Genomic DNA, 107,945 nt, shown 5'->3' with positions numbered 1-107,945 from the left:
GAAGGAACGCACCCGCGCGGCGACGGCGGCCGGCTGACCGGCGGCCTGCCGGTTCAGTGCCCGGCGCGTCCTCTGCCGGCATAGGGCAGCGCGAAGAGATACAGGCCGCTGAACAGTTGCAGGAACAGCGGCGGCAGCGGCGCATAGGTCAGCCACAGCGGCGGTTCGCCGAAGGCACGGACCGCGAAATTGGCGACGACGGTTGCCGTGAAGACGATCGACAGCCAGCGATGGCTTTGCCGCATCCATGTACCCATGCGCGTCATGCCTCCCGCGCCAGCAGGATTTCCAGCCCGGCGAAGAATTTCTGCCAGCCATGCCGGGCGCCGGTGTAGGCCTGCGGCTGATCGGGCCGGAAGCCCGTCTGTTCCATGCGCAGCCGGGTGCCCGCCGGGATCGGCGTCAGCGTCCAGGTCACCACGCTGTCGAGACCGAGCGCGGCCCAGCTGTAGGACAGGGTTCTGTTCGGCTCGACGATGCGCACCTCGCAGGCGATGACGCCGTCCCAGTGCGGTTGCGGCTCGACCCGCAGGCTGAAGCGGTGCCCGGTGACCGGCGCGAAATCGTTTTTCATCAGCCAGTCCTCGATCAGGTGCGGCTGGGTCAGCGCGCGCCAGATCTTCTCCGGCGGATGCGGGACGTCGCGCTCGACGACGACGGAGCGGATTTCGGTGGCACTGCTGGTCATTGATCCATCCGGTTGAGCAGGTTTTCGAGGTCGTCGAACCGGGCCTGCCAGAAGCCGGCCATCTGGCCGGTCCAGTCGTTCAGCGGGGCAAGGCCGCCGGGCTGCGGGCTGTAATGGGTCTGGCGCCCCTGGTGGCGGTCGCGCACCAGCCCGGCCAGTTTCAGCGCCGCGAGATGTTTGGAGACCGCCGGCTGCGAGATGCCGGCCTGCGCCGTCAGGGCCCCGACCGTCAGTTCGCCGTCGCGGCACAGCCGCTCGAAGATCGCCCGCCGGGTCGGATCGGCGAGCGTTTTGAACAGGATATCCTGGGTGTTCGGCATCTGTGATCCATAACCCGTTGATTATGGATAGATGTATAACCGAACAGTTATGGATCGGTCAAGCGGTTCCGTTGAGCCAGCGGATCCAGCGGCCGTGATAATCCGCCTCGGCGAGCCGGCGGGTTTCGCCGCCCGGCCACAGGGTCAGGCTGAGATCGGCGCCGTCTTTCGCCGTGCCGGGCTCGAACCGCAGCCAGGCGAGCGGTGCTTCTGCCGTGGCGGTCTGCCCGGCTGCCGCCATGGCGGCGGCGATGCGCTGCTGTTCGGCCGGATCGACATACTGCCAGACGATCGAATGATAGAGCACAAGGGCGGCATCGCGCGGCCGGGCGGCCAGCTCGCGGGCGACGAAATCGCCGGCATGGATCTGCTCCGGCGGCGGGCCGCCGCGCCCGGCATGCTCCAGCGCCATGGCGACGCGCTCGAGCCGCGGCCACTGGTCGGCCCAGATGTAGGACAGCAGCCGCTTGCGCTGCTCCGGGTCGCGCGCATCCAGCGGCTGCACGTCGCAGCCGGCGCGGCTGTGCACCGCGATCTTTGCCGCGGGCGGCTGCGGCCCCTGCCATTGCGCCTGCAGCAGGAAAGGCGCCGCCAGCGGATCGCCGAAGCACCATGATCCGAAATCATAGGCGTAGGTATCCCACATCAGGTTGATGCCGGCACTGGCGCCGATCTCGCGCAGCGCCAGCGGCCGGCCGGTTGCGGCAGCGATGGTCAGGAAGCCACCGAGCAGCACGGCCGAGCGCAGCGGGTCGTTGGTCTGCGGCGGCCCCTGCAGGTAGCGTGTCAGCAGCCCCGGGTGACGGGTGAAGACCGTATCGATCAGCGCGGCGTCGACCCGCCCGGCGGCATAGGCGACCGCCAGCTCGGCATCGCCGTCGAGCACCGCGCGATGCAGCGCGCCGGCGACCCTGAGCGCCAGGGCATCGGCGCCCGGATCGCCCGGCCAGTCGCGCAGCACGGCGGTCCAGGCTGGCGCATCGGCACGCTCCAGCAGGTCGGCAATGGTGGTGAGGACGGCGGCGGTCAGCGGCGAGCCGAGCGTCGTGCAATAGGCGGCCTGGCGGTGGAAATGCGGCACGATGGCGGCGGCGGATGTCATGGCGGAGCCTTTTGCGAACCATCCTGCCCGATTGATCTGCCGCAATGCAATACGGCCGCGCGGCCGGCAGTCTGAGCCTTCCAGATATCCACCCCCGGAGCCCGCATGCGGCGCCTGTTCGCTGTTATCGCCGTTCTGCTGCTGGCGGCCGCTGCCGCCACAGGGGGCTGGTATTACCTGAAGCACCGGCAGGTGCTGCCGCCGGGCTTCGTCGCCGGCAACGGCCGCATCGAGGCCAGCGAAATCGACATCGCCACCAAATACGCGGCACGGGTGCAGGATATCGCGGTCGACGAGGGCGACCTGGTGAAGGCCGGCACGGTGATCGCCCGTATGGATACCCGCGATCTCGAGGCGCAACTGCGTTCGGCCGAGGCGCAGGTCCAGCAGGCCCTGCAATACCGCACCCAGGTGCAGGCGGAAATCGCCCAGCGCCGCAGCGAGCTTGATCTGGCCGACAAGGACCTGCAGCGCGCCCTGGTGCTGGTGGGCAAGAACTACGTCTCCGAACAGAAGGTCGACCAGCAGCGCAACATCCGCCGTACCGCCCAGGCGACGCTGGATGCGGCACAGGCCAAGCTCGGCGCCTCCGAGGCGGCAATCCGCACCGCCGAGGCCGATGCCGACCGGCTGCGCGACCTGGTCGCCGACGGCGTGCTGGCCGCGCCGCGCTCGGGCCGTATTCTCTTTCGCCTGGCCGAGCCCGGCGAGGTGCTGGCCGCCGGCGGCCGCGTCGCCACCCTGCTCGATCTGACCGATGTCTACATGACGGTGTTCATGCCCTCCGAAGTGGCCGGCCGCATCGCCGTCGGCGCCGATGCACGCATCGTCATCGACGCGGCATCCGGCACGCCGGTGCCGGGCAAGGTCTCCTTCGTGTCGCCGCGCGCCCAGTTCACGCCCAAGGAGGTCGAGACCCGCAGCGAGCGCGATCGCATGATGTTCCGCGTCAAGGTGCGGGTGCCGCAGACGCTGGTGCAGCGCTACATCGCGCAGGTCAAGACCGGCGTCACCGGCATGGCCTATATCCGGCTCGACGACAGCGCCGTCTGGCCGGACTGGCTGGAATCCGATCTGACCCGCGGCGACCACTGACGGCGGCGCGGATGACCGCGGCAGGACTCAGCATCGCAGGCGTCGGCCATGCTTACGGCAAGCTGGCGGCGCTCGACAACGTCAGCCTTGCGCTGGCGCCGGGCGAGACGCTCGCGCTGGTGGGGCCGGACGGCGTCGGCAAGTCGACCCTGCTGGCGCTCGCCGCCGGCGCACGGGCAATCCAGCGGGGCCGCATCCTGGCGCTCGGCGCCGATATGGCGAACCGCCGCGCGCGCGAGGACGTCCAGCCGCGCATCGCCTATATGCCGCAGGGCCTCGGGCGCAATCTCTATCCGGCGCTGACGGTGGCGGAGAATGTCGCCTTCTTCGCCCGCCTGTTCGGCCTCGGCCGGCGCGAGCGGACACGGCGCATCGCCGCCCTGCTGGCGGTGACCGGCCTGGCGCCGTTCGCCGGCCGGCCGATGCAGAAGCTGTCCGGCGGCATGAAGCAGAAGCTCGGCCTGTGCTGTGCGCTGGTGCACGATCCCGACCTGCTGATCCTCGATGAGCCGACCACCGGCGTCGACCCGCTGTCGCGCCGGCAGTTCTGGGCGCTGGTCGACAGCATAAGGCGGGACCGGCCGCAGCTGGCCCTGCTGGTCGCCACCTCGACCATGGACGAGGCCGAGCGGTTCGGCCGCGTGGTGCTGATGGATCGCGGCCGCATTCTCGCCGAAGGCAGCCCGGCCGCGCTGAAAGCGAAAAGCGGCGCCGCCTCGCTGGAAGCGGCCTTCATCGCGCTGCTGCCGCCGGAGCGCCGCGGCGGCCTCGGCGCCGATGGCCATGCCCCGCCGCCGCCGGCGACGGATGGCGCGGCGCCGGTGGTGATCGAGGCGCCCATTATTATTGAAGCAAGGGGTCTGACCCGGCACTTCGGCGATTTCACCGCGGTCGACCATGTCGATCTGGCGGTGCGCCGCGGCGAGATCTTCGGTTTCCTCGGCTCGAACGGTTGCGGCAAGACCACGACGATGAAGATGCTGACCGGCCTGCTGCCGGCGTCCGAGGGCGAGGGGCGGCTGTTCGGCGAGACGGTGGCGGCGGGCGCCTTCGCCATCCGCCGGCGCATCGGCTACATGGCGCAGAGCTTCTCGCTCTATGGCGAACTCAGCGTGCGGCAGAATCTGGCGCTGCACGCCGCGCTCTACGGTCTCGATGCGGCGACGGCGGCGCAACGCAGCCAGACCCTGGCCGAACGCTTCGATCTGGTGCCCTACCTTGATGCCGTCGCCGACGCGCTGCCGATGGGGGTGCGCCAGCGCCTGTCGCTGGCCGTCGCCATCATCCACGAGCCGGAAATCCTGATCCTCGACGAGCCGACCTCGGGCGTCGACCCGGTGGCCCGCGAGATGTTCTGGCAGGATCTGCTGCGGCTGTCGCGCGAGCGCGGCGTGACCATCTTCATCTCGACCCATTACATGGCGGAAGCCGCGCGCTGCGACCGCGTCGCCTTCATGCATGCGGGCCGGGTGATCGCCACCGGCCGGCCGGCCGCCTTGCAGGAGCAGCAGGGCGCGGCGACCCTGGAAGACGCCTTCATCGCCTATATGGAACAGGGCGGCCGCAGCCTGGAGGAAGCACCGCCGCCGGAGGTTGCCGCGGTGGCGGCGACGCCGCCGGAGAGCAGGCCGCGCCGGCGCGGCTGGTTCTCGCTGCGTCGCTTCGGGGCCTACGCCGGCCGCGAGGGCACCGAGCTGCTGCGAGATCCGGTGCGGCTGGTCTTCGCGCTGTTCGGCACGGTGATGCTGATGCTGCTGTTCGGCTATGGCATCACCTTCGATGTCGACCATGTCGCCTTCGCCGTGCTCGACCGCGACCGCACGCCGGAGAGCCGCGCCTATATCGATGAATTCGCCGGCTCGCCGTATTTCCGGCGCGATCCCGATCTGGCCGATGCCGGGGCGCTGATCGCCGACCTGCGCGGCGGGCATGTGGCGCTGGCCATCGAGGTTCCGCCCGGGTTCGGTGCCGACCTGCATCGCGGCCGGCCGACGGAAATCTCGGTCTGGGTCGATGGCGGCATGCCGTTCCGTGCCGAGACCATCAAGGGCTATGTCGCCGCCGTGCACCAGCGCTTCCTGGCGCTGGTCGCCGAACAGGCCGGGCGAACCGTGCCGGCCGTCGCCGATATCGCCGTGCGGTTCCGCTACAACCAGGCCTTCCGCAGCATCGACGCCATGGTGCCGGCGCTGTTCGCCATGCTGCTGATGCTGATCCCGGCCATTCTCACCGCGCTCGGCGTCGTCTCCGAGCGCGAGCGCGGCTCGATCATCAATTTCTACGTCACGCCGGTGCGCAAGCTGGAATTCCTGCTCGGCAAGCAGCTGCCCTATGTGGCGCTGGCAGGTGTCAACCTGCTGCTGCTGATCGGGCTGGCCATCTTCGTGTTCGGCGTGCCGCTGAAGGGCAGCATCGTCGGACTGCTGGCCGGCGGGCTGCTCTACGTATTCTGCAGCACCGCCATCGGGCTGGTCACGTCGTGTTTCACCCGCAGCCAGGTGGCGGCGCTGTTCGGCACGGCGGTGCTGACCATCATGCCGACGGTGCATTTCTCCGGCCTGATGCAGCCGGTCTCGACTCTGCAGGGCGGCGCCCGGCTGATCGGCGCGCTGTTTCCCGCCACCTATTTCCTGCGCACCAGCGTCGGCGCCTTCACCAAGGGGCTGGGGCTGGCGGAACTGATGCCGTTCATTCTCGCCACCGCCGCCTTCTGGCCGGTGCTGCTGGCGCTGGCCTGGCTGTTCCTGCGCAAGCAGGAGCGCTGAGCATGGCCGGGACCATGCTGGGCGAACTGCGACAGTCGCTGCGCAACATCCTGCGGCTCTGCGGCAAGGAGATCACCAGCCTGCGGCGCGATCACGTGCTGTTCATTTTCATGCTCTATGCCTTCACCCTGATGGTCTATGCCCAGGCCACCGGCACGTCGCATGACCTGGTGCATGCCTCGCTCGGCGTGGTCGACGAGGACCGTTCGGCCCTGTCGCAGCGCATCGTCGATGGCTTCCTGCCACCGCGCTTCCAGAAGCCCGTGGCGCTGGCACCGACCGAAGTCGACCGCGCCATGGATCGCGCCAGGTTCACCTTCGTGCTCGACATCCCGCCGGATTTCCAGGCCGATGTGCTGGCCGGCCATACGCCGTCGCTGCAACTGCTGGTCGATGCCACCGCGGTGATGCAGGCCGGCATCGGCGCCAATTATATCCAGCAGATCGCCGCCGAGGAGATCGGCCGCTTCCTGCGCCGCGAGGGCGAAGCACCGCCCGATGCCGTCGACCTGAAGCTGCGGGTCGCCTTCAACCAGACGCTGGAATCGACCTGGTTCACCGGCAGCATGGCGCTGCTGCAGGTGATCAACATGCTGGCGATCCTGCTGACCGGTGCGGCGCTGATGCGCGAACGCGAGCACGGCACCCTGGAACACCTGCTGGTGATGCCGGTGCGCGCGGTCGAGATCATGCTGGCCAAGATCATCGCCAATGGCGGGGTGATCCTCGTCATGGCGATGGTGTGCTTCTACAGCGTGCTGGAGGGCGTGCTCGGCATGCGCGTCGCCGGCTCGGTCGGCCTGTTCGTGGCGGCGACGGCGCTGTACCTGTTTTTCGCCGCATCGCTCGGCATCTTCCTGGCCACCCTGGCCGGCACCATGGCGCAGTTCGCGCTGCTGTTCATCCTGGTGCAGATGCCGATGTACCTGCTGTCGGGTGCGCTGACCCCGCTGGAGGGCATGCCGCAATGGCTGCAGTATGCCGTGCAGCTGCTGCCGACCAAGCATTACGTGGCGCTGACCCAGGCGATCCTGTCGCGCGGCGCCGGGCTGGATACGGTCTGGCCGGAAATCCTCGCCATCCTTGCCATGGGCGCGGCGTTTTTCGGCTTCAGCCTCAGCCGCTTCCGCGCCTTTCTGGCACGGCAGCAATAGGGCCGGCCGTCAGGTCAGGATTTTCAGGCCAGCGTCGTGCCATCGCGGGTGTAGCGCACCGAGATGCCGAGGATGATGTCGGCGGTGATGCCATCGGCGGCCAGCGGCAGCATCAGGTTCTCGGTCTGCTGCCAGTTGCCGTCTTCCAGCGGCATCGGGCCGCGCCGCCAGGTCGGCACGCCGTCGCGCGCCACCGTGATCAGCCGGATGCGGTTGGCGGCATAGGCCTGTGGCCGGACCTCGTCATACCAGCGCCGCGTGACCTCGAAGCCGAGCAGGGCGGTGAAGCGGGTGCCGGCCAGCCGGTAGCTGAACCGCCAGGCATGCTGTGTCCCGGGCTCGCGCTGGATGTCGAGCATCCACAGGCAGGGCAGGATGCCGCGCAGGCTGAACGGGTCGATGGCTTGGCGGCTGGGCAGGCGGCCCGCCGGCCGCCGGGTGCGCCAGTAGCACAGCAGCGCGGCGACCTGCGGATGCCAGCCGCTGGTATCGGTATGGTCGCCGACGACCTGCCAGCCGTCGCCGAGAGCGGGTTCCGGGTGCAGCAGTTTCGGATCGATAAGCATGGCGGGATAGAAGCAGAAGCCGTCCCGCCGCGCGCGTTACCATCCGGATACGTGCCGTTACTTTTCGGATATGTCCGCCGGCCTCACAGTTCGAGCCAGTGAATGCTGAACAATTCGTCCGGATCGCACCATACCGCTGCCGGCCGGAAGCCGGCGCGGCGTGCCAGCTTGCCGAAGCCGTCCAGCGTGTATTTGCAGGAATTCTCGGTATGGATCGATTCGCCGGCGGCGAAGCTGTGCCGGGCGCGGCCGATCCGCACGGTCTGCGCGGCGCGGCTGACCAGATGCATCTCGATGCGCTGCAGGCGCGGCTCGTAGAAGGCGTAATGGTCGAAGCCGGCCGGGTCGATGTCGCTGTCGAGCTCGCGGCGGATGCGGTGCAGGACGTTGAGGTTGAAAGCGCCGGTGACGCCCGCGGCATCGTTGTAGGCGGCATGCAGGATCGCCGGGTCCTTCACCAGGTCGACGCCGATCAGCAGGCCGCCGGCGGAAAGCCCGTCGCGGTTGCTGCTTTTCAGCAGGCGGGCGGCCGCCGCGAGGAAGCCGAGCGCCTCGGCCGGGGTGAAGTTGCCGATGGTCGAGCCGGGAAAGAAACCGGCGCGGCGCCTGGTGCCTTTGGGCGGCGCCGGCAGGTCGAGACCCGCCGTATAGTCGCCGGCCACCACGGTGACCGGCAGGCCAGGATAATCGGCGCGCAGCCGGGCGGCGGAATCCTCCAGATGCTCGCCCGAAATGTCGATCGGCAGATAGCCGCGCGGGCGGTCGAGCGTATCGAGCAGGTAACGCACCTTGCGGGTGGCGCCGGCACCGAACTCGACGATCTCGGCATCGGCGCCGATGGCATCCGCGATCGCGGCGGCATGGCCTTCCAGCAGGGTGCATTCGGTGCGGGTCGGATAGTATTCCGGCAGCTCGCAGATCTGCTCGAACAGCGCCGAGCCACGGGTATCGTAGAAATACTTCGACGGGATCGCCTTGCGCCGGCGGCGCAGGCCGGCCTGCACATCGGCGGCGAAGCCGCGGGCGTCCTGGCTGTCGGGCTGGGGCTGCAGGCCGTTGCGCGGCAGGATGGCAAAGGAATTCATGACGGTCTCCCGTACTTGATTTATGGACGACGGCGCCGGAGATCAGACGTCGTCGGCGAGGCGGATGCCGGAGAACTGCCAGCGCGCGGCCGGCGGAAAGAAATTACGGTAGCTGAGCCGCAGGTGGCCGGCCGGGGTGGCGCAGGAGCCGCCGCGCAGCACCTGCTGGCCGATCATGAATTTGCCGTTGTATTCGCCGGCGGCGCCTTCGAGCGGGCGGAAGCCGGGGTAGGGCTCATAGGCCGAGCGGGTCCATTCCCAGACCTCGCCGCAGACATGCAGGCCGCCGTCGGGTCCCGGTGCGGCCGGGCGCGGATGCGGATGCATCGGGTCGAGGAAGCCGCCCTGGCGGCGGGCCTGGCGCGAGGCGGCGGCATGCTCCCATTCCGCTTCGGTGGGCAGGCGCCGGCCGGCCCAGGCGGCATAGGCCGAAGCTTCGTAAAACGAGACATGGCAGACCGGTTCGGAGGGATCGACGGCGCGTTCGCCCTGCAGGGTAAAGATGCGCCAGCTGTCGCCATCCTTGCTGCCGGCCGCGCCGTCGCGGCGCCAGTAGGCCGGCGCCTGCCAGCCCTCGCGCTGCACCGTCGCCCAGCCGTCCGACAGCCACAGGTCGGACTTCGCGTAGCCGCCGTCGGCCATGAAGGCGAGATATTCACCGCAGCTGATCGGCCGGCTGGCGAGGCGATAGGGCTGCAGCAGCACCTGGTGGCGCGGGCTTTCATTGTCAAAAGCGAAGCCGTCGTCCGGATCATGGCCGATCGGGTGGATGCCGCCGGTAAAGGCGATGTACTCGACCGCCGGCAGGGTGGTCTGGCGCAGCATCTGCGCCGGGCGATAGGCCGGGGCGAAGGCATGGCGCGAAAAGGCATGCTTGATGTCGGTGAGGATCAGCTCCTGGTGCTGTTCCTCATGGGCGAAGCCGAGTTCGAGCAGCGGCGTGAGCCGCGCGAGTTGCGCCGCATCGGCACTTTCCAGCAGTTCGGCCATGGCGCTGTCGACATGGCGGCGATAGCGGGTAACGGTCTCGGCCGATGGCCGGCTGATCAGGCCGCGCTCGGGCCGCGCCTGCCGCTCGCCCAGAGTCTCGTAATAGGAATTGAACAGGTAGTGGAACTGCGGATCGAACACCGCGTAGCCCGGCAGGTTGGGCTTCAGCAGGAAGGTCTCGAAGAACCAGGTGACATGGGCGCGGTGCCATTTCGTCGGGCTGGCATCGGGCATCGACTGGACCTGCTGGTCCTCGGCGCTCAGCGGCGCGGCCAGGGTTTCGGTCAGGCGGCGGACGGCGCGGTAGCGGTCGGTCAGGTCTGCCGCGGCCGTGCCGTCGGCTGGTTTGCCCCTGTCGGGCCTGTTGGGGGCGCCGCGGAAATCGCCGGCCAGGTTCTCGCTCATGGTCCGTCTCCCGTCGGACTGGTCCTGCCCCACTGGACAGAGCCGCTGGGACAGGTCGATCGGTCAGGCCGCGGGCGGCGGCCGGCTATCCCCCGGTTAACCCTAGTCCCCGAGGATGGTTCCAACGATAGCGCGGAATCATGACAAGTATAGGGGAAAACCGTGAACGATGGTGTGATTCATCACAGATACACACAAAGTTCATCGCAAGCGGGCCGGAAAACCCCTGCTTTGTCAGCAGGATGTCAGTCGCAGGCGCCCCGCCGGCTATCCGGCGCTTTCTCCTCGAAGCGGAGGGCGTTGATGCGCAGGCTTTCCGATGGGGTGGCGAAATGCAGCAGCCGGGTCTTGTAGCGGTCGGCGCCGGCGGCAAAGGCCTCGCGTTTGATGCGGGCGATGCTCTGCTCCATCTGCGCAATCACCCAGCGGTCGGCCTCGGAGTCGCTGGCCTCGCGGCCGCGCACGGACGCAAACATGTCGCGGGCCCACTGGCGCGAGGATTTCATCGAGACTCTCCCTGATGCGCGGCGATGAGGAAACATACGCCACGGCTTTGTGACGCGGCAATGACGGGGAAAGGTCAGGCGATGCGGCGCCGGGCCACGGCTTTCTGCGCCGGCTTTTTTGCCGCCGCCGGTTTTTTCGCTGCCGGCTGCTTCTTCGGCCGGCCCGGCTCGTCGTGCTGGGTGATCAGGTCGGGCAGGGCGGCAATCGCCGGATCCTGGCGCGCCGCCGCGATCAGGTGGTCGAGCAGGCCGGGAAAGCGGGCATCGAGGTCGTCGCGGCGCAGGCTGGTATGGCGGAAGGTGCCTTCCAGCCGGGCGCGGGTGACGCCGGCCTCGCGCAGCCGGGCAAAGTGATAGCTGAGGCTGGTCTTTGACGCCCAGGGCGCCAGATTGCGGCAGACCGATTCCCCGGCGCGGTCGAGATGCAGCACGATGGCCAGCCTTGTCGGGTCCGACAGGGCGTCGAGCACGGCCGGCAGGCTGATCTGGTCGCGGTCCGGGTGATAGAGGCGACGGGTCATGATGACAAATCTAGGTCAGATCCCGGCCTGATCCAATAGTTCAATAAATATTGTACCTGTCGCCTTGACCCGGCGGCCGCGGCGCACCATTAGTTCAAAAAACCTTGAACTAACCCCGCCCCAGACACCATAACCGCCCGGAGCCTTCATGTCCTTCGCCCTGGTCTGGCTTGCCCTCGGCACCTTCGCCATCGGGACCGAATCCTTCCTGGTCGCCGGCCTGCTGCCGGAAATCGCCACCGATGTCGGCGTCAGTCTCGATTCCGCCGGCCACCTGATCGGTTGGTTCGCCGCGACCTACGCCGTGGCGGCGCCGATCATGGCGGCGCTGACCGGCCGCTTCGAGCGCCGCGGCGTGCTGCTGCTCAGCCTGGCGGTCTTCACCGCCGCCAACCTTGCCGCCGCCTTCGCGCCGGACTTCCATACCCTGCTGATCCTGCGCATCAGCATGGCGGTCTTCGCCTGCCTCTACACGCCGGCCGCCGGTGCGCTGGCCGGCGCCATGGTGCCACCGGAACAGCGCGGCCGCGCGCTCAGCATCGTGGTCGCCGGCCTGACCGTGGCGACCGCGGTGGGCGTGCCGTTCGGTACCGCCATCGGCGACCTGTTCGGCTGGCGCATGAGCTTTGTCGCGGTGGCGGCGCTCGGCGGGCTGGCCTTCCTCGGCATCGCCGTCGGCCTGCCGCGCATGATGCCGCCGATGGTGCTGTCGCTGCGCCAGCGGCTGGCGCCGCTCGGCATGCCGGCGGTGCGCTATTCGCTGCTGGTCACCGTACTGTGGGTCGGCGGCGCCTATGTGCTCTACACGTTTCTCGCCGCTTATTTCATGCCGCGCGGCATCACCGGCCTCGGCTTCGCCGCCGTCCTGATGCTGTTCGGCTGCTGCGCCTTCGCCGGCAACCTGTTCGGCGGCTGGAGCACCGACCGCATCGGCGGCCGCGCCACCACCCGCAATGCCGTGCTGTTGCTGCTGCCGATCTTCGTGGTGTTCAGCCTGCTGCCGGCCATCCCGGGTGCGGCGGTATGGCTCGCCGTGGCGCTGGTCGGACTGTGGCCGCTGGCCGGCTTTTCGGCGGCGCCGGCGCGCCAGGCCCTGCTGATCGACCTGGCGCCGCAGAGCGCACCGGTGGTGCTGGCACTGAATGCCTCGGCGCTCTATGCCGGCTGCGCACTGGGCGCGGCGGTCGGCGGCCTGGTGATGGCCGGGCCGGGGCCGCAGCTGCTCGGCTGGGCCGGCGCCGGCATCGAGCTGCTGGCTTTGCTGGCGCTCGGCCTTGAGCACCAGGTGCGCCGCCGCAGGCTGGCGGCAGTGCCGGCCGAGTAACGCCTCAGGCCTTTTTCTTCTTTTTCGCTTTCGCGGCGGTCGCCGCATCGATCAGCGCCGCGGCGGTCTGCGCCGCCACCCGCGCCGGGCCGCCCTTGCCGAACTGCTGGCCGGTGATGAAACAGCCTTCCATCAGCAGCAGCAGGGCATCGCCGAGTGCGGCCGGATCGCGCGCGCCCATCTCGGCGGCCATGGCGGCGAGGCGCTGGCGCAGGTCGCGCTTGTGCGCCTCGGCCACCTCGCGGGCCGGATGGCCGGCATGGGGATATTCCACCGTGGCATTGCTCAGCCCGCAGCCGCGGTAATGGCCCCCCATGGCGGCGCGTTTCGACAGCCGCTCGAAATAGGCCAGCAGGCGGCTGCGCGGATCGGCGCCGGCTGCCTTGTCCATGGCGGCGTAGAAGTGCTGCCAGAATTCCTGCTCGTAGTCGCGCAGGTAGGCGGCGGCGAGTTCGTCCTTGGACGGGAAGCTGCGGTACAGGCTCGGCTTGGTGACGCCGGCGCGGGTGACGATCTCGTCGACGCCGACGGCGCGGATGCCCTCGCGGTAGAACAGGTCGCGGGCGCTCTGGCGGATGCGGTCGGCGGCGCGCGGCGGCGCGCTCCCCGGCTGTGCGCTGGCGGGCGGCCGGGCGGTGTGCTGGTCGGTCTGCGGCCGACCTGTCTGGAGTTTGCGTGCCATTGGTCTGAATGCACCAGTGCAATTTTGGGACTTGACCATGTAACCGATCGGTACCTATATGGGGCAGCCCATAACACGTACCGGTCAGTCACATGAACATAGCACGCAGGTTTTTCCCCGGCCAGTCCTACGCGTTCGTCGTGGTCGGCGTGATCTTCCTCTCGCTGCTGGCCGCCGCCGGCCTGCGCGCCACGCCCGGCGTGCTGATCCTGCCGCTGGAGAAGGCGTTTGGCTGGGAGCGCGACACCATTTCGCTGGCGGCTGCCATCGGCATCTTCCTCTACGGCCTGATGGGGCCGTTTGCCGCGGCCCTGATGCAGAGCTTCGGCATCAAGCGGACCCTGCTCTGCGCCCTGGTGCTGATGTCGTTCTCGACCTGGCTGAGCGGCTTCATGACCGAATCCTGGCACCTGATGGCGACCTGGGGCGTGATGTCGGGCGTGGCGTCCGGCTGCGTCGCGCTGGTGATGGGGGCGACGGTCGTCAATCGCTGGTTCGTCAGCCACCGCGGCCTGATCATGGGCATTCTCACCGCCAGCACCGCCACCGGCACGCTGGTGTTCCTGCCCGGCCTTGCCGCCATCGCGGAGGGCTACGGCTGGCAGCCGGTGGTGTGGACCGTCTCGGCCTGCGCCGCGGCGCTGATCCCCCTGGTCTGGTGGCTGCTGCCCGAGCGGCCGGCCGACATGGACATGATCCCCTATGGTGCCGACCCGAATGCGCCGCCGGTGCAGGCCGCCGCGGTCAATCCGCTGGTGCTGGCCTTCGGGGCACTCAGCCGCGCCTCGCGCAAGACCGATTTCTGGCTGCTGTTCGCCACCTTCTGGATCTGCGGTTTCACCACCAACGGCCTGATCGGCACCCATCTGATCTCGTTCTGCGGCGACATGGGCATCGTCGAGGTCAAGGCCGCCGGCCTGCTGGCGCTGATGGGCATTTTCGACCTGATCGGCACGACAGGCTCGGGCTGGCTGACCGACCGCTACGATCCACGCAAGCTGCTGTTCATGTATTACGGCCTGCGTGGCATTTCGCTGATCTATCTGCCCTATACCGATTTCTCGCTGTATTCGCTGTCGATCTTCGCGGTCTTCTACGGGCTCGACTGGATCGCCACGGTGCCGCCGACCGTCAAGCTGGCGGTCGAGGCTTTCGGCGACCGCGACGGGCCGATCGTGTTCGGCTGGATCGCGGCAGGCCACCAGCTCGGCGCCGCCTCGGCGGCCTATTTCGCCGGCTATGTGCGGACCGAGCAGGGCAGCTATTTCGACGCCTTCATCATCGCCGGCATCACCGGCGTGGTGGCCGCGGTGCTCGCCCTGCTGATCCGCGGCAAGAAGGGCAGCACGGCGTTTGTGGCGGCGTAACGACCGAACGATATCAGGAGTGAAAAGCGCGGGCGGTGTTTACACCGCCCGTGTTGCTTTCAGGGAAGACGCCAGTTCGCCGGGCGTCGTCACCGGTAGGCCGCAGGTGGCGCCGATGCAGACATAGGCGGTCGGTCGGCCGTCGATCTGGGTCTTGCCGGCGGCCGGATGGGTTTCCGGCAGGGCGGTGTCCCCGTTCTCTGACTGGGGCGCGATCACATCAAGCACGCGGTTCGGCACCGACACGGTATAGGCGGCGCGCACCAGGGCATCGGTCGCCGGCTCGCCGCGCCGGCCGATGATCGCCACCTGCACGGCATTGGCATAGAGGTCGAAGCCGTTCAGATACGACCCCATCGGGAAGAAGTTGCGCGGCACGTCGCCGGCGAAGGCATCGAGCAGGCTCTGCGCCCGCTCGCGCCAGTCGATCTCGCCGGTCAGGTACCACAGCCTTGCAAACACACCGACCAGCGTGCCGTTGCCGGCCGGCGTCGCATTGTCGGCCGCGGTGCGCGTGCGGGCGACCAGCGCCTCGGCTGAGCGTGCGGTGAGGAAATAGCCGCCGTTGACTGCATCGGCATACTCGGCCTCGAGCGTGCCGCCCCAGCGTTTCGCCTGCGCCAGGTAGTCCGGCCTGCCGGTGGCTTCATACAGCGCCAGCGTCGCCTCCATCATGTTGGCGTAGTCGTCGAGCAGGCCGGGGAAGACCAGCTGGTCGGCGCGCCAGCTGTGCCCGAGTTTGTCGTCGCCGATGCCCAGCGTCGCCACCACGAAGCCGAAGGCGCGCTCGGCGGCGGCCAGCCAGTCCGGCCGGTCGTACTGCATCGACAGGTTGGTCAGCGCCGCGATCATCAGGCCGTTCCAGTCGGCCAGCACCTTGTCGTCCCAGCCCGGCTTGATGCGTTTGTCGCGTGCCGCAAACAGCACCGCGCGCGCGGCAGCAAGCCGCGCTTCCGTTGCATCGTCCTTGAGGTCCGGCGCGAGGCTGCGGCGCAGGATGGTCTTGTGTTCCCAGTTGCCGTGTTCGGTAACGTCATAGGCGGCGCAGAAATCCGGTGCGGCATCGCCCAGCAGGCTGTCGATCTCGGCCTTCTGCCAGACGTAGAACCTGCCTTCCTCGCCTTCGGAATCCGCATCCTGGGTCGCCGCGAAGCCACCGCCACCATCACCCGGGGCCGCTCCGCCGGCGATCATCTCCCGCAACAGCCAGCCGACCGTCTCGTCGATGCGCTGGCGCAGCAGCGGATCCTGCGTCTCGGCCTCGATCAGCGCCATATGGGCGAGCAGCTGGGCGTTGTCGTAGAGCATCTTCTCGAAATGCGGCGCCAGCCATTCGGCATCGGTCGAATAGCGCGCGAAGCCGCCGCCGAGATGGTCGTAGATGCCGCCCTGCGCCATCTTCGTGATGGTGTTGACCACGACGCGCCTGGCCTCGGCGCTGCCGCTGCGCAGGTAATGCCGCCACAGCAGGTCGAACAGGCCGGTCTGCGGGAATTTCGGGGCGCCGCCGATGCCGCCATGCCGGGGGTCGACATGGCCGAGCAGCTGGCCGGCCACCTGGTCGAGCGTATCGTTGCTCAAATCGAGCCGGTCGCGCGACTGCGGCCTGGCCATGTTGCGCAGGCCGCCGACCAGCATCTTCACGTTCTGGGCGATGGCGGACTTGTTCTGGTGATAGGCCTCGGAGACCTTTTCCAGCACCTCGGTGAAGGCCGGCCGGCCGAACCTGGCCTCGGCCGGAAAATACGTGCCGCCCCAGAAGGGCTCGCCCTTCGGCGTCAGGAACATGGTCAGCGGCCAGCCGCCCTGCTCGCCGAGCAGGTGCAGCGCGTTCATGTAGATGGTGTCGATGTCCGGCCGCTCCTCGCGGTCGACCTTGATGTTGACATAGAGCCGGTTCATCACTGCGGCGATCGCGGGATTCTCGAAGCTCTCGTGCGCCATCACGTGGCACCAGTGGCAGGCGGCATAGCCGATCGACAGCAGGATCGGCTTGTCGGCGGCCTGGGCGGCGGCCAGCGCCGCGGGGCCCCAGACCTGCCAGTGCACCGGATTGTCGCGATGCTGCAGCAGATAGGGCGAGGCGGCGCGGTCGAGATTGTTCCGACCGGTATCCAGATTCTGCGGGTTGATCCCTGACAACGGGTCGCCGGCCATGCTAGGTATTTGTCCCTGCTTGCTTCTCGGGCTGACGCCCCCATTCCGGAGCGCACGGATATGAAGATAACAGTCAATGTCGAGTGCACGCCAGAGGAAGCGCGCCGTTTCCTCGGCCTGCCGGACGTGCAGCCGTTGCAGGATGCCGTCATGCAGCAGATGCAGGACCGCGTCATGTCGTCCATGCATGCCATGGACCCGGAAACCCTGCTGAAGACCTGGGCGCCCATGGGGCTGCAGAATTTCGAGCAGATCCAGAAATTCTTCTTCAGCCAGTTTCCCGGCGGCGGCGGCAATGGCAACGGCGACAAGAAAAAGTAGAAGAAATCCAGACAGATGACGAGTTTGCCCGCCGATCCCGCCCCGTTCTATGCCGCCCATGTCTTCGTCTGCACCAACGAGCGGCCGCCGGGCCATCCGCGCGGCTGCTGCAAGGACAAGGACGCCGAGAAGCTGCGCAACTACATGAAGGTGCGCGCCAAGGAACTCGGGCTCGGCGGCGTGCGCATCAACACTGCCGGCTGCCTCGACCGCTGCGAACTCGGGCCGACCATGGTGATCTATCCCGAAGGCATCTGGTACCGCGCCGAGACCTTCGCCGATATCGACGAGATCCTGGAAACCCATGTGAAGGGCGGCGGCCGCGTCGCCCGCCTGATGCTGCAGCCCGAGGACGGGCCGCCGCCAGCCAAGGCTTGACCGGAGGGTGATGGGGCAATGAGCGCGGCCGGCACCATCTACGCGCTGTCCTCCGCGCCGGGCCCGGCCGGTGTCGCCGTGGTGCGGCTGAGCGGCCCCGATGCCGCCGAGGCAGTGCTGGCGCTCACCGGGCGCGAAGTGCCGAAGCCGCGGCTTGCCTCTTTACGTCAGCTCAAGGACGAAGCCGGCGCCCTGATCGACGAGGCGCTGGTGCTGTGGTTCGAGCAGCCGCACAGCTTCACCGGCGAGGATGTCGCCGAACTGCACCTGCATGGCGGCCGTGCCGTGCTGGCGGCGCTGTTCGCGCGGCTTGGCAGCCTGCCCGGCCTGCGCATGGCGGAAGCCGGCGAGTTCAGCCGCCGCGCCTTCGAGCATGGCCGCTTCGACCTGACCGCCGCCGAGGGCATCGGCGACCTGATCGCGGCCGACACCGAAGCGCAGCGGCGCCAGGCCCTGCGCCAGATGCAGGGGGCCTTAAGCGCGCTCTACGACGGCTGGCGCAACCGGCTGGTCCATGCGCTGGCGCATCTCGAAGCCGATATCGATTTCTCGGATGAGGACCTGCCCGAGGGCGTGGCGGCGGAAGTGAAGCCGCAGCTGGCCCGCCTGCGCGAGGAGATCCTCGCCCATATGGCCGACAGCCGGCGCGGCGAGCGCCTGCGCGACGGCCTGATGGTGGCGATCGTCGGCGCGCCCAATGTCGGCAAATCGTCGCTGCTCAACGCGCTGGCGCGGCGCGAGGCGGCCATCGTCTCGGAGAGTCCCGGCACCACGCGGGACGTGATCGAGGTGCATCTCGATCTCGGCGGCTATCCGGTGATCCTCGCCGATACGGCAGGGTTACGAGAAAGTGCGGACAAAATCGAGAGCGAGGGCATGCGCCGCGCGCTGGCCCGCGCCGAGGCCGCCGACCTCAAGATCGTGGTGATCGACGCCGCCGAGCCGGCCAGCGCCATCCCGCCCGAGACGCTCGCCCTGATCGACACCGACGCCGTGGTGGCGGCCAACAAGGCCGACATCGCCGTCGCCTCGCAGATCGCCACGATGGCGGCGACGCCGGTCCAGGGCCGCGCCGTCTGGCCGATCTCGGTGCAGTCGGGCGCCGGCATGACCGACTTCCTCGCCGCGCTGGAGGCAGAGGTGAAAGACCGCATCGGCCTGACCGCCGGAGTGACGATCACCCGCGCGCGCCACCGCGAGGCTTTGGCCGACTGCGTCGCCGCGCTCGACCGTTTCCTCGCCGGCGGCGCCGGTCCCTCCGCCGAACTCGCCGCCGAGGATGCCCGCCTCGCCGCCCGCGCGCTCGGCCGCATCACCGGGCGTGTTGACGTGGAAGACCTGCTCGACGTGATCTTCAGAGATTTCTGTATCGGGAAGTGAGCGGCATTAGGTAGCAACCGCACCTGCGGTAAGGCCGAATCCACAAGCCAGACGCCCTGTGCTCAGGGCGTGAAATGACTGGTTTGTTTTCTGGTGATAGCCGCGTCAGTCAACCTCTCCGTCAGTGAAGGCCATCCGCGAAAGGCTGATCTCATTACCCTCGTGCACTTTATACGGAACTGGCACGTTCAGCTTGGAATAGGAATGATAAGTGACGTGGGCTATAGGATCGCCCTCCACCCTATAGGTGACACCAACTAATAATATGAAGTTGACGCTCGTCTGGCCGGGTGGAAATGCGCGGTCATTCCAATGAAGGACCTCCATCATCCTATCTTCCGGAAACAGGATATAGCCGAGTTTGGGGGTATTATTCTTCAGCTCCTCCAGAAACTCCTTTTTGAGGGCTGGAAACGGCATGCCTTCTTTATGAAGGACAAGGCTTTTGAAATGGACTTCAGCGCTGGTCGCTGGCGTTTTGCCAATATTCTTAACAGTAGCCCTCACCGAGAAGGCGATGTTATTTGGCCCAACTTCCATTGGGTGAATGAGATTAACGTCTTCGATCTTCAACCATGCACGGTTACCGGCGACAAACGCTTTACGGCTAATTTCGTTGGCTGTTTTAGCGGCTTCCGCAGCAACAAGCGCTGCATTAGCGCCTTCTCTGGTCAGCTCCAGACTATAGAGAAGTGCCATCAAGCCGGCTAACCCGATTATGAACTGGTAGATATTTAAACAGGCCATATCGAGCGCAGCTTTGGCCGCTGCCCACTGGGCCTTCAAATCGAGTGCGTCGTGATAAGGCTGGCCGCAATCTTTGGCATTATCCGGGCAGGGTATCTGAGGCATGCCATCATTTTGAATGGCCGTTGCCCATGCGGCTGCCTCTTTGGCGGCGGCGTCATACTCTTTATCTGCGCTTCCAATCTTTGGGAAAAGATGATCGCTCCAAGGGAAGCAGCGCGGGGCCTGATATATCGACAGGCCAACAACAACGAGAAGGGCGGCTATACCCCCGATCACGACATGGCGCAGCCAATTGCCTTTGAGCATTTTCCCCATCCGCGCTCTTTGATTCCCCCTGCACCAATCCTATGGGCACCGTTTGGCGCTGTCTCCAGGATTTACGGTGCGGTAAGGTCCGGCTGGCAGGCTCGGGCCTGCGATCTTATGCCGGACCCGTTCATGCCCCTCGCCATGCTCCCGCCCGTTCTTTCCGTCCGCAGCCTGGGCTGAGCCCGCATGCGCGTCCTCGTGCTTGGTGCCACCGGGTTCATCGGGCGGCATGTCACCGCCGCCCTGCTGGCGGCGGGCCATGACGTGGTCGCCGGCGGCCGGCGGGCCGAAGAAGCGCGGCGGCGGTTTCCCGCCATCGGGACGCTGGCCTGCGATCTGGCCCGCGACACCGACCCGGCGGTCTGGGTGCCGCGGCTCGCCGGCATCGACGCGGTGGTCAATGCGGCCGGCCTGCTGCGCGGGCCGGACATCGCCGCGGTGCATGCCGCCGGCCCGGCGGCGCTGTTTGCCGCCTGCGCGGCGGCCGGGGTGACGCGCGTGATCCATATCTCGGCGATCAGTGCCGACGATGCCGCCGGCACCGATTACGCCGCCACCAAGCTGCGGGGCGAGGCGGCGCTGCGCGCGCAAACATCGCTCGACTGGGTGATCCTGCGCCCCTCGCTGGTCTGGCATGCCGGCAGCTATGGCGGCACATCGCTGCTGCGCGGCCTCGCCGGCCTGCCGGGCATCCTGCTGCTGCCGGGGGCGGGCGATGCGGCGTTCCAGCCGATCCATGCCGACGATCTGGCCCGCTGCGTCGGCGACCTGCTGGCCGACCATCGTCTGCGGCAGGTAACCCTGGAGCCGGCCGGGCCGGAGGTGCTGTGCTTACGCACCATCCTGCTGCGGCTGCGCGACTGGCTCGACCTGCCGCCGCCGCGACTGATCGTGGCCGTGCCGCTGCCACTGGTCGCCCTGCTGGCAAGGCTGGGCGATGTGTTTGGCCGCGGCCCGGTCAGCAGCAACGCGCTACGCCAGATGCGGCATGGCAACACCGGCGATGCCGCAGGCTTTGCCCGCGCCATCGGCTGGGTGCCGCAGACGATGGCGCAGGCGCTGGCGCGGCAGCCGTCCCATGTGCAGGACCGCTGGCAGGCCCGGCTTTACTGGCTGCGGCCGGCGGTGCGTTTCGTGCTGGCGCTGCTGTGGCTCGCCTCGGGCCTCGTCGGCCTGCTGCCGCAATCGACGGCGGCGGCCCTGACGGTGCTAACGGGGCCGGTGCTGGCCGGGCTCGGCCTGCCGGCGTCGCTGGCGCTGCCGCTGGCGGCCGGCTTCTCGGTCCTCGATATTGCGCTCGGCCTCGGGCTGCTGCTCCGGCGGCCGGGTATTGGCTGGCTGACCCTGGCCCAGCTTGGCGTGGTGCTGGGCTATACGCTGGTGCTGACGGCGGCGCAGCCGGGCCTGTGGCTGGAGGCTTACGGGCCGCTGTTGAAGAACCTGCCGATCCTGGTACTGGTCTGCGTTCACTGGGCGCTGGATGACGACCGATGAGAGCGCGGCGATGACGGACCTGTATCTCGTGGTGCAATGGCTGCATGTGCTGAGCGCCACGGTGCTGTTCGGCACCGGCATCGGCATTGCCTTCTTCCTGTGGGCGGCGCATCTGGGCGGCGATGTCGCCACCATCGCCGGGGTCAGCCGGCTGGTGGTGCGCGCCGACTGGATTTTCACGGCCACCGCCGGCATCGTGCAGCCGCTGAGCGGGGCCCTGCTGATCCGGCTGGGCGGCTGGGACCCGCATGAGGACTGGCTGCTGCTGACCTATGCGATCTACGGCCTGGCCTTCCTGTGCTGGGCGCCGGTGGTCTGGCTGCAGCTGCGCATCCGCGACATGGCGACGGCGGCGCTGCGCGATGGTACGGCCCTGCCGCCGCTTTACTACACTTATATCCGGCGCTGGTTCCTGCTCGGCTGGCCGGCTTTCATCGGCCTGCTGCTTGTCTTCTGGCTGATGCTGGCCAAAGCTGTGCCGGGAGCAGAGCCACTATGACCACCGACCATTTCCCGCAGCTCGATACCGCCCGCCTGTGCCTGCGCGGCTTCCGCCGCAGCGACGAGGCGGCCTTTGCCGGCTTCGCCACCCATGAGGAATTCTGGCGCTTCCTGCCCGGCCCGGCGCTGGACCGCGAGCTGGTCGCCCGCTTCGTCGCCGCCCGCGTCGCCGATGCCGAGACGCCCAACATGCGCGACTGGATCTTCTGCGTCGAGGAAACGGCGATGGGGCGGGCCCCAGGACGTCCCGTGGGCATGGTGCGGCTCGGCATTGCCTCGGCCGAGCATCGCCAGGGCAATATCGGTTTCTCGTTCGACCATCGCATCCGCGGCCAGGGCTATGCGTCGGAGGCGATGCGGGCCCTGCTGTCGTTTGGCTTCGGCGAGCTGGGGCTGCATCGCATCACCGCGCTGGCCGATATCGACAACGACCGCAGCCATGCGGTGCTGGGCAAGCTCGGGTTCCGCCGCGAGGGCCTGCTGCGGCAGAATTTCTGGGTGCGCGGGCAATGGCGCGACAGCGACCTGTTCGCCCTGCTGCGGGCCGAATGGGATTCGTCGAACGGCCCGGCCACCGACCTGGCGTAAGACGGGCCTGGCATAAGGCCCTACTTCGGCGGCTCGGTCTTTTCCGGCGGCATCTCGGCCGGGGGCGGCGGCAGCACGCCATCCCTGGGTATGCCATTCGGGGACATGCCATCGCGGGCGGCCGGACGCGGCATGCCGGTACGGGCATCGGCCTGCACCAGGCGCAGCTCGCCAGCGCGGGTGCGATAGGCGATGCGGTAGCTGCCGGTCTCGCCCCCGTTGCTCTGCCCCCCGTTATTCTGCCAGGTGACCTGCTGGACGAAGCCGAAATCCGGCTGGCCCTCGACCTTGAGGATGATCTGCGACAGCGACAGCGATCCGGCCGGCGGGCCCCCGGGACTCTGGCCGGGCTGGGTGCCGGGCATGGCGTCCTGGGCGCGCGCCAGCATCGCCGTGCCGAGCAGGATGAAGAGCAGGGTGAGGACCAGCAAAGGTCCGCTGAGGCGGTTCATCGGCGCACCTCCATATCGGCGTGTTGCGTGTCGACGTGTCGACGTGTCGAACCATCGCAGACAAGCTGGTGCCCGATTATGGCGATGCAGCGGCGGAGCGGCGGTGATTCCGCGGCCGGTCTTGTGACTTTTTGGCCTATGACCTTTTGGCCTGTTCAGGCCGGGGGGCTGCCGCCCGGGGGTGTCCGGCTGCTCAGACGGCCCTGCCGAACAGCACCAGCGGCTGGCCGCAGCAGGGGCAGGCCATGTCGCGCAGGCTGCTGAGTACGTTGGAGCCGGCAAGCACGGCCTGCGGGGCCAGCGCAATGGCGGTGCCGGCGATGCCGACCGAGGGGAAGCGGCGCTCCCGATGGCGGTAATCTGCGCCGGTCCGCCGGCCGGCACAAGGCAGTTTCGCGGCAGCCCGGGGCGATGGCGTCAGTCGAGCAGGTGCCCTAATCAAGCATATGAATGGCATCGCCGGGGCGGATCTCGCCACCCTCGACCACCCGGGCATAGACGCCGCATTTGTTGTGGCCCCAGACCCGGTTCAGCGTGCCGACCACATCCTCGTCGACCTCCGCCGTATCGGGGTTCACATGGGTGGCGGCGCAGCGGCCGATGATCTCGGCCACTTCGAGCACCGCCGTGCCGATGCGCAGCCGGCGGCCGATCCAGCCCATTTCGGCCCAGGCGGCAAAGCCGTCAACGAGGAGATTGCCGCGCAGGCGGCGCCAGTCGAGCGCGGCGCCGGCATGCACGGGGCCGAGCATGCGGCCGATCTCGGCCAAGGTCGCAGTGTTCTGGATCGACAGATAGGGCGGTGGCACATCGCTGAACCAGACGCCCGGCGCCTCGGCGACAGTGACCTTGCCGCGCGTTTCCGCCGTGGTCAGCGTGCGGGCAACCAGCGCTTCAAGGGCGGCGCGGCCCGCAGGCGTGGTGAGATCCGCATCGTCGATGCCGTCGTCCGAGGTCTCCGGTTCCGGATCGGCCACGGTGATCCGCGTGCCGCCGGCATCAAAGCCGCAATGCAGGCTGGCCAGATGCGGGTTGCGCACCCAGGTGAGGAAATGCGCCTTCTTCTGGAAGGCGGGCGCCGCCGGATCGAAGGCGGAGCTGCCATGGGCGAGCGCGAAGCGGCGGTCGCCGGCAAGCGGCTGGCCGGCCGTCAGTGTCGCGTGATCGAGCGGCTGGCCGGTCAGGCCCTTCACCGGATAGCGGGCGATGCGCAGCAGCGAAGCGGAAGCAGGCGAAGCAGTGTCTGTCATGGCCGGCAGATTGCCCGCGCGGTGCCGCGCCGGTCAACGCGGCAATTGTCAGCATGACAATCTGCCGTCACTCTGCGGCGCAGGAGACGAAAGACCATGACGCTTGTCCATGCTGCGCTGATCGCGACCGCCCTGTTGCTGGGCGCGATGCTGTTTTTCTCGTTCGCCGTGGCGCCGATGGTGTTTCGCGCCCTCGAACGGCCGCAGGCGGCAAAGCTGATGCAGGCGCTGTTCCCGCTCTATTACCTTGTCATCCTCGGGCTCGGTGCGGTGGCGGCGCTGACGCTCGGGATCGCGGGCGATCCTTTGCATGGCGGCGTGATGGCCTTTGTCGCGGCGGCGGCCGCGCTGCTGCGCCAGGGCCTGCTGCCGCGCCTCGATGTCCTGCGGCCGCTGAAAGAGGCCGGCGATGCGGATGCGCAGGCAAGCTTCGCCCGGCTGCATCGCGCCAGCATGATCGTCAACCTGGTGCAGATCGTGGCGGTGGCCGCCGTGCTGGTCCGCCTGCTGCCATAACTGAACGCTTTTCGTTCTGAATGGACGCATTCGCGGGATATCGCCCCATATTGAATGAACAAATAGAGTACAAATGGCTCCTTCCGGCATGTTTCACGTGAAACAGGATAGAGCGCGCCAGGGTGTTTCACGTGAAACACCCCCTGTGGCGGCCCGTCTGCGATTCCCTTTGACGATAGCGGGCGGCCCCCGTAAAACCCGCGCCATGAGCGGACCTGAGACGCATTTCGATGTCATCGTGATCGGCGGCGGCCATGCCGGCTGCGAGGCCGCGGCCGCTTCGGCGCGGCTCGGCGCGCGCACCCTGCTGCTGACCCACAAGGTCGAGACCATCGGCGAGATGTCGTGCAACCCCGCCATCGGCGGGCTGGCCAAGGGCCATCTGGTGCGCGAGATCGATGCGCTCGACGGCGTGATGGGCCGCGCCATCGATGCCGCCGGCATCCAGTTCCGCATGCTCAACAAGTCGAAGGGCCCGGCGGTACGCGGGCCCCGGTCGCAGGCCGACCGCAAGCTCTATCGCCGCGCCATGCAGGCGATCCTGGCCGCGCAGCCGAACCTGACCATCATCGGCGCCGCGGTGGAAGACATCCGCATCGACGGCGGCGCGGTGCGCGGCGTCGTCTCGGGCGAGGGCACATTCTATCCGGCACCGAAAGTGATCCTGACCACCGGCACTTTTCTGCGCGGGCTCATTCACATTGGCGAGGAGAAGATCCCCGCTGGTCGTGTCGGCGAGCAGCCTTCGCTCGGCCTCTCGAAAACCCTTGAAACATGCGGCTTTTCGCTTGGTCGGCTGAAAACCGGTACGCCGCCGCGGCTCGATGGCCGCACCATCGACTGGTCCGGTCTGGAGATGCAGGCGGCCGACGATCCGCCGGTGCCCTTCAGCTTTCTCACCCGCGAGATCACCACGCCGCAGATCGACTGCGGCGTCACTTATACCTCGCAGGCCGGCCACGACCTGATCCGCGCCAACCTGCATCGCGCGCCGATCTATTCCGGCCAGATCGAGGGCACCGGGCCGCGCTACTGCCCGTCGATCGAGGACAAGGTGGTTCGCTTCGGCCAGCGCGACCGCCACCAGATCTTCCTGGAGCCCGAGGGGCTGGACGACGATACCGTCTATCCGAACGGCATCTCGACCTCGCTGCCACGTGAAATCCAGGCGGAATTGCTGAAAACCATCCCCGGGCTGGAGCATGCCGTCATGCTGCGGCCGGGCTATGCCATCGAATACGACTTCGTCGATCCCCGCGAACTGAAGCCGACCCTGGAGACGAAGCGCCAGCCCGGCCTGTATCTCGCCGGCCAGATCAACGGCACCACCGGATATGAGGAAGCGGCGGCGCAGGGCCTGATCGCCGGCCTCAATGCCGCGCTTTCCGCCGGAAATATCGGGGCGGCCGGGGCAGGGGAGGGGGCATGCTTCATTCTCGACCGCGCCGATGCCTATATCGGCGTGCTGGTCGACGATCTGGTCACCTTGGGGACCCGCGAGCCCTACCGGATGTTCACCAGCCGGGCGGAATACCGCCTGTCGCTCCGCGCTGACAATGCCGACCAGCGCCTGACGCCGCTCGGGCTGGCCATCGGCTGCGTCGGTGTTTCACGTGAAATAGCCTGGAAAACCAAGGAAAAAGCCCTGGCCGAGGGTCGCGCGCTGGTGCAGGGCCTGAAAATGACCCCGCCGGAGCTGGTCAAGCGCGGCCTGGCGGTGAACCAGGACGGCCAGATGCGCTCGGCCGCCCTGCTGCTGGGCTATCCCGATATGGATGTGGCCCGGCTGAGCCAGATCTGGCCGGAACTGGCCGGCTTGCGTCCCGATGTGGTCGAGCAGGTCGAGATCGACGGGCGTTACGCCGGCTACATGGAGCGCCAGCAGGCCGATATCCTCGCCTTCCGCAAGGACGAGGGCCTGACCCTGCCCGACGACCTCGATTATGCCGCCATCGGCGGGCTGTCGAACGAGGTCCGCGCCAAGCTGCAGCAGCACAAGCCGGGGACCCTCGGCCAGGCGGCACGCATCTCCGGCGTCACCCCCGCGGCGCTCTCGGCCCTGCTGGGCCATGTGAAAAAGCGTCGCCGCCAGGGTCTCGACGCCGCAGAATAGCGGTTTTCCGCCGTTTATATCCTGAAAACGGGGTGTTTCACGTGAAACACCCCGTGCCGGCATGCCATTCAATGGGACCCTCGGGTCGAGCCCGAGGGTGACGAAATCGGGGTCTCGGGACCCCAATTTCGTCATCTTTACCGCCCAGTCTGTCCCGGTCCCAGCCTGCGACCGCCGGAGAGACCGCCATGTCTGCTGCCCGTCCGTCCTGCTCGATGATTCCGGCCCTGCGCTATCGCGATGCGCCGGCTGCCATCGACTTCCTCTGCCGCGCCTTCGGCTTCAGCCGGCATCTGGTGGTGCCCGGCGAGACGGCCGGCACCGTCGCCCATGCCCAGCTGACGCTCGGCAGCGGCATGATCATGCTGGGCTCGGACACCGACGACGGCCGCCAGAGCGAATACGGCCGACTGATCCGCCGGCCCGGCGAACTGGGCGGCTTCAATACCCAGAGCACCTATGTGGTGGTCCCGGAGATCGACAGCCATTACGCCCGGGCGGTGGAGCAGGGCGCCGAGATCCTGATGGAACTGAAGCCGCAGGATTACGGCGGCAAGCTCTACACCTGCCGCGACCCGGAAGGCCATGTCTGGAATTTCGGCTCCTACGACCCCTGGGCGCCGCCGGCCGAAGGGGTGCAGGAGGTCGGCTAAGGCCCTTAACGGCTGTTTCACGTGAAACACCGGCCGCCACAATCCTGCCACAGGCGGACTCGTCCCAGAGTTGGGGGGCTTTCCTGTGGATACATGACAGGCGGCCGCGATTGCGCGATAACCGGCCGTGATGACAAAACACCTCTCTCCCGCGGATTTTCAGGCCGCCACCGGCTGCAACGCGGCCGCCCTCGCGCGACTGGATACTTATGCGGCCCTGCTCGCCAAATGGCAGGTGGCAATCAACCTTGTGGCGGGCAATACGCTGCCGGACCTGTGGCAGCGGCACTTCCTCGATTCCGCCCAGCTGCTCGCCCTGGCGCCGCCGGGAACGGCGCGCTGGCTCGACCTCGGCTCCGGCGGCGGTTTCCCCGGCCTGGTGATCGCAGCCCTTGGCGTCGAGGCCGGCATCGCCACCGTGCATCTGGTGGAAAGCGACCAGCGCAAGGCGACCTTCCTGCGCGAGGCGGCCCGCGCCATGGATCTGCCGGGCGTCACCGTCCACGTGAAACGCATCGAGGCGATGGAGCCGGCGGCGCTGCATGCCGCCATGGGCGGGGCACCGGATGTGATCTCGGCCCGGGCGCTGGCGCCGCTCGGCGACCTGCTCGGTCTGGCGCATCGCCTGGCCGGGCCCGATACGCTGTATCTGTTCCCGAAGGGCCGCCAGGCCGAGGATGAATTGACCGGGGCCCGGCGATATTGGACAATCCGCGACCTCAGGCTGCTGCCGAGCAAAACCGACCCGGCAGCGCGGATTCTGAGCATCAGGGGATTGGAACCCGCGTGACCAGTACAGAACAAGAACATAATGGTAATGGCTCGGGCTGGGGTGACGACGACACCGTGGCGGCCGAGCTGGACGCCGGCGCGCCGGATGCCAACCCCGAAGAGACGCCGCGCGTCCTCGACATCCCGCAGCGCATGGGCCGCGTGCTGGCGGTGGCCAACCAGAAGGGCGGCGTGGGCAAGACCACAACCGCGATCAATCTGGCCACGGCGCTGGCTGCCGTCGGCGAACGCGTGCTGCTGATCGACAGCGACCCGCAGGGCAATGCCTCGACCGGGCTGGGCCTCACCCAGGACGAACGCGCCTTTGGCACCTACGAGCTGCTGATGGGCGAGGCGGTACTGGACGAGACGATCCGGCCGACGAAAGTCCCCAATCTTCTCATTGTGCCGGCGAGCGTCGAGCTGGCCGGCGCCGAGCTGGAGATGATGGATCTCGACCGGCGCCAGCATCGCCTGAAGGACGCCATCGACGGCCGGGTATCGGAGTTCGATCACGTGCTGATCGACTGCCCGCCGTCGCTGACGCTGCTGACCGTCAACGCCATGGTGGCGGCCGATGCGGTGCTGGTGCCGCTGCAATGCGAGTTCTTCGCGCTGGAAGGCCTGGGGCAGCTGCTGCGCACGGTCGAGCGCATCCGCACCACGCTCAATCCGGCGCTCGACGTGCAGGGCGTGGTGCTGACCATGTTCGACAAGCGCAACAACCTGTCTGAGCAGGTCGCCGCCGATGTGCGCGGCTTTCTCGGCGAGAAGGTCTACGAGACGGTGATCCCGCGCAATGTGCGCATCTCGGAAGCGCCGAGCCATGGCGTGCCGGCGCTGATCTACGACCACCGCGCGCCGGGCAGCACCGCCTATATGGCGCTGGCCCGCGAAGTGATCAAACGCGAGCAGCTGCTGCGCAGCGCGGCGTGAGTCATACCCTTTCTCCGTCATCCTCGGGCCACCGGGTCTGGCCAAAGGCCAGCCCGGCGGTAAACTTCACGACCCGAGGATCTCACGCAGAGAGAGGGGCCCCATTTGGCACCAGACCCTCGGATCAGGTCCGAGGGTGACGAGTCTGGTATAGAGGACAGAGTATGATCGACGATCCGAAACGCCGCGGCCTGGGCCGGGGACTGGCCGCCCTGATGGGCGACACCGTGCCGAAGGACGGCAGCGGAGCCGGCGAGGGCGCGGCGGCCGGCCCGCGCGGCGGCACCCGCGAGGTGCCGATCGAGCAGCTGCGCCCCAACCCATACCAGCCGCGCAAGATGTTCAATCCGGAAGCGCTCGACGAACTGGCGCGTTCGCTGAAGGACAAAGGCGTGCTGCAGCCGCTGCTGGTCCGCCGCGTCAAGGCCGGTTCGGCGGAGGGCGCGACCTACGAGATCATCGCCGGTGAGCGCCGCTGGCGCGCCGCGCAGATCGCCAAGCTGCATGCCGTGCCGGTGGTGATCAAGGAGATCTCCGACCGCGACGCGCTCGAGATCGGCCTGATCGAGAACGTGCAGCGCGAGGACCTCAACCCGCTGGAAGAGGCCGGCGCCTTCCAGCGCCTGACCGAAGAGTTCAGCTATTCCGCCGACCAGATCGCCCAGGTGATCGGCAAGAGCCGCAGCCATGTCGCCAACATCAGCCGCCTGCTGCAGCTGCCGAAAGCCGTGCGCGACATGATCGGCGCCGGCAAGCTGACCGCCGGACAGGCCCGGCCGCTGATCGGCCATCCGCTCGCCGAACAGCTCGCCCAGCGCATCGCCGAAGGTGCGCTCACCGTGCGCCAGGTGGAAAAACTCGTCGCCGTCGGCCGCGAGGTCGGCGGCCTCGGCGATGCCGCGCGAGCCAAGGGCGGCCGGCCGGCATCGGCGCCGTCCGCGAAACCCGCCGGCGACGCAGCCGTCAAGAAAGACGCCGACACGCTGGCCTTCGAGCGCGGGCTGACTGCGGCGCTCGGGCTCAGGGCCGAGATCGAGGGCGAGGCCGGCAACCCGGAAGCCGGCCGCCTGGTGCTGCATTACCAGAGCCTGGAGCAGCTCGACGACCTGGCGAAGAAGCTCAGCCGGCGCTAAAGCCGCGCGATCACCTGCGCGGCGGCGTCCGCGCTGGAGAGGCCGGCGGTATCGATGACGAGTGCGGCATCCCACGGCTCATAGTCCCGCACCTGCACATCGGCCCAGGTCGGCTGGCGGTGGCCGGGAATATCGGCTGCGCGCGTCTCGATCCGGCGGCGATGTTCGGCGGTGTCGGAACAGATCACTTCCACTTCAAGGAACGGCGCGCCGGCTTCGGCCGCCGCCGCGCGCCAGCCCGCGCGGCTGGCCGCCACCGGATTGACGCTGTCGGCGACCACGCACAGCCCGTTGCGCAGGTTCTCGACGGCGAGCCGCTGCGCTGCCACATAGCCGAGCGGGCCGACACCGTCCGGGAACGATCCCGCCGCCAGCAAAGCCTGTTCGATGGCATCGACGCGCAGATGCGCCGCCGGCAATTGCTTCGCCAGCACGCGGGCCAGCGCGGTCTTGCCGTTGCCGGGCAGGCCGCCGAGGATGATCAGTGTCGTCATGGGGCCACCACCTGCCAGCTCGCCACGGCGAGCGTGTCACCGTCGCGGGTCAGCGTGTACTGCAGCCGGCGGCGGGCATGCTGGCCGACCAGGGTTTCCTGATCCACCTGCAGGTAATCCAGCGTCACAGTTATGCGAGGCCGCTTCGGCGTACCGCTGGCATCGTCGCTGACAAAGCCGATCTCCTGCACCAGCAGGTTGGTGTGTTCGCCAAAGCCGAAGCGACTCTTGTAGTCATCGTCATGGCTGGTGACGTCGTCCTGAATCTTCTCGCTCACGGCAGTCCACGACAGGCCCGATTGCGGCAGCGTCCGGTCCGCGGCCGGCTCTGCCGGCTTCGCTCCGGCCTTGGCCAGCAGCGGATTGAGATTCCAGGTGGATAGCGGCCAGGACGGCTGCGAGACATAGACTTCGCGACAGGACAGGGTGGCGCGGGCCAGCGCCGCGCTCGCCAGGCTGATTCCGGCCAGGGCTGCATCGCCGACGATGGTGCCGGTCGGCGCCGACATCAGGTTGACTGGTCGCGTGCCGGCGCTGCAGGGCTGGGTGAGGACGGTCTCGATATACCATTCGCCGCCAGCATTGATGTCGGCAATCAGCAGCGGCGGATCGATCTCCACATTGTCGTGCGCGGCGCCGGCGGCCATGGCCAGCGTGATGCGGTGCACGCCGGGCGGCACATCCCGGATAAACAGGGTTTCGTCATCAATCTCGCCAAGCGCCTCGCCGTCCAGCGAGACAACCGGGGCCGTGGAGGGCGCGCCGGTCATGGCGTCCTTGCGGAACAGCACGATGCGGGCCGTGTCGGCCGGCTTCGGCGGCATCTGCATGTCCGGGGTGGCATCTTTCGGCTTCATGGTCTGACAGCCGCCGAGTGCGGCCAGAATCACCACCGAAAATATGCCCCGTCGCATGCTGCCTCCCCCGTGCCGTGATCACGACTATGGCAACGCGCGCGGCGCGGTGGCAATGCCTCTCGAAAAAATCCGCCGCGACCCCATATCATCGGCACAGACCGCAGGAGCCCGCCATGACCGACACGAAAGCCGCCGTCAAGCCCCTCTCCCCGGAAGCCGAGCATGTGCTGCGTCGCCATGGCACCGAACGGCCGGGCTCGAGCCCGCTGAACCGCGAAAAGCGGCCGGGCGTCTTTCGCTGCGCCGGCTGCGGCACGGAAGTCTTCGCGTCGGAGACCAAATACGAGAGCGGCAGCGGCTGGCCGAGCTTCTGGGCCCCGGCCGGCGATGGCGCGGGCGTGGCGACCACCACCGACCGCAGCCACGGCATGGCCCGCACTGAGGTCCACTGCGCCACCTGCCAGGGCCATCTCGGGCATGTCTTCCCGGACGGCCCGCAGCCGACCGGCCTGCGCTACTGCATCAACGGCGCCGCGCTCGATTTCGAGCCGAAATAGCAGGCGTCCTGCCAGTATACCGCCCGTGCGGGCTACGCGCCTAAAAAGTCGCCAAATTTACGGCAATAGCCTATAATTTAGACATCCCCTCCGGGGCGAATCCGCGATTCTGCTGTCGGACACAGCGGAATCGCCTTCTACCGCAGTGCAAAGCGCTGGCACGCTTCTTGTAACTCGCCGTGCGAGAGGTTTGCGCCAGGGGTGGGCCGGAGAAGTTCCCGGATTTGGGGGGAACCGGAACGGTCTTCCGGTCCCGAAGGTCGGGGCCCGGCGACTGGCGCAGCCCTGCACTGACAGGAGGATTAAATCGTCATGCAACTCACCACCGTCTCGTCCGTCGCGCGCCCCGCGCCCGCGGTTGATCAGCGGCAGCTTGGCTGGCTCATGCTGGCTCTCGCGGCCCTGTTTGCCCTGCTTCCTACGGCCGGCTTCGCCGCTGACGCGCCGCCGCCGAAACTCGATTCCGGCGATACCGCCTGGATGCTGACCTCGACCGCGCTGGTCCTGATGATGACCATCCCGGGCCTCGCCCTGTTCTACGGCGGCATGGTGCGCAAGCAGAATGTGCTCGCCATCATGATGCAGAGCTTCGCCATCACCTGCCTCGTCACCGTGCTGTGGATGATCGTCGGCTACAGCCTGGCGTTCACCAGCGGCAATCCCTTCGTCGGCGGCTTCGACAAGATCTTCCTGTCGGGCGTCGGCGTCGACGCGCTCAGCGGCACCATCCCGGAAACGGTCTTCATGACCTTCCAGATGACCTTTGCCATCATCACTCCGGCCCTGATCACCGGTGCCTTCGCCGATCGCATGAAGTTCTCGGCGATGCTGTGGTTCATGGGCCTGTGGTCGATCTTCATCTATGCGCCGATCGCGCATATGGTGTGGGGTGGCGCAGGTTCGCTGATGTTCGACATGGGCGTGCTGGATTTCGCCGGCGGCACCGTGGTGCACATCAATGCCGGCGTTGCCGGCCTGGTCGCCTGCCTCGTGCTCGGCAAGCGTCAGGGCTATGGCAAGGTCAGCCATGCGCCGCATAACCTGACGCTCACCATCACCGGTGCGGGCCTGCTGTGGGTCGGCTGGTTCGGCTTCAACGCCGGTTCGGCGCTGACCGCCGGCGGCAGCGCGGGCATGGCCATGGCCGTCACCCAGATCGCCACTGCCGCTGCGGCGCTGGCCTGGATGTTCGCCGAATGGCTCGCCCGCGGCAAGCCGAGTGTGCTGGGTATTGCCTCGGGTGCCGTTGCCGGCCTCGTCGCCATCACCCCGGCCTCTGGCTTCGTCGACCCGATGGGTGCCCTGATCATCGGCATCGTTGCCGGCGTGATCTGCTTCGTCGCCGCCACCACGGTGAAGAATGCGCTGGGCTACGACGACAGCCTGGATGCCTTCGGCGTCCATGGCGTCGGCGGCATCGTCGGTGCGATCCTGACCGGTGTGTTTGCCCGCGAAGCGGTCAATCCCGCCGGCAAGGGCCTGCTCGACGGCAACGCTGGCCAGGTGCTGACCCAGATCGAGGGCGTGGCGATCACCATCGTGTTCACCGCGGTGGTCAGCCTGATCATCCTCAAGATCATCGACTGGACGATCGGTCTGCGCGTCGACGAGGCCACCGAGCGCGATGGTCTCGACCTGAACCTGCACGGCGAGACGGTGCAGTAACAGGTTAGCGCGAAGACTCCCGGGCCGGCTCACCCACCCGCCGGCCCGGGCTGTCTTCACCGCGCAGCCTTCAGTATCGGTACAGTGTCATCAGGACAGCGTCCGCCTGATTTCTCCTTTCCTCTCCGGATACGACAGCAGAACCCACGCCACTGGCGGTTGCCTTTTTCACGGCACCCTGATTTGCTCATGGTCGAAGCCCGAGGTGTTGCCATGACGGCCTTCGACGAAATGGATACCGGCCTTGCCGGTGCCGGACCTGCGGGGACCAGTGCGGTCCGCCCGCCCTACCAGGCCTACAAGCGCTGGCTGGACACCATTCCCGCCGACCTGCTGGCCCGCCGCCGGCTCGAAGCCGACCTGCTGTTCCGCCGGCTGGGCATCACCTTCGCCGTCTATGGCGAGGGCGGCGACACCGAACGCCTGATCCCCTTCGACCTGGTGCCGCGGATCATCGCGGCCAAGGAATGGCGGCGCCTGCGCCGCGGCCTCAAGCAGCGCGTGCGCGCGCTCAACGCCTTCCTCAACGACATCTATCACGGCCAGGACATCCTGCGCGCCGGCAAGATCCCGGCCGAGCTGGTGACCCGCAACGAGGCCTATCTGCCGGCCATGCAGGGCGTCACCATCGCGCGCCAGACCTATACCCATATCGCCGGCATCGATATCGTGCGCACCGGCGAGGACCAGTTCTATGTCCTCGAGGACAATGCCCGCACGCCCAGCGGCGTCAGCTACATGCTGGAAAACCGCGAGGCGATGATGCGGCTGTTCCCCGACGTGTTCGGCGCGGTGCGCGTCGCCCCCGTCGGCCATTACCCGGATTCGCTGCTGCAGACCCTGCGCGAGAGCGCGCCGCCGAACTGCGACGAGGAACCCACCGTGGCGCTGCTGACGCCCGGCGTGTTCAACTCGGCCTATTTCGAGCATGTCTTCCTCGCCGAGCAGATGGGCATCGAGCTGGTCGAGGGCAACGACCTCGTGGTCAGGGACGACAAGGTCTACATGCGCATGGTCGGCGGGCTGAAGCGCGTCGACGTGATCTACCGCCGCCTCGACGACGCCTTCCTCGATCCGAAAGCCTTCCGCAAGGATTCGATGATCGGCGTGCCCGGCATCTTCCAGGCCTACAAGGCCGGCAACGTGACGCTGGCCAATGCGGTCGGCACCGGCGTCGCCGACGACAAGTCGGTCTATCCTTACGTGCCTGACATGGTGCGCTTTTACTTAGGCGAAGAGCCGCTGCTGCAGAATGTGCCGACCCATATCCTGCGCCGGCCCGACGACCTGAAATACGCGCTGGAGCATCTGCCCGAACTCGTCGTCAAGGAAGTGCATGGCTCCGGCGGTTACGGCATGCTGGTCGGTCCGCGCGCGACGAAGGAAGAGATCGAGACCTTCCGCGCCAAGATCATCGCCAAGCCGGAAGCCTATATCGCCCAGCCGACCCTGGCGCTCAGCACCTGCCCGACCTTCGTCGAGAGCGGTATCGCGCCGCGCCATGTCGACCTCAGGCCCTTTGTGCTGACCGGCGAGACCATGCGCGTGGTGCCCGGCGGGCTGACCCGTGTGGCGTTGCGCGAAGGCTCGCTGGTGGTCAACTCCAGCCAGGGCGGCGGCACCAAGGACACCTGGGTGCTGGAGGACGAAATCTCCGACATCCGTGCCGGTGAAGACTGATGCTGAGCCGCGCCGCCGACAACCTCTACTGGATGATGCGCTACGTCGAGCGCGCCGAGAATATGGCGCGCATCCTCGACGTGGCGCACCGCATGGCGCTGCAGGGTCATGTCGGCGAACAGCGCGGCGGCCCGTGGGAGCCGGCCCTGATCATCGCCGGCTGCGACAAGGCCTTCGCCCTGCACGGCGGCCCGGCCAGCGCGCGCAACGTGATCGACTTCCTGTCCTTCGCGCCGGACAATCCCTCGTCGATCTTCGCCTGCCTCAAGGCGGCGCGCGAGAATGCGCGGGCCATGCGGGCGCAGATCACCTCGGAAGCCTGGCAGAGCATCAATGCCGCCTGGCTGGAGGTGCGCGGCTTCAGCCATGCCAGCGTCGAGGCCGACGGCTATTCGATCTTCTTCGACTGGGTGCGCGAGCGCAGCCACCTGTTCCGCGGCGTTGCCGAAGGCACCATGCCGCGCGGCGATGCCTATAATTTCATGCGGCTCGGCACCCTGCTGGAACGTGCCGACAGCACGGCGCGCATCCTCGATGTGAAGTATCACATCCTGCTGCCCTCGGTGGCCGAGGTCGGCGGCGCCGTCGACTATTACCAGTGGGCGGCGCTGCTGCGCTCGGTGTCGTCCTTCCGCATCTACCGGCAGATCTACCGCGACACGATCCAGCCGACCCGGGTCGCCGAACTGCTGATCCTGCGCCCGGACATGCCGCGCAGCCTGCATGCCTGCTTTGCCGAGATCGTCAACATCCTGCAGGAACTGCGCGAGGGCTATCGCCGCAACTACCTGTCGGTACGCATGGCGGAAAGCATGCTGATGAAGCTGCGCTACGGCGACATCGAGGACATCTTCCATCGCGGCCTGCACGAGTATCTCACCGAGGTGGTCGACGCCAATATCGAGCTCGGCGCCCAGCTCGCCCGCGACTTCATGCAGGTCGCCTGACGCAAGCGGCATCGGCCGTTTCTCCTGTCTTTCCCGGGCCTGCTATCCAGGTTCCGTTTTTGCACTTGATCTAGATGTCCGGTTAATGGGATGTCCGGCCGGGAGGGCTGCCCCGCGTCGGGCATGACGGACTTGTGTTGCGGCCGGCGCCGCACCCCCCTTGACCCGGCCTGCACCGCCTCTCTAAATGCGGCGATGTTTCCTGTGCGGTGATCCCATGACCTACTGCGTCGGCCTCTATCTCAACGACGGCATCGTGCTGCTGGCCGACAGCCGCACCAATGCCGGCGTCGACTCGATCGCCACCTTCGGCAAGCTGCATGTCTGGGAACAGCCCGGCGACCGCGCGCTGGCTTTGTGCACCGCCGGCAACCTGGCGCTCAGCCAGGCGGTGGTCACCCTGCTGCGCGACGGCTTTATCGGCGAAGACGGCAAGGGCCACGACCTGATGCAGGCGGCCACCATGTTCGAGGCCGCCGGCATTGTCGGTTCGGCGATCCGCGAGGTCGCGCGGCGCGACGGCGAGGGGCTGAAGCAGCAGGGCCTCGAGCCCAGCCTGTCGATGCTGCTCGGCGGCCAGATCGCCGGCCGGCCGCACGCGCTCTACATGCTCTACTACGCCGGCAACTTCATCCGCGCCACCGAGGACACGCCCTTCCTGCAGATCGGCGAGATCAAATACGGCAAGCCGATCCTCGACCGCGTGATCCAGCCCGACATGCCGCTGCTGCAGGCGGCGAAATGCGCGCTGGTGTCGATGGATTCGACCCTGCGCTCGAACATCTCGGTCGGCCTGCCGCTCGACCTCGTCATCCTGCGCCAGGGCGAGCAGCGCTTCACCCTGCGCAAGCGGCTGACCGAGGAAGACGCCTATTTCTCCTCGATCCGCGGCCTGTGGGGCGAGGGCCTGCGCAAGGTCTTCGGCACCATCCCGGATCCCGACTGGGGGCTCTGACCGGGCCATCAGGATGGGAGGGAACACAGAAAAAATGCCGGCGGGAAAAAACCGCGCGATCCTGCTGCTGATCGCAGCCGAGGTGCTGGCGCTGTCGCTGTGGTTCTCCGGCACCGCGGTGCTGCCCGGCCTGCGCGCCGCCTTTCATCTCGGCGACTTCGGCGTCACCGCGATGACCAGCGCGGTGCAGGTCGGCTTCATCCTCGGCACCCTGCTGTCGGCGGTCTTCGGCCTCGCCGACCGCCTCGATCCGCGCCGCTATTTCGCCATTGCCGCAGGGATTGCGGCCGCCGCCAATGCCGCGCTGCTGCTGCCGCTGCAGGATGCGATGCTGGCGCAGCCGCTCGCCATCGCTGCGCGACTGGTCACCGGCATCTGCATGGCCGGCATCTATCCGGTCGGCATGAAGCTGGCGGCAAGCTGGGCGCGCACCGATGCCCGGCCTGGATCCCGGGGCGATCTCGGCCTGCTGGTCGGCCTGCTGGTCGGTGCGCTGACGCTTGGCTCGGCGCTGCCACATCTGTTCATCGGCCTGTTCGGCGCGCTCGACTGGCAGCTGGTGATCGCCGCGACGTCCGGGGCCGCGCTGCTGGCGGCCTGGCTCGTCGCCCATGTGCAGCCGGGGCCGGGCCTGACGCGCACGCCGCGCTTCGAGGCCGCCGCCATGCTGCGGGCCTGGACCACGCCGGCGCTGCGGCTCGCCAACATCGGCTACCTCGGCCACATGTGGGAACTCTACGCGCTGTGGGCGTGGATCGCGGTGTTCCTGCAGACCAGTTTCGCCCTCAGCCTGCCGGCCGACACCGCGGCGCTCTGGGCGCGCTTCGCCGGCTTCGCGGTGATTGCCGCCGGCAGCCTCGGCAGTCTGGCCGCCGGTCTCTTCGCCGACCGCGTCGGCCGCACCGTGGTCACGTCGGTGGCGATGGCGGTCAGCGGCGGCTGCGCCGCGCTGTCGCCGGCTGTCTTCGGCGCATCGCCGATCTGGCTGCTGGCGCTCTGCCTCGTCTGGGGTATCGCGGTGGTCGCCGATTCCGCGCAGTTCTCGGCCAGCGTCGCCGAACTCTCCGACCGCCACCTGGTCGGCACCATGCTGACCGTGCAGGTCTGCGCCGGCTTCGCGCTGACGCTCATCACCATCCATCTGGTGCCGGTGCTGGCCGATCACCTCGGCTGGCGCTGGGCGCTGATGCCGCTGTGCCTCGGTCCGGCCATCGGCATTGCCGCCATGCTGCGCCTGCGCGGCCGGCCGGAAGCGGCCAGACTCGCCGGCGGCCGGCGCTGAGTCTTACAGGTGGCCGAGCGCCTCGGGCGGCACCGGCTGGAAGTCCTTGGCGCCCGGCGGCTGCCACAGCAGCTGCAGGCCGGCAGTATTCTTCTTCTGGAAATACCAGATCAGCAGCGGATACCAGCCGGCGCTGGCGGCCTTGACCTCGACCGGGTCGGTCAGGCGGTCGGCATGCACGTCGCCATCTTCGAGAATCTGCACGCCGCCGAGCAGCACGCGCACGCCGTCATTCGAGCTGACCGCGAACAGGGTGCTGCCGGCCGGCAGCTTCACCGCGCCCTCGATGCGCATGCCATAAAGATGCTTCATCCCGGAGTCCCACATCTCGCCGTCGCCAAAGGCATCGATGTTGGGGATCGGTTTGCCGGGCTCGCCCTTGTTGTCCTTGGCCCAGCGCAGCACCTCGTCGATCATGTTGAAGGTGACATTGCGGTAATAGAGCGGCATCAGGCCGGGCTGCACGCTCGTCGGCTGCGGGTTGAGCGGCTGCGGCGTCATCTGCATGGCGGCGGCCGGCAGGGCCGTGCCGCAGAGCAGCAGCAGGGCAAACAGCACTGCGGAAAGCAGGCCGGCCGGCAGCCGGCCGCGGCGGTTCTGTGTCATGCGTCAGGTCCCTGTTTTTATCTTTGGACCAGACTAGCAAGCCGGCGCCGCCGGTCACAAGGGCGGATCGGGCACAAGGATGGATCGGTGACGGCCGCGTGGCGGTTTGCCGCGCTTTGGTCCTCGGATCAGGGATGTCCGAAGGCGGCCGGCGGCACCGGGGCGCGGGCGGTGGCGCCGGGCGGCTGCCAGAACAGCTCCATGCTGGCGCCGCCGCGCTTCTGGAAATACCACAGCTGCAGCGGATACCAGCCGGCCTGGGCGACGGTGACGGTGACCGGCCCGGCGATGCGGTCGAGATGCACGTCGGCATCCTCCAGCACCTGCACGCCGCCGATCAGCAGGCGGAAGCCGTCATTGGAATTGGCGCTGAACGCCGTGCTGCCGGCCTCCAGCTTGATCAGGCCGTCGATGCGGACCCCGAAGAACCTGGTGCCATGCGATTCCCACAGGTCGCCCTTGCCGCCCTTGGCATTGATGTCGGGGATCGGCGCGCCGGGACTGCCCTTGCCGGGCTTGCCGAAGCGCACGACCTCCTGCACGGAATCGAACGGTGTGTTGCGGAAATAAACGATCGACAGGCCGGGCTGCACGGCAGCCGGCTGCGGACTGGCGAGCTGCGGATTGGCGGCCTGCGGCGTTTTCACCTGCGCCCGGGCGCCGGGCGACAGCGCCATGGGCGTTGCCAGTATGGCAAGGCCGCAGAGGACCACCGCGCGGAACCGTCCGAATGTCGTCATGATGATCCCCTGTTTCGGTGCCGCAGCCTAGCAGGCCGGCGGTTGCGGCGGCAGGGGAATTCAGCCGGCGTTGATCAGCCGGCGGAATCCAGCGTGATGATCACCGGCGCGTGGTCGGAGGCCTTTTCCAGGCCGCGCATCGCCTTGGCCACCCGGGCGCTTTTCAGGCTGTCCTGCAACTGCGGGCTGACCCAGACATGGTCGAGCCGGCGGCCCTTGTCGGCGGCCTCCCAGTCCGGCGAGCGATAGCTCCACCAGGAAAACAGCGTCTCGGCCGGCGGCACGAAGTGGCGCACCGCATCGACCCAGCCGCGCGCCGCCATCATCTTCAGCAGGCCCTCGGTCTCGATGGGCGTATGGCTGACCACGTCGAGCAGTTTCTTGTGCGACCAGACGTCGGTCTCCAGCGGCGCGATGTTGAGGTCGCCGACCAGGATCTCGCGGCCGGCCTTCTTCTTCAGCGCCGCCGACCATTTCGTCATCTCGGCCAGCACGTCGAGCTTGTGGGCGAACTTGTCGTTCTTCGTCACGTCCGGCACGTCGCCGCCGGCCGGCACATAGTAGTTGTGCAGCACGGTGCCGTCGGGCAGGGTGGCGGCGATATGGCGGCAGTCGTCGCGTCCGGCGAGGTTCAGCTTGCCGGCCAGCTGCAGCGGCAGGCGCGAGAAGATGGCGACGCCGTTGTAGCCGGGCTGGCCGCGGATCAGCCGCGTGGTGTAGCCATGCTGCTCGAACAGCTCGTGCGGGAACTGGTCGTCGCGCACCTTGGTTTCCTGCAGGCACAGGATGTCCGGGTCATGGGCGTCGAGGAACGCCTTCATCAGCGGCAGGCGGGCGCGCACCGAGTTGATGTTCCAGGTGGCGAGCGAGATCGGCTTGGCGGCGGTTTTCTTCGGCATGGCGCCGTTTTAGCGCAATCCGGCCGCCGGCACAAAGTCCGGACGCAAAAGCTGCGGCGATTTGCGGGTTCCGGTCCGGCCGCCGCCGGGGTACCCTGCCGGACCGCCCCACCGATGTTTTCGGCCATGCCGTTACCGACCATGCCGTAACCGATCAGGGAGAGACCATCATGCCGATGCATCTCGAAGGCTCCTGCCGCTGCGGCGCGGTGACATTCGCGCTCGACAGCCATACGCCGGTGCCCTACCAGCTCTGCTACTGCTCGATCTGCCGCAAGACCGCCGGCGGCGGCGGCTATGCGATCAATCTGGGCGGCATCTCCGCCAGCCTGACGCTGAAAGGCAAGCGCAGCATCGGCCTCTACCAGGCGGTGATCTGCGAGGACGACGGCAGCAACTGCGTCACCTCCAGCGGCCAGCGGCATTTCTGCAAAAAATGCGCAACCGCGCTGTGGCTTTACGACCCGAGCTGGCCGGAGCTGATCCATCCTTTTGCGTCGGCCATCGACACGCCGCTGCCGCCGGCGCCGTCGCGCGTGCATCTGATGCTGCGCTACAAGCCGGCCTGGGTGCGGCCGCAGCTCGGGCCGCGCGACGAGGTGTTCGACGAATACCCGGAGCTATCGCTGGCCGACTGGCACAAACGGCACGGCGCCTGGGTGGAGTAGCCTGGGTGGAGTAGCCTGGGTGGAGTAGCTCGGGTGGGCTAGTCGGCGGCTCCTGCCGGCGCCATCGCGTCGCCGGCGCGGATCGGGGTCAGCAGGGCGAGCAGCAGCGCGATGCCGCCGCAGACGGCGATGCCGGCCACCATCGGCGTTGCCGTGCCGTCGGCAAAGCGGCCGCTGACGCCGATCAGCACGGCGCCGAGGCCGAGCTGGAGCGTGCTCATCATCGAGGCCGCCGTGCCGGCTGCCGCGCCATAGGCGGTCAGCGCCAGCACCGAGGTCGCCGGCAGAATGATGCCGAGGCAGCCGTAGCCGAAGAACAGCAGCACCAGCAGCACCGGCAGGCTGTGCACCCCGGCGGCGGTCAGCGCGAACAGCGATCCCATGATGGCGGCATAGGCGATCACGGCAGGCCGCACGATGCGGTGCAGGCCGTAGCGGGCGCCGAGCCGGCTGGAGAACTGCGCGGCGATGAAGAAAGCGGCGGCATTCTCCGAGAAGACCAGCGAATAGAGCCGCGACGACAGGCCGTACTGGCCCATCATCACGAAGGAGGAATTGGCCAGGAAGATGAAAAAGCCGGCCATGCCGAAGGCGCTGATGAAGGTCAGGCCGAGGAAATGCCGGTCGGTCAGCAGCCGGCCGCAGGCGGCGAACAATGCCGCCACGCTGCTGTCGGCGCGCTGTTCGCGCGGCCGCGTCTCGGGCACCAGCAGCATGACCATGACGAGGCCGAGCAGGGCGGCGACCAGCACCGCCCAGAAGATGTAGCGCCAGCCGGCCGCCTCGATCACCAGGCTGCCGGTGATCGGCGCCAGCAGCGGCGAGACCGAGAAGACCAGCATCAGCAGAGCGAGCAGGCGGGCCTCGTCGAGGCCGCTGTGCAGGTCGCGCACCACGGCGCGCGCGATCACCATGCCGGCGGCGCCGCCGACGCCCTGCAGGGCGCGGAAGCCGATCAGCACATGGATGTTGGGCGCCAGCGCGCAGCCGAGGCTGGCGAGCACGAAGACGACGAGGCCGAAATACAGCGGCGGCTTGCGGCCGACCATGTCGCTGACCGGGCCATAGACCAGCTGGCCGCCGGCGAAGGTGATGAAGAACGCCGTCAGGCTCATCAGCACCGCATCGGGATCGGCCGCCAGGCTGGCGCCGATCGACGGCAGCGCCGGCAGATACATGTCGATGGCGAACGGGCCGATGGCGGTGAGCAGGCCGAGGATCAGCGCATTGCGCAGGAACGCCGGCCGCGGCGAAGCGGAAGTGGACATGGGTCTCGTGATCTGCTGGGGCCGCAAGGTGCAGCCATGGAAGCGATGTCCGCCTATCTATGGCCGTTGCGCCATCAAGGCAAGACAAAGCCGCCGTTGCGGAAACCGCCGCCGCAGTCAGGCGCGCTTCAGTGGTATTTCTGCACCAGCTTTGTCATGTCCATATGCGTGATGCCGTCTGTCGCATAACTGAAACCCGCTTCCGGCTTGGCCAGGTCGGCGAGCAGGCGTCGGGTGAAGCCATAGGTCGCCAGCATCAGGCTGCCGCCCAGCGTCAGCCGGCGCAGGCCGGCGCGACGCAGGTTCTCCAGCGGCGGCATCGGCTGGCCGGTCGAGACCATGACGTTGAGCGGCGCCGGCGCGATGGCGGCGGCCATGCGGGCGATGGCGTCTTCCGCGAACAGCCCCGGCACGAAGACTGATTGCGCCCCGGCCGCGTGATAGGCCTTCGCGCGTTTCGCCGCCTCGGCAAAGGCCGCCTCCGGGCCGCCCATGTTGAACAGCACCGGATCGGTCCGCGCGTTGAGCACGAAGTCCGGCAGGCCGGCCGCTTTGGCCGCCGCGACGCCGGCCCTGATGCGGGCGACGCTCAGGTCGAAGTCGAACAGCTTGCGGGTTTCCGGATCGGTATCCTCGATATTGGCGCCGACCATGCCGGACCGGATGGCGCGCGTCACCGCGGCGGCGACATGGTCCGGCGTCGGGCCATAGCCGGATTCAAGGTCGCCGGTCACCGGCAGCGGCACGCGGCGCGCGATCTCGGCCACCATGGCGAACATGCGCTCGACGCCGATCTTCTCGCCATCGGGCAGGCCGCCGGCAAAGGCGATGCCCGACGAGGTGGTGGCGATGGCGGGAAAGCCGGCCTCGGCGATCAGGCCGGCACTCGGCACATCCCAGGCATTGGGCAGGATGAAACAGCCGTCCTTGTGCAGGGCGGCAAAGCGGGCGGCCTTCTCGGCCTGCGACGGATGCTGTGCGGTCATGTGGCCCTCGTGATGATCGTGCAAGGCAAAGACGGATGGCGGCGGTCGTCTGTGACAGAGACAGATGTGACAGGCGCACACTAGCGGTGGCGGTTGCGGCGATGCTTCGGCGCTGGCCGAAGCATCATCACTTCGCCTCGCGCTGCGCCGGATCGTAATAGAAGCGTTCGGTCCTGATCCGGTTGCCGCTCCAGGTCTGCTGCGCCAGCTCCTCGATGCGGCGCTGCTTGCCGTCGGGCAGGTCGAATTCGAAGATCCAGTGAATCACCACGGTGTCGCCCTCGACCAGCACCGGCCGCACACAGCGGCTGCGCACGGCGGCGACACGCTTGAGCACGGCGGCCTCGTGGTCCATCAGCAGCTGGCGGCCGCGGCGCGGCTCGGCCAGGTTTTCCTGCATGGTGGCATCCTCGGTATAGAAATCGCGGATGGCGCCGACATGGTCGTTGGATTCGACGGCGGCGATGAAGGCTTCCAGTGTGGCGCGGTCGGGCATCGGGCTGGGTTTCCTCGGTTTTACTTCGGCTTATCTGGCAGCTTTGCGGCATTTTGCCGCCGGCTCTGGCCTTTGCCCAGTCTGTGCACAAGCTTTAGGCATAGACAAGCGCGGCCGTTGCGGCATGTCCTGACGACAGGACGCCTGATGACAGGGCAGACCGGCCGCGCAGGAGACTTGTCATGATCACCCGCACGGACCGTATTTTCGCCATCGTGATGACGCTCGCCATGGTCGGCGCGCTGCTGGTCGCCGCCGGCATGGCGCTGGATTTCTGGCAGGGCATGCCGTTCGGCCTCGACGATGCCGCCACCGTGCCGATGACGCTCGGCATCCTGTTCAGCCTCGCCGTCGGCGGGGCCGTGGTCGGCGTCTATCTCTACGGCCGCCGCAAGGAAATCGACGCCGAAAATTGAGAGCTAATCGAAGATCACTTTAATGCTGCTGCGGCATTTCGATTTCTAAACGCTTGAGCAACTCCTGCGCTTTTTCGACTCGCTGAGTTGTGCTCTTGAGCGGTTTGCGAGCAGTTGTCTCATCAATATATTTATCTGGATAACCATTCCGGCTTAAGAAAACCATGGTAGCCGCAAGTTCCAGAATTACGTCAGAGTAGCCTTCTATAATTTTCAGCTTTTCTTTCGCCGTCGCTGCGGGAAGTTTGCCAATCATATCCGGAGCAGGAGCATCCGAATAAAAAGTCGTGAACAAGAAACCGCTTTGAGTGACTTGGGATTCCGCGCGCATCGCGCAGTATTCTGGCGACCTCAGTGTCATCAGTAATAATATTCATACTCCAATCTTCATGAAGTTCAGGTTTCCGGCCAACTTCCTTGCGTTTGTAGACAGCCTTAACGGCTCCTTCAAATGTGTGACTGAAGGGGCCATGGCCAATATCATGAAGTAAGGCTGCGATTTTCACGACAAATGCCCTGTCGGGATCGTGGCGGTCCTTCCATTTGCTTTCAATTATGCGAATTAATCGACGCGCCGTATGGAAGACTCCAATCGAGTGCGAAAGCCTCGAATGAGTGGCGCCTGGATATACTAGATCTGAAAAGCCAAGTTGTTTGACACGACGAAGTCGCTGAAATTCTGGAGTGTTAATTAACCTCCAAGCCAAATTGTCAGCATCATCCGTGTGGTCAAAAACTATCAACCCATGTAGCGGGTCTCTGACCCGTTGCGACTTCTCGGTAAATCCGCCCCCCAAACCCGCATACTAATAGTAGCAATATACGGGGCCTTGTAAATTTAAAACAAGTTGAACGTGCTGCCGGTGATGCCGAGCGGCAGGCGGCCGGCCTCGAACAGGCGGAATTTCACCGCGAAGGGATGGTCGGCCTCTCCGTCGGCGGCCAGCACCAGCGCCGCCTGATAGGCCGCCTGGGCCGCGGCATCGGCCGCCGCCTTGACCAGCACCGCGTTGCTGATGCCCTGGCGCGCGGCCGCGGCAGTGGCCCGCACCTGCGCGTTTTCCTTGGCCATGGCCGAGACATGGGTCAGCGCCACCATCAGGTCGTGTTCGGGGTTGAGCGCCAGCGCCTCGTCGAGCAGCGCCTTGCGCATCTGCTCTTCCGCCTGCCACCAGTCCTCGCCCCAGTCGGGCGTCTCGGCCGCGACGGCTGCGGCGGCGCGCCAGTCCTCGACGCGGCCGACCTGCACATCGGGAAAGCCGAGGCCGGCGACATAGTCTGCTGCATCAGCGTGTTCGGCGGGCGCGAGCGGGCGGCCGACGGCGGCGAACCAGTCGATCCGGCCGGCCAGCTTCGCCAGCCGGGCGACGGCGCGCAGGCCGTCGAGGTCGCCGCTCATCGCCGCGTCGTCGTCATCGTCGCCATCGCTGTCATTGGCGTCGCTGTCATCGGCATCCAGCTCGAAGCCGAGATCGTCGTCCTCGTCTTCGATGTCATTGGCGACCTCGACGATCTTGGTGATTTTCGGCATCAGCGGTTGCCCCGGCTTTCGCGCCACAGGCCGAGCACCTTCTGCACCGGCCGGTCAGAGAAGCTGAACACTACGGCATCGCCGTCCGGCGCGACATGGCGATAGGGCACCCAGCTCGGGATCACGAAGGTATCGCGCTTGCCCCAGTCGAACCTTTGCGCCGCATCACCTTCACCGACCATGGTATGGCCAGTGCCCTCGACCACGCTGAACACGGTGGCATCCGACGAGCGATAGGTCGCGCCGTCAAAGCCCTTGGGCAGCAGCTGCATGAAGGTGCCGATGGTCGGCATGGCGCTCTGGCCGGTCGCCGGATTGACGTATTGCAGCTTCAGCCCGTGGCAGGCATCCCACTGTTCGGCCCGGCGCATGGTCTCCAGCGCCTCGCGGGTGCGGCGATAGGGATAGTTGAACACCGGCGAGGTCGGCGTCGTCACCTCGTGGTCGACCGGCAGCAGGCCGGCGCCATAGCGCGCGAGGCTGTCGCCGGTCGGCTTGGACAGCGGCTGGCTGTCTTCGGGGAATTTTTCCGAGAAGGAACAGTCGAGCGCCTGCACCAGCGGGATGTCGAGGCCGTCCATCCACACCATCGGCCGGTCGCTGTCGTTGCCATGGTCGTGCCAGGTCCAGGAGGGCGTGATGATGAAGTCGCCTTCCTCCATGATGGTCTTCTCGCCGTCGACGGCAGTAAACGCGCCGCTGCCCTCGACGACGAAGCGCAGCGCCGACTGGGTATGGCGATGCGACGGCGCCACTTCGCCCGGCAGGATCAGCTGCAGGCCGGCATAGAGTGAGGTCGTGATCCGCGACTGGCCGGGCATGCCGGGATTTTCCAGGATCAGTACCCGGCGCTCGGCTTCTTTCGCGGTGATCAGCCGGCCGGCCTCCATGATCTCGTCGCGGATGTCGGCGTAGTGCCACAGCGCCGGCTGGCAGGCGCTTTTCGGCTGTGGGATCACCAGGCCGTGCAGCACCTCCCACAGCGGTGCCAGCTTGTGCTGGCCGATCCTGTCGTAATAGGCCTTGCGCTGCTGCATCACGCCAGAGTCTGTCTGGGTGCGATCGATACTGGGGTGCTGGGTCATGGCGTTGTCCTCTTCCCGCCCGGCTTGCCCTGGTCCGGCTTGCCCTGGTCCGGCTTGTCTGGGGCGGGTCCTCATTGCGGCCGATACTAGGGCGCGGCGCGGGGGAACGTCAAATTGTTCGTGTGACAAACAATCAGGACATTTGCCGATTTCCCCGGGATCGGGTAGGTAAGGGTGCAGCAGGGCAGAAAAAACGCCCGGTCGGGGGGAGGACCGGGCGTTACGCGCAAAAGAAACGGTTGCGCCATTGAGGGGGCCGAAAGGGGGGATTTCCGGTCCCGCGCAGCGACCGAACGTGTCGCTGCGTCTGTAACGATATGGGTGGATCAGACAGGGTTGCCAAGTGGGTGAAGGGAACATTTCCGTGAGAAACCGCGTCGCGGGCGAGGTCGCCGATGCCAGTCTTGTCGATGCCAGTCCTGCCGGGGCCGTTGCTTCCGGCCGCCGCGACGATCTCGGCGTGCTGCCGGGCCTCGTCGGCTACAATCTGCGCCGCACCCAGGAAGCGGTGTTCGGCGCCTTCATGGAGATGGTGACCGGCAAGCTCGACTCCGCCGGGCTGACCCCGGGCCAGTTCGGCGTGCTGGCCATTGTGGTTGCCAATCCCGGGCTGAAGCAGATCGAGCTGGGCACCGCGCTCGGCGTCGACCGCTCCACCATCGTCGCCGCCGTCGACAAGCTGGAAAACCGCGGCCTGGTCGAACGCCGGCCGGTGCCGCATGACCGCCGCGCCCATGCGCTGACGCTCACCGCCGAAGGCCAGCGGGTCTATCGCCGGGCGCTGACCCTGGTCGACCGCCACGAGGCGAAGATCGCCGGCGGGCTCACTCCGGCCGAGCGCAGCCAGCTGCTCGACCTGCTCGGCCGGGTCCAGCGCGCCGCCCAGCAGCGTCCGTAAACACCCTGTTTCACCATTATGCCTTCCGGGCCGGCCGCAGTCCGCCGAGCCAGCCGAGCACCAGGTCCGCCATCTCGCCATCGTCCAGCCCCTGGGCATCCAGCGACGCCCAGCAGGCGAACTGCACGGCATGGCCGAGCGTCGCCCGCGCCGCCGGCCCGGCCGCCCCGGCACTGACGGGTCCGGCGGCGAGCCGCGCGGCATAATCGGCGAGAGAGGCGGCCGCTTCGGCCAGCGGCCCCTGCAGGGCCGGCACCGCCTCGGCATCGCGCAGGCTCGCCGCCCACATCCGCCGGGTGCCGCGATAGTAGGTGTAGAGCGCGGTCAGTGCGGTCAGCAGCTTTTCGGCAGGATCGGCGATGTCCTGCCAGCGCGCCGGGTCGGGCAGCGGATGCCGGTCCAGCCAGTGGGCGGTGCAGGCCGCGAACAGCGCCGCCTCGTCGGCGAAATGCCGGTAGACGGTCAGCCTCTGCACCCCGGCACGGTCGGCCACGGCACTGATGGTGGTCTGCGCGGGCCCCAGCTCTTCATGCAAGGCGGCAGCGGCGGCGACAATGCGCGCATGGGTCTCGTCGCGGTTTTCCGCGCGTTTCTTCAGGGTATAACTGCGTTTCGCCATTTCGATGAGCATAGGTGTTTCATGATTATCGGACAAGCTGGCCGCATGGGGGCTCGCCATATATCAAAGAACGGAGCGGTTACTGAAATTGGCGGAGCGGCAGGCCGTCAGGTGGCGGCGGCGGTCTCGCCGGCCTCGACCAGGCGATAGCCGAGCCGCGGTTCGGTCAGCACGAATTCCGGCGCGTCCGGATCTTTCTCCAGCTTGCAGCGCACCTTGCGCGCCAGCACGCGCAGGGCCTGGCGCTGCTCCTGGCTGTCGGCACCCCAGAGATCGAGCACCAGGGTATGGGTGCCGACCGGCTGGCCGGCCTTCTGCGCCAGCATGCGCACGAAGCGCGCCTCCATGGGCGACAGCCGCACCGGCCGTTCGCCGCGCCGGGTCTCGCCGGTGACAGAATCGATCTCGAAGGGGCCGATCCGTACAGGGCCGGCGGCGGCCGCGCCGTGGCGGCGCAGCGCCGCACGCACCCGGGCCAGCAGTTCGCCGGGGTCGAAGGGCTTGGTGACGTAATCATCCGCCCCGAGATCAAGGGCCTGGATCTTGGCGTCGGTCTCGTCGAGGCCGGACAGGATGATGACGGGGATCTGCGAGTCCCGGCGCAGGGTTGCCAGCACCTCGAAGCCGCCGATGCCGGGCAGGCCGAGATCGAGCAGGACCAGAGTCGCTGCGCCGGCCTGTGCCAGGCCTTCTTCGCCGCTCGCCGCCTGCAGCACGGTGTAACTTGCAGCGGTCAGCGCCGCCTGCAAGGCAGCCCGGACCGGCTTGGAATCTTCAACAATCAGGATGGACACGATGTCACTGCTCATGGTCCCTGCCCCGGAGTTTCTTTAATTCCTAGCATGCCCGCGCGGATGTCGTATTGATCCGGATCATGCGATTTCCCGGATCATTTTGCAGCCGATCCGCGCTATTCAACCAGTAACATAATCAATAGATAACTTGTTTTGCGACTGAAGGTAAGGCGTAGCTTCAGCCAGCCAATTCTCACCCTACGGGCGCCCCGCTGGTGGGAAAGACTGGATACCGAAGCCCTGCCAATAAGGCCCACAACGAATGTCCGTCGCAACCGGCACCGCTCCACGCTTTTGCATAACCCTGCGCATCCGCATTGTCGCCGCGCTGATTGCCCTCGCCGTGCCGCCGCCGGTGGCGCGCGATGCTTGAGATCGAGACGAGCGCGCAGACGATCGACGCGCATTTCCGCTGAGCCATCATGCCAACAGCCCTAGCCAGAAGCATTGCTGCCGCCGGCCGGACCCGGTTCCGGCGGATACTGGTTGTCGTGCATCCCGACGATGCCAGCCCCTTCGGACCGGCACAGACCGACTGCATCGAGGGTTTTTCCGGCCGTTGCGTCGTGCTGCTGCTGGAGAGCCGCCGCGGCATGATCCAGCGGGCCCTGCGGCAGCCGCTGGCCCATCTGGTCGAGCGCGGACAGCGGGTGCTGACCATCCCGGACGGTGCCTTCGGCAACCAGCGCGGCCTGTACCTGCCGGTGGATGTGGCAATGACGGTCATCCGGGCGACCGGCCTGCAGCCGGACCATGACAGTATCACCCTGACCGGCTGCCGCGGCGGCGACCGGCCGGGCAGCGTGCATCAGCTTGCCGAGGCCTTTGCCGCCCTGCATTGCAAGGTGCGGATCGAACCGGCGCTGCCGGAAGACTGAGGCTTTCGGAAAAGCAGGGCGCCGAAAGTCAGAAGGCCGGCAGGCCGGCGCCGATATCGATGAAGCGCATGGTCACGCTGTGCATGGCGATGATGCAGTCTTTCGCATCCCAGATCAGCGGCGGCAGACGGCTGACCACGCCAAGGATCTGCACCGGTTCGCCATCGCGGTCGGCCAGCAGGGGGACGCCAAAAACCTCCACGACGCCATGACGGCCTGACTGCCAGTCGCAGGCGACATGCTGCACCACCGCGCAGGGCTGCATGGCGATGCGCCACAGCAGATCGCCGCGGCGCTGCCGGCGTTCCGCCGGTACCATGCGGATATAGCTGCGCCCGGTCAGGCGTTCGCCGAAGTGATGCTCGATCTCGGTGCCGGCGAGACGGAAGAGGGCATTGTCCGGTGCCTTCACGTCGACCACCGCCAGTCGCGGCATCAGCCGGCTGATCGACACCAGATCCATGTCGGCGCGGCGCGGCAGCAGGCGGTCGCCGCGCCAGCCCTGCCAGGCCTCGAATAGCTTGCGGCTGTCGGCGGACAGCATGTCGTTCGCCGGTGCCGTGCCCGGCGCGCCGCGTCCGGGCGCAGGCGTCGGTGCCGGCAGGATCGGAACGATCTTGCCGGTTTCGCCGTGCAGCAGGGACTGGATGATCCTGTTCATGACCTTTATTGCACCTGGCCGGCCGGCTGGCCGATCGCGGCAATCGCCGGCGGCAGGCCGGCACCGATATCAATGTACAGCAGGCCGTCGCCTTCCGCATAGGAGGACGGATCGGCATCGCCGTTGCTGTCGCCGCGCGCCAGCGGCGAGACGCAGGCCAGCACCAGGGCCGGCGCCTCGGGTTCGTCGCCGAGCAGCGGCGCCGAGACCACCTCGACCGGCATCATGCCGCCGGTATCGAACTGCACCCAGTAATAGATCACTGCGGCGCAGGGCTGTGCCACCTCGGTCAGCAGCAGGTCGGCGCGGCGCTGGCGGTTTTCCGGTGCGGTGAGGTCGAGATAGTTGGTGCCGGCGAGCTCGCCGCCCAGCCGTTCGCGCAGCCAGTTGCCGGCGAAGCGGATCGGCATGTCGTCGCGGCCGCGGATTTCCAGCAGCACGCAATGCGGCAGCAGGTCGCCCAGCGCATCGGTATCGAGCCGGCTGCGGCGCGGCAGCAGGCTGCCTGCGCGCCAGCCGTCCCACAGCGTGAGGAAACGGCGGCTCGGCGACGTCAGCGGACCGGGCAGGGTATCCAGTAGGGTCATGGATCGGGCGCTATGTACCACAGCCATCATCACGGGGCCATGATGGATCAACAGACGGTCCTTCTACAGATTAAATAGCGATAACCTGCCGCGGAATCCCGGCAATCCCGCGGCCGGGCCGGGCGCAGGGGTGGCGGCCCTTGACCTTCCCATGATGGGAACCCTTATCTATAGAGGCAGGCAATCCTGCTGCCGCAGAAAGGCATCCGTCATGACCGCCCTCCAGCCGCTGTCCCCGCCGCCCGATCCGGGCCACGCCACAACCGTTGACCTGCCGGTCGCCGGCATGACCTGCGCCTCCTGTGCCGGCCGGGTCGAAAAAGCCCTGCGCGGTGTCCCGGGCGTCACCGCGGCGAGCGTCAACCTCGCCAGCGAGACCGCCCATGTCGAATTCGGCCCCGGCGGCGGCCTGCAGCCGCTGGTCGAGGCGGTGGCGAAAGCCGGCTACAGCGTGCCGGACCAGCATCTGCGCCTGCAGATCGAGGGCATGACCTGCGCGTCCTGCGTCGGCCGCGTCGAAAAGGCCCTGCTGAAGGTGCCCGGCGTGACCGCCGCCAGTGTCAATCTCGCCAGCGAGGCCGCCGAGGTGACCTTGCCGCGCGGCGCGGCGAGCCTGGAGACGCTGATCGCCGCGGTCGAAAAGGCGGGGTATCACGCCCGCCCTTTTGAGGACCGCGCCACGGCAGAAGCGGGCGACGATGCGGCGGCCGATCCGCGCGTAAAAGCCGTGGCGCGCGAACGCAATCTCGCCCTGCTGGCGCTCGTGCTCAGCCTGCCGCTGTTCGCCGGCATGGGCTTCGAGCTGGCCGGCCGGCATGACCTGATGCTGTCGGGTTGGGCGCAGCTTGCCATCGCCACGCCAGTGCAGTTCATCCTCGGCTGGCGTTTCTACCGCGCCGGCTGGAGCGCGCTGCGCGCCGGCACCGGCAATATGGACCTGCTGGTGGCGCTCGGGACCTCGGCCGCCTGGGGTCTCAGTACCTGGCTGCTGCTGACCGCGCCGGCGGGCAGCATGCCGCATCTCTATTTCGAGGGCTCGGCGGCGATCATCGCCTTCGTGCGCATCGGCAAGTGGCTGGAGGCGCGCGCCAAGGGCCAGACCGTGTCGGCGCTGCGGGCGCTGGAAAAACTGAAGCCGGCGACCGCGCGCATCCGCCAGGCGGATGGCCGCGAAGAGGATGTCGCCACCGCGACGCTGAAGGCCGGACAGCTGCTGGTCGTGCGCGCCGGCGAAGCCTTTGCCGCCGATGCCGAGATCGCGGAAGGCCATGGCAGTGTCGATGAATCGATGCTGACCGGTGAAAGCCTGCCGGTCGAGCGCGGACCCGGCGATGCCGTGCATGCCGGCACCATCAACCGCGATGGCCGCATCGTCGCGCGGATTACCGCCACCGGCGCCGAGACGGCGCTCAGCCGCATTGTCCGCCTGGTCGAGACGGCGCAGGCGAGCAAGCCGCCGATCCAGCAGCTGGTCGACCGCATCAGCGCCATCTTCGTGCCGGCCGTGCTGGTCGTTGCGCTCATCACTTTCGTCGTCGCCATCACGATCGGTGGCCTCGGCACCGAGGCCGCGCTGGTGCAGGCCATCGCCGTGCTGGTGATCGCCTGCCCCTGCGCGCTCGGGCTGGCGACGCCGGCGGCGCTGATGGTCGGCACCGGCATGGCGGCGCAGCACGGCATCCTGATCAAGGATGCCGAGGCACTGGAACAGGCGCGCCACCTCAAGCTGGTAGCCTTCGACAAGACCGGCACGCTGACCGAGGGCAAGCCGGTGGTCACCGATCTGATTGCGGCCGCAGGCGTCGACGACGCGGCGCTGCTGGCCGATGCCGCGGCGTTGCAGGCTGGCTCGCAGCATCCGCTGGCCGCCGCGGTGCGGGCGAAAGCCGGCGATGCCTGCCCGATCGAAGGCGTCGAGGACTTCCGCGATCATGCCGGGCGCGGCATCGGCGGCCGCATCGGCGACCGCGCGCTGCTGTTCGGCAGTGGCCGGCTGCTGGACGAGAACGGCATCGACCGGGCCGCCCTGCAGGCGCGGGCCGAGGCGCTGGCGCAGGCCGGTCGTACCGTCTCGTGGCTGGCGGAAGCCGCGCCGCGGCAACGCCTGCTCGGCCTGGTCGCCTTCGGCGACGAACCGAAAGCGACGGCGAAAGAGGCCATCGCGCGGCTGCAGGCGCTCGGCATCACCACGGTGATGCTGTCGGGCGACAGTCGTGGCGCGGCAACGGCGATTGCCCAACGCCTCGGCATCGACCGGGTCGAGGCGGAAGTGCAGCCGCAGGACAAGGCCACGCTGATCGCGGCCTTGCGCAAGGAGGCCGGCGGTCCGGTCGCCATGGTCGGCGACGGCGTGAACGACGCGCCGGCGCTGGCGGCGGCCGATGTCGGCATCGCCATGGGGACCGGCGCCGATGTCGCCATGCAGACCGCGGGCATCACCCTGATGCGCGGCGATCCGGCGCTGGTGGCCGATGCCATCGCGATTGCGCGGGCGACCGATGCCAAGATCCGCCAGAACCTGTTCTGGGCCTTCTTCTACAATCTGGTCGGCATTCCGCTCGCCGCCTTCGGCCTGCTCAGCCCGGTGATCGCCGGCGCGGCGATGGCCTTAAGCTCGGTATCGGTGCTGACCAACGCGTTGCTGCTGAAACGCTGGCGGCCCGGCCAGTGAGGAGGATGAAGTGATGAACATCGGCGAGGCGAGCGCGGCGTCCGGCGTGACGGCCAAGATGATCCGCTATTACGAAAGCATCGGCCTGATGCCCGAAGCCGGGCGCAGCCAGAGCGGCTATCGCGTCTATTCCGACAACGACGTGCATATGCTGCGGTTCATCCGGCGCTCGCGCGACCTCGGCTTCGCACTCGACGACATCCGCCTGCTGCTCGGCCTGTGGCGCGACCGCGAGCGACCCTCGGCGGCGGTGAAGGAGATCGCCGTGCGCCATATCGACGAGCTGACCGCGAAGATCGCCGAGCTGCAGGCGATGAAGCGCAGCCTGCAGCATCTGGCCGAAGCCTGCCACGGCGATGCGCGGCCGGACTGCCCGATCCTCGAGGACCTCGCCCTGAAGGACCGGGCCCTGAAGGATCGGGCGGAACCGGCTCAGAACCAGTAGCGCAGGCCGGCCCGGAAGACGTGCATCTGGGTGTCGTCGAAGCCGTCGCGGCCGTCGTCGATCCACTGATAGCGGTAGGAGGGCACCAGGTCGAAAGCCGGCGCCAGCGCGATGTTCAGGCCGACTTCGCCAAACGCCGTAAGGTTGGTGTCGGTATCGCCCTCGGCGCTGACAGTCGTGCCGCCGGAGCTGGCCGAGACGCGGTCGATGCTCTCGCGCACCGCACCGGCGCCACCGCCGATATAGGGCGAGACGCGGCCGGCGGTCGGCAGGTCGTAATAGGCCGCGCCGGTCGCCGACCACAGCTGCAGGTCGCCGTCGGCATTGCCGCCGGTGCCGCCGTAGCGGAAGCTGTCGAGGCCGACGCTGCCATAGCCGATCTCGCCTTCGAGGCGCAGGCCGTTGCGGAAACGATAGCCGCCGGCGCCGAACAGGCCGTAGCCCATGTTGTATTCGAGTGTGCTGTCGGTGCCGTTGACGGTGCCGTCGGTGTCGCGCGGCTGGATGCCGCTGCCGCCGAGCGTGCCGTACCAGCCGACATGCGGCTGCAGGGTGTCGTAGGAGACTGACTTCGCCATCGACGATGATGACGAGGACGACTGCGCCATGGCGGGAGCCGGGAGCAGCACCGGCGCGGCCAGCAGCACGAGAGCGCCGGCGACGAGAGCACGGGTCGGGAACAGGCGGGATGCAGTCATGTGGGCGATCCTTGTACCGGGGCGGACGGAGGGTTGCGCCGCTGCCGGCGGGCAAAGAAAACCCGGCCGGTGCGGCGTCTGATCCGAGGCTATTGTCGGCCCGGGCCCGAATCGTGGCACGCAACCTCGTACCGGCGGCTTGTTATGGCTTTGTCACATCTTCGCCATGGCGATGTTCCCGCCGCTTGAGATTGCGGCGGAACTGCCTAAATGATGAATCCCGCCGCCGCTTTTACGTCTGGTCCTCCCCATGTCATCCCAGTCGCGCAAATCCCCGCCGCTGCAGCCGGTCGAACCCGACTGGCAGCAGGGCCTCGTGCTGGTCTGCTCGGAATGTGACGGCGGTCGCGGCATCGGGCTCGCATCCGACCTCAAGCAGGCGCTGAAAGACGCCGGGCATAAAAAGGACGTGCGGGTCGCCCGCGTGCGCTGCCTCGGCCTCTGCCCGAAGCATGGCGTCGCCGCCACGGTGACCGGGCCGGATCGCGTGGCGCAGAGCTATGTGGTCGAGGCGAAGGACAAGGCCGCGGTGGCGGCGCTGCAGGATGCCGTGCTGCCGCCGCGTCGGCGGCGTGAGGACGCCGCCGACTGACCGGCCCTATTGCAGCGTGATGCGATACAGCCGCACGCCGCGGGCGGGGATCCGGTCGCGGATCAGGCCGCGGGCACGGTCGGCATCCGGCGGCGGCGCCTCGGCGGCCTCCTGCCAGCGCTCGATGCTGCCGAGCGGCCGGTCGAAGGCGATGCGGAAGCGGACTTCCGTCTCGCCGGCATTGACCACCAGCAGCAGGCGGCGCGGATCATTGGCGCCGTCCCAGGGTTTCAGCAGGCTGCGCAGCCCGCTGCCGTCCCCGTCTTCAGCCACCGCCAGCGTGTAGCCATCGACGGCATCGGCGCGCAGCAGCATCGGTGCCAGCCGTTCGATCCGGCGGTTCAGCAGCGCGACCGCATCCCACAGCCGGCGCGATGCGGCGATGTCGTCGGGGCTGGCGCGATAGGGCTGGCGGCCGCTGTCGGGATCGGTGCGGATGCCGTAGTCGAGCGGCGGGGCTGCGGCGATGCCGAGCATGCCGGCATTGCGCGCGGCGTAATTGTCTTCGCCCTGCCAGACCAGGCCCGAGGCGCCGGCCGCCAGCGCGCCGAAGGCAAGCAGACCGGCGGTGGTGGGGTCTGGCATCGGCTGATTGCGGGCCGGATCGGCATGGGCGCGCAGCAACGCCCAGACCGGGCGGCCGGGGGCGGTGCGGACGGCACCTGACAGCCGGGCGAGATCGCCGGCCGTATTCACCGGCACCAGCCAGGCGGCACGGCTGTCGACCAGCACGGGGTCGTCGGCCGGCGCTTCATCGGCGAGCGCCAGCAGGTGCGAGCCTTCGGCGGCGGCGCGCACCGCGGTCAGCGGCTGGCCGGGATCGGCGACCACGGCGTTGAAGCCGGCGGCATAGGCATCGCGGAAGCCCTGGCGCAGGCCGTTGCGGTAATCCACCAGCGCGCCGCCGAGCGCCAGCGGCAGCAGCGCGCGGGATGCCTCGAACTGTGTCAGCACGGCGCCGTCGCGGGTGAGCTGGGCCACACCCTGCGGATGCGGATGCTGCACGGCGCCGGGCACCGGCACGTAACCGGCGAAGCGGTCGGCGCAGCCGGCCTGCAACAAGACGGTCATCAGCAGGACGGGCCAGGCGCCGGCCGTGGCCGTTTTGCGGGCAGCGGCTGCCCATCCTTGCACTGGCGTCATGGCTGCCATGTCCGGCGCCCGCGGGCGCGCTATCTCCTTGCCGCTGTTCAGTATGAGGATTAGTAACGGGGACAACAACGGCCGCGTATACACTGTCTGTCTCCCGGCCGCCCCGACCGCAGCCCCCCGCTTATATAATAAGATGTCGTCCGCTCCCGCCTCCATCTCGCAACCCGACCCGCCGGTGGCCTTCAGTCACCGCGAGAAGATCATCATCATCGTCGGCCTCATGCTCGGCATGTTCCTCGCCGCGCTGGAGCAGACCATCATTGCCACCGCGCTGCCGCGCATCGCCGGCGATCTTGGCGGTGCCGAACACCTGTCGTGGATCGTCTCGTCCTACCTGCTGACCTCGACGGCGGTGACGCCGATCTACGGCAAGCTGTCGGACCTCTACGGCCGCAAGGTGATGTTGCAGATTGCGATCTGTGTTTTCCTGGTCACCTCGCTGCTGTGCGGTTTCGCCGGCAGCATGGTCCAGCTGATCATCTTCCGCGCCCTGCAGGGCCTGGGTGGCGGCGGCCTGCTTGCCATGGCGCATGCCACCATCGCCGACATCATCAGTCCACGCGAGCGCGGCCGCTACCAGGGCTATATCGCCAGCGTGTTCGCAGCCTCCAGCGTGATCGGCCCGGTACTCGGCGGCCTGTTCGCCGAACATCTCGGCTGGCCGTGGATCTTCTGGCTCAACATCCCGATCGGCCTTGCCGCGCTGGCGGTGTCGCAGAAGACGCTCGGCCGACTGAAGCCCAAGCGGCTGCGCCACCGCATCGACTATTTCGGTGCCGTGCTGATCGTCTCGGCCGTTACCTGCGTGCTGCTGGTCACCACCATGGGCGGCAACGAATTCCCCTGGGCCTCGCCGGAAATCGTCGGGCTGGGCATCGCCGCCGTGATCCTGTTCCTGCTGGCTGTGGTGCAGGAGCGTCGCGCCGCCGAGCCGATCCTGCCACCGCGGCTGTTCCACAACCACACCTACGTCATCGTCATCTCGCTCAACCTGATGATCTCGATGGTGATGATCGGCGGCCTGATCTTCATGCCGCTGTTCCTGCAGATGGTCTACAAGCTGTCGTCGTCCGATGCCGGCCTGATGCTGATCCCGCTGAGCTGCTTCACGGTGGCCGGCGCCATCACCGCCGGCCGCCTGGTGGCGCATACCGGCCGCTACAAGATCTTCCCGGTCATCGGCTTCAGCATCCTGACCGTCGCGCTGCTGCTGCTGTCGACGGTGACCGGCACGACGCCGCTGTGGCTGACCGGTGTCTTCATGGCGCTGAACGGCTTCGGCCTCGGCCTGGTCATGCCGGTGATGCTGGTGGCGATCCAGAATGCCGTCGAGCCGCGCGACATGGGCGTCGGCACCGCTTCGGTCAGCTTCTTCCGCACCATGGGCGGCTCGTTCGGTGTCGCACTCTACGGCGCCGTGCTGATCGCCCGCCTCGACGTCCTGTTCGACGCCCTGCCCGGGGCCGCCGATATCGCCCGGCTGATGGGCGGCTCGCCCGGCGTCGTCCTGCTGCATGACGGCCGTAAGGCGCTCGCCGCGCTGCCCGATGCGCTGCATGATCCGGCGATCACCGCTATCGGCGGCGCCTTCCATGAGCTCTTCTGGCTTGGCGCCGCCATCGCCATTGTCTCACTCGGCGTGGTGCTGCGCCTGCGCGAGATCCCGCTGCGCGAGACGGCTGCGGCCGTTACCGCCCCGGCGCCCGGAGATGACTAGAACGCGGGACGACTGGGACGGCTAGGCGGTACCCACCGCCTGGCGGCCGGCGCGGATTTCCCGCAGCAGCAGCAGGCCGGCGAGACCGGCGGCGACGATGTTCAGCAGCGCCGCACCCGGCAGCATGTCGACCGGTACCAGCAGGCCGAGACCGGCCAGCGCGAACAGCCAGCGGGACGCTGCCCCCAGCGGTCGCGTCAGGAAGCCGACCACGGCGACCGAGCCGAAGAACACGCCGCCCAGCGCGGTGACCACCGACAGGACCACGGATTCCGTCGGCCCGATCAGCAGCAGCGACGGCGACAGCGCGAACAGGAAGGGCAGCACGAAGGCGGCCCAGCCGGTCTTCACTGCCAGCCAGCCGGTCTTCCACGGATCGGTGCCGGCGATATTGGCGGCGGCAAAGGCGGCCAGCGCCACCGGCGGCGTGATCATCGACAGCATGCCGAAATACATCACGAACATATGCGCCTGGATGGCGCTGATGCCGGCCTCGACCAGTGCCGGCGCCGCCAGTGTGGCGAGGATGACATAGACGCCGACGGTCGGCATGCCCATGCCGAGCACCACGGCGACCATGGCGGTGACGCCGAGCAGCACATAAAGGTTGTTGCCGCTGGCCGACAGCAGCTGCAGGGTCAGGCCGAACGACAGTCCGGTGATGTTGAGTGCGCCGATGACGAGGCCGGCGGCGGCGGTGATCACGACCACGTCGAGTGTCGCCGATCCGGTCGAGATCACCGCGACCAGCGCGGCGCGCGGGCTGAGCCGCTTGCCGCCATAGCCGAACAGCATGCCGGTCACCAGCAGGATGCCGGCGGCGAGCAAAGCTGTGTATTCCGCCTGCAAGTTCCAGCGCGTCAGGCCGAGGATCAGCACAATGAAGGGGATCGGGAAATGCCAGCCTTTCTTCAGCGTGGCGCGCAAGGATGGGATCTGGTCGGCCGGCAGGGCGGCGATATCGAGCCGGCGCGCCTCGAGATCGACCTGGATGAACAGCGCGGCGTAATACAGCAGGGCCGGCGTGATCGCCGCCAGCATCACCTCGCCATAGGAAATCTGCAGGTATTCCGCCATCAGGAAGGCGGCGGCGCCCATCACCGGCGGCATCAGCTGGCCGCCGGTCGAGCCGACCGCCTCGACGGAAGCTGCCAGCGCCGGGCGGAAGCCGGCGCGCGCCATCAGCGGAATGGTGATCGAGCCGACGCCGGCGACATTGGCCACCGCCGAGCCCGAGACCATGCCGAACAGCGCCGAGCCGAAGACGGCGATCTTGGCGGCGCCGCCGCGCATGCGGCCCATCAGGGCCAGCGACAGATCAGTGAAGAAGTCGCCGCCGCCCGACCGTGCCAGGATCTGGCCCATCAGGATGAAGGGCACCACGACGATGATCGCCACCTGCAGCGGCGTGCCGAGCACGGCGTTGGTGTCGATGCCGAGGTAGACGACGAGGCGGCCGAGCGAGACCGGCCGGGTGGCGAAGGCGCCCGGCAGCAGGTGACCGAGCAGGGCATAGGCGACCAGCACGGTGATCACGATGACGAGCGTCGGCCCGGCGACGCGGCGGGTGGCTTCGAGGATCAGCAGCACCAGCGCGGTGCCGATGGCCAGTCCGATCGGCGGCAGGTAGACCAGCTCGTCGACCAGCGCCGGGTAAAAGATCGCGAGATACCAGCAGGCGGCGGCGGCAATCGCGGCACAGGCATAATCCGACAGCCGCCAGGCGAGGCCGCCGCCTTCGCGCTTCAGCGGGAACAGCAGGAAGACCAGGGCGAGCGAGCCGCCGAGCGTGGCGGCGATGAACTGTTCGGTATAGATGCCGAGGTCGAGCATGCCGGGCACGTCGATCACCCACATCACGACCAGCGCGATCACCAGGGTCTGCAGCGCCCATGACATCGCCCGCAGCAGCGCGGGAGCGGGTTTCGACGGCATGATGGTTTCCTTCCTCGGTACTTTTTGCGATGCGCCGGCTCTGCGGCCGGACGGGGGATGCGGGATTGATACAGGACTACGGTGTGCGCCAGCCGAGCCGGCGCGACAGATCGCCGGTCGCCCGGTGCAGCGCTGTCAGCAGCGGGCCGTCCGGCCGCAGGTCGAGCGCGCTCTGCGGGCAGACCATCGACAGCGCGGCGGCCAGCTTGCCTTCGTGGTTGAACACCGGCGCGGCGACGGCGCCGAAGCCCTCGAAGACCTGGTTCCTGGTGCTGGCGACATGCCGGTCGCGGATCTCGTCGAGCACCGCGTCCAGCGCCGCCGGGTCGATGCCGCGGGCCAGCGGCAGGCGGTCGCGTTCCTCCTCGCGCAGGCGCCGGGTCAGCACCGGCGGCAGGTGGGCGAGGAAGGTGCGGCCGGTCGCCGAGGTGGTCAGCGGCAGCACATAGCCGACCCGGATCGACAGCGGCGTCTCGCGGCTGCCCTCCAGGCGGCGCACGATGCAGGGGCCGCGGTTGCCCCAGACGGTCAGATAGGCGGTCTCGCCGGTTTCGGCGCGTAGCGCCTCCATCGGTTCCTCGGCCAGGGCGACGACATCATTCTGGTCGATGGCAGCGAGCCCGAGCTCCATGGCGGTGGGGCCGAGCGCATAGCGGCCGTCCGCCTCCGACTGGGTCAGCAGGCCGAGCTGCACGAAGCTGGCGAGATAGGGATGCGCCTTGCTGGCGGTCATGTCGGCGGCGGCGGCGAGCTGTTTCAGCGGCAGCGGCCCGCGCGCGTCGATCAGCGCCCGCACCAGGCGGAAGCCGACGCCGATGGACTGGATGCCGCGCCGCGCGGCGGGCGTCTCTGCATTCACCTGTATTCCTCCCGGGGCAGCCGGTATTGACTCGCTGCCGATATCATTTAACATTATCAAGTAGCGTTCAACAATATTAAATTTCCGTGGGAGGAAACATGAAACGCCTGATGCTGGCGGCGGTCGCCGTCCTGACGCTCGCCATTCCCCTTCACGCCCAGCCCGCCCGGGCCCAGCAGCCGCTCGGCATCGGCACCATGGGCCAGGGCACGCTCGGCTATGCCATGGGCGCCGCCATCGCCACCGTGCTGCAGGAAAAGGCCGGCCTGTCGGCGCGCATCCAGCCGTCGTCGGGCACCAGCTCGTACCTGCCGCTGATCAACAGCGGCGAGCTGGATTTCGGCATCGCCAATATCCTCGAGGCGCGCGAGGCCATGCTGACCGGCGACCGCAAGCTGCAGAACCTGCGCTTCGCCTCGGTGCTGTTTCCCTTCCGCGTCGGCCTGTTCGTCAAGAAGGACAGCCCGGCGAAGACCATCGCCGACCTGAAAGGCCTGCGGGTCACCTACGGCTATTCCAGCCAGGCGACCATCGAGACGGTGATCGACGGCCTGCTGGCCAACGGCGGCCTGAAGCGCGATGACGTACGCCGCGTGCTGGTGCCCAACGTGGTGCGCGGCGCCGACGACTTCGCGTCCGGCAAGGTCGATGCCGCCTTCTTCGCCATCGGCGGCGGCAAGGTCTCGGAAGTCGACGCCTCGGTCGGCGGCATCCGCTTCATCCCGCTGTCCGACCAGCTCGAGGCGATCGCCCGCATGACCAAGGCGGTGCCGGGCAGCTACATCACCATGGTGCAGCCGCGCAACGGCATGGCCGGCGTCGACCAGCCGATCGCCGCCATGGCCTATGACTACATGCTGCTGACCGGCAAGCATGTGCCGGATGCCACCGTGCACAAGGCGCTCAAGGCGCTGGCCGACAACAAGGAGGCCCTGGTGGCGTCACTTGCAGCCTTCAATGCCTTCGACAAGGCCCGCATGGCCAAGAGCGTCGACCTGCCGGTGCATCCCGGCGCGCAGGCCTTCTTCGCCGAGGCCGGCCTGAAGAAATGATCCGTGCCGGCGCCCGGATCTGTCCGCCAGTGGCCGGCCGGGCGCCGCATCCTCCCCTGACTTCGAGGTTTCCATGAATGACGTCCTGATCGTCGGTGCCGGTATCGGCGGCCTGACCACTGCGCTCTACCTGCACCGGCTCGGCATCCCCTGCCGGGTGATCGAGGCGGTGCCGGAAATCCGGCCGCTCGGCGTCGGCATCAACCTGCTGCCGCATGCGATGAAGGAACTCGGCGACCTCGGCCTGCAGCCGGCGCTGGAGGCGATCGCCGTCGAGACGCAGGAGATGCGCTTCTACAACCGCCATGGCCAGTTTGCCTTCCGCGAGGCGCGCGGTCGCTTTGCCGGCTATGACGCGCCACAGCTGTCGATCCATCGCGGCGACCTGCAGATGATCCTGTTCCGCACGGTGCAGGAGCGCCTCGGCGCCGACCGCATCCATCTCGGCCGCCGGCTGCTGAAGGCCGAGCAGGACGACACCGGCGTCACCTTGCATCTGGCCGATACCGTCACCGGCGAGAGCGTGCCGCCGCTGCGTGGCGACATCCTGATCGGCTGCGACGGCATCCAGTCGGTGCTGCGCAAGCAGCTCTATCCGGCCGAGGGCGACCCGGTCTATTCCGGCATCAACATGTGGCGCGGCGTCACCTGGGCGAAACCCTACCTGACCGGCGCCAGCATGGTGCTGGCCGGCTGGCTCGAGGTCGGCAAGCTGGTGATCTACCCGATCCGCAAGGCGCTGGATGCCCAAGGCCGCCAGCTGATCAACTGGGTGGCCGAGATCGAGTCCGACAAATACGAGAAGAACGACTGGAACCAGAAGGGCCGGCTGGAGGATTTCTTCCCGGTGTTCCGCGACTGGCGTTTCGACTGGCTCGACATGGCCGGCCTGCTGGAAAACGCCGAGATCATCCTCGAATACCCGATGGTCGACCGCGATCCGCTGCCGCGCTGGAGCTTCGGCCGCATGACCCTGCTCGGCGATGCGGCGCATCCGATGTATCCGCGCGGCTCGAACGGCGCCGGCCAGGCGATCCTCGATGCGCGGGCGCTGGCCGGTCACCTCAAGGCCGCCGGCGCCGGCGATCCGGTTCCCGCCCTGCGCGCGTATGACGCGGAACGCAACCCGGCGACGGCCAAGGTGGTGCTGACCAACCGGCAGAATCCCCCCGATGCCATCCTGCGCGAAGTGCACCAGCGCACCGGCGGGCGGCCGTTCGAACGCATCGAGGATGTCATCAGCCAGGACGAGATGGTCGCCATGTCGGAAGGCTACAAGAAGACCGCCGGCTTCGACCGTGGCAGCCTAGCGCAGAAGACTCCGCTCGCCTCGTAACGGTATCGCATAAACCACAGCAATCATCCTTGCTTTGGCGGGCGCTTCACGGCATGAGTCACGGCCATGCCGCGCACCCCGCCCCGCACTGCCGTCGCCCGTCTTGCCGCCATGCTGTTTGCCGTGGCGACGCTTTTGCCGTTTTCCGCGGCTGCCGCCACGGTGAAGGTGGAGGGCCGCCAGATCCTGGTCGACGGCAAGCCGTTCACCCCGCGCGGCGTCGACGGCCAGCAACGGCTCGGCCTGCTGCCCGGGCTTGGCGCCAACACGGTGCGCACTTACGGCGACGAGACCGGCTATGTGCTCGACGAGGCGCAGAAGCATGGCCTCAAGGTGATCGCCGGCTTCTGGCTGGAGCAGCCGCGCAAGGGCTTTGACTACAAGAACCTCGCCCAGGTCGGCCCGCAGCTGCAGAAGCTGCAGGCCTTCGTCGAGCGCTTCCGCAACCATCCGGCGCTGCTGATGTGGGGCATCGGCAATGAGGTCGAGGCCGAACTCGCCGACGACAGCGCGGTCTGGCCCGGCATCGAGGACGCCGCCAAGCTGGTGCGCCGGCTCGACCCGAACCATCCGACGCTCGCCGTGCTGGCCGAAACCGGCAAGCACAAGATCGCCCGCCTGATGAAACTGGCACCTTCGATCCAGGTGCTCGGCATCAACTCCTACGGCGATGCGCTGCCGAGCCTGCCCGAGCGGGTGCATGAACAGGGCTGGCGCGGCCCGCTGCTGGTCACCGAGATGGGGCCGCTCGGCCAGTGGGCGGCGCCGAAGACCGCCTGGGGCGCGCCGATCGAGCCGACCAGCACCGAGAAGGCGACCCTGCTGTCGCGCTACATGACCGCGCTGCTGCCGCAGACCCAGGGCCAGTTCCTGTTCTACTGGGGCCAGAAGCAGGAAGTCACCCCGACCTGGCACAGCATGCTGCTGCAGGGCGGCGAATGGCAGCAGAGCGCCGAAGTGATGGCGCAGGCCTGGGGCGGCAAGCCGCCGAACGGCAACCGGGCGCCGCGGATCCTGCTGCTGCGCTTTCCGCAGGGCAACGACTGGCCGCGCGGCGACACGCGGCGGGCCGAGATCTCGGTCGACGATCCGGATGGCGATCCGCTCGGCGTGGTGTGGTCGGTGATGGCCGAAAGCACCGACCGCAAGACCGGCGGCGATGCCGAGGCGGTGCCGCAGAACTTCCCGCAGGCGTTGCGCGATCCCGCGCCCAAGGGCGTCGGCATCGCCGGCCTCGAGCCCGGCAACTACCGCCTGTTCGTCACCGTGCGCGACGGCAAGGGCGCGGCGGCCACCGGCAACCTGCCGTTCAGAATCCGCTGATCCGGCCGGGTGCGCTGATTATCTGATCAGTCCCTAACGGCAGTCGCCGCTGCGCATCGCAACATGCAGGATGCCGGCGCGGCCGGCGCCGGAATCCGGCCCCTCGACCGTGCCGAAGCTGCGACAGGCGGCATCGCGCAGGTCGTGCAGGAAGGCTTTCGCCGGTGCATCGCTGCCCTGCCAGTCGCGCTTGATGGCGATCTGCCGGCCGTCAGCCAGGATGAAGCCGGCGATGTCGAGCGCATTGGCCTTCGCATAGTCGCCGGCGGCAGCGGTATGGCTGCCGGGCGTGCAGGCATAGCTGCCCAGGTGCGACACCTGGGCGACCGGCGTACCAAGCCGCGCCTTTGCCAGCGGCTGCAGGTCATGGTCCTCGAACATCGCATAGGCGAGCGCCAGCGGGCAGCTCGCCGGGAAACTGCTGTTCAGTCGCGCGCGGCCGGCTTCGACCCGTACCGCCTGATGCAGCGGACAGGCGGCATCGCCGCCGCCATCGGGGATCGGCTCGGTGCGCAGGCCCGCGGTGGCCAGCGCGGCGCGGCAATAGCCCGGGTCGCGGTCGGCGCGGGCAAGCTTGATGCGGGTCGCCGGTGTCACCGGATCGCCGACGGCCAGCGGCGCGAAGGGGTTCCAGGCGCGCAGCATATCCGGCCGCGCGAAAGCCAGGACCGCCAGCGCGCCGGCTGCAACCACCGGCAGCGACAGCCAGATCAGAAATCGCTTGGTCATCGACTTGCTCTCCCGAGGTGCAGCCATCCTCCGGCGGCACTAAGGCGAAATCTGGGCGAATGAACATGGCGATGTTCATTCGAAGTCACTGAACTTTAATCCGAAGGCAAATCGCCCGTCACACAGTTCATATGAACTCGGTGCCATGAAGGTGCCGAGGGGGATATCGCAAGCGGCCGCCGTGCCCTGCCATGCCGGAAGGCGGCGGGCGGGTGCGGCCATGACGCGGATCGTGCCATGACACGGATCGTGGTCGAGACTATCGCCCGCTGCTGGGGTGCCGTGCGTGCCGTCGACGATGTCAGCTTTACCGCCGAGGCCGGCCAGCTTCTCGTGCTGCTCGGTCCGTCGGGCTGCGGCAAGTCGACGACCCTGCGGCTGATCGCCGGCCTCGAGGCGGCGAGCGCGGGCCGCATCCTGATCGGCGACCGCGATGTGACGCATCTGCCGCCGGCCGAGCGCCGCATCGCCATGGTGTTCCAGTCCTACGCCCTGTTTCCGCATCTGACGGTAGCCGAGAATATCGTCTTCGGCCTGAAGGTGCGCCGGCTGCCGCGTGCCGAACGCGACGCACGGCTCAAGCGTGTCGCGGCACTGGTCGGCCTCGAACCGTATCTCGGCCGGCGGCCGGCGGAACTCTCCGGCGGCCAGCGCCAGCGCGTCGCGCTTGGCCGCGCCATCATCGCCGAGGCGCCGGTCTGCCTGATGGACGAGCCGCTCAGCAATCTCGACGCCCAGCTGCGCCACGAGATGCGCAGCGAGATCCGCAGCCTGCAGCAAAGGCTGGGGATGACGATGATCTACGTCACCCACGACCAGACCGAAGCGATGACCATGGCCGACCGCATCATCCTGATGCGCGCGGGCCGCATTGCCGAGGCCGGCACGCCGGACGCGCTGTATGGCCGGCCGCAGACGGCCTTTGCAGCGCGCTTCCTCGGCACGCCGCCGATGAACCTGCTGCCGCTCGGGCCATTGCGGCCGCTGCTGGCGCCCGACCTGCGCGCGGCCCTGCCCGGCGGGATCGGCGCCGATGCCCAGCTTGGCATCAGGCCGGAGGCGATCAGCCTCGGCGAGACCGGCGTCGCCGCGCTGGTGGAGGCGGCCGAATATCTCGGCGCCGATACCGTGCTGCTGTGCCGGATCGGCGAGACCGCCATCGCCGCCCGCATTCCCGGCCATCCGCGCCTGCGCGCCGGCGATGCCGTGCGGCTCGGCTGGACCGCCGGGGACCAGCATCTGTTTGCCAATGACGGCTGGCGCATCGCGACGCCGGCCGGCCACCCCCAGTCTTCCCGCAGCAAGGAGAGTGCAGCATGACCCTGACGACCAAACTGCCAATGAAAACCTGGTTCGGCCTCGCTGCCGGCCTCGGCCTCGCCCTGTCGCTGGCCGGACAGGCCGGCGCCACCGATCTCACCTTCTACTATCCGGTCGCTGTCGGCGGCCCGGTCACCAAGGTGATCGACGGCATGGCCGCGGATTTCGAGAAGGCGAATCCGGACATCCATATCAAGCCGGTCTATGCCGGCTCGTATCAGGACACCATTGCCAAGACGCTGACCGCGCTGAAGGGCGGCGACGCGCCGCAGGTGGCGGTGATCCTGTCGACCGACATGTTCACCCTGATCGACGAGGATGCCATCGTCCCGTTCGACAGCCTGGCCAAGACCGCCGACGACAAGGCCTGGCTGAAGGGCTTCTATCCCGGCTTCATGGAAAACAGCCAGACCGGCGGCAAGACCTGGGGTGTGCCGTTCCAGCGCTCGACCGTGGTGATGTTCTGGAACAAGGAGCTGTTCAAGGAGGCCGGCCTCGATCCGGAGAAGCCGCCGCAGACCTGGGCGGAGCTCGTCAGCATGGGCAAGAAGCTGACCAGGCGCGACGCCGCGGGCAATGTCACCAGCTGGGGCATCCAGGTGCCGTCGTCGGGCTTTCCCTACTGGCTGTTCCAGTGCTTCACCACCCAGAATGACGTGAAGCTGATGAACAGCGCCGGCAACCAGACCTATTTCGACAAGCCCGCCGTGGTCGAGGCCCTGCAATACTGGGTCGATCTCAGCCGCAAGGACAAGATCCATCCGCCGGGCATCGTCGAATGGGGCACCACGCCGAAGGACTTCTTCGAGAAGAAGGCGGCGATGATCTGGACCACCACCGGCAACCTGACCAACATCCGCAAGAATGCCAAGTTCGAGTTCGGCACTGCCATGCTGCCGGCCGGCAAGCGGCGCGGCTCGCCGACCGGCGGCGGCAACTTCTACGTCTTCAAGAGCGGCTCGGCCGAACAGCAGGCCGCCGCCTTCAAATTCGCCAAGTGGATGACCGAGCCCAAGCGTGCCGCCGAATGGGCGATCGCCACCGGCTATGTCGCTGTTTCGCCGGCGGCCTGGCAGACCAAGGAGATGAAGGATTACGTCGCCGAATTCCCGGCCCCGCTGGTTGCCCGCGACCAGCTCGAGCATGCGGTGGCGGAGCTGTCGACGCATGAAAACCAGCGCGTCACCAAGGCCCTGAACGACGGCCTGCAGGCGGCGCTGACCGGTGCGAAAAGCCCCAAGCAGGCGATGGAAGACGCCCAGCGCGAGGCCGACCGCATCCTCAAGGCCTATCGCTGACACCCGGCGGGGCGGCGCACACCGCCCCGCCATTCCTCCCTTCCCCAGCCGGATCGTCATGTCGCGCTTCCGCACCGATATTCAGGGCTGGCTGCTGCTGCTGCCGGCTGCCGTGCTGCTCGCCGCCTTCACGCATTATCCGGCGCTGGCCACCCTGTGGTTCAGCTTCTTCACCACGCCGCGAGGCAACCGTCCGGCCCGCTTCATCGGGCTGGAGAATTACCATGCCATGCTGGCCGACCCGGTGTTCTGGACGGCCTTAAGCAATTCGCTGCTCTTCGCGCTGGTCACCGTGCCGCTGATCATCGCTATCGCCCTGGCCATGGCCTTGTGGGTGAACAGCCGCATCGGCGGTCGCGGCCTGCTGCGGCTGGCCTATTTCACCCCGACCATCCTGCCGATGATCGCGGTCGCCAATATCTGGCTGTTTTTCTACACCCCCGATTACGGCCTGCTCGACCAGATCCGCGGCCTGTTCGGCCTGCCCGCCGTCAACTGGCTGGGCAGCCGCGACACGGCGCTGTGGTGCCTGATGGCGGTCAGCGTGTGGAAGGAGGCCGGCTTCTTCATGATCTTCTACCTCGCCGCCCTGCAGCAGATTTCGCCTGACCTGGCCGAGGCTGCCGCCATGGAAGGCGCCGGCCGCTGGCACATCTTCCGCCGCATCACCTTTCCGCTCTTGATGCCAACGACGCTGTTCGTGCTGGTCAATGCGGTGATCAATGCCTTCCGCGTCGTCGACCATGTGGTGGTGATGACGCGCGGCGGGCCGGACAATGCCTCGACCCTGCTGCTGTTCTACATCTTCGAGACCGGCTTCAAGTTCTGGGACCAGGGTTACGCCGCGGCGCTGACCATGGTGCTGCTGGCTTTGCTGGCCCTGCTGGCCGTGGTGCAGTTCGGCCTGCTCGAAAAGCGGATCCACTACCGGTGACGGCGGCACTCGACATGGCGGCATCGCCGGCGGTGGCACGGCCACGGCCGCTCCGCGCCGATGTCGTGCTGAATGGCGCCGCGGCCTGGCTGCTCGGCCTGCTCTGGCTGCTGCCGCTGCTCTACGCGATCTGGACCGCCTTCCATCCCGCCGCCTTCTCGGCGCATTTCGACCCGCTGGCGCCGCTGACGCTGGAGAATTTCACCGCCGCCTGGAACTCGGCGCCATTCCCGCGCTATGTGCTCAACACGGTCATCCTGGTGACGGCCATTCTTGCCGGCCAGTTCCTGCTCTGCACGCTGGCCGCCTACGCCTTCGCGCGGTTCAGCTTTCGCGGCAGCAATGTGGCCTTCGCCCTGGTGCTGGTGCAGCTGATGATGATGCCCGACATGCTGCTGGTGGAGAATTACCGCACCATGCATCAGCTCGGCCTGGTCGACAGCATCGCCGGGATCGCGCTGCCCTACATGGCCTCGGGCTTCGGCATCTTCCTGCTACGCCAGGCCTTCAAGACGGTGCCAGGGGAGCTGGAGGAGGCCGCCCGTCTCGAAGGCTGCGGCGCGCTGGGTGTGTTGTGGCGGGTCTATGTGCCGTTGGCGCGGCCGGTCTATCTCGCCTATGGCCTCGTCTCGGTCAGCTATCACTGGAACAACTTCCTGTGGCCGCTGATCATCACCAATTCGGTCGAGACGCGGCCGCTCACCGTCGGCCTGTCAGTCTTCGCCGGCACCGACCAGGGCATCGACTGGTCGGTGATCTGCGCCGCCACATTGCTGACCGCGGCACCGCTGCTGATCGCCTTCCTGCTGTTCCAGCGCCAGTTCGTGCAGAGCTTCATGCGCGCGGGCATCCGCTAGCCACAAAAAAGAAAGGCGGGCATCGCGGCCCGCCTTAGCATGGGATTCAATCCGGCCTGACGCTCAGGCGGCCTCTTCCAGCAGCAGCTGGGTCTCGGCCCCGCTGACCAGACGGTCGAGATCGAGCAGCGAGACCATGCGCTCCGCGCGTGCGGCCAGTGCCAGCAGCAGGCCGTTGCCGTCGGTGGCGGCCGGCGGCACCGGCTGCAGCTCGGCATCGTCCAGCGTCAGGATGTCCGACACGCTGTCGACCAGCAGGCCGAACTGGCCGGCGGCGGCCTCCACCACGATCACCACATGGGTGGCGGTCGGCGGCGTCGCCGCGGCGCCGAGCCGGACGCGCAGGTCGAAGATCGGCACCACCTGGCCACGCAGGTTGATGATGCCGCGCACCCCGGCCGGCGCGTTCGGCAGGGGGGTCTCGGCGGTCCAGCCACGGATTTCGCGCACCGCCAGAATGGCGGCGCCATAGTCCTGGCCGGCGATGGCGAAGGTCAGGTATTCGCTCGTGCTCATGGGATCGGTCTCCTCAGAATTCCTGCCAGTCGTCCTGGTCGTCGGCCATGGCCAGCGCGGTATTGCCGGCCACCGGCGGGGGTGCCTTTTTCACGGCAGCGGGGCGCACGGCTGCGGGGTGCGCAGGTGCCGGTTTCGCCCCAGCCACCTTTGCTGCGGGCTTTGCCGCCGCGGCTTTTGGTTCGGTTGTCACCAGTTTCGGTGCCGGGCGCGGCGCCGGCGCAGTGGCCGGCGCATCGCCGGTGCGGAAGAAGGCGACCAGCTCGGCGAGCTCGCCGGCCTGCCCCGACAGCGCCTGGGCGGCCGCCGAGGTCTCTTCCACCAATGCACCGTTGCGCTGGGTCATCTCGTCCATGCTGGCGACCGCGGTATTGACCTGCTCGAGGCCGGTGGCCTGCTCGCGCGAGGCTGCGGCGATCTCGGCGACGATATCGGCCACTTTCTTTACTGCGCCGACGATCTCGGTCAGCGAGGCACCGGTCTGGTTGACCAGCTGGGCCCCGGTCTTGACCTGGGCATTGGATTCGCTGATCAGGCCCTTGATGTCCTTGGACGCATTGGCCGAACGCTGCGCCAGCGCACGGACTTCCTGGGCGACCACGGCAAAGCCCTTGCCGGCCTCGCCGGCACGGGCGGCCTCGACCGAGGCATTGAGCGCCAGCAGGTTGGTCTGGAAGGCGATCTCGTCGATCAGCGACACGATGTCGGAAATCTTCTGCGCGCTGCCCTCGATGCGGCTGACGGCACTGACCGCGTCGGCCACCACGCTGCCACCCTTTTCCGCCGTGTCACGCGCCACCGTCGCCAGCTGGCTGGCGGCCTGGGCGTTGTCGGCGTTCTGTTTCACGGTCGCGGTGATCTCGTGCATCGACGCCGCCGTCTCTTCGATGCTGGCGGCCTGCGATTCCGTGCGGCTGGCCAGATCCTGGCTGCCGGACGAAATCTCGCCCGAGGCATCGCGTACGGCTGACGCACTGCCACGCAGGCGGCCGGCGAAATCCTTCAGCGTATCGGCCATGCGGTTGACGCCGGCCTTCAGCTCGCCGAACACGCCGGCATAATCGCCCGCGACCTGGCGGGTGACATCGCCGTCGGCCAGCGCGCCGGTGATGGTGGCCAGCTCGCCGGTCATCGCCTGCAGCATGCCGGCGAGGCCGTTCAGCCGCTGGCTCATGGTCAGCAGGAAGCCGTCCTTGCCGGCCTCGTCGAGCCGCGAGGCGAGATCGCCGGCAGCCATGCGGTCGCAGAGATCGGAAATCTCGGTGATCGCCGCACGCTCGCGCGCCTCTCGGGCCATGCGCTGCTCTTCCGCCACGCGGCGCTGCTCGGCGATATCGGCCTCGGCCTGGGCGCGGGCAACCATGTTGTCCTTGAAGACCTGCACAGTCCGCGCCATGGCGCCAATCTCGTCGCCGCGCTCGGCGCCGTCGACGGCGGTCTCGAGGTTGCCATCGGCCAGCTTGCGCATGGTGCCGGTGATGCGGGTGATCGGCCGGGTGATGGTGAGCACGGTGATCAGCACGGCAATCAGCAGCGCCAGCACGACCCCGGCGGCGGTTATCGCCATCATCATCGGCCGCTGTTCGTTATAGAAGGCGGTGAGCTGGCCGTTCATGTCGGTGACCAGCTTGCCGTTGCGCTCGCTGGCGGCGCTGAGCGCGGAGACCATGCGCTTGCGCATGCCGACGACGGTGTCGTCTTCGCCGACGGTCATCGCGGCGGCAACGCCTTCCTTGAGCGCGGTCGAGGCGACCATGCGGCGGGTGTTGAAATACGACAGCATCGGCGCCTTGACCTGCTCGGCGAAGCTCTGGCGCACGTCGGGCGGCAGCATGGCTTCCCAATACGTCATCTGCTTCTCGATGGCGGCGATGCTGTCGGCCATCGCGGCGGCATACTGGCTGATCTGCTCGGGGTTCTGCGCGGCATAGATGCCGCGGCTCTGCGCCTCGATCTGCGCCACCTGGCGGGCGACGCGCTCGCTCATCAGCGCGCGCTCGGTCAGGGCCGACATCTCGTTGGTGCGACCCTGGAAGCGGTCCATGGCGTAGATGCCCATCCAGCCGATGCCGGTGGTCAGGGCCGCCATCAGGATGATGACGACATAGATACGGGGGCCGATATTCAGCCGGGACAGGACGCGCATAGCCTTCTCCTGCGCCGGGTCAGCGCCGGCGCTTCGGGTGTGTCAGGTCGGATGGGATGCCCTGCAGAAAAGGCGCGCCGCCGGTATCTCTCGAGCGCGCCACAGGGTCGGTGGGAGACTTTCCCATGCCCGCGGGAAAGTGCCAAAGGGCCTGCAAGTCCAGATGGCAGAATGGTTATCGGCGATAAACCGTAGGCGGATAAATTGCAGTTTTCACATGCCAGCCATGCGATTAATGCATAATTCCGGTTGACAGCCTTAGTAGAAGGCCACCACCGCGGCTGCTGCATCTGGTGGGTCGCAGCCGTATCCCGGAGCATCGGCCTGCAAGTGGCGCGGACGGCCGGGCCTGCGCTAGGGTGCCGCCCGTCTTTCCTCAGCACCCCGTCTTTCCTCATCAAGCGAGTGTTCCATGTCTCCCATCCGCCTCGGCATCATCGGTTACGGCATCATGGGCGAGCGCCTGCTGCGCGCCGCGCTGAATCACGACCCGGCCGTCGTTGCCGTCGCCGGCCTGTGGGATCCGTCCACCGAGGCGATGCAGCGGCTGGCGAAGGATCTGCCGCAGGTGCCGCGGCTCGCGTCGGCCGCGGCGGTGATCGCTGCCTGCGACTGCCTCTATATCGCCGCGCCGCCGGCCTTCCATCTGAATTACGCCCGCGCGGCCTTCGCGCAGAACCGTGCGGTGTTCTGCGAGAAGCCGCTCGCCGTCGATGTCGCCGAGGCCGAGGCCTTCGTGGCCGAAGCCGAGAAGAGCGGCGCGCGCGCCGCGGTGAATTTTCCCTTCGCCTCGATGGCCGGCGTTGCCCAGCTGCTGCGCTGGATCGATGACGGCATCACCGGTGCCGTGCAGAGCATCGAGATCGAGATCGCCTTCGCACACTGGCCGCGACCGTGGCAGATGGATGCGGCGGCCTGGCTCGATGCGCGGGCCCAGGGCGGCTTTGCCCGCGAGGTCGGCTCGCATTTCCTGTTCCTCGCCCGCCGCCTGTTCGGCGCGCTCACCCTGCAGCAGCACAGCGTCGCCTATCCGGAAGCCGGGCGCAGCGAGCGGGCGATCTCGGCGACACTGACGGCGGGGAAGATTCCGGTGACGCTGAAGGGCGGCGTCGGCACCACGGACAAGCCCGACCACAACACCTTCACCATCATCGGGCCGCAGGGCCGCATCCGCCTGCGCGACTGGGCGGTGGCCGAGCGGCTGGCCGCCGATGGCAGCTGGCAGGAAGCGCCCGACGCGATCCCGAACGAAACGGCGCGGCCGCTGACGCTGCGCGGCCAGCTCGACAAGGTCGCCGCGCTGACCGCCGGCCGCCCGGCCCCGGCCGGCCTGGCGCTGGCCACCTTGCGCGAGGCCGCCGAGGTGCAGCGGGTGGTCGAGACCATTCTGGCCGGCTGATCGCCGGCCAGGGTATTGGCGAGGACGGCGATTGCGGCGGCACAAAGGCCGGCGGATCGCTGAAAATCATTTCAAACCAGCAGGTTAGGTGCTATCGCGGGCAGCGCCCCTGCCGCGATATTGCCCCATTGTCTCCCGCTTTCCCGCCTTATTTGCCGGCCATCCTGTCCCTGCATCGGGCGACGGGTCGTTCCTCTCCGCCGTCCCGAAGCCAGACTCTACAGGCGGCGTCGCGCCGGAATTGATCCGGCCGTATTGCAGGGCGCCGCCACGGATAAGCAGTCTCCCGCACGCACAAGAGTTCTCTGGCGGGAAAACCAGACGGAGACACATCATGCTTTATTGGGCCCTGATATTCTTCATCCTCGCCATCGTCGCCGGCGTGTTCGGCTTCGGCGGCATCGCGGCGGCCTCGGCCAGCATCGCGCAGATTCTGTTTTTCATCTTCATCGCCGTTTTCGTGGTCAGCCTGATCGCCCATCTGGTGACCGGTCGGCGACCGCCGCTGGTCTGACGCCGGGGCGTTACGAAATCGGACGGTCCTCCCCAGACTTCAGGTCAGTGGACTCCGATGCGGCGCCGGCTGCCGCAGTCTGTTGAAGCCGGACTTTCTCATCTTCCCTTCCTTCCCCCCGCCTCGGCGGCTGCTTCGGCAGCCGCCATTTTTTTGTTATCGGGGCTGCTTCGGCAGCCGCCATTTTTTTCGCCGTGGTGTCGCCACGAGGCGCGCCAGCGCCGCGATGTCCTGCTCCAGCATCGCCAGCAGTTCGCCGGTGGCGGTGGTCTGCGGTGACGGCACAGCGGGCGTCGGCTGGGGCATCGGATCCTGTCCACGCAGCAACATCGCGAGGCTGCGCAATGCCGTGCGGCAGGCCTCGATGCGCTGTTCATCTGCCGTGGTCGTGGCCTTCGCCGCAAGGCAGCGGCGCAGGAAGGCAACATCGCTGTGCAGCCGCGCGGCCAGCGCCGCCAGCTGTTCGGCGCGGGCATGGTCGCCGCCCTCCCAGGGCGCGGCACGGCTGGCGGCGGTCAGATGCTGCAGCAGGCGGCGGCAGGCATCCAGCGGCCGCCGGCCGGCGGTGCCCTGCGGGTCTTCGCCTTCGAGCAGGCCGGCCAGCGCATCGAGCAGCCGCGCCGCGAGGGTTTCCGTCCGCCGCAGCGAGCCGGCCGGCAGCAGCAGCCATGCCACCGCCATACCGGTGCCGGCGCCCAGCGTGATCTCGGCCAGCCGCAGGGCGGCGGCGGCCAGCGGCGCGCCGTCACCATGGGGCGCCGCCGACAGCACGATGACGGCGGCGATCGGCGCGGTGCGATAGTCGGCGCGCCAGGCGACCAGCGCGGTCAGCGGCGCGAGCAGGGCCAGCAGCAGCCAGATTTCATGGACCTGCCAGCCTTCGATCATCCAGTGCCGGCCGGCCGCGACGACCATGGCCCAGGCGACGCCGGCCAGCGTGCCGGCAAAACGGCCGACGCCGGCCTGCATGGTGCCGCCGCGATGCGGCCGGCTGACCACCAGGGCGCTCAGTACCGCCCAGAAGGCCTCCGGCAGATGCAGCGCTGTTGCTGCGGCATAGGCCAGCAGCGCGGCAATGCTCATGCGCAGCGGATCGCGCCAGTCGATTTCCGCAGTGCCGGCAATCTGTGCGCGCAGGGCGGCGATCATTCCACGGCAGCCTCGTCCGCATCATCATCGGTCGCGCGCGGCAGCGCCGCGGCGAGGCGGTCGAGCAGCAGGGTGGCTTGGTGCAGCAGTTTCTGCTCAGCGGGCGTGAAGGTCGCGGCGATGGTCGCGGCCAGCGCGGCGCGGCGGCGGCGCAGCTCGGTGGTGAGCAATGCCGTGCCGGCCGGGGTCAGGGCGATCAGGCTGCGGCGGCGGTCGGTGCTGTCGGTGCGCCGCGCGATCAGGCGGCGTGCCTCGAGATCGGCCAGCAGGCGGGTCAGCGACTGCGGCTGGATGCCGAGGTCGGCGGCCAGCGCGGAGGCGGTCATGCCGCCGCCGCTGCGCCGCAGCCCGGCCAGAATCCCGAGCCGCGCCGGGCTGATGCCGTCCGCGGGCGCGGTCGCGCGCAGGCGACGGGCGAGCGCCGCCGTGCCGCGCTGCAGCCGGCCGGCGGTATCGTGAAGGGTGGCGGAACGGGTGTCGGCGACAGGCATAATACTAAGCTAGGCTTAGTATTATGCGGAGTCAAAGCCTTAAAACAATCACTGAATCAAAAGACCGGTAGAAACCCTGGCTCTGGCGGGCTGTCGCTCAGCGCCGGTTCATGGACCGATGCATGGCGATGTCGAAGGCGATCAGCGCCTCGCGGGCCGCCTGGGCAGCGCCATCGAGGGCCTGCACCGTCTTCGGCCGCACATAGGCGATGTCGAATTCGCCATCGGCGATGTCATAGAGAGAGACGAGATAGTCGTCGTTTTCCGCGATCCGTGCCGCGGCATCGATGGTCCAGTCATAGGCAGGCATGCAAGCACCTCATCGTCGGATGAACCGCCCCAACACCCCGGCCCCGATAGGACGCAGGAAATATGTCTGGAATTGGGCAAGTCAATGATCGTTTGCCGTCATGGTGATATTCGCTGCGGCGTTTCGATCCGTTCGCGACGCACGCCAAGGCCGATCAGTCGGGCGGGCAGGCGACGCAAAGGTGGAAAATTGGTCAGCAGCCAGAGCGGCAGCGGCAGGGACGGCGATGGCGCATCCGGGCTGCGTGACAGGATGTTGCGCACGATGAAATCCTGTGCCGCGATCTGGAAACGCTGCACGATCCGCACGGCAAGGCTGCGGCGATCCTGCACGCGCGCCGCAGCCGCATCGAGCTTCGCCATGTCGCCATCGCCGTCCTGGCGGTCGCGCAGCGCCGGCCACAGGATATTGGCAGCCGCCACTGCATCCTGCACGGCGAGATTGACGCCGACGCCGCCGACCGGCGACATCGCATGGGCTGCATCGCCGATGCACAGCAGGCCGGGCAGCGACCAGCGCCGCAGCCGGTTGATCTGCACGGTCAGCAGCTTCACGTCGTCCCAGCCGCGTAGCGCATCGACGCGGTCGGCGAGGAACGGCACCAGCGTGGCAATCGCCGTACGCAACGCCTCGAGGCCCTGGTCCTGCAGCGCCGGCAGGCTGCCCTTCGCGATGATCCAGGCGCACTGGAAATAGTCGCCACGGTTGATCAGCACCATGGCGCGGCCGCTGTCCATGCGGCCGAGCAGTTCCTCGGCGTCCCCGGCGCGGCGCGGCAAGCGGAACCACAGCACGTCGATCGGTGCACCGTATTCGTCGAGCGCCAGTTTGTTCGCAGCCCGGCCGTTCGCGCTCTGCATCATCCGGGCGCGCAGGGCGGAATCGCGGCCGTCGCAGGCGACCACGAGATCGGCATGGATCTCGTCTTTGTTGCCGTCAGGATCGCGGGTGGCGACACCGCAGATGCGGCCGGCATCGTCGCGCAGCAGGGCCTGCGCCTTGATACCCATGCGTAAGGAGAAGGCCGGATAGCGCCTGGCCTCGCGGGCGACGAAATCGAGGAAGTCCCATTGCGGCATGATGGCGATGTAGCGGCAGTGCACCGGCAGATGCGAGAAATCGGCGATCGCCACCGGCCTGCCGCCGACACGGCCGGTGAAGCGGGTGATCTTCTGGTGCGGCAGGCGCAGGAAGGCATCGAGCAGCCCGAGCTCGTGCATCAGCTCCAGTGTCGAACTGTGGATGGTGTCGCCGCGGAAGTCGCGGAAGAAGTCGGCATGCTTTTCCAGCACGGTGACGCGGATGCCGGCGCGCGCCAGCAGCAGGCCGAGCATCATGCCGGCGGGGCCACCGCCGGCGATCAGGCAGGTGCTGCGGGGGATGCTGTCCGGTGGGGTGCCGGGGGCCATGGCGTATCCTCCTGTTGCCGGGGACGGGCAGGCGCCGGACAGGAAAACATGAAAGCCGGCCGCAGCGGAATGGCCGCGATGGCGCGGTCCGGGCGGGATGGGCAACCGGGCTGCAATATATCCTTAAGGAGTTATCACCGGCTGTGAATACACCCTTTAATAGTCATTATGTACATACAAAATAGATAATTGTCGCGTTCTCTCCCTTCTAAAGGGAGGGAGGATATATGGTCTTCCCGTCAGGCAGTGTTCATCCGGAGGGGGCCGGGGGGCAGGAGCATATGCCGGTGGCGCGATTTGCCACTGCGGACCTGCCGCGGGGAGACCGTTTTGCCGCCTGGCAGCAGACCGTGGCGCCGCTGTTTGCGGTGCGACCCCTGAAACACCGGCCGCCGGGGGGCTTTTCCGCCGCGCTGACCGCCTATCACTTCGGCGCCTTCCTGCTCTGCCACAGCCGGGCCGATGCGGCGCGCTATCTGCGCTCGGACAGTCGCCGCCAGATCGATGACCTCGACCATTACCTGCTGCATCTGCCGCTGCAGCAGGGCGGTGCCTTCGGCGCCGGCGCGGCGCGGCGGCTGCGCCCGATGGATGTCGGCATCTGGGACATGGCGCTGCCGGCCGGCTTCCTCGCCGGTGCCGGCGAGGCGATCAGCCTGGTGGTGCCGCGGACGACACTGGCGCCGCTGCTGAAAGACCCGAACCGCCAGCATGGCCGGGTACTGCGCCGCGAGACACCGCTCGGCGCCATCCTCGCGCAGCATATGGTCGCCATCTACCTGGAGGCCTCGCGGTTCAGGCTGGCCGAAGCCTCGGCGCTGGCCACCGCGGCTATCAGCCTGATTGCCATCTGCCTGGGCTTCGCGCCGGATGCGACACTGCTGGTGCCCTCGCCGGCGCGGGAAAACCTGGCGCGCAGGATCCGGCAGTACATCGAACAGAACCTGCATCGCGAGACGCTGACGCCCGACACCATCGTCAGCGAGCTCTTCGTTTCGCGCAGCCAGCTCTACCGCCAGTTCGAGCGCCTCGGCGGCGTGCAGCATTACGTGCGCCAGCGCCGCCTGCGCCAGTGCCTGCTGGCGCTCTGCAATCCGCTGTATGCCGGCCAGCGCATCGCCGACATCGCCTACGAGCGCGGCTTCAGCGACGAGGCGCATTTCAGCCGCCTGTTCCGCGCCGCTTTCGGCATGTCGCCGCGGGCGGCCCGCAAGGCCGCCGCGCAGGGCGACGATGCGGTGCTGGCGGCGCTGGTGCCGAAGCCGGGCCCAGCCCAGGCCCAGAGACCGACACTGGCGGACCCGGCACCCTTCGCCCATTGGATCAGAGAATTGGCGATCGCCTGAACGCATACAAGAGTAGCAAAACCTCGTCCCGTCGCTTTGGGACGCGCGTCCATGTTTTCGGGACGGGCGTCCAGCGACGTCTTCGCCTGCTTGCGCTTTGATCTCCCGCAAGCGGATAGGTCGCGCAACAGATGCGTTCACTTAAGAGTGCAGCGCGCCGATCCGGAAGAGGCCTCGGGCCTCGCCGTGGCATGGGAGCGGATCGTGGCAAATCTGTCGCTGCACCACCTGATCGAAAGCATCGCCGGCGCTGTCGCCGCCGCGCAGGACAAGATCCAGCGCTTCCAGATCTCCGCCGTGCGGCAGTACTTCGACGACGACAACCGGCCGGTCAGCGTCGACGTGCGGCTGCCGTCGCTGGCGCATGACGCGGAAGAGGGCGACGAACGCCTGGTGCGGGTGCCGCTGCTGTCGCTGGTCGGTGCCCGGCTGCTGGCGGTCAAGGACCTCGAGATCAGTTTCGATATCGGCCTCGGCCCGATGGAGGACGGCCCCCCCGCACCGCCGCCATCGTCGCCACCGGCCGCTGCCGATGCGGCGGCGGCCGGCCTCTCTGCGTCTGGTCAGGCTGCCGCGGCCCCGCCCGCCGCCGGTCAGGCCGCTGCCGGTCAGGCGGCCACCGATCCGTCGGCCGGTAACGATCAGGGCACCGCCACACAGTGGCCGGCCGAAACCCACAAACCGCTCAGCGTCGATTTCGGCGCTTCCCGCAATCGTGACGGCGGGCCGATGGCCCGCATCACCCTCCGGGTCGAGAGTCAGCCGTCGTCGGAAGGCATGGCGCGGCTGATCCACCACCTCGACAAGTCCATCTAACCCAACCAAAGGAGTCTGTTCGATGCCGAATTTCTCAATGGCGGACCAGTTCCGCGGCCTGCCCATGGGCGACCTGATCGGAGGCCCGCTGACCGCGGCCTGCGATGCCCAGATCCGCCTCGCCAACGCCACCGCCGATTTCATCAAGGTGATCGGCTTCCTGCCGCCGGCGGCTCCGGCCCAGGGCGGCGTGGTCGATCCCAATGCCGTCGGCGACGTGCGCAACGTCACCTTCAAGTTCGACCGCCCGTCGCAGAGCAAGCTGCCCGATCCGGCCAACCCGGATGCGCCGCTGCCGATGGAGACGGTGGAACTGAGCGTGCCGCTGCTGGCGGTGGTCAAGGTGCCGAACCTGTCGATCAACAAGGTCGACATCACCTTCGACATGGAAGTGAAGAACTCCGAGGCTTCGAAGGAATCGACCGACATGCAGGCGGCGATGGAAGCCACGGCCAAGATCGGCTGGGGCCCCATCAGTGCCACGGTCAAGATCTCGGGCTCGGTCTCCTCGCACAAGGAGAACACCCGCTCGACCGACCAGTCGGCGAAGTACCACGTCGAGGTGCATGCCAGCGACGACGGCATGCCGGAAGGTCTCGCCCGCGTGCTCGACATGATCGCCACCTCGGTCGCGCCGAAGCAGATCACCCAGCACTGAGCCGTCGTCGTTGCGACGGCCGTAACGCGTAACCCCAACTGGTCCCAGGGTCCGGTTTTTCCGGGCCCGGCTTTTCCGGGAAGGTGCAGTCCATGTTCGACCTGACAGACGTCAGCTACGTGAAGCGCATCACGGTCGGCAGTACCGACCCGGAAAGGTTGTCGTCGGAAGCGGCGGTCCAGGCCGAGGCCGACCTGCTGAACAAATGCCTGGCGCCGACATCGCGCGGCAAGATCATCGGCATCGAAAAGAATTTCAGCCTGCTCAACATCGGTGAACACCAGGTGGTGCTGCAGGCAATGGTCTATCACATCGGCTTTGCGCGCAAACCCTACTGGCTCGAAGACGACGGGATGAAGTCATGACCATCCGCCGGCTGGAGGATTTCGCCCGCTCGGTCGCCGCCGCCGTCGGCCTCGCGCAGAAGCGCCCGCATGGGCCCGGCGCCGATGCGGCCAGCGACCCAGATGGGGCCGAGGCCCAGGTCACCGGGCTGGATGTCGATCTCGCCGCCACGGTGGAACAGATCGACAGCCGCCGGCACGGCGTGGCGCCGCCCGGCGTGAAGCCCGGCGCGCTGGCGCTGCGGATCGGACAGACCAGCCCGGGGCCCGGTGGCCTGCCGGGCGGCGCGCTGCGCCTGTCGATCGGCGTGCGCGGCGCGCATGGCGAGCAGATCGAAGTGCGGCTCGACGGAAAACTGCTCGGACACTACGGAACGCCCGGCCATGAAAAAGAATCCTGACAACACCCTGCTGCTTGTTCTCTCGGAGAAGGAGGCCGCCATCGTGCGCAACATCGTCGAAACCCCGCTCGCCGAACCCGGCGGCCGGATCCGCCTGGTCCTCGTGCTGGCGGCCGCCGTGCTGCTGGCCGGCTGCCTGGCAGTCGGGCTGTCCCACCCCGAACTGGTCCGCGCCATCGTGCGAACCGTGATGCTGCTGGTCCTGTGACCGGCATCCGACCGAAAAAGGAGATCACCATGACACGCCGTGTATCGATCCCGTTTGCCGCCGGCCTGCTGGCCCTGGCACTGACTTCGGCCCTGTCCGCCGCCGCCGCGGCCCAGCCCGCCGGCGAATATCGTGGCTCGTTCGACGACACCGGCGGCCGCCCGGTGCCGGTGCTGCTGCACATCGATGCCGGCAGGGCGATCGGCGATGCGGCGGGCAGCATCCGCTTCCAGGAGCCCTGGGCCTGCGGCTTCGACCTGCAGGTCGCCGGCGTGCAGGGCGAGGTCGCCACCTATTCCTTCACCAGGGCGGGGGCCGGCCGCTGCACGCCGTATACCCAGGGCTATGCGCGCATCCAGCCGGATGGCCTCGGCATCGATGTCCAGCTGCTGAAGAAAGACAACAGCGCCGGCCCCAGGATTTTCCTCAGTCCGGTGACCAGGGGCAACTGAAAGCTCCGCGGGCTGGAGATCGCTGCTCCGGTACCGCCGGGCGTTTTTCCACTGCACGGGCCGATCCACGGCATGGGGCTGCCTCCCTGCCGGCGGGCGGGGTCGTGCCTGCAAGAACGGAGATGCGTCATGTGTATCAGCAATTCGGTCGGCAATGGCGGCGTCAACACGCCCAATGACGTGCGCTGCGTGCAGCTGCTGCTCAACATGAACCGCGACCGCTGCGGGCTCGCGTCCGATCTGGTTGTCGACGGCCTGTGGGGGCCGGGCACGCGCAATGCACTCGGGACCTTCTGCAGCAGCATCGGTGCGCGCAGCGACACGCCGCTGACCGATGGCGACGAGACCCTGCTGGCGCTGCGCCGCGGCCTGCCGGCCGGGCTGATCCGCCAGAAGCTGTGGCTGATCATGACCAGCGCCGGCGCCACGCGGATCGACGGTTTCTTCGACGCCATCCTGGCGACGCTGGCGCGCTACCAGATCAACACGCCGCTGCGCATGGCGCATTTCCTCGCCCAGATCGCCCATGAGAGCGGCTGCCTGCGCTACACCGAGGAAATCGCCGACGGCAGTGCCTATAACGGCCGCGTCGATCTCGGCAACACCCAGCCGGGCGACGGGCCGCGCTTCAAGGGCCGCGGCCTGATCCAGCTGACCGGCCGGATCAACTACCGCGACTACGGCAAGGCCTGCGGCCGCGACTTCGAGAACCGCACCGATCCCCGCCTGGTGGCGACCGATCCCAACCTCGCGGTCGATGTCGCCGGCTGGTTCTGGAACAGCCGCAAGCTGAACGACCTCGCCGACCAGGACGACCTGCGCGAAATCACCCGGCGCATCAACGGCGGCTTCAACGGCCTCGATGATCGCGCCGCCTTCCTTGCGCGCGCCAAGTGGCTGCTGGTGGGCTGAGGCGCACCGGCCAACGAGACCCGGCTTTCCGGCCGGCATACCGCCGGGCCATCCGGCCCGGCACAACCAAGGAGACGGAACATGGCGATCAATGATTATGTCGACCCGATGGACCGCGGCAGCCAGAAGCTGATCCTCGACCTTGTCGGCAACGAGAAGACCTCGCAGGGCATCTGCCGCATGCTCAGCGTCAACTGGGTGATCGACTGCGCGCAGCCCGGCGCCTCGGCGCCGAATGTGATCTGGCACGAAATGAAGGCCAAGGGCCCGGTCTATTTCAAGCAGATCGGCCAGCAGCAGATCGGCTATTCCGAGCATCTGAATGACGATGGCTGGTACCAGTCGATGGTCGACTGCGTCGAACTCGGTTCGCGCAAGGCCCGGCATGTCAAGAGCATGGCGCCGAATGACAGCGCCACCACCGCGCCCAACCTGACGGGCCGCATCACGGCGGCGCTGGCAGCCTCGACCACCACGCCGCACCTGTGCCTGATCCGCTTCAACTGCACCGGCGGCGGCCATTGCATCGGCGCCGCGGACAGCGGCGGCAAGATCTACATCTTCGATCCCAATTTCGGGGTGATGATCATCGATCCGGCCAAGCACCAGACCCTGGGGGCGGCCGTGCAGGACCTGTTCGCCGCCTACCAGATCACCGTGGCCAATGTGGTGGCGCTGACCTGACCGGCGCAGCAGGACAGTCCGGAGGAATCCGCATGGCGTGCCGGCCATGCCATGCGGAGCAGGATGCGCCCGGGGCGGGCGACACGGGAGGAAGGGCACATGATGCCTGACAGCATCACCCGTCCGGTGCCGGAGGGCGGGCCCGAAGGTCACTGGCGGCAGGTCCGCGCGGCGGTTGGCAGCGACGAGGCGGCGCGTGGCGTCTGCCGCCTGCTGGCCATCTACTGGGCGGTCGAGGTGGCGCAGGCCGGCGCGCCGGCGCCCGACGCCGTCTGGCAGGACATGCTGGCGCGGGCGCCGCTGTATTTCCGGCTGGTGGCCCAGCAGCAGGCCGGCCGTGCCGCGCGGCTGGCCGGGCGCGGCTGGCGCCGGGCGCTTGGCGATGCCGTCGGCTGCGCCTCGCGCCACAGTTTCGACGTGGCAAGCCTGGCGCCGCGCGACAGCGCCGCCTCGGCGGGGGCGCTGACCCTGCGCATCGCCGAAGCCCTGGCTGCCTCGCCGGCGCTGCCACGGCTCTGCCTGGTGCGGCTGGCATGGCCCGGCGGCGCACACTGCCTCGCCATTGCTGCCGCCGACGGCAGGATCTATCTGTTCGATCCGCATGCCGGTGTGGCGGTTCTCGACTCCGCAGCACCCTCGCACCTTGCTACGGCCATGCGGAATCTCTTCGCCGTCTACCGGACCGGCAGGGCCAATGTGGCCGTGGTGATCTGACCGCCGGGCCGGTGCAGCATTGCGGCGCGACAGATATATATTCTCGTGCAACTGCCGGAGCGCGCCGTTAATCTTGCCCGGACGGCGCATGCGGGATTGCAGGCGTTTTTTTCAGTGGGTTTTCATCCAGGGGTCGTATGCCGCGGGTCAGCGTTATCATGCCGAGTTACAATCACGCCCGCTATATCGGTGCGGCGATCGAGAGCGTGCTGGCGCAGACGATGGCGGATTTCGAGCTGATCATCGTCGATGACGGGTCTGCCGACAACAGCCGCGAGGTCATCGCCGGCTATACCGATCCGCGCATCACCTTCCTGCCGTTCGAGAAGAATCGCGGCGCCTATACGGCGATCAACGATGCCATGAAGCTGGCCCGTGGCGAATTCGTCGCGCACCTGAATTCCGATGACCGCTTCCTGCCCGACAAGCTGGAGCGCCAGATCGCCTTCCTCGAAACGCATCCGGATATCGGCATCTGCTTCTCGACCGTCGAGATCATCGACGGCGAGGACCGTCCGGTCACCGACAACGAATATTCCCAGATCTTCGCACCACGCAACGGCAACAGGCATGCCTGGCTGCGTTATCTTTTCACCCAGAACTGCCTGTGCCATCCGACCATGCTGGCGCGCCGCAGCGTGCTGGAGCGGGCCGGCCCTTACGATGACCGCTATCGCCAGATGGCGGATCTCGACCTGTGGATCCGCATCGCCATGTTCACCGGCATTCATGTGCTGGAGCAGCCGACCCTGCAATTCCGCGACCATGGCCTGAATACCGGCGGCCGCAGCACGCCGGTGCGCCTGCGTTCGGCCCAGGAGCGCCGCTTCATCACCGAGCGGTATTTTGCCATCACCGACCCGGCCGAGCTCTATGCGGTGTTTCCCGATCTCGCGCAGATCGCCCCGCAGCCGGTGCCGGGCACGACGCGTTACCTGGTGGCGATGCAGGCGCTGCGGACCGGGCGCCAGCAATTCGTCATTCTGGCGATCGAGACCCTGTTCCGCCTGATGGACGATCCGGAGCAGCGGCAACTGCTGGAATCAGCCTACGGCTTCACCATGGCCAGGCTGCACAAGCTTGCCGGCGGCAGCAACGTCTATGGCGGACCGGCGATCTCCGAGACCAGGTTCTGCGCGGTCGAAGACGGCAAGCTGCGGGTCGCCGAGGATACCTATTTCCTGGATGACGCCTTCGACCTGCGGTTTGCCCTGCCGCGCGGCGACCGCATCGGCGCCTATATTCTCCAGATGATGACGGTGCCGTCGGTATTGTCGGTGTCGCGGCTGTCCTACGTGATGGCAGACGGCAGCGAGATCCCGGTGGAGGGCTGGGACAGCAATGCCCGTCCGCCGGTGCGCGGCCAGCTCGGGGTGATGCATTTCCCGCTCTATCCGGCCCAGTTCGGTTTCGCCGTCGGCGCCATCCCGGCGGATGCGGTGGGCCTGCGGATTGCCGGCCGTCTGAACCAGTCCGGCGCGGCGGCGCTGGAGGCGTATTTCCGGCTGGCGGAGGCCGCTGCGGCACCCGGCGGCGAAACCGTCACCGCCCGCTGAAGGGGGCGGCCGGTCAGGTCCTGCCCGGCTGGCTGAAGCGATCGAGCATCCGTTGCACGGCATTCAGCCGGTAGGGCCGCAGCGGCGCGACCGGCAGGCCGACCGGGCGCCCGTCGCGCCAGGCGCCCTCGACCACCGCCACGGCATGATGCGCTTCGAAATAGGCCCGCGACAGGCGCGACTGCTGCTGCAGCACGGCCGGGGTCGCCGCCTGCAGGGCGGCGGCCAGACTGTCGAGATCATGCCAGGCCGGCGCTTCGGGATAGACCATGTCGATGACGGCGCCGGCGGTGCGCGACTTGTAATTCTGGTGACAGAGAACGGGCGTTCCCGAAGCCATTGCCTCGATCGCGGCCTTGCCGCCGCCGACCGGGAATGACGTCAGATACAGGTCGATGGCGAACTCGTCGAGCGCACGCGCGAGATTGACGACATGAGGGACATAGCGGAAGCGCTCCGGGGCGATGCCCTGGCGCTGCAGGTTGGCGGTGATGGTGGCCAGGTAGTCGTCGGGCAGCGTGCCGATATGGACATGCTCGCCGCCGGTGTGGCCGAGCAGGACAGGCAGCACCTCGGCATAGCGGAAGGCATAGTCCTGATCCATGAACTTGTTGTAGCTGCCGCAGACACCCGTGCGCAGCGGGCCGCGCGTGCCGAAGGTCGCCGGATCGCGCACGCCAGGGTCCGGCACGGTCATCGGCACGAAAACCGGATCGAGGCCGGGCGTATCGCGACACAGGGTGTTGTAGACCACCGGCGTCTGGTCGATATGGCCGGTCAGTTTCAGGGTGGCGCCGAGGCAGAACGACGTGTCGACATGATGGTTGAAGTAGATCTCGCTCTGCTGCAGCAGCGGGATCGGCGTCAGGGCGATGGCATCATGCGGGTGCTGGAACAGGAAGACGGCAGAGGGACGCAGGGCCGACAGCTGCTCGAACAGCCAGCGCATCACGCCATCGAAGCGGCCGGGCGGCGCCGGCAGCAGGCCGTAGTCGATGCCGGACAGATAGGTGTCGAGCATCGGCCGCAGCAGCTCCGGTTGCAGCCGGATGTTCATGCCGGTCAGCATGATCACATGCCGGCGATCGGGCTGGCGGCGGATATAGTCGATCACCACGCGGCTGTGGCCGCCGTATTCATGCAGCGCGGTGGCCAGGTAGACCACCGGTCCGGCGGGATCGCCAGCCATCGGTGCATGACCCCGGGCGGCGGCGAAGGCGCTGCCGATCCGCAGGCAGAGCTGGTCGAGCTGTGTATCGTTGCTGGGGTCCGGGGCGCCCATGCCATTGGCTTTCACCAGCTTGTGGGACAGCCGGCTGATCGCCCACAGGGCATAGTCGAAATCGCCACGGGCGAGGGCGGCCTCGATGTCCGTCTCCAGCGCGGACACCGTCGGATAGTCGGCTGCGCCGCCGTGATGCTGCGCCAGATGCTGACGCTGTCGGGTCTCGTGCAGTTGCAGCTGGAAGGCGGCAACTGCCGGATTGGCGCGCACCAGATTGTCGAGGATGCTGATCGCGGTTTCGAAATTGCCCACCGCGCCGTAAAGCTGGGCCATCGGCTGCAGCAGGCGGGCATCGCCGCCGTTCTGGCGGAACTGCGTTTCGCAATAGGTCAGCGCAGCCGACGCTCCCTGGCTTTTCAGCAGGCGGGACGTCTCTGTCAGTATCTGTTCAACCGCGGCCGTATCCATCCCCGTCCCGGCAGTTTGCTGCGGCAGGCATGATACCGGATGGTCCGTGCCAGCAAAAGCCGTCCGGCCGGGGCTGCCGCTTTTAAGGGCTTGTTAAGCCGGCCATGTGAGATTCGGCCGGAATGGAAAGCTGCCGGTGCCGGTCGGCAGTGCGCCGGCATGGAGGGCTGTGGGGATGACGGCAGAGGAGCCCGGCGCGCGCACTGATCATGCGGTTGGCCCGCAGGTTATGAAGGCACCGCCCAGCGAGTATATCTTCCTCTTCTCCACTTTTCGGGCGCGGCAGCCGGAGACGATCCTGTGCTTCGGCACCGACGCCGAAACGGCGCGGTTTCAGGCCATCATTGCGATCGCCAGGAAAGCCGGGCTGCAGCGCGCCCAGATTTACGCCCTGCCGCTGCCGGCGGCGGATATCGCCGAGCGCCAGCGGCTGCGCGACAAGCTGATCGCACAGCTGCGGCAGCGCGACCGGCCGGTCGACCACATGATTTTCGCGGAGGAATTTCCGCTCGATGCGGTGGCGGAATGGCTGGAGGTCGCGCCTGCGTTGCTGGCGCCGGGCGGCATCGTCAGCGGTGCCCATTACCTGCCCGCAGGTCCCAGCACCTTCGGCCGCGCGGGCGCCGGCATGGATGTCCTGTTCGCGGTCGATTACTGGTACATGACGAATGGCGTGCAGCCCCTGCCCAAGGTGCCGCCGATGATCCGCGGCGTGCCGGAACCCATCCGCTTCGGCTGCATGGAAACCGACCTGCCGGGCGTGCCCTCGCGCGAGAAATTCCTCGAATACGCGGCGGCGGGCCTGCCCTGCCGCTTCGACCAGTATGGCGGCGAAAGATACGTCAATCCGCTGCACGAGAATCTGCGCGATGCGCCGCGGGAAAAAAGGGATCGCATCGTCTACACGCCGCCCTACCGGGAAGAAGGCCTGACCGAAGGACGGTTCCTGGCCTTTCTGCGCAATGCGCGGGTGGCCGGATTCTGCCATCACGTCTTCTCGGCTGAAAACTCCCTCTACGAAGACTCGCTGGCTTCGGCCCGGATCGCGGTGCCGCCGATGCGCGACGCCCTGGCGACTTACGAAAAAACCGTCGGCAAGGCGGCCCTGACACTGGGCAACGCCAGCCGCGAACAGCTCTGCGCCCTGCACATGCCGACGGTCCGCATCGACGACCCGGCGGTCATCGTTCCCTACAACAATCCGCAGAACTACAATCATTGGATGTTCACGACGCTGCCGCGCCTGTGGTACCGCGAGGAATTCCCCGAACTGGCGGGGCTGCCGATCGCGATGGGGCCGATCATTGCAAGGTTCCAGCGCGAGTCGCTCGACCTGCTCGGCCTCGGCGGCGCCGACCGGCCGCGCTTCATCCATTTCAATCCCTCGGTGTCGCTCAGCTTCGACCGCGCCTATTTTCCGACCCTGGCGGACCGGCCGCATACCATGGCGCGGGTCCGTGACTGGCTGCGCAGCCATTTCCTGCCCAAGGCGGCGGCGCTGCCCGAGGGCTGCGAAGGCGGGCGCTACTACATCACTCGTCGGGACGGCATCGGGCGCAACGTCGTCAACGAGGACGAGATGATCGCGTTGGCCGAGGCCCGCGGCTTCAAGGTGATGGAATGGTCATCCTATTCGCTGGCGGAACAGATCGCGCTGGCGCGCCACGCATCCATGATCATCTGCTATCACGGCTCGGGGCTGACCAACATGGTCTTCACCAGTCCGGGCTGCCGCCTGCTGGAAATCCTCCAGAACGGCGAGGGCATGTACGGCAGTGACTGGTTCAGTTTCCTGGTGCCGTCGCTGGGTGGGCGCCTGTTCGGGGTGATCGGCGATCCGGTACCCGGCAAACCGGTCCATGCCGCCGACCTCGTCGTGCCCATCGACGAATTCCGCGCCGCGCTCGACCAGATGATGGACACATGACAATCCCGCCGGCGCCACTGTCAGTGCGGCATGACGCGGATATTGCTCACTCCGCATTCAGCCGGTAACCCACGCCCGGCTCGGTCAGCAGCAGTTGCGGCTGCGCCGCATCGGCCTCGATCTTCTGTCGCAGCTGGCGGGCGAACACCCGCAGGTACTGCACGTCGGATTCATGGGCCGGCCCCCAGACCTGGCGCAGGATGAACTGGTGGGTCAGCACCTTGCCGGCATGCTGCACCAGCAGCTTCAGCAGGTCATATTCCTTGGGCGACAGCCGCACCGGCTCGCCCCGCAAGGATACCAGCCGCTTCTCCAGATCGACCTTCAGGCCGCCGGTCTCGAAGACCGCCGTCCCGCTGCCGGCGCCGATAGTGTGGCGCAGCGCCGCCCGGATGCGGGCGAGCAGTTCGCCGGTGCCGAAGGGCTTGGTGACATAGTCGTCGGCGCCGGCATCCAGCGCCGCGATCTTGTCGGTCTCGTCGGCGCGGACCGAGAGCACGATCACCGGCAGGGTGGTCCATTCCCGCAGGCGGCCAAGCACAGCCTGCCCGTCCATGTCCGGCAGGCCGAGGTCGAGCACGACCAGGTCGGGCTTTTCCAGGGCGGCGAGACGCAGGCCCTCCTGCCCGCTGGTCGCTTCAAGGATGCGAAAGCCATGGGCCTCCAGGCTGACCCGCAGGAAGCGCCTGATCTGCGGCTCGTCGTCGATGACGAGGATGGCGGCCCCCTCAGCCATGATGCCCGTCAGCCATGGGATTGTCCCTCATCGGCCGGCAGGACCGGCTGGTCCTCCAGCGGCAGGGTCACGACCATGCGGGTGCCGTGGCCTTCGGCGCCGGCCGTGCCCGTGACGGGGCTCTCCGCCCGGATGGTGCCGCCATGGGCCTTCAGGATGCTGCGACAGATCGACAGACCGAGGCCGGTGCCGGCCACCTGCCGGTCGCGGGCCTTGACCCGGTAGAACATGTCGAAGACCTGCTCCAGTTCCGCCGGCGGAATGCCCTGTCCCTGGTCGGTGACGTCCATCATGACCGCATCCTTGCGCCGCGACAGGCGAAGATCAATCGGGCTGCCTTTCGGCGAATACTTGGCGGCATTGTCGAGCAGGTTGATCAGCACCTGCTCGATCAGGATGTAGTCGACCCGCAGCAGCGGCATGTCGGGGTCGACGGCGATGCGGATGTCGTGGCCCTGCGTCAGGCTGGCGGCGCGCTTCACGGCGGTGGCGACCAGCTCTTCCGGGTCAACCCAGTCGAGCTTGGGCTGCATGGCGCCGGCCTCGATGCGGGTCATGTCGAGCAGGTTGCCGACGAAACGGTTCAGCCGTTCGGCTTCGTCGCGGATGGTCTGCAGCAGCTCGCCGCGGCCCCGCTCGTCGATCTTCTTGCCGAAATTCATCAGGCTGGAGACGCCGCCGATGATCGAGGCGAGCGGCGTGCGCAGGTCGTGGCTGATCGAGGACAGCAGGGCCGAGCGCAGCTTCTCGGTCTCGGCCGAGACGCGGGCTTCCTCGACGTCGCGGTTCAGCAGCGACCGTTCGATGGCCAGCGCCGCCTGGCCGGCCAGGGCATCGATCAGCCGCCGCTCGTCGGGGCCGAGCGGCGGCCGTTCTTCCGGGAACCGGATGCCGAGTGCGCCGAGCTTGCGTTCCGCGGTCTGCAGCGGCAGGAACAGCCAGTCCGACGAGGGCAGGGTGCCGGTGCCCCGTCCGGCCGGCTCGCCTTTCTCCCATGCCCATTCAGCGGCAATCCGCGCCTTGTCGTCGATCTGGTCCTCCGGCGGATAGGCGGCGCGGATGGTCAGGCGATCGGCCTCGGGCATCAGCACCAGCGACTGGGCCCTGGCCAGCGAGGCGACATGGTGGACGACGGCCCAGAGGATGTCGTCCTCGCCGGCCGCCCCGGTCACCATGCGGCTGAAGTCATAGAGGGCGGCGGTGCGCGCCTCGCGGATGCGGGCGGCCTCGGCCTGGGCGCGGATGCGGGCGGTCAGGTTGCTGGTGACCAAAGCCACGGCGAGGAATGCGAAGAAAACGTAGACATTCTCGATATTGGCGATGGTGAAGGTATAGAGCGGCGGCAGGAACAGGAAATTGTAGCCGAGCACGGTCAGTACCGCGCTCAGGATCGCCGCCGGATAGTTGTAGCGCAGCGCGCAGATCAGCACCGCGATCAGGCAGAGCAGCGGAATGCCGCTGAGCGGCAGCCAGGGTTCGGCCGCCTTGATGATGCCGACGGCGGTTGCGGTGATCAGCGCCGCCGGCGCAAGCCCGTCCAGGCTCATGCTGGTCAGCCGCGCCTTCATCACGTCGAACCATGATTCGGCGGCCGGCGAGCCGGTGATGACATGGATGTTGATGCCGTCGCCGAGTTCCACCAGCCGGTCGGTCAGCGTGCCGCGCAGGCGGTTGACCAGACGGCTGCGATGGCTGCGGGCCACCACGATTTCGGTGACATTGCGCTGGCGGGCCTGCCGGATGATCTCGGTCGGCACGCTGCTGCCGGCGACCGAAACGACCTCGGCGCCGAATTCCTCGGCGAGCGTCAGCGCGCGGTTGATCTGGGTCTTCTCGTCATCGGACAGGCGGTCATGGGCCGGAGTCTCGACGTAGAGGGCAATCCACGGCGCCTTGCGCCGTTCGGCAATGCGGCGCGTCGTGCGGACCAGGCGCGGCATCAGCGGCGAGGGGCTGATGCAGGCCATGATGCGGTCCCGCGTCGGCCATGGCCCGGCGATGGCGTGCGATTGCATGTAGGACAGCATCTGGCTGTCGACCTGGTCGGCGGCCTTGCGGAGCGCCAGTTCGCGCAGAGCGGTCAGGTTGCCTGGTGCAAAGAAGTGATGCACGGCGCGGGCGGCCTGGTCGGGGACATAGACCTTGCCTTCCCGCAGCCGCTTGATCAGGTCTTCCGGCGAGATGTCGACGACCTCGATGCTGTCCGCCTGCGCCAGCACGGAATCCGGCACGGTTTCGCGGACCTTCACGCGGGTGATTTGCGCCACCACGTCGTTCAGGCTGTCCAGATGCTGGATGTTCAGCGCCGTGTAGACGTCGATCCCGGCATCGCGGATTTCCTCGATGTCCTGGTAGCGCTTCTCGTGCCGGCTGCCCGGCACATTGGTGTGGGCGAGTTCGTCGATCAATACCAGGGCAGGGTGCCGCTTCAGAACTTCATCGACGTCGAGTTCGCTGAACACTCGGTCGCGGTAGGCGACGCGGCGCTGCGGCAGCTGCTCCAGCCCGCGCAGCAGCAGGGCGGTCTCCTGCCGGCCATGGGTCTCGACGATGCCGACGACGACATCGACCCCGTCGCGTTGGCGGGCATGGGCGGCCTCCAGCATTGCATAGGTCTTGCCGACGCCCGGCGCGGCGCCGAGGAAGACATTGAGACGGCCGCGCTTCTCCTGCGCGGCCGTCTGCAACAAGGCTTCCGGCGAGGGTCGGTTTTCGCTGTCGGCGCGGTCTTCGGCCATATTACCCGGTCGTCGTATCCTACTTCACCACCGGCCTGATCTTATCCAGGGCGAGGTTCAGCGTCAGCACGTTCACGCCGGGCTGGCCGAGAATGCCGAGGGCCGGGCGTTCGGTATGCTGTGCAACCAGGGTCTGCACCTCGGCGATGGTCATGCCGCGGGCCTGTGCCACCCGCGGCGCCTGGCGCTCGGCATTGTCCGGCGAAATCTGCGGATCGAGGCCGCTGCCCGAGGTGGTGACCGCATCGGCCGGCACCGGAGCCGAACCGTCCGTGGCCTGGTAGGACTTCACGTCGGTGGCGACGCGATCGACCAGGGCTTTCGCTGTGGGCGCCAGGTTCGAGCCGCCCGACGAGGCGGCGTCATAGCCATCCTTGCCGGCGGCCGAGGGCCGCGGATGGAAATACTGCGGTGCGGTGAAATTCTGGCCGATCAGGCTGGAGCCGACGACCTTGCCGTCCTGCTCGATCAGGCTGCCGTGCGCCTGGCGGGGGAACAGGCGTTCGGCGATGCCGGTGACGGCGAGGGGGTAGGCGATGCCGGTGATGGAGGTGAGCAGCACGATCATCACGATGGCGGGGCGGATATGGCTGAGCATGGAAGGCGCTCCTTTTGCAGGTCAGGCGAGGCCGAGGGCGGAGACCACGAGGTCGACCGCCTTGATGCCGATGAAGGGCAGCAGGACGCCGCCGCCGCCGTAGATGACGAGGTTGCGCCGCAGCAGGCGGATGGCAGGCTGCGGCCGGTAGCTGACGCCCTTCAGCGCCAGCGGGATCAGCGCGATGATGATCAGGGCGTTGAAAATCACCGCCGACAGGATGGCGCTCTGCGGCGAGGCCAGGTGCATGACGTTCAGCGCGCCGAGCTGCGGATAGGTCGCCGCGAACAGCGCCGGGATGATGGCGAAATATTTCGCCACGTCGTTGGCCAGGCTGAAGGTCGTCAGCGAACCGCGGCTCATCAGCAGCTGCTTGCCGATCATCACCACCTCGATCAGCTTGGTCGGGTTGCTGTCGAGATCAACCATGTTGCCGGCCTCGCGGGCCGCCGCCGTGCCGATATTCATCGCCACGCCGACATCGGCCTGGGCGAGTGCCGGCGCGTCGTTGGTGCCGTCGCCGCACATGGCGACCAGCTTGCCCTCGGCCTGCTCGCGGCGGATCAGTTCCAGCTTCTTCTCCGGGGTCGCCTCGGCGATGAAGTCGTCGACGCCGGCCTCGGCGGCGATGGCGGCGGCGGTGAGCGGATTGTCGCCGGTGATCATCACCGTGCGGATGCCCATGCGGCGCAGCTCGGCGAAGCGTTCGCGGATGCCGGTCTTGACGATGTCCTTGAGGTGGATGACGCCGAGGATCTGGCGGTCGACGCTGACCACCAGCGGCGTGCCGCCTGACTTGGCGATACGCTCGACCGCGACGGTCAGGTCGGCGGAAGCCTGCGTCGCGGCATAGCGCAGCACGGCATCCATGGCGCCCTTGCGGATCTCGCGGTTATCGAGATCGAGGCCGCTCATGCGGGTCTGGGCCGAGAAGGGAATGAAGCTGCCCCGGGTGGCCTCGGCGGCGTCGCGGATACCGTATTTCTCGGCGGCGAGTGCGACGATGGATTTGCCCTCCGGCGTCTCGTCGGCAACCGAGGCCAGCATCGCCGCGGTGGCCAGCGACCGCTCGTTGATGCCGGGCAGGGCGACGAATTCGGCCGCCATGCGGTTGCCATGGGTGATGGTGCCGGTCTTGTCGAGCAGCAGGGTGTCGACGTCGCCGGCAGCCTCGACGGCGCGGCCCGACTTGGCGATCACGTTATGGCGGATCAGGCGGTCCATGCCGGCGATGCCGATGGCGGACAAAAGCCCGCCGATGGTGGTGGGAATCAGGGTGACCAGCAGGGCGATCAGGTAGACCACCGGCACCGGCACGCCGGAATAGATGGCGAGGCTTTCCAGGCTGCCGGTGGTGACGAGAAAGATCAGCGTCATGCCGACCAGCAGCACGGTCAGCGCGATCTCGTTCGGCGTCTTCTGGCGCTGGGCGCCCTCGACCAGGCCGATCATGCGGTCGAGGAAGCTTTCACCCGGATTGACGGTGATGCGCACGCGGATCCAGTCGGACAGCACGCGGGTGCCGCCGGTGACGCCCGAGCGGTCGCCGCCGGATTCGCGGATCACCGGGGCGGATTCGCCGGTGATGGCGGATTCGTCGACCGAGGCGATGCCCTCGATCACGTCGCCGTCGCCGGGGATTGCATCGCCGGCCTCGACCAGCACGATATCGCCGACGCGCAGACTGGTGGCCGGCACCTGGCTGACCGCGCCGCCGGCCCCGACTTTCTTCGCCACCATCTCGGTCTTGCCGCGGCGCAGGCTTTCCGCCTGCGCCTTGCCGCGTCCCTCGGCCAGGGCCTCGGAGAAATTGGCGAACAGCACGGTGAACCACAGCCAGGCGGAGATCTGGCCGATCAGTGCCGCATTGCCGCCGCCGAAGATGTCGCGCAGGAACAGCACGGTGCTGACCGCCGCCACCACTGCGGTGACGAACATCACCGGGTTGCGCCACAGCTGGCGCGGGTCGAGCTTGACGAAGGACTGGCCGATCGCCGCGCCCATCAGCGCGGGATCGAACATCGGCTTGGAAAGCGCCTGTTTACGGGACATGGATGTCACTCCTCAGAAGGTCTGGCCGGCGATCATCAGCAGGTGCTCGACGATCGGGCCGAGCGCCAGCGCCGGGAAGAAGGTAAGGCCGCCGACGATCAGGATGGTGCCGGCGAGCAAAGCCACGAACATCGGGCCATGGGTCGGGAAGCTGCCGACCGAGGCCGGCGTCGCCTTCTTGGCGGCCAGGCCGCCAGCCAGGGCAACGATCGGCACGATCATGGCAAAGCGGCCGAGCAGCATGGTGATGCCGAGCGCCGTGTTGTAGAACGGCGTGTTGGCGCTTAAGCCCGCAAAGGCGCTGCCGTTGTTGCCGGCGGCCGAAGAGAAGCCGTACAGCACCTCGCTCAGGCCATGCGGGCCGGCGCTGGCGAGACCGGCCAGACCGTCCTTGGTGACCAGCGCGATGGCGGTACCGACCAGGATGGCGATCGGCGATACCAGGATGGCGAGGGTTGCCAGCTTGGCCTCGCGCGCCTCGATCTTCTTGCCGAGATATTCCGGGCTGCGACCCACCATCAGGCCGGCGATGAACAGCGTCGCCACGATGAAGACGGCGATGCCGTAGAAGCCGGCGCCGACGCCACCGACGATCACCTCGCCCAGCATGATATTAAGCAGCGGGATCATGCCGCCGAGCGGCAGGAAGCTCGAATGCATGGCGTTCACGGCGCCGCAGGAGGCATCGGTGGTGATCACGGCGAACATTGCCGAGGTGAAACCGCCGAAGCGGACTTCCTTGCCTTCCATGTTGCCAAGGCCCGGATCGACGCCCAGATGCGCCAGCAGCGGATTGGCGCCGGTCTCGATATTGCCGGCCACCAGCACGCCGGCGACGAACAGCACCATCATGGTGGCGAGGATCGCCCAGCCCTGGCGCTGGTCCTTCACCATGCGGCCGAACACGTTGGTCAGGGCTGCGCCGATCAGGAAGATCAGCAGCATCTGCACAAAGTTGCTCAGCGCGGTCGGGTTCTCGAAGGGATGCGCGGCATTGGCGTTGAAGAAGCCGCCGCCGTTGGTGCCGAGCATCTTGATCGCCACCTGGCTTGCCACCGGGCCCTGCGCGATTACCTGCCGGGCGCCTTCCACCGTGGTGGCGGTGGTATAGGGGTCAAGGTTCTGCGGCATGCCCTGCCAGACCAGGAACAGCGCCGCGATGAACGAGACCGGCAGCAGCAGGCCGAGCGTGGCCCGCGTCAGGTCGACCCAGAAATTGCCCACCGTCTTCGCCGATTTGCGGGCGAAGGCGCGGATCACCACGAGGGCGATGGCGATGCCGGTGGCGGCCGAGACGAAGTTATGCACCGTCAGGCCGGCCATCTGGCTGAGATAGCTCATGGTGCTTTCGCCGCCATAGGCCTGCCAGTTGGTGTTGGTGACGAAGCTGACCGCGGTGTTGAAGGCGAGGTCGGGCGACAGGGCGGGCAGGCCCTGCGGGTTGAGCGGCAGCAGGTCCTGGAAGCGCAGGATGGCGAACAGCGACAGGAAGCCGGCCAGGCTGAAGGCCAGCATGGCGATGGCGTAGGTCGTCCAGTGCTGCTCGCGGTCGGGATCGACGCCGGCGAGCGCATAGAGCGGCCGTTCGATGGGACGCAGCCAGCGGGCCTCGCCGTTGAACAGTCCGGTGAGGTAGCGGCCGAGCAGCGGCGTCGCGGCGAGGATGATGGCCAGATAGAGGCCGAGTTGCAGATAGTCGTTCAGGGTCATGGTCGCCTCAGAGTTTCTCGGCCCGCAGCAGGGCATAGACCAGGTAGATGGCGAGCAGGGCAGCGATCGCGCCGCCCAGGATGTAGTCGAAGGTCATGGGATCTCTCCTCGCGGGCCCTAGAGGCGTTCGCAGAGCAGGGTGTAGAGGATGAAGGCGGCGAACAGGCCGCCGCCGAGCGCAAGGAAAATGATGTCGGTCATGGGGGACAGGCTCCTATGGAGCCTGACGTCTACGCCAGAGCCGCATCAGGCCGCCATGTGGCAGATCAAGGCGCCGCATAAAGACAACATAAAGACTGCCGCGGGATTCTGCGGCAATCCTGCGGTTCGGGATGTCGGAAAATGGCGTCCCCGGAGAGATTCGAACTCCCGACCCGCTGCTTAGGACGCAGCCGCTCTATCCAGCTGAGCTACGGAGACGTGGGGGGAAACTAGCGCCGCCGCTCTGCCGCTGCAACTGCTGGCGCAACCGCCTGTTGATCGGCGCCGCCAGAGCCTCGCGCGATTGGACGGTGCATCCGCCGCGCATGACTCCGGGTGGCCGGCAGTCTAGGATTTCGCCATGGGCACGGGGGATTTCTGGTATTTCGCCGGGGCAAGCCTGGCGCGGGCGGCGGCGGTGGCGCTGCTGCTTGTGGTGCTACTGGCGCTGCGCGGCCGGCTCGGGCCGGATGCGAAGTTCGGACCGATCATCTGGGGCGTGCTGGCGGTGCTGGCGGCGGCGCTGGCCGAGGCGGCCACGATCCTGCTGCCGCTGCCCGGCTGGGTGTTCTGGCTCGGCGCGCTGCTGTTTGCCGCCGGCCTGGTCCTGGTCGCCGCCGGCATGCTGCACTGGGCCGGCTGGGTCGTGCAGCTCAAGGCAAAATCGGCCGAGCGCGACGCCCTGCTCGACGAAAGCCGCCGGCTCGCCGCCCTGCTGGCCGAGAGCCACCGCATCGCCCATCTCGGTTTCCTGGTCGCCGACCGCGACCTGCAGCGCATCCGCTGGCACGGTGTCGGCCTGCCGCAGATCAATTCCGGCCTGGCCGACAGCAGTATCGCCACGGTGCTGCGCGACATGGTCCGTCCGCAGGATCACCCCCTGCTTGAACAGGCGCTGCATCGGCTGCAGCGCGACGGCCAGTCGGCCTTCGACCTGCCGCTGCGCGGCCAGGACGGCAGTTACCGCTGGTATCAGATCGCCGCCCATCTCGATGCCAAGCAGCCGGCCGGCTCCGACAGTGCCGTGTTCGCCGTGCTGCAGGATATCGATGCCACCAAGCGCAGCCAGCTCGCCCATGCCGAGGCGCTGCGCGCCGCCGAGGCGGCATCCGGCGCCAAGACCACCTTCCTGGCCACCATGAGCCACGAACTGCGCACGCCGCTCAACGCCATCCTCGGCTTTTCCGAAATCATCATGCGCCAGATGGCCGGCAACGCGCCGCCGCGCTATGTCGATTACGCGCAGCAGATCCACAAGGCCGGCGGCGACCTGCTCGAGATCATCGACCGCGTGCTCGAAGTGGTGCGCATCGACAGCGGCCGCCGCGTGCTCGCCCCGGAGCTGCTGTCGCCGCAGCAGGAGATCGAGCATATCCTGTCCGCCTTCACTGCCGCGGCCGGGCAGCAGGGCATCGCGCTCGGGCTCGTCTGCGATGCCGAACTCGGGCCGAAGCGCCTTGATGTGGCGATCCTGCGCGACGTGCTGGCCCAGGTGATCGGCAATGCCATCAAGTTCAATCTTGCTTGTCCGGTTTAGACATACGGCCCTACATGTTGCGGTCATTTTCAAGCCGCGTTCTCAGCCGGTTTCGGCGTCAATTCCCGAATGCGCGTGTCTATAATCCACACCAAGTCCTCGCCCATGCCGACACTCGGACGTGGCAGCAGGCTCAGCACGACAACGAGATTGTCGTAGGCATCGGCTTTCGGCTTGAGGCGGTCGATTGTTGCCCTCATGCCAATAATCTCTTGCTTGCAGCGGTTCATCATTTCGATAGCTTCTTGGTTGCTGATCTCAGGCGGCATTGCGGTTCTCCTAGTTGTTGAGTTTCAGGCCGAAAATCTCGCGCATTTCAGGCGGTAGCCGCTTCGCGGCGGCCTGCCCGGACGGGCTGCGCGCCCATTCGTCGCTTTCTTCCTTCGTGGCGTCGAACTCGCCGTTGGCGACGCGCGCGGCGAACTTGGTGAAGCCTGCGGCAGTCAGTTCCAAATAGAGTTGGGTGACCGGGCAGACATAGGTGTCCGCGTAATCGTCGAATTCGCCCGTCTCGGCGCGTTTCGCGAAGCCCTCATATTTCGCCGCATTGTCCGGCGAGGCTATCGCGGCAACCTTTCGAAACTCGGCGGCCAACTTATCGCGCGTCCTCAACATCTAGTATGCCTCAGCGTTTGTGTGTGTTAACCGGACAAGCATGAGTTCAATCATGCCGGCGGCCGCGTCGACATCCGCGCCCGCAGCCTCGGCCCCGGCCTGCGCATCGCGGTCAGCGATACCGGCATCGGCATCCAGCCCGATCATTTGGGCCGCGTCTTCGACCTGTTCTGGCAGTCGGAAGGCAGCCTGTCGCGCCAGCATGGCGGCACCGGGCTCGGGCTCGCCATCGCGCGCCGGCTCTGCGCGCTGCACCATGGCGGCATCACAGTGGATTCGACGCCCAACCTCGGTACCACGGTGACCATCGACCTGCGGCCGGAGCCGGCACGGCAGGTCCCCGCCGCCGAAGTGGCGGCGGAGTAATGGCGTGCCGGCGGCTTACAGGTTGCTCATGCCGCCATCGATGACGAGTTCGCTGCCCACCGTGTAGGCGCTTTCGTCAGAGGCAAAGAACACCACGGCCTTGGCGATCTCGGACGGCTGGCCGAAGCGGCCGGCCGGAATCTGGTCCTGGATCTGGCCGGCCAGCGCCTTGGTATCGGCCTCCGACAGGCCGAGCTTGCCGTAGATCGGCGTTGTCACCGGGCCATGGTCGTCTCTCCATCTGCAGAGGGACGCCAGCCGCCCCCCGGTGTATGCGCAGGATCATGACCCGGACCGGGCAGGATGATTAGCCCGCTTGTTGCGGAAGCATTGTCCCGGTGAGCGGGACAATGGCGTGACGGCGGCTACCACCCGGCTTTCAGCGTCATCAGGGCGGCGCTGCATATCTGCACAGCCATCAACAGATTGATTCACAGATGTTTTCCGGCCGTGCAGAGGAGTTAGGAAATAAAACTTGAAAAGAACAAATCAAGAATTATATCCAGCTATTCGACCCTTCCGGAAAGGAGCTTCGATGTGGCCGAGACATATCGCATGCGCACCGAACTGGGCCCGGATCGGCCAGCCGAACCCGACGATGTCTGGAGCCTCAAACAGACCCTCAACCTGAATGGCTATTACCCGATTCCGGATTATGGCCTGACCCCGTTTCCCGATCAGCCGCTGTTTGACGGAATCCGGCGGTATCAGCAGGACAATAGCCTGAATGTCGACGGCATCATGAAGCCCGGCGGCGAAACCGAGACGCATATGCTGGCCAATCTGGATGTACGGGCCCCGACCTTTCGCTGCATCAACTGTGGCGCCTGGCATGGCGGCGCCTATGGCCTGCTTTGCCCGGACTGCTGGAAGAAGCTTTATGGCTGATCTGTCTGCGGTGCCATTTGTCTGAGCTTTTGTCGCAGGCCGCGGCTGTGTTTCACATAGGCGGCGATCTCTGCCTCGGTATAGCCGAGCAGGCGGCCGATCTCGATATCGTCGGCTTCGGTGGCCTGGCGCTGGCCGCTGTAGATGGCTGCGTTGATCGCATGCAGCTGCTCAAGGCGCTGCATCTCGCCGGGCAGCACATAATAGACATAACGCATTGCCCGGCCGCCATCCCGGCCGGCATAGATTTCTTCGCGGCGGACCAGCCGCCCGGCAGTCACATGCGGTGCAAAATCGGCTTCCGGCAGATCGATGGATGCTGGCACCACGTCGTAGAACATGGCGGCCGGCTTGCGGCCAGCCAGCATCAGAGCGAGCTCACGGTCGTCGTGCGGGCCGACGAGGGCCGGTCGGTCTGTAGCGGCAGATGTCATCCGTGCAGCATAGCAGCCGGCGCTTATCCGCGCGCTTTCAGCTTCATCAGGGCGGCGAACGGGCTGTCGGCCATTTTCGCCTCGTCCTCGCGGCGCTTTTCCTGCTCGCGCTGGCGCTTGGCGACGATGGCCTTCTGCGACCGCACATAGACGGTGACCTTCTCAGCCGTCTCCGGGTCCTTCGCGTCGAGCGGCTTGTAGCCGAGCGCCCAGAGCAGGCGATGCAGCTCTTCCTGGCCGCAGCCGGCAAGGTTCATCCAGCCGGTGTCCGGCACGAAGCTGCCCGGCGGGCCCAAACGAGATTCATGGGGGCGCTTCTTCGGCTTCGGCGCTTCGGCGGGTGATGCAACGGGCGCTGCGGCGGCGGCTTCCGTGGCGAGCTGCGGCGGCGGCAGGATCACCGGCGCCTCGACGGGCTCGGCGATCACCTCGCCGACGGGCTCGGCCACGTCGGCGGCCGCGGCCAAGGCGGGATCGTCGACCGGCGGCGGCAGGGTTTCCGCGGCCGGTTCGGCCGGCTTGCTCTCGGGCTGCTTCGTCTCCTCGCGCCTGGGCTTCTGGCGTGCCGCCTGTTCGGCATTGCGGGCGCCCTCGGCGATGCGCTGCACCACGTCGAGGCGGAAGGCATGTTTGCCGGCGCGCAGGAAGCCGGCGGCGAGCCACCAGCGGTCATCGCGCCATTCCAGCACCGGCAGCGAGGTCAGGCCCGGCGTCGGCGGCGCTGCCGGCTCGCGGCCTTCATGCACCGCCCACAGCAGGGTTTTCAACTGCGTCGGTTTGGGCTTCAGCAGCTTGGGGATCAGGATATGCATCTCGCCGAACTGCACGCCCATCTTGCGCAGCGGATGCCGTTCGGCCTGGCCCATGCCGCGCACCAGGTCCGAGACATCGTCGCGCTTGAGCACGCCAAGCGCCTCGGACAGCTGGAAGGCGACGCCGCGGGCGGCGAATTTCAGCTCGGCCTGCTTCAGCCGGTAGAGTTCCGACAGATGCTGGTGCAGATAGCGGCGCAGCCAGTCGCCGAGCTTGTCTTCCAGCGCCTTGCGGCTCTCGGCGGGCAGCAGGTCGTCGGCCAGCAGCACGAGTTTCGGCTCCAGCACGTCGGGGCCCTTGGCGAGGATCGCCAGCGCCACGCTGTCCTTTTCCGGGCCGGTCAGCATCACGCCGCCCTCGGGCGATAGCGAGAAGGATGTGTCGGGCAGTTGCAGGATCGTCGCGGCGCGCTCCTGCAGGGCGGGGCCGAGCACGCGGATCGCCGCCTGGCGGATGATGCGGCGCTGGTCGGTACTGTCATGGCCGACCGGGCGGAAGCGCAGGCCGGTGACATGGCCGATGATCTCGCCGCCGACGGTCAGCGCGTCGTCCTCGCCAAGCTGCACGTCGAGCAGCGCCGGGTCCTCGGTCAGGCCGCGGGTCAGCACCGAGGTGCGGCGGTCGACGAAGCGCTGGGTCAGCCGCTCGTGCAGGGCATCGGACAGGCGGTCCTCGATGGCGCGGGTCCTGTCCTGCCAGCCGCGGGAATCGTCGAGCCACGAGCCCCCCCTGGAATCAGCCCGGTGCGCGATGTAAGTCCAGGTGCGGATGTGCGCCAGCCGCGTGGCCAAGGTGTCGATGTCGCCATCGGTCACATCGATGCGCTTGAGATGCCCGCCGACCCAGTCGGCCGGCAGCCGGCCGTTGCCGTCGCACAGATGTGTGTAGATCTGCGCCAGCAGGCGGCCGTGGCTGTCGTGCATCGCCTTGGCGAAATCGGGGATCTCGCAGACCTGCCACAGCAGCCTGACGCGGCCGGCATTGGTCGCGCGCTCCAGCACGGCGGCCTCCTGGCGCAGCACCTGCAGGCTCAAGCTGTCGTCGGCCTCGCGGCCGCGAATCAGGCTCTCGCGCGGCGGCGGCGCATCCAGGGTGGCGATCAGCGCGTCGATGCTGGAGAAATCCAGCTCCGGGTTGCGCCAGCGCGCCGCCTGCAACGGCTCGTAGCGGTGGTTCTCGACCCGCTCGATCAGGTCGGGGTCGAGCGGCGCACTGTCGCCGGTCGTGCCAAACGTGCCGTTGCGCAGGTGGCGGCCGGCGCGGCCGGCGATCTGGCCGATTTCGGCGGGCATCAGCGGCCGCATGCCGACGCCGTCGAACTTGCTGAGTTCGGCAAAGGCCAGATGCTCGATGTCGAGGTTGAGCCCCATGCCGATGGCATCGGTCGCCACCATCACGTCGACGTCACGGTTCTGGAACAGCTCGACCTGGGCGTTGCGGGCGCGCGGGCTCAGCGCACCCAGCACCACGGCGGCACCGCCGCGCTGGCGTCGCAGGGCTTCCGCGATGGCATAGACGTCATTGGCCGAGAAAGCGACGACGGCCGAGCGTTTCGGCAGGCGCGACAGCTTCTTCGCGCCGGCGTAAGTGAGCTGCGACAGGCGCGGCCGGGCAATGAATTCGGCACCCGGCACCAGACGGCGGATCAGGCCACGCGCGGTATCGGCACCGAGGAACATGGTTTCTTCCGCGCCGCGGGCGTGCAGCAGGCGGTCGGTGAAGACATGGCCGCGTTCGGCATCGGCGCAGAGCTGGATTTCGTCGACGGCGAGGAAGTCGTAATGGCGATCCAGCGGCATCGCCTCGACGGTGCAGACGAACCACTGGGCATGGCGCGGGATGATCTTCTCTTCGCCGGTGACCAGCGCGACATGGTTGCTGCCCTTGAGCGCCACCGCGCGGTCATAGACCTCGCGGGCCAGCAGCCTGAGCGGCAGGCCGATGATGCCGGTGCGATGGGCCAGCAGGCGTTCGACGGCGAGATGGGTCTTGCCGGTATTGGTCGGCCCCAGCACGCAGAGCACGCGGCCTTTCTGGGCGGTTTTCAGATCGGTCACGACTCAGCCTGCCTTGGTTTGAATAGTCTTGGTGATGCGCGCGGCGGTGCACAGCTCGGTGCCGACATGGGCCTCGACGGCGCAGAAGGCGGTGGTGCGGCCACGCTTCAGCAGGCGGCCGGTCATCACGACATCCTCGCCGGCGGCGACGGAGCGGATATGCTGCACATGAATGTCGACCGTCATGGCGGTCTCGCTTTCCTGCATGTGGCCCAGCATGGCGAGCAGTCCCGGCGGCTCCAGCAGGCCGTTCAGCACCCCGCCATGCACGTATTTGCCGAATACCAGCATGGCACCGGCAGCCGTGAAACCGACCTCCGCCCGCCCCGCCTCCAGCGCCAGCAGCCGCAGCCCCGCCCATTGGTGAAAGGCGGTCCCGGCAATCAGGCTTTCGGCAAGCGACACGGCCCAGGCCGGCAGGCCGGGGTCGATGCGGGCGACGGACATCGGGGGAGGGCTCCCGGTTTTTCGTTGCCGGCAGTATAGCCGCCGGAACGCCGCCGCCTCAATGACCGGCGTGTTTCAGCTATTTCTCGCCAGCGCTGCCGATTTCACCAGCAGATGCACGGGTTTCCCGGGGGTGAGCGCCAGCCGCTCGGCCGACAGCCGGGTGATGCGGGCGAGCAGGCGGTCGCCGCTGCAGTCGAGCCCGACCTCGCAGTATGTGCCGCCGGCCGGCACCACCGCGGTGACGATGCCCGGCAGGATGTTGAGCGCGCTGGTGGTCGCTTCCGCCGGCGGCGCCAGCATCAGGGTGATGTCGCGCGGCCGGATGCGCAGCCTGACGGCCGTACCCGGGGCCGCCGGCAGCCGCGGCAGGGCGATGCGGCCGGCCCGGGCGGCAAGCCAGGTCAGGCCATGGGCGTCGTCATGGCGCTCGACCGTGGCGGCGATCACCGCACCGGCCTCGTGGCCTTCCTCGTCGGCGGGCAAGAGGCCCGGCGTGGCGGCGAGATCCGCCAGCGGCCCGGCGGCGCGCACGGCGCCGTTTTCCAGCAGCACCAGATGATCGGCCAGCCGCAGCACTTCGGGCAGGGCATGGCTGACATAGACCACCGGCAGGCGCAACTGCGACCGCAGGCCTTCGAGATAGGGCAGGATCTCCTCTTTCCGCGCGGCATCCAGCGCGGCGAGCGGCTCGTCCATCAGCAGCAGCTGTGGCCGCGCCAGCAAAGCCCGGCCGATGGCGATGCGCTGCTTCTCGCCGCCCGACAGGCCTCCGGTGCGCCGGCCGAGCAGCCCGTCGATCCCGAGCAGGGCCACCACCTCGTCGAAGGCAATGGCGTCGCTGCGGCCGCGCGCGAAGAAGCGGCCGTAGAGCAGGTTGCGCCGCACGTCGAGATGCGGAAACAGCCGGCCCTCCTGGAAGACATAGCCGATGCGACGCCGGTGCGGCGGCACGAAAAGGCCGGCCGCGGTGTCGACCAGCAGGCGGCCGTCGATGGCGATGCGGCCGCCGGCATTCGGTCGGGCCAGGCCGGCGATCAGGTTGACCAGCGTGGTCTTGCCGGCGCCCGAGCGGCCAAACAGCGCGGTGATGCCGTCGCCGCAGGTGAAAGTCGCATCCAGCGTGAAATCGCCCTGGCGGTGGCGCAGTTCGATTTCGAGGCTCATCCACGCACCTGCTTCGCGACGCGCCGCGCGAGGATTTCCGAGACGATCAGGGCGCTGGCGGCAATCGCCACCGCGATCAGGGTCAGCCGCAGGGCCTGGGCATCGCCGCCGGGCACCTGGGTGAAGACATAGATCGCGGTCGGCAAGGTCTGGGTCTCGCCCGGGATGTTGGAGACGAAAGTGATCGTCGCGCCGAACTCGCCGAAGGCGCGCGCGAAGCTGAGCACCATGCCGGCGAGGATGCCGGGCAGCATCAGCGGCAGGGTGACGGTCAGGAACACCATCAGCGGCGCGGCGCCGAGCGTGCCGGCGGCTTTCTCAAGCCGCGTGTCGATGCCCTCGATCGACAGCCGGATGGCGCGCACCAGCAAAGGAAAGCCCATCACCGCGCAGGCCAGCGCCGCACCGGTCCAGCGAAAGGCCAGCACAATGCCGAGATGGTCGCCGAGCCAGGCACCGAGCAGGCCCTTGCGGCCGAACAGCAGCAGCAGGGCATAGCCGGTCACCACGGGGGGCAGGATCAGCGGCAGATGCACCAGCGCGTCGACCAGCGCCTTGCCGGGGAAATCGCGCCGCGCCAGCAGCCACGCGACGCCGATGCCGAACGGCAGGCTGCCGGCCATGGCGACGCATGCCACCTTCAGGCTCAGCAGGATCGCGGTGGTCTCTTCCGGGGTGAGGGTGAACATGGCTGTTTCAGTATCCCATTGCGTCATGGCCGGGCTTGACCCGGCCATCCACGGAACCACGGCTTGCAGCTGCCCGGCAACCTACCGATGACAGGTCGTGGATGCCCGGGTCAAGCCCGGGCATGACGGCAAGAGTTATCGCTGCCCTCAGTTGGTCTTTGGTGCGGCCGGCAGCACGGTGAAGCCGTTGCGAGCGAAGATCGCCGCCGCGGCCGGGCCGTGCAGGTAATCGAGGTAGGCCGCCGCCGCCGGGTTGGTCGACGCGGCCAGCACGGCGGCCGGATAGAGGATCGGCGGATGGCTGCCGGCCGGGAAGCGGGCAACCACGCGCACCTTCGGCTCGGCCGCCGCATCGGTGGCATAGACGATGCCGAAGGGCGCCTCGCCGCGGGCGACCAGTGCCAGGGCTGCGCGCACATTCTCGGCCTGGGCAATGCGGCCCGAGACGCCGTCCCACAGCTTCAGGTGCTCCAGTGCTGCCTTGCCGTATTTG

Annotated in this window: 114 protein-coding genes, 1 tRNA gene and 1 pseudogene (2 of these 116 running past the window's edge); 56 read left to right on the top strand and 60 right to left on the bottom strand. The window is 67.7% G+C overall.

What is annotated here, in order from left to right:
- On the top strand, positions 1-37 hold the end of the coding sequence (locus ACFOOQ_RS08325) for a DUF3861 domain-containing protein (protein WP_379724311.1). Its footprint begins 275 nt before the window's first position; the window shows 37 of its 312 coding nt (coding positions 276-312); its start codon lies off the left edge, out of view; the stop codon is at positions 35-37.
- A 16-nt stretch (positions 38-53) separates the two neighbouring features.
- Here the strand turns inward: ACFOOQ_RS08325 and ACFOOQ_RS08320 are convergent, their stop codons facing one another.
- From ACFOOQ_RS08320 to ACFOOQ_RS08305, 4 genes are read right to left on the bottom strand one after another with little or no spacing between them, the layout of a single operon-like run.
- Complete coding sequence (locus ACFOOQ_RS08320; protein ID WP_379724308.1) at positions 54-257, bottom strand: hypothetical protein; 204 nt, start codon at positions 255-257, stop codon at positions 54-56.
- Positions 258-262: 5 nt separating this feature from the next.
- Positions 263-688 (bottom strand): SRPBCC family protein, encoded by a 426-nt coding sequence (locus ACFOOQ_RS08315; RefSeq protein WP_379724306.1) that lies wholly within the window; start codon positions 686-688, stop codon positions 263-265.
- Positions 685-1,008, bottom strand: a complete 324-nt coding sequence (locus ACFOOQ_RS08310; RefSeq protein WP_379724303.1) for an ArsR/SmtB family transcription factor — start codon at positions 1,006-1,008, stop codon at positions 685-687. Before ACFOOQ_RS08310 ends, ACFOOQ_RS08315 begins: the two co-directional genes overlap by 4 nt.
- 58 nt (positions 1,009-1,066) lie before the next feature.
- A complete protein-coding gene (locus ACFOOQ_RS08305) occupies positions 1,067-2,110 on the bottom strand; it encodes a DUF2332 domain-containing protein (RefSeq protein ID WP_379724300.1) in 1,044 nt (347 codons plus the stop codon).
- 105 nt (positions 2,111-2,215) lie between these two features.
- On the opposite strand from ACFOOQ_RS08305, the gene ACFOOQ_RS08300 reads away from it, so the two are divergent.
- From ACFOOQ_RS08300 to ACFOOQ_RS08290, 3 genes are read left to right on the top strand one after another with little or no spacing between them, the layout of a single operon-like run.
- Positions 2,216-3,205: an HlyD family secretion protein gene (locus tag ACFOOQ_RS08300; protein WP_379724297.1), complete on the top strand. Its 990-nt coding sequence runs from the start codon at positions 2,216-2,218 to the stop codon at positions 3,203-3,205.
- An 11-nt stretch (positions 3,206-3,216) separates the two neighbouring features.
- Positions 3,217-5,970 carry a ribosome-associated ATPase/putative transporter RbbA gene (gene rbbA, locus ACFOOQ_RS08295; RefSeq protein ID WP_379724295.1) on the top strand — a complete coding sequence of 918 codons (2,754 nt, stop codon included), beginning with the start codon at positions 3,217-3,219 and terminating at the stop codon, positions 5,968-5,970.
- 2 nt (positions 5,971-5,972) lie between these two features.
- Complete coding sequence (locus tag ACFOOQ_RS08290; protein WP_379724292.1) at positions 5,973-7,124, top strand: ABC transporter permease; 1,152 nt, start codon at positions 5,973-5,975, stop codon at positions 7,122-7,124.
- 23 nt (positions 7,125-7,147) lie between these two features.
- Here the strand turns inward: ACFOOQ_RS08290 and ACFOOQ_RS08285 are convergent, their stop codons facing one another.
- From ACFOOQ_RS08285 to ACFOOQ_RS08265, 5 genes are all read right to left on the bottom strand, one after another.
- Positions 7,148-7,690, bottom strand: coding sequence for a PAS domain-containing protein (locus ACFOOQ_RS08285; RefSeq protein ID WP_379724289.1), 543 nt, complete (start codon positions 7,688-7,690; stop codon positions 7,148-7,150).
- Between the two features lie 83 nt (positions 7,691-7,773).
- Positions 7,774-8,775 (bottom strand): L-histidine N(alpha)-methyltransferase, encoded by a 1,002-nt coding sequence (gene egtD / locus ACFOOQ_RS08280; protein ID WP_379724286.1) that lies wholly within the window; start codon positions 8,773-8,775, stop codon positions 7,774-7,776.
- A 42-nt stretch (positions 8,776-8,817) separates the two neighbouring features.
- Positions 8,818-10,170 carry an ergothioneine biosynthesis protein EgtB gene (egtB, locus tag ACFOOQ_RS08275; protein WP_379724284.1) on the bottom strand — a complete coding sequence of 451 codons (1,353 nt, stop codon included), beginning with the start codon at positions 10,168-10,170 and terminating at the stop codon, positions 8,818-8,820.
- Between the two features lie 245 nt (positions 10,171-10,415).
- Positions 10,416-10,676 (bottom strand): hypothetical protein, encoded by a 261-nt coding sequence (locus ACFOOQ_RS08270; RefSeq protein WP_379724281.1) that lies wholly within the window; start codon positions 10,674-10,676, stop codon positions 10,416-10,418.
- A 74-nt stretch (positions 10,677-10,750) separates the two neighbouring features.
- Positions 10,751-11,197 carry an ArsR/SmtB family transcription factor gene (locus ACFOOQ_RS08265; RefSeq protein WP_379724278.1) on the bottom strand — a complete coding sequence of 149 codons (447 nt, stop codon included), beginning with the start codon at positions 11,195-11,197 and terminating at the stop codon, positions 10,751-10,753.
- A gap of 148 nt (positions 11,198-11,345) precedes the next feature.
- Between ACFOOQ_RS08265 and ACFOOQ_RS08260 the strand changes: the two genes are divergently transcribed.
- The gene (locus ACFOOQ_RS08260; protein ID WP_379724275.1) at positions 11,346-12,521 is read left to right on the top strand and encodes an MFS transporter; all 1,176 of its coding nucleotides are present in this window, start codon (positions 11,346-11,348) and stop codon (positions 12,519-12,521) included.
- A gap of 4 nt (positions 12,522-12,525) precedes the next feature.
- On the opposite strand, the gene ACFOOQ_RS08255 is transcribed toward ACFOOQ_RS08260, so the two are convergent.
- Positions 12,526-13,203, bottom strand: coding sequence for a TetR/AcrR family transcriptional regulator (locus ACFOOQ_RS08255; RefSeq protein WP_379724272.1), 678 nt, complete (start codon positions 13,201-13,203; stop codon positions 12,526-12,528).
- Positions 13,204-13,295: 92 nt separating this feature from the next.
- Here ACFOOQ_RS08255 and ACFOOQ_RS08250 point away from each other — a divergent pair, with 92 nt between their 5' ends.
- Positions 13,296-14,570: an MFS transporter gene (locus ACFOOQ_RS08250; protein ID WP_379724269.1), complete on the top strand. Its 1,275-nt coding sequence runs from the start codon at positions 13,296-13,298 to the stop codon at positions 14,568-14,570.
- A gap of 39 nt (positions 14,571-14,609) precedes the next feature.
- On the opposite strand, the gene ACFOOQ_RS08245 is transcribed toward ACFOOQ_RS08250, so the two are convergent.
- Entirely contained in the window at positions 14,610-16,727 is a 2,118-nt protein-coding gene (locus tag ACFOOQ_RS08245) for a thioredoxin domain-containing protein (RefSeq protein ID WP_379724266.1), read from the bottom strand.
- 60 nt (positions 16,728-16,787) lie between these two features.
- On the opposite strand from ACFOOQ_RS08245, the gene ACFOOQ_RS08240 reads away from it, so the two are divergent.
- The 3 genes from ACFOOQ_RS08240 to mnmE are packed head-to-tail and all read left to right on the top strand — an operon-like array spanning position 16,788 to position 18,806.
- Positions 16,788-17,048, top strand: coding sequence for a DUF6489 family protein (locus ACFOOQ_RS08240; protein ID WP_379724263.1), 261 nt, complete (start codon positions 16,788-16,790; stop codon positions 17,046-17,048).
- A 15-nt stretch (positions 17,049-17,063) separates the two neighbouring features.
- Positions 17,064-17,426: a (2Fe-2S) ferredoxin domain-containing protein gene (locus ACFOOQ_RS08235; RefSeq protein ID WP_379724260.1), complete on the top strand. Its 363-nt coding sequence runs from the start codon at positions 17,064-17,066 to the stop codon at positions 17,424-17,426.
- 18 nt (positions 17,427-17,444) lie between these two features.
- Positions 17,445-18,806 carry a tRNA uridine-5-carboxymethylaminomethyl(34) synthesis GTPase MnmE gene (gene mnmE / locus ACFOOQ_RS08230; RefSeq protein ID WP_379724257.1) on the top strand — a complete coding sequence of 454 codons (1,362 nt, stop codon included), beginning with the start codon at positions 17,445-17,447 and terminating at the stop codon, positions 18,804-18,806.
- A 105-nt stretch (positions 18,807-18,911) separates the two neighbouring features.
- Here the strand turns inward: mnmE and ACFOOQ_RS08225 are convergent, their stop codons facing one another.
- Complete coding sequence (locus tag ACFOOQ_RS08225; RefSeq protein ID WP_379724254.1) at positions 18,912-19,862, bottom strand: hypothetical protein; 951 nt, start codon at positions 19,860-19,862, stop codon at positions 18,912-18,914.
- Positions 19,863-20,051: 189 nt separating this feature from the next.
- Between ACFOOQ_RS08225 and ACFOOQ_RS08220 the strand changes: the two genes are divergently transcribed.
- Genes ACFOOQ_RS08220 through ACFOOQ_RS08210 form a run of 3 tightly spaced genes read left to right on the top strand, consistent with a single transcriptional unit; the run spans position 20,052 to position 22,448 of the window.
- The gene (locus tag ACFOOQ_RS08220) at positions 20,052-21,359 is read left to right on the top strand and encodes an SDR family oxidoreductase (RefSeq protein ID WP_379724251.1); all 1,308 of its coding nucleotides are present in this window, start codon (positions 20,052-20,054) and stop codon (positions 21,357-21,359) included.
- Positions 21,346-21,858: a DUF2269 family protein gene (locus ACFOOQ_RS08215; RefSeq protein WP_379724249.1), complete on the top strand. Its 513-nt coding sequence runs from the start codon at positions 21,346-21,348 to the stop codon at positions 21,856-21,858. Before ACFOOQ_RS08220 ends, ACFOOQ_RS08215 begins: the two co-directional genes overlap by 14 nt.
- Positions 21,855-22,448: a GNAT family N-acetyltransferase gene (locus ACFOOQ_RS08210; RefSeq protein ID WP_379724246.1), complete on the top strand. Its 594-nt coding sequence runs from the start codon at positions 21,855-21,857 to the stop codon at positions 22,446-22,448. Before ACFOOQ_RS08215 ends, ACFOOQ_RS08210 begins: the two co-directional genes overlap by 4 nt.
- Before the next feature lie 20 nt (positions 22,449-22,468).
- Here the strand turns inward: ACFOOQ_RS08210 and ACFOOQ_RS08205 are convergent, their stop codons facing one another.
- The 3 genes from ACFOOQ_RS08205 to ACFOOQ_RS08195 form a co-directional block, all read right to left on the bottom strand.
- Positions 22,469-22,900, bottom strand: a complete 432-nt coding sequence (locus ACFOOQ_RS08205) for a hypothetical protein (protein WP_379724243.1) — start codon at positions 22,898-22,900, stop codon at positions 22,469-22,471.
- Positions 22,901-23,093: 193 nt separating this feature from the next.
- Positions 23,094-23,342 (bottom strand): hypothetical protein, encoded by a 249-nt coding sequence (locus ACFOOQ_RS08200; protein ID WP_379724240.1) that lies wholly within the window; start codon positions 23,340-23,342, stop codon positions 23,094-23,096.
- Entirely contained in the window at positions 23,335-24,150 is an 816-nt protein-coding gene (locus ACFOOQ_RS08195; RefSeq protein WP_379724237.1) for an MOSC domain-containing protein, read from the bottom strand. Before ACFOOQ_RS08195 ends, ACFOOQ_RS08200 begins: the two co-directional genes overlap by 8 nt.
- A gap of 96 nt (positions 24,151-24,246) precedes the next feature.
- Between ACFOOQ_RS08195 and ACFOOQ_RS08190 the strand changes: the two genes are divergently transcribed.
- The 6 genes from ACFOOQ_RS08190 to ACFOOQ_RS08165 all read left to right on the top strand — a co-directional run bounded on the left by ACFOOQ_RS08190 (position 24,247) and on the right by ACFOOQ_RS08165 (position 30,272).
- Positions 24,247-24,666: a DUF4149 domain-containing protein gene (locus tag ACFOOQ_RS08190; RefSeq protein ID WP_379724234.1), complete on the top strand. Its 420-nt coding sequence runs from the start codon at positions 24,247-24,249 to the stop codon at positions 24,664-24,666.
- A gap of 205 nt (positions 24,667-24,871) precedes the next feature.
- Positions 24,872-26,779 carry a tRNA uridine-5-carboxymethylaminomethyl(34) synthesis enzyme MnmG gene (gene mnmG / locus ACFOOQ_RS08185; protein ID WP_379724231.1) on the top strand — a complete coding sequence of 636 codons (1,908 nt, stop codon included), beginning with the start codon at positions 24,872-24,874 and terminating at the stop codon, positions 26,777-26,779.
- A gap of 188 nt (positions 26,780-26,967) precedes the next feature.
- Complete coding sequence (locus ACFOOQ_RS08180) at positions 26,968-27,432, top strand: VOC family protein (RefSeq protein ID WP_379724228.1); 465 nt, start codon at positions 26,968-26,970, stop codon at positions 27,430-27,432.
- Between the two features lie 130 nt (positions 27,433-27,562).
- Positions 27,563-28,222, top strand: coding sequence for a 16S rRNA (guanine(527)-N(7))-methyltransferase RsmG (gene rsmG, locus ACFOOQ_RS08175; protein WP_379725378.1), 660 nt, complete (start codon positions 27,563-27,565; stop codon positions 28,220-28,222).
- A gap of 134 nt (positions 28,223-28,356) precedes the next feature.
- Positions 28,357-29,139 carry a ParA family protein gene (locus ACFOOQ_RS08170; protein ID WP_379725374.1) on the top strand — a complete coding sequence of 261 codons (783 nt, stop codon included), beginning with the start codon at positions 28,357-28,359 and terminating at the stop codon, positions 29,137-29,139.
- A gap of 164 nt (positions 29,140-29,303) precedes the next feature.
- A complete protein-coding gene (locus tag ACFOOQ_RS08165) occupies positions 29,304-30,272 on the top strand; it encodes a ParB/RepB/Spo0J family partition protein (protein ID WP_379724225.1) in 969 nt (322 codons plus the stop codon).
- On the opposite strand, the gene ACFOOQ_RS08160 is transcribed toward ACFOOQ_RS08165, so the two are convergent.
- Complete coding sequence (locus tag ACFOOQ_RS08160) at positions 30,269-30,766, bottom strand: AAA family ATPase (RefSeq protein ID WP_379724222.1); 498 nt, start codon at positions 30,764-30,766, stop codon at positions 30,269-30,271. The two genes, ACFOOQ_RS08165 and ACFOOQ_RS08160, sit on opposite strands and share 4 nt — an antisense overlap.
- Positions 30,763-31,680: a hypothetical protein gene (locus ACFOOQ_RS08155; RefSeq protein ID WP_379724220.1), complete on the bottom strand. Its 918-nt coding sequence runs from the start codon at positions 31,678-31,680 to the stop codon at positions 30,763-30,765. The genes ACFOOQ_RS08160 and ACFOOQ_RS08155 overlap by 4 nt, the downstream gene beginning before the upstream one ends.
- Positions 31,681-31,796: 116 nt before the next feature.
- Between ACFOOQ_RS08155 and msrB the strand changes: the two genes are divergently transcribed.
- From msrB to ACFOOQ_RS08125, 6 genes are all read left to right on the top strand, one after another.
- Complete coding sequence (msrB, locus tag ACFOOQ_RS08150) at positions 31,797-32,180, top strand: peptide-methionine (R)-S-oxide reductase MsrB (RefSeq protein ID WP_379724217.1); 384 nt, start codon at positions 31,797-31,799, stop codon at positions 32,178-32,180.
- A gap of 384 nt (positions 32,181-32,564) precedes the next feature.
- Positions 32,565-33,845, top strand: a complete 1,281-nt coding sequence (locus ACFOOQ_RS08145) for an ammonium transporter (RefSeq protein ID WP_379725370.1) — start codon at positions 32,565-32,567, stop codon at positions 33,843-33,845.
- Between the two features lie 189 nt (positions 33,846-34,034).
- A complete protein-coding gene (locus ACFOOQ_RS08140) occupies positions 34,035-35,525 on the top strand; it encodes a circularly permuted type 2 ATP-grasp protein (RefSeq protein ID WP_449265799.1) in 1,491 nt (496 codons plus the stop codon).
- Complete coding sequence (locus tag ACFOOQ_RS08135; RefSeq protein ID WP_379724215.1) at positions 35,525-36,472, top strand: alpha-E domain-containing protein; 948 nt, start codon at positions 35,525-35,527, stop codon at positions 36,470-36,472. The genes ACFOOQ_RS08140 and ACFOOQ_RS08135 overlap by 1 nt, the downstream gene beginning before the upstream one ends.
- Positions 36,473-36,689: 217 nt before the next feature.
- Positions 36,690-37,427, top strand: a complete 738-nt coding sequence (locus ACFOOQ_RS08130) for a peptidase (RefSeq protein ID WP_379724213.1) — start codon at positions 36,690-36,692, stop codon at positions 37,425-37,427.
- Between the two features lie 34 nt (positions 37,428-37,461).
- Positions 37,462-38,709 carry an MFS transporter gene (locus ACFOOQ_RS08125; protein ID WP_379724211.1) on the top strand — a complete coding sequence of 416 codons (1,248 nt, stop codon included), beginning with the start codon at positions 37,462-37,464 and terminating at the stop codon, positions 38,707-38,709.
- 3 nt (positions 38,710-38,712) lie between these two features.
- Here the strand turns inward: ACFOOQ_RS08125 and ACFOOQ_RS08120 are convergent, their stop codons facing one another.
- From ACFOOQ_RS08120 to xth, 3 genes are all read right to left on the bottom strand, one after another.
- Entirely contained in the window at positions 38,713-39,315 is a 603-nt protein-coding gene (locus ACFOOQ_RS08120) for a PA14 domain-containing protein (RefSeq protein WP_379724208.1), read from the bottom strand.
- 128 nt (positions 39,316-39,443) lie between these two features.
- Complete coding sequence (locus ACFOOQ_RS08115) at positions 39,444-40,055, bottom strand: PA14 domain-containing protein (protein ID WP_379724205.1); 612 nt, start codon at positions 40,053-40,055, stop codon at positions 39,444-39,446.
- A gap of 74 nt (positions 40,056-40,129) precedes the next feature.
- On the bottom strand, positions 40,130-40,954 hold the full coding sequence (gene xth, locus ACFOOQ_RS08110; RefSeq protein WP_379724202.1) for an exodeoxyribonuclease III: 825 nt from the start codon (positions 40,952-40,954) through the stop codon (positions 40,130-40,132).
- 170 nt (positions 40,955-41,124) lie between these two features.
- Between xth and ACFOOQ_RS08105 the strand changes: the two genes are divergently transcribed.
- A complete protein-coding gene (locus ACFOOQ_RS08105; protein ID WP_379724199.1) occupies positions 41,125-41,622 on the top strand; it encodes a GFA family protein in 498 nt (165 codons plus the stop codon).
- A gap of 38 nt (positions 41,623-41,660) precedes the next feature.
- Here the strand turns inward: ACFOOQ_RS08105 and ACFOOQ_RS08100 are convergent, their stop codons facing one another.
- From ACFOOQ_RS08100 to ACFOOQ_RS08090, 3 genes are all read right to left on the bottom strand, one after another.
- Positions 41,661-42,890, bottom strand: coding sequence for a multidrug effflux MFS transporter (locus ACFOOQ_RS08100; RefSeq protein ID WP_379724196.1), 1,230 nt, complete (start codon positions 42,888-42,890; stop codon positions 41,661-41,663).
- Between the two features lie 128 nt (positions 42,891-43,018).
- Entirely contained in the window at positions 43,019-43,876 is an 858-nt protein-coding gene (locus ACFOOQ_RS08095; protein WP_379724193.1) for an isocitrate lyase/PEP mutase family protein, read from the bottom strand.
- A 127-nt stretch (positions 43,877-44,003) separates the two neighbouring features.
- Positions 44,004-44,372, bottom strand: a complete 369-nt coding sequence (locus tag ACFOOQ_RS08090; RefSeq protein ID WP_379724190.1) for a nuclear transport factor 2 family protein — start codon at positions 44,370-44,372, stop codon at positions 44,004-44,006.
- A gap of 182 nt (positions 44,373-44,554) precedes the next feature.
- On the opposite strand from ACFOOQ_RS08090, the gene ACFOOQ_RS08085 reads away from it, so the two are divergent.
- Positions 44,555-44,788, top strand: coding sequence for a hypothetical protein (locus ACFOOQ_RS08085; protein WP_379724187.1), 234 nt, complete (start codon positions 44,555-44,557; stop codon positions 44,786-44,788).
- Between the two features lie 19 nt (positions 44,789-44,807).
- Here the strand turns inward: ACFOOQ_RS08085 and ACFOOQ_RS08080 are convergent, their stop codons facing one another.
- From ACFOOQ_RS08080 to gtdA, 4 genes and pseudogenes are all read right to left on the bottom strand, one after another.
- Positions 44,808-45,119 carry a hypothetical protein gene (locus tag ACFOOQ_RS08080; protein ID WP_379725404.1) on the bottom strand — a complete coding sequence of 104 codons (312 nt, stop codon included), beginning with the start codon at positions 45,117-45,119 and terminating at the stop codon, positions 44,808-44,810.
- A gap of 34 nt (positions 45,120-45,153) precedes the next feature.
- Positions 45,154-45,495: pseudogene (locus tag ACFOOQ_RS08075) on the bottom strand (HD domain-containing protein); the annotation flags it as partial.
- 131 nt (positions 45,496-45,626) lie between these two features.
- Positions 45,627-46,319, bottom strand: a complete 693-nt coding sequence (locus ACFOOQ_RS08070; RefSeq protein WP_379724184.1) for a hypothetical protein — start codon at positions 46,317-46,319, stop codon at positions 45,627-45,629.
- Positions 46,319-47,404 carry a gentisate 1,2-dioxygenase gene (gtdA, locus tag ACFOOQ_RS08065; RefSeq protein WP_379724181.1) on the bottom strand — a complete coding sequence of 362 codons (1,086 nt, stop codon included), beginning with the start codon at positions 47,402-47,404 and terminating at the stop codon, positions 46,319-46,321. Before gtdA ends, ACFOOQ_RS08070 begins: the two co-directional genes overlap by 1 nt.
- A 364-nt stretch (positions 47,405-47,768) precedes the next feature.
- Here gtdA and ACFOOQ_RS08060 point away from each other — a divergent pair, with 364 nt between their 5' ends.
- Complete coding sequence (locus ACFOOQ_RS08060; RefSeq protein WP_379724178.1) at positions 47,769-48,302, top strand: MarR family winged helix-turn-helix transcriptional regulator; 534 nt, start codon at positions 47,769-47,771, stop codon at positions 48,300-48,302.
- Positions 48,303-48,318: 16 nt separating this feature from the next.
- Here ACFOOQ_RS08060 and ACFOOQ_RS08055 read toward each other — a convergent pair whose 3' ends face one another.
- Both ACFOOQ_RS08055 and ACFOOQ_RS08050 read right to left on the bottom strand, forming a co-directional pair.
- Positions 48,319-48,933, bottom strand: a complete 615-nt coding sequence (locus ACFOOQ_RS08055) for a TetR/AcrR family transcriptional regulator (RefSeq protein WP_379724175.1) — start codon at positions 48,931-48,933, stop codon at positions 48,319-48,321.
- A gap of 95 nt (positions 48,934-49,028) precedes the next feature.
- A complete protein-coding gene (locus tag ACFOOQ_RS08050) occupies positions 49,029-49,730 on the bottom strand; it encodes a response regulator transcription factor (RefSeq protein ID WP_379724173.1) in 702 nt (233 codons plus the stop codon).
- 476 nt (positions 49,731-50,206) lie between these two features.
- On the opposite strand from ACFOOQ_RS08050, the gene ACFOOQ_RS08045 reads away from it, so the two are divergent.
- Positions 50,207-50,593 (top strand): hypothetical protein, encoded by a 387-nt coding sequence (locus ACFOOQ_RS08045; protein ID WP_379724170.1) that lies wholly within the window; start codon positions 50,207-50,209, stop codon positions 50,591-50,593.
- A 28-nt stretch (positions 50,594-50,621) separates the two neighbouring features.
- Here ACFOOQ_RS08045 and ACFOOQ_RS08040 read toward each other — a convergent pair whose 3' ends face one another.
- Entirely contained in the window at positions 50,622-51,254 is a 633-nt protein-coding gene (locus tag ACFOOQ_RS08040; RefSeq protein ID WP_379724167.1) for a PAS domain-containing protein, read from the bottom strand.
- A 5-nt stretch (positions 51,255-51,259) separates the two neighbouring features.
- Complete coding sequence (locus ACFOOQ_RS08035; RefSeq protein ID WP_379724164.1) at positions 51,260-51,841, bottom strand: PAS domain-containing protein; 582 nt, start codon at positions 51,839-51,841, stop codon at positions 51,260-51,262.
- Positions 51,842-52,052: 211 nt separating this feature from the next.
- On the opposite strand from ACFOOQ_RS08035, the gene ACFOOQ_RS08030 reads away from it, so the two are divergent.
- Positions 52,053-54,512: a heavy metal translocating P-type ATPase gene (locus tag ACFOOQ_RS08030; RefSeq protein ID WP_379724161.1), complete on the top strand. Its 2,460-nt coding sequence runs from the start codon at positions 52,053-52,055 to the stop codon at positions 54,510-54,512.
- Between the two features lie 13 nt (positions 54,513-54,525).
- Positions 54,526-54,957: a Cu(I)-responsive transcriptional regulator gene (gene cueR, locus ACFOOQ_RS08025; protein ID WP_379724159.1), complete on the top strand. Its 432-nt coding sequence runs from the start codon at positions 54,526-54,528 to the stop codon at positions 54,955-54,957.
- Here cueR and ACFOOQ_RS08020 read toward each other — a convergent pair.
- Positions 54,945-55,655, bottom strand: a complete 711-nt coding sequence (locus ACFOOQ_RS08020; RefSeq protein WP_379724156.1) for an outer membrane protein — start codon at positions 55,653-55,655, stop codon at positions 54,945-54,947. The genes cueR and ACFOOQ_RS08020 overlap by 13 nt on opposite strands.
- 250 nt (positions 55,656-55,905) lie before the next feature.
- Between ACFOOQ_RS08020 and ACFOOQ_RS08015 the strand changes: the two genes are divergently transcribed.
- A complete protein-coding gene (locus tag ACFOOQ_RS08015) occupies positions 55,906-56,247 on the top strand; it encodes a hypothetical protein (RefSeq protein ID WP_379724153.1) in 342 nt (113 codons plus the stop codon).
- A 6-nt stretch (positions 56,248-56,253) separates the two neighbouring features.
- Here the strand turns inward: ACFOOQ_RS08015 and ACFOOQ_RS08010 are convergent, their stop codons facing one another.
- Positions 56,254-57,318 (bottom strand): hypothetical protein, encoded by a 1,065-nt coding sequence (locus ACFOOQ_RS08010; protein ID WP_379724150.1) that lies wholly within the window; start codon positions 57,316-57,318, stop codon positions 56,254-56,256.
- Positions 57,319-57,532: 214 nt separating this feature from the next.
- Here ACFOOQ_RS08010 and ACFOOQ_RS08005 point away from each other — a divergent pair, with 214 nt between their 5' ends.
- Entirely contained in the window at positions 57,533-59,116 is a 1,584-nt protein-coding gene (locus ACFOOQ_RS08005; protein WP_379724147.1) for an MDR family MFS transporter, read from the top strand.
- A 21-nt stretch (positions 59,117-59,137) separates the two neighbouring features.
- Here ACFOOQ_RS08005 and ACFOOQ_RS08000 read toward each other — a convergent pair whose 3' ends face one another.
- Both ACFOOQ_RS08000 and ACFOOQ_RS07995 read right to left on the bottom strand, forming a co-directional pair.
- The gene (locus tag ACFOOQ_RS08000; protein WP_379724144.1) at positions 59,138-61,051 is read right to left on the bottom strand and encodes a TRAP transporter permease; all 1,914 of its coding nucleotides are present in this window, start codon (positions 61,049-61,051) and stop codon (positions 59,138-59,140) included.
- 76 nt (positions 61,052-61,127) lie between these two features.
- Positions 61,128-61,910 carry an IclR family transcriptional regulator gene (locus ACFOOQ_RS07995; RefSeq protein WP_379724141.1) on the bottom strand — a complete coding sequence of 261 codons (783 nt, stop codon included), beginning with the start codon at positions 61,908-61,910 and terminating at the stop codon, positions 61,128-61,130.
- 98 nt (positions 61,911-62,008) lie between these two features.
- Here ACFOOQ_RS07995 and ACFOOQ_RS07990 point away from each other — a divergent pair, with 98 nt between their 5' ends.
- The 3 genes from ACFOOQ_RS07990 (at position 62,009) to ACFOOQ_RS07980 (ending at position 65,621) form a co-directional block, all read left to right on the top strand.
- Positions 62,009-62,962, top strand: coding sequence for a TAXI family TRAP transporter solute-binding subunit (locus ACFOOQ_RS07990; RefSeq protein ID WP_379724139.1), 954 nt, complete (start codon positions 62,009-62,011; stop codon positions 62,960-62,962).
- A gap of 73 nt (positions 62,963-63,035) precedes the next feature.
- On the top strand, positions 63,036-64,298 hold the full coding sequence (locus ACFOOQ_RS07985) for a flavin-dependent oxidoreductase (protein ID WP_379724135.1): 1,263 nt from the start codon (positions 63,036-63,038) through the stop codon (positions 64,296-64,298).
- Between the two features lie 66 nt (positions 64,299-64,364).
- Positions 64,365-65,621: a glycoside hydrolase family 2 TIM barrel-domain containing protein gene (locus ACFOOQ_RS07980; protein ID WP_379724132.1), complete on the top strand. Its 1,257-nt coding sequence runs from the start codon at positions 64,365-64,367 to the stop codon at positions 65,619-65,621.
- A gap of 33 nt (positions 65,622-65,654) precedes the next feature.
- On the opposite strand, the gene ACFOOQ_RS07975 is transcribed toward ACFOOQ_RS07980, so the two are convergent.
- The gene (locus ACFOOQ_RS07975) at positions 65,655-66,350 is read right to left on the bottom strand and encodes an extensin-like domain-containing protein (RefSeq protein ID WP_379724128.1); all 696 of its coding nucleotides are present in this window, start codon (positions 66,348-66,350) and stop codon (positions 65,655-65,657) included.
- 237 nt (positions 66,351-66,587) lie between these two features.
- On the opposite strand from ACFOOQ_RS07975, the gene ACFOOQ_RS07970 reads away from it, so the two are divergent.
- From ACFOOQ_RS07970 to ACFOOQ_RS07955, 4 genes are read left to right on the top strand one after another with little or no spacing between them, the layout of a single operon-like run.
- Complete coding sequence (locus ACFOOQ_RS07970; protein WP_379724125.1) at positions 66,588-67,670, top strand: ABC transporter ATP-binding protein; 1,083 nt, start codon at positions 66,588-66,590, stop codon at positions 67,668-67,670.
- Positions 67,667-68,968: an ABC transporter substrate-binding protein gene (locus ACFOOQ_RS07965; protein WP_379724122.1), complete on the top strand. Its 1,302-nt coding sequence runs from the start codon at positions 67,667-67,669 to the stop codon at positions 68,966-68,968. The genes ACFOOQ_RS07970 and ACFOOQ_RS07965 overlap by 4 nt, the downstream gene beginning before the upstream one ends.
- 58 nt (positions 68,969-69,026) lie before the next feature.
- Entirely contained in the window at positions 69,027-69,902 is an 876-nt protein-coding gene (locus ACFOOQ_RS07960) for a carbohydrate ABC transporter permease (RefSeq protein WP_379724120.1), read from the top strand.
- Positions 69,899-70,759 (top strand): carbohydrate ABC transporter permease, encoded by an 861-nt coding sequence (locus tag ACFOOQ_RS07955; RefSeq protein WP_379724117.1) that lies wholly within the window; start codon positions 69,899-69,901, stop codon positions 70,757-70,759. The genes ACFOOQ_RS07960 and ACFOOQ_RS07955 overlap by 4 nt, the downstream gene beginning before the upstream one ends.
- A gap of 63 nt (positions 70,760-70,822) precedes the next feature.
- On the opposite strand, the gene ACFOOQ_RS07950 is transcribed toward ACFOOQ_RS07955, so the two are convergent.
- Both ACFOOQ_RS07950 and ACFOOQ_RS07945 read right to left on the bottom strand, forming a co-directional pair.
- Positions 70,823-71,275: a chemotaxis protein CheW gene (locus tag ACFOOQ_RS07950; protein ID WP_379724113.1), complete on the bottom strand. Its 453-nt coding sequence runs from the start codon at positions 71,273-71,275 to the stop codon at positions 70,823-70,825.
- 13 nt (positions 71,276-71,288) lie between these two features.
- Complete coding sequence (locus tag ACFOOQ_RS07945; RefSeq protein ID WP_379724110.1) at positions 71,289-73,421, bottom strand: methyl-accepting chemotaxis protein; 2,133 nt, start codon at positions 73,419-73,421, stop codon at positions 71,289-71,291.
- 412 nt (positions 73,422-73,833) lie between these two features.
- Here ACFOOQ_RS07945 and ACFOOQ_RS07940 point away from each other — a divergent pair, with 412 nt between their 5' ends.
- Positions 73,834-74,820, top strand: a complete 987-nt coding sequence (locus ACFOOQ_RS07940; protein ID WP_379724107.1) for a Gfo/Idh/MocA family protein — start codon at positions 73,834-73,836, stop codon at positions 74,818-74,820.
- 334 nt (positions 74,821-75,154) lie between these two features.
- On the top strand, positions 75,155-75,334 hold the full coding sequence (locus tag ACFOOQ_RS07935; protein ID WP_379724104.1) for a DUF1328 domain-containing protein: 180 nt from the start codon (positions 75,155-75,157) through the stop codon (positions 75,332-75,334).
- Between the two features lie 156 nt (positions 75,335-75,490).
- Here the strand turns inward: ACFOOQ_RS07935 and ACFOOQ_RS07930 are convergent, their stop codons facing one another.
- From ACFOOQ_RS07930 to ACFOOQ_RS07915, 4 genes are all read right to left on the bottom strand, one after another.
- Entirely contained in the window at positions 75,491-76,483 is a 993-nt protein-coding gene (locus ACFOOQ_RS07930; RefSeq protein ID WP_379724101.1) for an FUSC family protein, read from the bottom strand.
- Positions 76,480-76,974, bottom strand: a complete 495-nt coding sequence (locus ACFOOQ_RS07925) for a MarR family winged helix-turn-helix transcriptional regulator (protein WP_379724099.1) — start codon at positions 76,972-76,974, stop codon at positions 76,480-76,482. The genes ACFOOQ_RS07930 and ACFOOQ_RS07925 overlap by 4 nt, the downstream gene beginning before the upstream one ends.
- Before the next feature lie 97 nt (positions 76,975-77,071).
- Positions 77,072-77,284, bottom strand: a complete 213-nt coding sequence (locus ACFOOQ_RS07920; protein ID WP_379724096.1) for a hypothetical protein — start codon at positions 77,282-77,284, stop codon at positions 77,072-77,074.
- 98 nt (positions 77,285-77,382) lie between these two features.
- Positions 77,383-78,693, bottom strand: a complete 1,311-nt coding sequence (locus ACFOOQ_RS07915) for an FAD-dependent oxidoreductase (RefSeq protein ID WP_379724094.1) — start codon at positions 78,691-78,693, stop codon at positions 77,383-77,385.
- Positions 78,694-78,980: 287 nt separating this feature from the next.
- Here ACFOOQ_RS07915 and ACFOOQ_RS07910 point away from each other — a divergent pair, with 287 nt between their 5' ends.
- The 11 genes from ACFOOQ_RS07910 (at position 78,981) to ACFOOQ_RS07860 (ending at position 86,784) form a co-directional block, all read left to right on the top strand.
- Positions 78,981-80,039 carry a helix-turn-helix domain-containing protein gene (locus ACFOOQ_RS07910; RefSeq protein WP_379724091.1) on the top strand — a complete coding sequence of 353 codons (1,059 nt, stop codon included), beginning with the start codon at positions 78,981-78,983 and terminating at the stop codon, positions 80,037-80,039.
- Positions 80,040-80,186: 147 nt separating this feature from the next.
- Positions 80,187-80,855 (top strand): DUF2589 domain-containing protein, encoded by a 669-nt coding sequence (locus tag ACFOOQ_RS07905; RefSeq protein WP_379724088.1) that lies wholly within the window; start codon positions 80,187-80,189, stop codon positions 80,853-80,855.
- A 22-nt stretch (positions 80,856-80,877) separates the two neighbouring features.
- On the top strand, positions 80,878-81,513 hold the full coding sequence (locus tag ACFOOQ_RS07900) for a DUF2589 domain-containing protein (RefSeq protein WP_379724085.1): 636 nt from the start codon (positions 80,878-80,880) through the stop codon (positions 81,511-81,513).
- 92 nt (positions 81,514-81,605) lie between these two features.
- On the top strand, positions 81,606-81,878 hold the full coding sequence (locus tag ACFOOQ_RS07895; RefSeq protein ID WP_379724082.1) for a hypothetical protein: 273 nt from the start codon (positions 81,606-81,608) through the stop codon (positions 81,876-81,878).
- Positions 81,875-82,258 carry a hypothetical protein gene (locus tag ACFOOQ_RS07890; protein ID WP_379724079.1) on the top strand — a complete coding sequence of 128 codons (384 nt, stop codon included), beginning with the start codon at positions 81,875-81,877 and terminating at the stop codon, positions 82,256-82,258. The genes ACFOOQ_RS07895 and ACFOOQ_RS07890 overlap by 4 nt, the downstream gene beginning before the upstream one ends.
- Complete coding sequence (locus tag ACFOOQ_RS07885; protein WP_379724077.1) at positions 82,242-82,466, top strand: hypothetical protein; 225 nt, start codon at positions 82,242-82,244, stop codon at positions 82,464-82,466. The genes ACFOOQ_RS07890 and ACFOOQ_RS07885 overlap by 17 nt, the downstream gene beginning before the upstream one ends.
- 29 nt (positions 82,467-82,495) lie before the next feature.
- On the top strand, positions 82,496-82,918 hold the full coding sequence (locus tag ACFOOQ_RS07880; RefSeq protein ID WP_379724074.1) for a hypothetical protein: 423 nt from the start codon (positions 82,496-82,498) through the stop codon (positions 82,916-82,918).
- Between the two features lie 129 nt (positions 82,919-83,047).
- On the top strand, positions 83,048-83,830 hold the full coding sequence (locus ACFOOQ_RS07875) for a glycoside hydrolase family 19 protein (RefSeq protein ID WP_379724071.1): 783 nt from the start codon (positions 83,048-83,050) through the stop codon (positions 83,828-83,830).
- A gap of 81 nt (positions 83,831-83,911) precedes the next feature.
- Complete coding sequence (locus tag ACFOOQ_RS07870; RefSeq protein WP_379724068.1) at positions 83,912-84,514, top strand: YopT-type cysteine protease domain-containing protein; 603 nt, start codon at positions 83,912-83,914, stop codon at positions 84,512-84,514.
- A 99-nt stretch (positions 84,515-84,613) separates the two neighbouring features.
- Positions 84,614-85,228 carry a hypothetical protein gene (locus tag ACFOOQ_RS07865; RefSeq protein WP_379724065.1) on the top strand — a complete coding sequence of 205 codons (615 nt, stop codon included), beginning with the start codon at positions 84,614-84,616 and terminating at the stop codon, positions 85,226-85,228.
- A 137-nt stretch (positions 85,229-85,365) separates the two neighbouring features.
- Positions 85,366-86,784 (top strand): glycosyltransferase family 2 protein, encoded by a 1,419-nt coding sequence (locus ACFOOQ_RS07860; protein WP_379724062.1) that lies wholly within the window; start codon positions 85,366-85,368, stop codon positions 86,782-86,784.
- A 13-nt stretch (positions 86,785-86,797) separates the two neighbouring features.
- Here ACFOOQ_RS07860 and ACFOOQ_RS07855 read toward each other — a convergent pair whose 3' ends face one another.
- Positions 86,798-88,477 (bottom strand): hypothetical protein, encoded by a 1,680-nt coding sequence (locus ACFOOQ_RS07855; RefSeq protein WP_379724059.1) that lies wholly within the window; start codon positions 88,475-88,477, stop codon positions 86,798-86,800.
- Positions 88,478-88,706: 229 nt separating this feature from the next.
- Here ACFOOQ_RS07855 and ACFOOQ_RS07850 point away from each other — a divergent pair, with 229 nt between their 5' ends.
- On the top strand, positions 88,707-90,404 hold the full coding sequence (locus tag ACFOOQ_RS07850; protein WP_379724056.1) for a glycosyltransferase family 61 protein: 1,698 nt from the start codon (positions 88,707-88,709) through the stop codon (positions 90,402-90,404).
- Positions 90,405-90,450: 46 nt separating this feature from the next.
- On the opposite strand, the gene ACFOOQ_RS07845 is transcribed toward ACFOOQ_RS07850, so the two are convergent.
- The 7 genes from ACFOOQ_RS07845 to ACFOOQ_RS07815 all read right to left on the bottom strand — a co-directional run bounded on the left by ACFOOQ_RS07845 (position 90,451) and on the right by ACFOOQ_RS07815 (position 98,658).
- Complete coding sequence (locus ACFOOQ_RS07845) at positions 90,451-91,140, bottom strand: response regulator (RefSeq protein ID WP_379724053.1); 690 nt, start codon at positions 91,138-91,140, stop codon at positions 90,451-90,453.
- Positions 91,141-91,148: 8 nt separating this feature from the next.
- Positions 91,149-93,878 carry an ATP-binding protein gene (locus tag ACFOOQ_RS07840; protein WP_379724050.1) on the bottom strand — a complete coding sequence of 910 codons (2,730 nt, stop codon included), beginning with the start codon at positions 93,876-93,878 and terminating at the stop codon, positions 91,149-91,151.
- Positions 93,879-93,897: 19 nt separating this feature from the next.
- On the bottom strand, positions 93,898-94,476 hold the full coding sequence (gene kdpC / locus ACFOOQ_RS07835) for a potassium-transporting ATPase subunit KdpC (RefSeq protein ID WP_379724047.1): 579 nt from the start codon (positions 94,474-94,476) through the stop codon (positions 93,898-93,900).
- Between the two features lie 21 nt (positions 94,477-94,497).
- Complete coding sequence (gene kdpB / locus ACFOOQ_RS07830) at positions 94,498-96,528, bottom strand: potassium-transporting ATPase subunit KdpB (protein ID WP_379724044.1); 2,031 nt, start codon at positions 96,526-96,528, stop codon at positions 94,498-94,500.
- A 12-nt stretch (positions 96,529-96,540) separates the two neighbouring features.
- Complete coding sequence (gene kdpA, locus ACFOOQ_RS07825) at positions 96,541-98,238, bottom strand: potassium-transporting ATPase subunit KdpA (protein ID WP_379724041.1); 1,698 nt, start codon at positions 98,236-98,238, stop codon at positions 96,541-96,543.
- Positions 98,239-98,245: 7 nt separating this feature from the next.
- Positions 98,246-98,335 carry a K(+)-transporting ATPase subunit F gene (kdpF, locus tag ACFOOQ_RS07820; protein WP_379724038.1) on the bottom strand — a complete coding sequence of 30 codons (90 nt, stop codon included), beginning with the start codon at positions 98,333-98,335 and terminating at the stop codon, positions 98,246-98,248.
- Between the two features lie 246 nt (positions 98,336-98,581).
- A tRNA-Arg gene (locus ACFOOQ_RS07815) sits at positions 98,582-98,658 on the bottom strand.
- A 142-nt stretch (positions 98,659-98,800) separates the two neighbouring features.
- On the opposite strand from ACFOOQ_RS07815, the gene ACFOOQ_RS07810 reads away from it, so the two are divergent.
- Positions 98,801-99,976 (top strand): sensor histidine kinase, encoded by a 1,176-nt coding sequence (locus ACFOOQ_RS07810; protein WP_379724035.1) that lies wholly within the window; start codon positions 98,801-98,803, stop codon positions 99,974-99,976.
- Positions 99,977-100,005: 29 nt separating this feature from the next.
- Here ACFOOQ_RS07810 and ACFOOQ_RS07805 read toward each other — a convergent pair whose 3' ends face one another.
- From ACFOOQ_RS07805 to ACFOOQ_RS07795, 3 genes are read right to left on the bottom strand one after another with little or no spacing between them, the layout of a single operon-like run.
- Complete coding sequence (locus ACFOOQ_RS07805) at positions 100,006-100,245, bottom strand: hypothetical protein (RefSeq protein ID WP_379724032.1); 240 nt, start codon at positions 100,243-100,245, stop codon at positions 100,006-100,008.
- A 10-nt stretch (positions 100,246-100,255) separates the two neighbouring features.
- The gene (locus ACFOOQ_RS07800) at positions 100,256-100,591 is read right to left on the bottom strand and encodes a hypothetical protein (protein ID WP_379724029.1); all 336 of its coding nucleotides are present in this window, start codon (positions 100,589-100,591) and stop codon (positions 100,256-100,258) included.
- A complete protein-coding gene (locus tag ACFOOQ_RS07795) occupies positions 100,592-100,738 on the bottom strand; it encodes a hypothetical protein (protein ID WP_379724026.1) in 147 nt (48 codons plus the stop codon).
- Between ACFOOQ_RS07795 and ACFOOQ_RS07790 the strand changes: the two genes are divergently transcribed.
- Entirely contained in the window at positions 100,691-100,957 is a 267-nt protein-coding gene (locus tag ACFOOQ_RS07790) for an ATP-binding protein (protein WP_379725364.1), read from the top strand. The two genes, ACFOOQ_RS07795 and ACFOOQ_RS07790, sit on opposite strands and share 48 nt — an antisense overlap.
- A gap of 15 nt (positions 100,958-100,972) precedes the next feature.
- Here the strand turns inward: ACFOOQ_RS07790 and ACFOOQ_RS07785 are convergent, their stop codons facing one another.
- Positions 100,973-101,176 carry an SDR family oxidoreductase gene (locus tag ACFOOQ_RS07785; protein ID WP_379724023.1) on the bottom strand — a complete coding sequence of 68 codons (204 nt, stop codon included), beginning with the start codon at positions 101,174-101,176 and terminating at the stop codon, positions 100,973-100,975.
- Positions 101,177-101,494: 318 nt separating this feature from the next.
- On the opposite strand from ACFOOQ_RS07785, the gene ACFOOQ_RS07780 reads away from it, so the two are divergent.
- The gene (locus tag ACFOOQ_RS07780) at positions 101,495-101,845 is read left to right on the top strand and encodes a peptidoglycan-binding protein (RefSeq protein ID WP_379724020.1); all 351 of its coding nucleotides are present in this window, start codon (positions 101,495-101,497) and stop codon (positions 101,843-101,845) included.
- Here ACFOOQ_RS07780 and ACFOOQ_RS07775 read toward each other — a convergent pair.
- From ACFOOQ_RS07775 to modA, 6 genes are all read right to left on the bottom strand, one after another.
- A complete protein-coding gene (locus ACFOOQ_RS07775; RefSeq protein WP_379724017.1) occupies positions 101,836-102,279 on the bottom strand; it encodes a hypothetical protein in 444 nt (147 codons plus the stop codon). The two genes, ACFOOQ_RS07780 and ACFOOQ_RS07775, sit on opposite strands and share 10 nt — an antisense overlap.
- A gap of 23 nt (positions 102,280-102,302) precedes the next feature.
- Complete coding sequence (locus ACFOOQ_RS07770; protein WP_379724014.1) at positions 102,303-105,149, bottom strand: helicase-related protein; 2,847 nt, start codon at positions 105,147-105,149, stop codon at positions 102,303-102,305.
- Positions 105,150-105,152: 3 nt separating this feature from the next.
- Positions 105,153-105,596, bottom strand: coding sequence for a PaaI family thioesterase (locus tag ACFOOQ_RS07765; protein WP_379724011.1), 444 nt, complete (start codon positions 105,594-105,596; stop codon positions 105,153-105,155).
- Positions 105,597-105,671: 75 nt separating this feature from the next.
- The gene (gene modC, locus ACFOOQ_RS07760; protein ID WP_379724008.1) at positions 105,672-106,763 is read right to left on the bottom strand and encodes a molybdenum ABC transporter ATP-binding protein; all 1,092 of its coding nucleotides are present in this window, start codon (positions 106,761-106,763) and stop codon (positions 105,672-105,674) included.
- Positions 106,760-107,452 (bottom strand): molybdate ABC transporter permease subunit, encoded by a 693-nt coding sequence (gene modB, locus ACFOOQ_RS07755; RefSeq protein ID WP_379724005.1) that lies wholly within the window; start codon positions 107,450-107,452, stop codon positions 106,760-106,762. The genes modC and modB overlap by 4 nt, the downstream gene beginning before the upstream one ends.
- 147 nt (positions 107,453-107,599) lie before the next feature.
- Positions 107,600-107,945: the final stretch of a molybdate ABC transporter substrate-binding protein gene (modA, locus tag ACFOOQ_RS07750; protein WP_379724002.1), read on the bottom strand. It continues 452 nt past the right edge of the window; the window shows 346 of its 798 coding nt (coding positions 453-798); its start codon lies beyond the right edge, outside the window — the gene reads right to left on this strand; it ends in the stop codon at positions 107,600-107,602.

The organism is Ferrovibrio xuzhouensis (assembly GCF_042648965.1).
Taxonomy (GTDB): domain Bacteria; phylum Pseudomonadota; class Alphaproteobacteria; order Ferrovibrionales; family Ferrovibrionaceae; genus Ferrovibrio; species Ferrovibrio xuzhouensis.
Note: the sequence above shows the minus strand (reverse complement) of the source record. Positions and strands in the feature narration are given on the sequence as shown.

What these genes read in the sequence shown, in the direction of transcription:
- ACFOOQ_RS08225 (WP_379724254.1), bottom strand. Translation starts at nt 19,862, where the DNA reads ATGCTCAAAGGCAATTGGCTGCGCCATGTCGTGATCGGGGGTATAGCC.
- cueR (WP_379724159.1), top strand. Translation starts at nt 54,526, where the DNA reads ATGAACATCGGCGAGGCGAGCGCGGCGTCCGGCGTGACGGCCAAGATG.
- ACFOOQ_RS07990 (WP_379724139.1), top strand. Translation starts at nt 62,009, where the DNA reads ATGAAACGCCTGATGCTGGCGGCGGTCGCCGTCCTGACGCTCGCCATT.
- ACFOOQ_RS08290 (WP_379724292.1), top strand. Translation starts at nt 5,973, where the DNA reads ATGGCCGGGACCATGCTGGGCGAACTGCGACAGTCGCTGCGCAACATC.
- modC (WP_379724008.1), bottom strand. Translation starts at nt 106,763, where the DNA reads ATGAGCCTCGAAATCGAACTGCGCCACCGCCAGGGCGATTTCACGCTG.
- ACFOOQ_RS08155 (WP_379724220.1), bottom strand. Translation starts at nt 31,680, where the DNA reads ATGCGACGGGGCATATTTTCGGTGGTGATTCTGGCCGCACTCGGCGGC.
- ACFOOQ_RS07850 (WP_379724056.1), top strand. Translation starts at nt 88,707, where the DNA reads ATGAAGGCACCGCCCAGCGAGTATATCTTCCTCTTCTCCACTTTTCGG.
- ACFOOQ_RS07845 (WP_379724053.1), bottom strand. Translation starts at nt 91,140, where the DNA reads ATGGCTGAGGGGGCCGCCATCCTCGTCATCGACGACGAGCCGCAGATC.
- ACFOOQ_RS08055 (WP_379724175.1), bottom strand. Translation starts at nt 48,933, where the DNA reads ATGCTCATCGAAATGGCGAAACGCAGTTATACCCTGAAGAAACGCGCG.
- ACFOOQ_RS07765 (WP_379724011.1), bottom strand. Translation starts at nt 105,596, where the DNA reads ATGTCCGTCGCCCGCATCGACCCCGGCCTGCCGGCCTGGGCCGTGTCG.
- egtB (WP_379724284.1), bottom strand. Translation starts at nt 10,170, where the DNA reads ATGAGCGAGAACCTGGCCGGCGATTTCCGCGGCGCCCCCAACAGGCCC.
- ACFOOQ_RS08190 (WP_379724234.1), top strand. Translation starts at nt 24,247, where the DNA reads ATGACGCTTGTCCATGCTGCGCTGATCGCGACCGCCCTGTTGCTGGGC.
- ACFOOQ_RS07970 (WP_379724125.1), top strand. Translation starts at nt 66,588, where the DNA reads ATGACACGGATCGTGGTCGAGACTATCGCCCGCTGCTGGGGTGCCGTG.
- ACFOOQ_RS08130 (WP_379724213.1), top strand. Translation starts at nt 36,690, where the DNA reads ATGACCTACTGCGTCGGCCTCTATCTCAACGACGGCATCGTGCTGCTG.
- ACFOOQ_RS08010 (WP_379724150.1), bottom strand. Translation starts at nt 57,318, where the DNA reads ATGACCGTCTTGTTGCAGGCCGGCTGCGCCGACCGCTTCGCCGGTTAC.
- ACFOOQ_RS07895 (WP_379724082.1), top strand. Translation starts at nt 81,606, where the DNA reads ATGTTCGACCTGACAGACGTCAGCTACGTGAAGCGCATCACGGTCGGC.
- ACFOOQ_RS08160 (WP_379724222.1), bottom strand. Translation starts at nt 30,766, where the DNA reads ATGACGACACTGATCATCCTCGGCGGCCTGCCCGGCAACGGCAAGACC.
- ACFOOQ_RS08245 (WP_379724266.1), bottom strand. Translation starts at nt 16,727, where the DNA reads ATGGCCGGCGACCCGTTGTCAGGGATCAACCCGCAGAATCTGGATACC.
- ACFOOQ_RS07985 (WP_379724135.1), top strand. Translation starts at nt 63,036, where the DNA reads ATGAATGACGTCCTGATCGTCGGTGCCGGTATCGGCGGCCTGACCACT.
- xth (WP_379724202.1), bottom strand. Translation starts at nt 40,954, where the DNA reads ATGCCGAAGAAAACCGCCGCCAAGCCGATCTCGCTCGCCACCTGGAAC.
- ACFOOQ_RS08315 (WP_379724306.1), bottom strand. Translation starts at nt 688, where the DNA reads ATGACCAGCAGTGCCACCGAAATCCGCTCCGTCGTCGTCGAGCGCGAC.
- ACFOOQ_RS07965 (WP_379724122.1), top strand. Translation starts at nt 67,667, where the DNA reads ATGACCCTGACGACCAAACTGCCAATGAAAACCTGGTTCGGCCTCGCT.
- ACFOOQ_RS08255 (WP_379724272.1), bottom strand. Translation starts at nt 13,203, where the DNA reads ATGGCACGCAAACTCCAGACAGGTCGGCCGCAGACCGACCAGCACACC.
- ACFOOQ_RS07940 (WP_379724107.1), top strand. Translation starts at nt 73,834, where the DNA reads ATGTCTCCCATCCGCCTCGGCATCATCGGTTACGGCATCATGGGCGAG.
- ACFOOQ_RS08300 (WP_379724297.1), top strand. Translation starts at nt 2,216, where the DNA reads ATGCGGCGCCTGTTCGCTGTTATCGCCGTTCTGCTGCTGGCGGCCGCT.
- ACFOOQ_RS08020 (WP_379724156.1), bottom strand. Translation starts at nt 55,655, where the DNA reads ATGACTGCATCCCGCCTGTTCCCGACCCGTGCTCTCGTCGCCGGCGCT.
- msrB (WP_379724217.1), top strand. Translation starts at nt 31,797, where the DNA reads ATGACCGACACGAAAGCCGCCGTCAAGCCCCTCTCCCCGGAAGCCGAG.
- ACFOOQ_RS07875 (WP_379724071.1), top strand. Translation starts at nt 83,048, where the DNA reads ATGTGTATCAGCAATTCGGTCGGCAATGGCGGCGTCAACACGCCCAAT.
- kdpB (WP_379724044.1), bottom strand. Translation starts at nt 96,528, where the DNA reads ATGTCCCGTAAACAGGCGCTTTCCAAGCCGATGTTCGATCCCGCGCTG.
- ACFOOQ_RS08240 (WP_379724263.1), top strand. Translation starts at nt 16,788, where the DNA reads ATGAAGATAACAGTCAATGTCGAGTGCACGCCAGAGGAAGCGCGCCGT.
- ACFOOQ_RS08145 (WP_379725370.1), top strand. Translation starts at nt 32,565, where the DNA reads ATGCTGGCTCTCGCGGCCCTGTTTGCCCTGCTTCCTACGGCCGGCTTC.
- ACFOOQ_RS07885 (WP_379724077.1), top strand. Translation starts at nt 82,242, where the DNA reads ATGAAAAAGAATCCTGACAACACCCTGCTGCTTGTTCTCTCGGAGAAG.
- modB (WP_379724005.1), bottom strand. Translation starts at nt 107,452, where the DNA reads ATGTTCACCCTCACCCCGGAAGAGACCACCGCGATCCTGCTGAGCCTG.
- ACFOOQ_RS07865 (WP_379724065.1), top strand. Translation starts at nt 84,614, where the DNA reads ATGATGCCTGACAGCATCACCCGTCCGGTGCCGGAGGGCGGGCCCGAA.
- ACFOOQ_RS08165 (WP_379724225.1), top strand. Translation starts at nt 29,304, where the DNA reads ATGATCGACGATCCGAAACGCCGCGGCCTGGGCCGGGGACTGGCCGCC.
- rsmG (WP_379725378.1), top strand. Translation starts at nt 27,563, where the DNA reads ATGACAAAACACCTCTCTCCCGCGGATTTTCAGGCCGCCACCGGCTGC.
- kdpA (WP_379724041.1), bottom strand. Translation starts at nt 98,238, where the DNA reads ATGACCCTGAACGACTATCTGCAACTCGGCCTCTATCTGGCCATCATC.
- ACFOOQ_RS07870 (WP_379724068.1), top strand. Translation starts at nt 83,912, where the DNA reads ATGGCGATCAATGATTATGTCGACCCGATGGACCGCGGCAGCCAGAAG.
- egtD (WP_379724286.1), bottom strand. Translation starts at nt 8,775, where the DNA reads ATGAATTCCTTTGCCATCCTGCCGCGCAACGGCCTGCAGCCCCAGCCC.
- ACFOOQ_RS07920 (WP_379724096.1), bottom strand. Translation starts at nt 77,284, where the DNA reads ATGCCTGCCTATGACTGGACCATCGATGCCGCGGCACGGATCGCGGAA.
- ACFOOQ_RS08085 (WP_379724187.1), top strand. Translation starts at nt 44,555, where the DNA reads ATGATCACCCGCACGGACCGTATTTTCGCCATCGTGATGACGCTCGCC.
- ACFOOQ_RS07930 (WP_379724101.1), bottom strand. Translation starts at nt 76,483, where the DNA reads ATGATCGCCGCCCTGCGCGCACAGATTGCCGGCACTGCGGAAATCGAC.
- ACFOOQ_RS08040 (WP_379724167.1), bottom strand. Translation starts at nt 51,254, where the DNA reads ATGAACAGGATCATCCAGTCCCTGCTGCACGGCGAAACCGGCAAGATC.
- gtdA (WP_379724181.1), bottom strand. Translation starts at nt 47,404, where the DNA reads ATGACCCAGCACCCCAGTATCGATCGCACCCAGACAGACTCTGGCGTG.
- ACFOOQ_RS08030 (WP_379724161.1), top strand. Translation starts at nt 52,053, where the DNA reads ATGACCGCCCTCCAGCCGCTGTCCCCGCCGCCCGATCCGGGCCACGCC.
- ACFOOQ_RS08215 (WP_379724249.1), top strand. Translation starts at nt 21,346, where the DNA reads ATGACGACCGATGAGAGCGCGGCGATGACGGACCTGTATCTCGTGGTG.
- ACFOOQ_RS08125 (WP_379724211.1), top strand. Translation starts at nt 37,462, where the DNA reads ATGCCGGCGGGAAAAAACCGCGCGATCCTGCTGCTGATCGCAGCCGAG.
- ACFOOQ_RS08265 (WP_379724278.1), bottom strand. Translation starts at nt 11,197, where the DNA reads ATGACCCGTCGCCTCTATCACCCGGACCGCGACCAGATCAGCCTGCCG.
- ACFOOQ_RS08195 (WP_379724237.1), bottom strand. Translation starts at nt 24,150, where the DNA reads ATGACAGACACTGCTTCGCCTGCTTCCGCTTCGCTGCTGCGCATCGCC.
- ACFOOQ_RS07915 (WP_379724094.1), bottom strand. Translation starts at nt 78,693, where the DNA reads ATGGCCCCCGGCACCCCACCGGACAGCATCCCCCGCAGCACCTGCCTG.
- ACFOOQ_RS08005 (WP_379724147.1), top strand. Translation starts at nt 57,533, where the DNA reads ATGTCGTCCGCTCCCGCCTCCATCTCGCAACCCGACCCGCCGGTGGCC.
- ACFOOQ_RS08205 (WP_379724243.1), bottom strand. Translation starts at nt 22,900, where the DNA reads ATGAACCGCCTCAGCGGACCTTTGCTGGTCCTCACCCTGCTCTTCATC.
- ACFOOQ_RS08115 (WP_379724205.1), bottom strand. Translation starts at nt 40,055, where the DNA reads ATGACGACATTCGGACGGTTCCGCGCGGTGGTCCTCTGCGGCCTTGCC.
- ACFOOQ_RS07945 (WP_379724110.1), bottom strand. Translation starts at nt 73,421, where the DNA reads ATGCGCGTCCTGTCCCGGCTGAATATCGGCCCCCGTATCTATGTCGTC.
- ACFOOQ_RS07925 (WP_379724099.1), bottom strand. Translation starts at nt 76,974, where the DNA reads ATGCCTGTCGCCGACACCCGTTCCGCCACCCTTCACGATACCGCCGGC.
- ACFOOQ_RS08050 (WP_379724173.1), bottom strand. Translation starts at nt 49,730, where the DNA reads ATGAGCAGTGACATCGTGTCCATCCTGATTGTTGAAGATTCCAAGCCG.
- ACFOOQ_RS08120 (WP_379724208.1), bottom strand. Translation starts at nt 39,315, where the DNA reads ATGACACAGAACCGCCGCGGCCGGCTGCCGGCCGGCCTGCTTTCCGCA.
- ACFOOQ_RS08310 (WP_379724303.1), bottom strand. Translation starts at nt 1,008, where the DNA reads ATGCCGAACACCCAGGATATCCTGTTCAAAACGCTCGCCGATCCGACC.
- ACFOOQ_RS08250 (WP_379724269.1), top strand. Translation starts at nt 13,296, where the DNA reads ATGAACATAGCACGCAGGTTTTTCCCCGGCCAGTCCTACGCGTTCGTC.
- ACFOOQ_RS08220 (WP_379724251.1), top strand. Translation starts at nt 20,052, where the DNA reads ATGCGCGTCCTCGTGCTTGGTGCCACCGGGTTCATCGGGCGGCATGTC.
- ACFOOQ_RS08305 (WP_379724300.1), bottom strand. Translation starts at nt 2,110, where the DNA reads ATGACATCCGCCGCCGCCATCGTGCCGCATTTCCACCGCCAGGCCGCC.
- ACFOOQ_RS07975 (WP_379724128.1), bottom strand. Translation starts at nt 66,350, where the DNA reads ATGACCAAGCGATTTCTGATCTGGCTGTCGCTGCCGGTGGTTGCAGCC.
- ACFOOQ_RS08000 (WP_379724144.1), bottom strand. Translation starts at nt 61,051, where the DNA reads ATGCCGTCGAAACCCGCTCCCGCGCTGCTGCGGGCGATGTCATGGGCG.
- ACFOOQ_RS08080 (WP_379725404.1), bottom strand. Translation starts at nt 45,119, where the DNA reads ATGCGCGCGGAATCCCAAGTCACTCAAAGCGGTTTCTTGTTCACGACT.
- ACFOOQ_RS07900 (WP_379724085.1), top strand. Translation starts at nt 80,878, where the DNA reads ATGCCGAATTTCTCAATGGCGGACCAGTTCCGCGGCCTGCCCATGGGC.
- rbbA (WP_379724295.1), top strand. Translation starts at nt 3,217, where the DNA reads ATGACCGCGGCAGGACTCAGCATCGCAGGCGTCGGCCATGCTTACGGC.
- ACFOOQ_RS08320 (WP_379724308.1), bottom strand. Translation starts at nt 257, where the DNA reads ATGGGTACATGGATGCGGCAAAGCCATCGCTGGCTGTCGATCGTCTTC.
- ACFOOQ_RS08140 (WP_449265799.1), top strand. Translation starts at nt 34,035, where the DNA reads ATGGTCGAAGCCCGAGGTGTTGCCATGACGGCCTTCGACGAAATGGAT.
- ACFOOQ_RS08270 (WP_379724281.1), bottom strand. Translation starts at nt 10,676, where the DNA reads ATGAAATCCTCGCGCCAGTGGGCCCGCGACATGTTTGCGTCCGTGCGC.
- ACFOOQ_RS08090 (WP_379724190.1), bottom strand. Translation starts at nt 44,372, where the DNA reads ATGCCCGACCGCGCCACACTGGAAGCCTTCATCGCCGCCGTCGAATCC.
- ACFOOQ_RS08100 (WP_379724196.1), bottom strand. Translation starts at nt 42,890, where the DNA reads ATGTCCACTTCCGCTTCGCCGCGGCCGGCGTTCCTGCGCAATGCGCTG.
- kdpF (WP_379724038.1), bottom strand. Translation starts at nt 98,335, where the DNA reads ATGACCTTCGACTACATCCTGGGCGGCGCGATCGCTGCCCTGCTCGCC.
- ACFOOQ_RS07860 (WP_379724062.1), top strand. Translation starts at nt 85,366, where the DNA reads ATGCCGCGGGTCAGCGTTATCATGCCGAGTTACAATCACGCCCGCTAT.
- ACFOOQ_RS08260 (WP_379724275.1), top strand. Translation starts at nt 11,346, where the DNA reads ATGTCCTTCGCCCTGGTCTGGCTTGCCCTCGGCACCTTCGCCATCGGG.
- ACFOOQ_RS08105 (WP_379724199.1), top strand. Translation starts at nt 41,125, where the DNA reads ATGCCGATGCATCTCGAAGGCTCCTGCCGCTGCGGCGCGGTGACATTC.
- ACFOOQ_RS07890 (WP_379724079.1), top strand. Translation starts at nt 81,875, where the DNA reads ATGACCATCCGCCGGCTGGAGGATTTCGCCCGCTCGGTCGCCGCCGCC.
- ACFOOQ_RS08015 (WP_379724153.1), top strand. Translation starts at nt 55,906, where the DNA reads ATGTCATCCCAGTCGCGCAAATCCCCGCCGCTGCAGCCGGTCGAACCC.
- ACFOOQ_RS08210 (WP_379724246.1), top strand. Translation starts at nt 21,855, where the DNA reads ATGACCACCGACCATTTCCCGCAGCTCGATACCGCCCGCCTGTGCCTG.
- ACFOOQ_RS08135 (WP_379724215.1), top strand. Translation starts at nt 35,525, where the DNA reads ATGCTGAGCCGCGCCGCCGACAACCTCTACTGGATGATGCGCTACGTC.
- ACFOOQ_RS07855 (WP_379724059.1), bottom strand. Translation starts at nt 88,477, where the DNA reads ATGGATACGGCCGCGGTTGAACAGATACTGACAGAGACGTCCCGCCTG.
- ACFOOQ_RS07980 (WP_379724132.1), top strand. Translation starts at nt 64,365, where the DNA reads ATGCCGCGCACCCCGCCCCGCACTGCCGTCGCCCGTCTTGCCGCCATG.
- ACFOOQ_RS07935 (WP_379724104.1), top strand. Translation starts at nt 75,155, where the DNA reads ATGCTTTATTGGGCCCTGATATTCTTCATCCTCGCCATCGTCGCCGGC.
- ACFOOQ_RS07960 (WP_379724120.1), top strand. Translation starts at nt 69,027, where the DNA reads ATGTCGCGCTTCCGCACCGATATTCAGGGCTGGCTGCTGCTGCTGCCG.
- ACFOOQ_RS08285 (WP_379724289.1), bottom strand. Translation starts at nt 7,690, where the DNA reads ATGCTTATCGATCCGAAACTGCTGCACCCGGAACCCGCTCTCGGCGAC.
- ACFOOQ_RS08070 (WP_379724184.1), bottom strand. Translation starts at nt 46,319, where the DNA reads ATGCCGAAAATCACCAAGATCGTCGAGGTCGCCAATGACATCGAAGAC.
- ACFOOQ_RS07950 (WP_379724113.1), bottom strand. Translation starts at nt 71,275, where the DNA reads ATGAGCACGAGCGAATACCTGACCTTCGCCATCGCCGGCCAGGACTAT.
- mnmE (WP_379724257.1), top strand. Translation starts at nt 17,445, where the DNA reads ATGAGCGCGGCCGGCACCATCTACGCGCTGTCCTCCGCGCCGGGCCCG.
- ACFOOQ_RS07880 (WP_379724074.1), top strand. Translation starts at nt 82,496, where the DNA reads ATGACACGCCGTGTATCGATCCCGTTTGCCGCCGGCCTGCTGGCCCTG.
- kdpC (WP_379724047.1), bottom strand. Translation starts at nt 94,476, where the DNA reads ATGCTCAGCCATATCCGCCCCGCCATCGTGATGATCGTGCTGCTCACC.
- ACFOOQ_RS07795 (WP_379724026.1), bottom strand. Translation starts at nt 100,738, where the DNA reads ATGATCGGGCTGGATGCCGATGCCGGTATCGCTGACCGCGATGCGCAG.
- ACFOOQ_RS07800 (WP_379724029.1), bottom strand. Translation starts at nt 100,591, where the DNA reads ATGTTGAGGACGCGCGATAAGTTGGCCGCCGAGTTTCGAAAGGTTGCC.
- ACFOOQ_RS07810 (WP_379724035.1), top strand. Translation starts at nt 98,801, where the DNA reads ATGGGCACGGGGGATTTCTGGTATTTCGCCGGGGCAAGCCTGGCGCGG.
- ACFOOQ_RS08235 (WP_379724260.1), top strand. Translation starts at nt 17,064, where the DNA reads ATGACGAGTTTGCCCGCCGATCCCGCCCCGTTCTATGCCGCCCATGTC.
- ACFOOQ_RS07840 (WP_379724050.1), bottom strand. Translation starts at nt 93,878, where the DNA reads ATGGCCGAAGACCGCGCCGACAGCGAAAACCGACCCTCGCCGGAAGCC.
- ACFOOQ_RS07805 (WP_379724032.1), bottom strand. Translation starts at nt 100,245, where the DNA reads ATGCCGCCTGAGATCAGCAACCAAGAAGCTATCGAAATGATGAACCGC.
- mnmG (WP_379724231.1), top strand. Translation starts at nt 24,872, where the DNA reads ATGAGCGGACCTGAGACGCATTTCGATGTCATCGTGATCGGCGGCGGC.
- ACFOOQ_RS07775 (WP_379724017.1), bottom strand. Translation starts at nt 102,279, where the DNA reads ATGACATCTGCCGCTACAGACCGACCGGCCCTCGTCGGCCCGCACGAC.
- ACFOOQ_RS08180 (WP_379724228.1), top strand. Translation starts at nt 26,968, where the DNA reads ATGTCTGCTGCCCGTCCGTCCTGCTCGATGATTCCGGCCCTGCGCTAT.
- ACFOOQ_RS08095 (WP_379724193.1), bottom strand. Translation starts at nt 43,876, where the DNA reads ATGACCGCACAGCATCCGTCGCAGGCCGAGAAGGCCGCCCGCTTTGCC.
- ACFOOQ_RS08035 (WP_379724164.1), bottom strand. Translation starts at nt 51,841, where the DNA reads ATGACCCTACTGGATACCCTGCCCGGTCCGCTGACGTCGCCGAGCCGC.
- ACFOOQ_RS08170 (WP_379725374.1), top strand. Translation starts at nt 28,357, where the DNA reads ATGGGCCGCGTGCTGGCGGTGGCCAACCAGAAGGGCGGCGTGGGCAAG.